The 115,343-nt window shown below is 67.5% G+C and carries 100 protein-coding genes and 1 pseudogene (2 of these 101 only partly in view); 46 read left to right on the forward strand and 55 right to left on the reverse strand.

All coding sequences use genetic code 11. The annotated features are described in order from the left end of the window. Both J0I47_RS13900 and J0I47_RS13905 read left to right on the forward strand, forming a co-directional pair. Positions 1-270 carry the end of a DUF885 family protein gene (locus J0I47_RS13900; RefSeq protein ID WP_294047564.1) on the forward strand. It extends 1,503 nt beyond the left edge of the window, so 270 of the gene's 1,773 nt are visible here — the last part of the coding sequence; its start codon lies off the left edge, out of view; its stop codon occupies positions 268-270. A 74-nt stretch (positions 271-344) separates the two neighbouring features. Further along, complete coding sequence (locus tag J0I47_RS13905; protein WP_294047565.1) at positions 345-1,322, forward strand: quinone oxidoreductase; 978 nt, start codon at positions 345-347, stop codon at positions 1,320-1,322. Positions 1,323-1,411: 89 nt separating this feature from the next. Here J0I47_RS13905 and J0I47_RS13910 read toward each other — a convergent pair whose 3' ends face one another. The 7 genes from J0I47_RS13910 to J0I47_RS13940 form a co-directional block, all read right to left on the reverse strand. Then, a complete protein-coding gene (locus J0I47_RS13910; protein WP_294047566.1) occupies positions 1,412-2,140 on the reverse strand; it encodes a hypothetical protein in 729 nt (242 codons plus the stop codon). 139 nt (positions 2,141-2,279) lie between these two features. After that, positions 2,280-2,873: a DedA family protein gene (locus tag J0I47_RS13915; protein ID WP_294047567.1), complete on the reverse strand. Its 594-nt coding sequence runs from the start codon at positions 2,871-2,873 to the stop codon at positions 2,280-2,282. Beyond that, the gene (locus J0I47_RS13920; protein WP_294047568.1) at positions 2,870-3,250 is read right to left on the reverse strand and encodes a hypothetical protein; all 381 of its coding nucleotides are present in this window, start codon (positions 3,248-3,250) and stop codon (positions 2,870-2,872) included. Before J0I47_RS13920 ends, J0I47_RS13915 begins: the two co-directional genes overlap by 4 nt. After that, entirely contained in the window at positions 3,247-4,509 is a 1,263-nt protein-coding gene (locus J0I47_RS13925) for an arsenic transporter (protein ID WP_294047569.1), read from the reverse strand. The genes J0I47_RS13920 and J0I47_RS13925 overlap by 4 nt, the downstream gene beginning before the upstream one ends. A 16-nt stretch (positions 4,510-4,525) precedes the next feature. Then, positions 4,526-5,794, reverse strand: a complete 1,269-nt coding sequence (locus J0I47_RS13930) for an MFS transporter (RefSeq protein WP_294047570.1) — start codon at positions 5,792-5,794, stop codon at positions 4,526-4,528. Between the two features lie 88 nt (positions 5,795-5,882). Continuing rightward, complete coding sequence (locus J0I47_RS13935; RefSeq protein WP_294047571.1) at positions 5,883-7,376, reverse strand: DUF4403 family protein; 1,494 nt, start codon at positions 7,374-7,376, stop codon at positions 5,883-5,885. 131 nt (positions 7,377-7,507) lie between these two features. After that, positions 7,508-7,756, reverse strand: a complete 249-nt coding sequence (locus J0I47_RS13940) for a hypothetical protein (RefSeq protein WP_294047572.1) — start codon at positions 7,754-7,756, stop codon at positions 7,508-7,510. Between the two features lie 134 nt (positions 7,757-7,890). Here J0I47_RS13940 and J0I47_RS13945 point away from each other — a divergent pair, with 134 nt between their 5' ends. From J0I47_RS13945 to J0I47_RS13960, 4 genes are all read left to right on the forward strand, one after another. After that, the gene (locus tag J0I47_RS13945; protein ID WP_294047573.1) at positions 7,891-8,601 is read left to right on the forward strand and encodes a response regulator transcription factor; all 711 of its coding nucleotides are present in this window, start codon (positions 7,891-7,893) and stop codon (positions 8,599-8,601) included. After that, positions 8,598-9,923: an ATP-binding protein gene (locus J0I47_RS13950; RefSeq protein ID WP_294047574.1), complete on the forward strand. Its 1,326-nt coding sequence runs from the start codon at positions 8,598-8,600 to the stop codon at positions 9,921-9,923. The genes J0I47_RS13945 and J0I47_RS13950 overlap by 4 nt, the downstream gene beginning before the upstream one ends. Positions 9,924-10,158: 235 nt before the next feature. After that, positions 10,159-10,854, forward strand: a complete 696-nt coding sequence (locus J0I47_RS13955) for a carbonic anhydrase (RefSeq protein ID WP_294047575.1) — start codon at positions 10,159-10,161, stop codon at positions 10,852-10,854. Beyond that, positions 10,851-12,362, forward strand: coding sequence for a SulP family inorganic anion transporter (locus J0I47_RS13960; RefSeq protein ID WP_294047576.1), 1,512 nt, complete (start codon positions 10,851-10,853; stop codon positions 12,360-12,362). Before J0I47_RS13955 ends, J0I47_RS13960 begins: the two co-directional genes overlap by 4 nt. A gap of 101 nt (positions 12,363-12,463) precedes the next feature. On the opposite strand, the gene J0I47_RS13965 is transcribed toward J0I47_RS13960, so the two are convergent. Beyond that, a complete protein-coding gene (locus tag J0I47_RS13965; RefSeq protein ID WP_294047577.1) occupies positions 12,464-13,645 on the reverse strand; it encodes an NAD(P)/FAD-dependent oxidoreductase in 1,182 nt (393 codons plus the stop codon). A 241-nt stretch (positions 13,646-13,886) separates the two neighbouring features. On the opposite strand from J0I47_RS13965, the gene J0I47_RS13970 reads away from it, so the two are divergent. From J0I47_RS13970 to J0I47_RS14010, 9 genes are all read left to right on the forward strand, one after another. Further along, on the forward strand, positions 13,887-14,669 hold the full coding sequence (locus tag J0I47_RS13970; RefSeq protein ID WP_294047578.1) for a sulfite exporter TauE/SafE family protein: 783 nt from the start codon (positions 13,887-13,889) through the stop codon (positions 14,667-14,669). A 45-nt stretch (positions 14,670-14,714) separates the two neighbouring features. Beyond that, positions 14,715-17,180 (forward strand): TonB-dependent receptor, encoded by a 2,466-nt coding sequence (locus J0I47_RS13975; RefSeq protein ID WP_294047579.1) that lies wholly within the window; start codon positions 14,715-14,717, stop codon positions 17,178-17,180. 130 nt (positions 17,181-17,310) lie between these two features. Then, positions 17,311-18,840, forward strand: coding sequence for a carboxylesterase family protein (locus J0I47_RS13980; protein ID WP_294047580.1), 1,530 nt, complete (start codon positions 17,311-17,313; stop codon positions 18,838-18,840). Then, positions 18,837-20,186: a family 1 glycosylhydrolase gene (locus tag J0I47_RS13985; protein ID WP_294047581.1), complete on the forward strand. Its 1,350-nt coding sequence runs from the start codon at positions 18,837-18,839 to the stop codon at positions 20,184-20,186. The genes J0I47_RS13980 and J0I47_RS13985 overlap by 4 nt, the downstream gene beginning before the upstream one ends. A gap of 198 nt (positions 20,187-20,384) precedes the next feature. Beyond that, on the forward strand, positions 20,385-21,962 hold the full coding sequence (locus J0I47_RS13990; protein ID WP_294047582.1) for an AMP-binding protein: 1,578 nt from the start codon (positions 20,385-20,387) through the stop codon (positions 21,960-21,962). A gap of 144 nt (positions 21,963-22,106) precedes the next feature. Beyond that, positions 22,107-24,380 carry a TonB-dependent receptor gene (locus tag J0I47_RS13995; protein WP_294047583.1) on the forward strand — a complete coding sequence of 758 codons (2,274 nt, stop codon included), beginning with the start codon at positions 22,107-22,109 and terminating at the stop codon, positions 24,378-24,380. Between the two features lie 93 nt (positions 24,381-24,473). Then, entirely contained in the window at positions 24,474-25,217 is a 744-nt protein-coding gene (locus tag J0I47_RS14000) for a TetR/AcrR family transcriptional regulator (RefSeq protein ID WP_294047584.1), read from the forward strand. A gap of 109 nt (positions 25,218-25,326) precedes the next feature. Then, entirely contained in the window at positions 25,327-25,560 is a 234-nt protein-coding gene (locus J0I47_RS14005) for a hypothetical protein (RefSeq protein WP_294047585.1), read from the forward strand. A gap of 74 nt (positions 25,561-25,634) precedes the next feature. Then, positions 25,635-25,991 (forward strand): hypothetical protein, encoded by a 357-nt coding sequence (locus J0I47_RS14010; RefSeq protein ID WP_294047586.1) that lies wholly within the window; start codon positions 25,635-25,637, stop codon positions 25,989-25,991. Positions 25,992-26,004: 13 nt separating this feature from the next. Here the strand turns inward: J0I47_RS14010 and J0I47_RS14015 are convergent, their stop codons facing one another. From J0I47_RS14015 to J0I47_RS14040, 6 genes are all read right to left on the reverse strand, one after another. Beyond that, complete coding sequence (locus J0I47_RS14015; protein WP_294047587.1) at positions 26,005-27,339, reverse strand: DUF3443 family protein; 1,335 nt, start codon at positions 27,337-27,339, stop codon at positions 26,005-26,007. Continuing rightward, on the reverse strand, positions 27,336-27,839 hold the full coding sequence (locus tag J0I47_RS14020; protein ID WP_294047588.1) for a DUF2844 domain-containing protein: 504 nt from the start codon (positions 27,837-27,839) through the stop codon (positions 27,336-27,338). The genes J0I47_RS14015 and J0I47_RS14020 overlap by 4 nt, the downstream gene beginning before the upstream one ends. Before the next feature lie 119 nt (positions 27,840-27,958). Beyond that, on the reverse strand, positions 27,959-28,342 hold the full coding sequence (locus J0I47_RS14025; protein ID WP_294047589.1) for a hypothetical protein: 384 nt from the start codon (positions 28,340-28,342) through the stop codon (positions 27,959-27,961). Positions 28,343-28,453: 111 nt separating this feature from the next. Beyond that, entirely contained in the window at positions 28,454-28,840 is a 387-nt protein-coding gene (locus tag J0I47_RS14030; RefSeq protein ID WP_294047590.1) for a response regulator, read from the reverse strand. Further along, complete coding sequence (locus J0I47_RS14035; RefSeq protein WP_294047591.1) at positions 28,837-31,338, reverse strand: CHASE3 domain-containing protein; 2,502 nt, start codon at positions 31,336-31,338, stop codon at positions 28,837-28,839. The genes J0I47_RS14030 and J0I47_RS14035 overlap by 4 nt, the downstream gene beginning before the upstream one ends. Next, positions 31,335-31,982, reverse strand: a complete 648-nt coding sequence (locus J0I47_RS14040; protein ID WP_294047592.1) for a response regulator transcription factor — start codon at positions 31,980-31,982, stop codon at positions 31,335-31,337. The genes J0I47_RS14035 and J0I47_RS14040 overlap by 4 nt, the downstream gene beginning before the upstream one ends. A gap of 118 nt (positions 31,983-32,100) precedes the next feature. Between J0I47_RS14040 and J0I47_RS14045 the strand changes: the two genes are divergently transcribed. The 7 genes from J0I47_RS14045 (at position 32,101) to J0I47_RS14075 (ending at position 41,712) form a co-directional block, all read left to right on the forward strand. Beyond that, positions 32,101-32,748: a response regulator gene (locus tag J0I47_RS14045; protein ID WP_294047593.1), complete on the forward strand. Its 648-nt coding sequence runs from the start codon at positions 32,101-32,103 to the stop codon at positions 32,746-32,748. Positions 32,749-32,986: 238 nt separating this feature from the next. Further along, on the forward strand, positions 32,987-33,889 hold the full coding sequence (locus J0I47_RS14050; protein WP_294047594.1) for a hypothetical protein: 903 nt from the start codon (positions 32,987-32,989) through the stop codon (positions 33,887-33,889). An 11-nt stretch (positions 33,890-33,900) separates the two neighbouring features. Then, complete coding sequence (locus J0I47_RS14055) at positions 33,901-34,371, forward strand: hypothetical protein (protein ID WP_294047595.1); 471 nt, start codon at positions 33,901-33,903, stop codon at positions 34,369-34,371. Positions 34,372-34,402: 31 nt separating this feature from the next. Beyond that, positions 34,403-35,500, forward strand: coding sequence for a hypothetical protein (locus J0I47_RS14060; protein WP_294047596.1), 1,098 nt, complete (start codon positions 34,403-34,405; stop codon positions 35,498-35,500). A gap of 79 nt (positions 35,501-35,579) precedes the next feature. Next, positions 35,580-40,568, forward strand: coding sequence for a DUF11 domain-containing protein (locus J0I47_RS14065; RefSeq protein ID WP_294047597.1), 4,989 nt, complete (start codon positions 35,580-35,582; stop codon positions 40,566-40,568). Next, a complete protein-coding gene (locus J0I47_RS14070) occupies positions 40,565-41,083 on the forward strand; it encodes a hypothetical protein (protein WP_294047598.1) in 519 nt (172 codons plus the stop codon). The genes J0I47_RS14065 and J0I47_RS14070 overlap by 4 nt, the downstream gene beginning before the upstream one ends. A gap of 17 nt (positions 41,084-41,100) precedes the next feature. Beyond that, positions 41,101-41,712: a PilZ domain-containing protein gene (locus J0I47_RS14075; RefSeq protein ID WP_294047599.1), complete on the forward strand. Its 612-nt coding sequence runs from the start codon at positions 41,101-41,103 to the stop codon at positions 41,710-41,712. 32 nt (positions 41,713-41,744) lie between these two features. Here the strand turns inward: J0I47_RS14075 and J0I47_RS14080 are convergent, their stop codons facing one another. The 8 genes from J0I47_RS14080 to J0I47_RS14115 all read right to left on the reverse strand — a co-directional run bounded on the left by J0I47_RS14080 (position 41,745) and on the right by J0I47_RS14115 (position 49,035). Further along, entirely contained in the window at positions 41,745-42,221 is a 477-nt protein-coding gene (locus J0I47_RS14080; RefSeq protein ID WP_294047600.1) for a hypothetical protein, read from the reverse strand. A 178-nt stretch (positions 42,222-42,399) separates the two neighbouring features. Then, positions 42,400-43,665 carry an MFS transporter gene (locus J0I47_RS14085; protein ID WP_294047601.1) on the reverse strand — a complete coding sequence of 422 codons (1,266 nt, stop codon included), beginning with the start codon at positions 43,663-43,665 and terminating at the stop codon, positions 42,400-42,402. A 109-nt stretch (positions 43,666-43,774) separates the two neighbouring features. Further along, positions 43,775-44,461 carry a response regulator gene (locus tag J0I47_RS14090; protein WP_294047602.1) on the reverse strand — a complete coding sequence of 229 codons (687 nt, stop codon included), beginning with the start codon at positions 44,459-44,461 and terminating at the stop codon, positions 43,775-43,777. An 11-nt stretch (positions 44,462-44,472) separates the two neighbouring features. Then, the gene (gene kdpC / locus J0I47_RS14095) at positions 44,473-45,060 is read right to left on the reverse strand and encodes a potassium-transporting ATPase subunit KdpC (RefSeq protein ID WP_294047756.1); all 588 of its coding nucleotides are present in this window, start codon (positions 45,058-45,060) and stop codon (positions 44,473-44,475) included. A 10-nt stretch (positions 45,061-45,070) separates the two neighbouring features. Further along, a complete protein-coding gene (kdpB, locus tag J0I47_RS14100) occupies positions 45,071-47,092 on the reverse strand; it encodes a potassium-transporting ATPase subunit KdpB (protein WP_294047603.1) in 2,022 nt (673 codons plus the stop codon). 13 nt (positions 47,093-47,105) lie between these two features. Further along, positions 47,106-48,809 carry a potassium-transporting ATPase subunit KdpA gene (gene kdpA / locus J0I47_RS14105; protein ID WP_294047604.1) on the reverse strand — a complete coding sequence of 568 codons (1,704 nt, stop codon included), beginning with the start codon at positions 48,807-48,809 and terminating at the stop codon, positions 47,106-47,108. Further along, a complete protein-coding gene (locus tag J0I47_RS14110) occupies positions 48,809-48,898 on the reverse strand; it encodes a potassium-transporting ATPase subunit F (protein ID WP_294047605.1) in 90 nt (29 codons plus the stop codon). The genes kdpA and J0I47_RS14110 overlap by 1 nt, the downstream gene beginning before the upstream one ends. A gap of 2 nt (positions 48,899-48,900) precedes the next feature. Next, a complete protein-coding gene (locus J0I47_RS14115) occupies positions 48,901-49,035 on the reverse strand; it encodes a hypothetical protein (RefSeq protein WP_294047606.1) in 135 nt (44 codons plus the stop codon). 167 nt (positions 49,036-49,202) lie between these two features. On the opposite strand from J0I47_RS14115, the gene J0I47_RS14120 reads away from it, so the two are divergent. The 3 genes from J0I47_RS14120 to J0I47_RS14130 all read left to right on the forward strand — a co-directional run bounded on the left by J0I47_RS14120 (position 49,203) and on the right by J0I47_RS14130 (position 54,768). Next, on the forward strand, positions 49,203-51,851 hold the full coding sequence (locus J0I47_RS14120; protein ID WP_294047607.1) for a sensor histidine kinase KdpD: 2,649 nt from the start codon (positions 49,203-49,205) through the stop codon (positions 51,849-51,851). Between the two features lie 187 nt (positions 51,852-52,038). Then, positions 52,039-53,544, forward strand: coding sequence for a DUF1800 domain-containing protein (locus tag J0I47_RS14125; protein WP_294047608.1), 1,506 nt, complete (start codon positions 52,039-52,041; stop codon positions 53,542-53,544). Positions 53,545-53,559: 15 nt separating this feature from the next. Beyond that, entirely contained in the window at positions 53,560-54,768 is a 1,209-nt protein-coding gene (locus J0I47_RS14130) for a DUF1501 domain-containing protein (protein ID WP_294047609.1), read from the forward strand. A gap of 13 nt (positions 54,769-54,781) precedes the next feature. Here the strand turns inward: J0I47_RS14130 and J0I47_RS14135 are convergent, their stop codons facing one another. After that, the gene (locus tag J0I47_RS14135) at positions 54,782-57,595 is read right to left on the reverse strand and encodes a hypothetical protein (RefSeq protein ID WP_294047610.1); all 2,814 of its coding nucleotides are present in this window, start codon (positions 57,593-57,595) and stop codon (positions 54,782-54,784) included. Between the two features lie 87 nt (positions 57,596-57,682). Continuing rightward, entirely contained in the window at positions 57,683-59,161 is a 1,479-nt protein-coding gene (locus tag J0I47_RS14140) for an ATP-binding protein (protein ID WP_294047611.1), read from the reverse strand. 240 nt (positions 59,162-59,401) lie between these two features. Between J0I47_RS14140 and J0I47_RS14145 the strand changes: the two genes are divergently transcribed. Then, positions 59,402-61,762, forward strand: a complete 2,361-nt coding sequence (locus tag J0I47_RS14145) for a TonB-dependent receptor (RefSeq protein ID WP_294047612.1) — start codon at positions 59,402-59,404, stop codon at positions 61,760-61,762. A gap of 2 nt (positions 61,763-61,764) precedes the next feature. Further along, positions 61,765-62,460, forward strand: coding sequence for a phosphatase PAP2 family protein (locus J0I47_RS14150; RefSeq protein WP_294047613.1), 696 nt, complete (start codon positions 61,765-61,767; stop codon positions 62,458-62,460). Positions 62,461-62,464: 4 nt separating this feature from the next. On the opposite strand, the gene J0I47_RS14155 is transcribed toward J0I47_RS14150, so the two are convergent. From J0I47_RS14155 to J0I47_RS14165, 3 genes are all read right to left on the reverse strand, one after another. Next, a complete protein-coding gene (locus J0I47_RS14155; RefSeq protein ID WP_294047614.1) occupies positions 62,465-63,928 on the reverse strand; it encodes a tetratricopeptide repeat protein in 1,464 nt (487 codons plus the stop codon). Between the two features lie 73 nt (positions 63,929-64,001). Further along, a complete protein-coding gene (locus J0I47_RS14160; RefSeq protein WP_294047615.1) occupies positions 64,002-65,705 on the reverse strand; it encodes a TonB-dependent receptor in 1,704 nt (567 codons plus the stop codon). A 60-nt stretch (positions 65,706-65,765) separates the two neighbouring features. After that, the gene (locus J0I47_RS14165; RefSeq protein ID WP_294047616.1) at positions 65,766-67,004 is read right to left on the reverse strand and encodes a TonB-dependent receptor plug domain-containing protein; all 1,239 of its coding nucleotides are present in this window, start codon (positions 67,002-67,004) and stop codon (positions 65,766-65,768) included. A gap of 163 nt (positions 67,005-67,167) precedes the next feature. Between J0I47_RS14165 and J0I47_RS14170 the strand changes: the two genes are divergently transcribed. Continuing rightward, the gene (locus J0I47_RS14170) at positions 67,168-67,806 is read left to right on the forward strand and encodes an XRE family transcriptional regulator (protein WP_294047617.1); all 639 of its coding nucleotides are present in this window, start codon (positions 67,168-67,170) and stop codon (positions 67,804-67,806) included. Positions 67,807-67,850: 44 nt separating this feature from the next. On the opposite strand, the gene J0I47_RS14175 is transcribed toward J0I47_RS14170, so the two are convergent. The 11 genes and pseudogenes from J0I47_RS14175 to J0I47_RS14225 all read right to left on the reverse strand — a co-directional run bounded on the left by J0I47_RS14175 (position 67,851) and on the right by J0I47_RS14225 (position 80,588). Further along, the gene (locus J0I47_RS14175; RefSeq protein WP_294047618.1) at positions 67,851-70,013 is read right to left on the reverse strand and encodes a TonB-dependent siderophore receptor; all 2,163 of its coding nucleotides are present in this window, start codon (positions 70,011-70,013) and stop codon (positions 67,851-67,853) included. Positions 70,014-70,119: 106 nt separating this feature from the next. Then, positions 70,120-71,484 (reverse strand): HAMP domain-containing sensor histidine kinase, encoded by a 1,365-nt coding sequence (locus J0I47_RS14180; protein ID WP_294047619.1) that lies wholly within the window; start codon positions 71,482-71,484, stop codon positions 70,120-70,122. Beyond that, complete coding sequence (locus J0I47_RS14185; protein ID WP_294047620.1) at positions 71,474-72,163, reverse strand: response regulator transcription factor; 690 nt, start codon at positions 72,161-72,163, stop codon at positions 71,474-71,476. Before J0I47_RS14185 ends, J0I47_RS14180 begins: the two co-directional genes overlap by 11 nt. Before the next feature lie 129 nt (positions 72,164-72,292). After that, positions 72,293-73,145: pseudogene (locus J0I47_RS14190) on the reverse strand (oxygenase MpaB family protein). Positions 73,146-73,169: 24 nt separating this feature from the next. After that, positions 73,170-73,346 (reverse strand): hypothetical protein, encoded by a 177-nt coding sequence (locus J0I47_RS14195; RefSeq protein ID WP_294047621.1) that lies wholly within the window; start codon positions 73,344-73,346, stop codon positions 73,170-73,172. Positions 73,347-73,433: 87 nt separating this feature from the next. After that, on the reverse strand, positions 73,434-74,165 hold the full coding sequence (locus tag J0I47_RS14200; protein ID WP_294047622.1) for a protein phosphatase 2C domain-containing protein: 732 nt from the start codon (positions 74,163-74,165) through the stop codon (positions 73,434-73,436). Next, the gene (locus J0I47_RS14205; protein WP_294047623.1) at positions 74,162-75,175 is read right to left on the reverse strand and encodes a type VI secretion system-associated FHA domain protein; all 1,014 of its coding nucleotides are present in this window, start codon (positions 75,173-75,175) and stop codon (positions 74,162-74,164) included. The genes J0I47_RS14200 and J0I47_RS14205 overlap by 4 nt, the downstream gene beginning before the upstream one ends. Positions 75,176-75,187: 12 nt before the next feature. Further along, positions 75,188-76,870: a serine/threonine-protein kinase gene (locus tag J0I47_RS14210; protein WP_294047624.1), complete on the reverse strand. Its 1,683-nt coding sequence runs from the start codon at positions 76,868-76,870 to the stop codon at positions 75,188-75,190. Positions 76,871-76,937: 67 nt separating this feature from the next. Beyond that, the gene (locus tag J0I47_RS14215; protein WP_294047625.1) at positions 76,938-77,648 is read right to left on the reverse strand and encodes a LysM peptidoglycan-binding domain-containing protein; all 711 of its coding nucleotides are present in this window, start codon (positions 77,646-77,648) and stop codon (positions 76,938-76,940) included. A gap of 14 nt (positions 77,649-77,662) precedes the next feature. Further along, complete coding sequence (locus tag J0I47_RS14220) at positions 77,663-79,180, reverse strand: EAL domain-containing protein (protein ID WP_294047626.1); 1,518 nt, start codon at positions 79,178-79,180, stop codon at positions 77,663-77,665. An 82-nt stretch (positions 79,181-79,262) separates the two neighbouring features. Beyond that, positions 79,263-80,588: an MFS transporter gene (locus tag J0I47_RS14225; RefSeq protein WP_294047627.1), complete on the reverse strand. Its 1,326-nt coding sequence runs from the start codon at positions 80,586-80,588 to the stop codon at positions 79,263-79,265. 124 nt (positions 80,589-80,712) lie between these two features. On the opposite strand from J0I47_RS14225, the gene cyoA reads away from it, so the two are divergent. Genes cyoA through J0I47_RS14260 form a run of 7 tightly spaced genes read left to right on the forward strand, consistent with a single transcriptional unit; the run spans position 80,713 to position 87,275 of the window. Next, positions 80,713-81,738, forward strand: a complete 1,026-nt coding sequence (cyoA, locus tag J0I47_RS14230; protein WP_294047628.1) for a ubiquinol oxidase subunit II — start codon at positions 80,713-80,715, stop codon at positions 81,736-81,738. Between the two features lie 29 nt (positions 81,739-81,767). After that, entirely contained in the window at positions 81,768-83,774 is a 2,007-nt protein-coding gene (gene cyoB / locus J0I47_RS14235) for a cytochrome o ubiquinol oxidase subunit I (protein ID WP_294047629.1), read from the forward strand. Further along, positions 83,771-84,391, forward strand: coding sequence for a cytochrome o ubiquinol oxidase subunit III (cyoC, locus tag J0I47_RS14240; RefSeq protein WP_294047630.1), 621 nt, complete (start codon positions 83,771-83,773; stop codon positions 84,389-84,391). Before cyoB ends, cyoC begins: the two co-directional genes overlap by 4 nt. Then, entirely contained in the window at positions 84,388-84,738 is a 351-nt protein-coding gene (gene cyoD / locus J0I47_RS14245; protein ID WP_294047631.1) for a cytochrome o ubiquinol oxidase subunit IV, read from the forward strand. Before cyoC ends, cyoD begins: the two co-directional genes overlap by 4 nt. Positions 84,739-84,776: 38 nt before the next feature. After that, positions 84,777-85,433 carry an SURF1 family protein gene (locus tag J0I47_RS14250; RefSeq protein ID WP_294047757.1) on the forward strand — a complete coding sequence of 219 codons (657 nt, stop codon included), beginning with the start codon at positions 84,777-84,779 and terminating at the stop codon, positions 85,431-85,433. Next, on the forward strand, positions 85,430-86,749 hold the full coding sequence (locus J0I47_RS14255; protein WP_294047632.1) for an ATP-binding protein: 1,320 nt from the start codon (positions 85,430-85,432) through the stop codon (positions 86,747-86,749). Before J0I47_RS14250 ends, J0I47_RS14255 begins: the two co-directional genes overlap by 4 nt. Then, positions 86,742-87,275, forward strand: a complete 534-nt coding sequence (locus J0I47_RS14260) for a response regulator transcription factor (RefSeq protein ID WP_294047633.1) — start codon at positions 86,742-86,744, stop codon at positions 87,273-87,275. Before J0I47_RS14255 ends, J0I47_RS14260 begins: the two co-directional genes overlap by 8 nt. A 14-nt stretch (positions 87,276-87,289) precedes the next feature. Here J0I47_RS14260 and J0I47_RS14265 read toward each other — a convergent pair whose 3' ends face one another. From J0I47_RS14265 to J0I47_RS14275, 3 genes are read right to left on the reverse strand one after another with little or no spacing between them, the layout of a single operon-like run. Next, the gene (locus J0I47_RS14265) at positions 87,290-88,570 is read right to left on the reverse strand and encodes a carbohydrate porin (RefSeq protein WP_294047758.1); all 1,281 of its coding nucleotides are present in this window, start codon (positions 88,568-88,570) and stop codon (positions 87,290-87,292) included. A 47-nt stretch (positions 88,571-88,617) separates the two neighbouring features. Next, entirely contained in the window at positions 88,618-89,931 is a 1,314-nt protein-coding gene (locus tag J0I47_RS14270; RefSeq protein WP_294047634.1) for a nitrate/sulfonate/bicarbonate ABC transporter ATP-binding protein, read from the reverse strand. A gap of 12 nt (positions 89,932-89,943) precedes the next feature. Continuing rightward, complete coding sequence (locus J0I47_RS14275) at positions 89,944-91,689, reverse strand: ABC transporter permease subunit (protein WP_294047635.1); 1,746 nt, start codon at positions 91,687-91,689, stop codon at positions 89,944-89,946. Positions 91,690-91,903: 214 nt separating this feature from the next. Here J0I47_RS14275 and J0I47_RS14280 point away from each other — a divergent pair, with 214 nt between their 5' ends. The 3 genes from J0I47_RS14280 (at position 91,904) to J0I47_RS14290 (ending at position 93,809) form a co-directional block, all read left to right on the forward strand. Further along, positions 91,904-92,182: a metal/formaldehyde-sensitive transcriptional repressor gene (locus tag J0I47_RS14280; protein ID WP_294047636.1), complete on the forward strand. Its 279-nt coding sequence runs from the start codon at positions 91,904-91,906 to the stop codon at positions 92,180-92,182. Between the two features lie 163 nt (positions 92,183-92,345). Next, entirely contained in the window at positions 92,346-93,053 is a 708-nt protein-coding gene (locus J0I47_RS14285) for a hypothetical protein (RefSeq protein ID WP_294047637.1), read from the forward strand. Between the two features lie 78 nt (positions 93,054-93,131). Beyond that, positions 93,132-93,809 carry a PEP-CTERM sorting domain-containing protein gene (locus J0I47_RS14290; RefSeq protein ID WP_294047638.1) on the forward strand — a complete coding sequence of 226 codons (678 nt, stop codon included), beginning with the start codon at positions 93,132-93,134 and terminating at the stop codon, positions 93,807-93,809. A gap of 76 nt (positions 93,810-93,885) precedes the next feature. Here J0I47_RS14290 and J0I47_RS14295 read toward each other — a convergent pair whose 3' ends face one another. Both J0I47_RS14295 and J0I47_RS14300 read right to left on the reverse strand, forming a co-directional pair. After that, positions 93,886-95,118 (reverse strand): histidine-type phosphatase, encoded by a 1,233-nt coding sequence (locus J0I47_RS14295; RefSeq protein WP_294047639.1) that lies wholly within the window; start codon positions 95,116-95,118, stop codon positions 93,886-93,888. A 16-nt stretch (positions 95,119-95,134) separates the two neighbouring features. Beyond that, entirely contained in the window at positions 95,135-97,735 is a 2,601-nt protein-coding gene (locus J0I47_RS14300) for a TonB-dependent receptor (RefSeq protein WP_294047640.1), read from the reverse strand. A gap of 172 nt (positions 97,736-97,907) precedes the next feature. Between J0I47_RS14300 and J0I47_RS14305 the strand changes: the two genes are divergently transcribed. From J0I47_RS14305 to J0I47_RS14325, 4 genes are all read left to right on the forward strand, one after another. Next, positions 97,908-99,947 (forward strand): amidohydrolase family protein, encoded by a 2,040-nt coding sequence (locus J0I47_RS14305; RefSeq protein WP_294047641.1) that lies wholly within the window; start codon positions 97,908-97,910, stop codon positions 99,945-99,947. A gap of 91 nt (positions 99,948-100,038) precedes the next feature. Beyond that, positions 100,039-100,182: a hypothetical protein gene (locus J0I47_RS14310; protein WP_294047642.1), complete on the forward strand. Its 144-nt coding sequence runs from the start codon at positions 100,039-100,041 to the stop codon at positions 100,180-100,182. Positions 100,183-100,188: 6 nt separating this feature from the next. Continuing rightward, positions 100,189-100,500, forward strand: coding sequence for a hypothetical protein (locus J0I47_RS14315; RefSeq protein ID WP_294047643.1), 312 nt, complete (start codon positions 100,189-100,191; stop codon positions 100,498-100,500). A gap of 258 nt (positions 100,501-100,758) precedes the next feature. Next, the gene (locus J0I47_RS14325; protein ID WP_294047760.1) at positions 100,759-101,829 is read left to right on the forward strand and encodes a PLP-dependent cysteine synthase family protein; all 1,071 of its coding nucleotides are present in this window, start codon (positions 100,759-100,761) and stop codon (positions 101,827-101,829) included. A 389-nt stretch (positions 101,830-102,218) separates the two neighbouring features. Here J0I47_RS14325 and J0I47_RS14330 read toward each other — a convergent pair whose 3' ends face one another. From J0I47_RS14330 to J0I47_RS14345, 4 genes are all read right to left on the reverse strand, one after another. Then, positions 102,219-102,614 carry an Imm39 family immunity protein gene (locus J0I47_RS14330; RefSeq protein WP_294047644.1) on the reverse strand — a complete coding sequence of 132 codons (396 nt, stop codon included), beginning with the start codon at positions 102,612-102,614 and terminating at the stop codon, positions 102,219-102,221. 9 nt (positions 102,615-102,623) lie between these two features. Beyond that, positions 102,624-104,582 (reverse strand): LysM peptidoglycan-binding domain-containing protein, encoded by a 1,959-nt coding sequence (locus J0I47_RS14335; protein ID WP_294047645.1) that lies wholly within the window; start codon positions 104,580-104,582, stop codon positions 102,624-102,626. A 47-nt stretch (positions 104,583-104,629) separates the two neighbouring features. Further along, on the reverse strand, positions 104,630-105,199 hold the full coding sequence (locus J0I47_RS14340) for a hypothetical protein (RefSeq protein WP_294047646.1): 570 nt from the start codon (positions 105,197-105,199) through the stop codon (positions 104,630-104,632). A gap of 227 nt (positions 105,200-105,426) precedes the next feature. Further along, positions 105,427-105,825 (reverse strand): hypothetical protein, encoded by a 399-nt coding sequence (locus J0I47_RS14345; RefSeq protein WP_294047647.1) that lies wholly within the window; start codon positions 105,823-105,825, stop codon positions 105,427-105,429. 470 nt (positions 105,826-106,295) lie between these two features. Here J0I47_RS14345 and J0I47_RS14350 point away from each other — a divergent pair, with 470 nt between their 5' ends. Beyond that, positions 106,296-106,826, forward strand: a complete 531-nt coding sequence (locus tag J0I47_RS14350) for a hypothetical protein (protein WP_294047648.1) — start codon at positions 106,296-106,298, stop codon at positions 106,824-106,826. Positions 106,827-106,969: 143 nt separating this feature from the next. Here the strand turns inward: J0I47_RS14350 and J0I47_RS14355 are convergent, their stop codons facing one another. The 8 genes from J0I47_RS14355 to J0I47_RS14390 form a co-directional block, all read right to left on the reverse strand. Next, positions 106,970-107,533: a hypothetical protein gene (locus tag J0I47_RS14355; protein ID WP_294047649.1), complete on the reverse strand. Its 564-nt coding sequence runs from the start codon at positions 107,531-107,533 to the stop codon at positions 106,970-106,972. A gap of 18 nt (positions 107,534-107,551) precedes the next feature. Next, complete coding sequence (locus J0I47_RS14360; RefSeq protein ID WP_294047650.1) at positions 107,552-107,884, reverse strand: hypothetical protein; 333 nt, start codon at positions 107,882-107,884, stop codon at positions 107,552-107,554. 42 nt (positions 107,885-107,926) lie between these two features. Continuing rightward, the gene (locus tag J0I47_RS14365) at positions 107,927-108,055 is read right to left on the reverse strand and encodes a hypothetical protein (protein WP_294047651.1); all 129 of its coding nucleotides are present in this window, start codon (positions 108,053-108,055) and stop codon (positions 107,927-107,929) included. A gap of 100 nt (positions 108,056-108,155) precedes the next feature. Continuing rightward, positions 108,156-108,566, reverse strand: coding sequence for a hypothetical protein (locus tag J0I47_RS14370; RefSeq protein WP_294047652.1), 411 nt, complete (start codon positions 108,564-108,566; stop codon positions 108,156-108,158). 361 nt (positions 108,567-108,927) lie between these two features. After that, complete coding sequence (locus J0I47_RS14375) at positions 108,928-110,958, reverse strand: alkaline phosphatase D family protein (RefSeq protein ID WP_294047653.1); 2,031 nt, start codon at positions 110,956-110,958, stop codon at positions 108,928-108,930. A gap of 68 nt (positions 110,959-111,026) precedes the next feature. Then, positions 111,027-111,482: a nuclear transport factor 2 family protein gene (locus J0I47_RS14380; RefSeq protein ID WP_294047654.1), complete on the reverse strand. Its 456-nt coding sequence runs from the start codon at positions 111,480-111,482 to the stop codon at positions 111,027-111,029. A 282-nt stretch (positions 111,483-111,764) separates the two neighbouring features. Then, the gene (gene dmeF / locus J0I47_RS14385) at positions 111,765-113,039 is read right to left on the reverse strand and encodes a CDF family Co(II)/Ni(II) efflux transporter DmeF (RefSeq protein ID WP_294047655.1); all 1,275 of its coding nucleotides are present in this window, start codon (positions 113,037-113,039) and stop codon (positions 111,765-111,767) included. An 8-nt stretch (positions 113,040-113,047) separates the two neighbouring features. Next, on the reverse strand, positions 113,048-113,323 hold the full coding sequence (locus J0I47_RS14390; RefSeq protein ID WP_294047656.1) for a metal/formaldehyde-sensitive transcriptional repressor: 276 nt from the start codon (positions 113,321-113,323) through the stop codon (positions 113,048-113,050). A 201-nt stretch (positions 113,324-113,524) separates the two neighbouring features. Between J0I47_RS14390 and J0I47_RS14395 the strand changes: the two genes are divergently transcribed. From J0I47_RS14395 to J0I47_RS14405, 3 genes are all read left to right on the forward strand, one after another. After that, the gene (locus J0I47_RS14395) at positions 113,525-113,701 is read left to right on the forward strand and encodes a hypothetical protein (RefSeq protein WP_294047657.1); all 177 of its coding nucleotides are present in this window, start codon (positions 113,525-113,527) and stop codon (positions 113,699-113,701) included. A gap of 268 nt (positions 113,702-113,969) precedes the next feature. Next, on the forward strand, positions 113,970-114,608 hold the full coding sequence (locus tag J0I47_RS14400; RefSeq protein WP_294047658.1) for a helix-turn-helix domain-containing protein: 639 nt from the start codon (positions 113,970-113,972) through the stop codon (positions 114,606-114,608). 428 nt (positions 114,609-115,036) lie between these two features. Beyond that, positions 115,037-115,343: the beginning of a DUF3857 domain-containing protein gene (locus J0I47_RS14405; RefSeq protein WP_294047659.1), read on the forward strand. It continues 2,507 nt past the right edge of the window; the window shows 307 of its 2,814 coding nt (coding positions 1-307); it begins with the start codon at positions 115,037-115,039; its stop codon lies off the right edge, out of view.

A 115,343-nucleotide genomic window follows, 5' to 3' on the forward strand; every position in this document is an offset into this window, starting at 1 on the left:
CAGGCGCTCACCGAATTCATCGCCGCCACCGGCCTGCCGCGCAGCAATGCCGAAAGCGAGATCGATCGCTATTGCGCCTGGCCGGGCCAGGCCTGCGGGTATGAGGTGGGCCGGGCCGAGATCGTCGCGCAACGCGCGCGAGCGCAGGCCGCGCTCGGACCGTGCTACGACCTGCGCGATTTCGATCAGGCGGTGGTGGACGGCGGCAACGTGCCGCTCACCGTGCTGGGCGATAACGTGTCGCGCTATATCGCCGCTACTCGTCGATAGGGCGCATCGCGGCGCGTCGAATGCGGGATTGCGCCGTTGAGGCGGCGTCTGCCGACTTTTTTGAAGGAGCAACCATGGCACGCGTCGCACGGATCACTCGGCATGGCGGGCCGGAGGTCATCGAATGGGTCGATACCGAGCTGCCCGAACCCGGCGCGGGCGAGGTGCGGGTGCGGACCGTCGCGGTCGGGCTGAACTTCATCGAGGTGTATCAGCGCACCGGCCTCTACCCGCTGAAATTGCCGAGCGGGCTGGGCGGCGAAGCGGTCGGGGTGGTCGAGGCGGTGGGGGCGGACGTCGCCGGCTTCGCGGCGGGCGACCGGGTCGGCACGGTCGGGCCGAGCGTCGGTGCTTACGCCACGCATCGCAACGTACCCGCCGCCGAGCTGATCCACCTGCCCGACGATATCGACGATCGCACCGCGGCGGCGATCCTGCTGAAAGGCGCGACCACCGAATTTCTGATCGAGCGCTGTGCCAGGGTGCAGCCGGGCTGGACCGTGCTGCTGCATGCCGCGGCGGGCGGGGTCGGCCACCTCGCGGTCGGCTGGTTGAAGGCGGTCGGCGCGACGGTGATCGGGACGGCGGGCTCGGCCGACAAGGCGGCAAAGGCGCGCGCGGCCGGCGCCGACCACGTGATCGAATATCGCACCGAGGATATCGTCGAGCGCGTCCGCGAGATCACCGGCGGCGCGGGCGTCGACGTGTCGCTCGACGGTGTCGGCGCGGCGACCTGGCAGGCGTCGCTATCGTCGGTCAAGCGCCGCGGGCTGATCGTCAGCTTCGGCAATGCGAGCGGCCCGGTCACCGGGGTGGGGCTGGGCACGTTGTCGAGCCACGGCTCGCTGTTCGTCACGCGCCCGACCCTGTTCCATTACTACGCGACCCCCGACGAGCGCGAGGCCGGGTTCGCGCGCGTGTTCGAGATGGTACGCAACGGCGCGATCACGCCCGAAATCGGCCAGACCTTTCCGCTCGAACAGGCCGCCGACGCGCATCGCGCGCTGGAAGCGGGCAGGACGGTCGGCGCGACGTTGCTGTTGCCGGCGTGAACGATCGCGCAACCCTCCCTCTCCCGGTGGGAAGGGTGAGGGTGGCTCGACTGGCGGGGTGACCGAGGCAGCGCGGCCGAAAGCCCGCCCTACTGCCCCGACCCGTCATCCTCCGGCGCCGGCGGCGCGTTCGATTTCGCCGGCTTGCTGCCGAAGCTGATGAGGATCTTGACCCAGGCGCGCGGGATCGGCTGGCCGCCGCGGCGGGGCGGGCGGACCAGGAATTGCCACGACGCCAGCCGCATCGCCCGCGCCAGGCCGGAGCCGAGCGGCTCCTCGCCCAGCTGGCGGCAATTGTCGACGTGGTAGCGCTCGGCGGTCTGGCACGCGATCAGCGCCCAGCTGCCGGGTGGCGCGCCGTGCGGCAGATAGCCGTTGAGTTCGGCATCGGTCGGCTCGCGATACCATTCGACGGGGTAGAGCGGCTGGCCGCCCGGTCCTTCGCTGGGGCCGTAGGGCGCCTTGCTGTCGCCGCTGTCGCTGCCGGCGTCGTGATGGCCGAGCTTGCCGATATCCGCCGCGCCGAGTTCGATCGGCAGCACGCCCTTCAACCCGCCGGTCGCGGGCGGCGTGGTCGGAGCGGGGCGCGGGATCGGGAGGGGAGGCGGCGTCGGTGGCGCGGCGGACGCGGCCGATGCCGCGCTGTGCTTGGGCGTCGCCTTCTGCGCGGGTTTCACCGCTTCGGTCTCGCCGCTGTCGGGCGCGAACGAGAAGGTCGTCAGGTGGCGGTCGTCAGGCTTGCGCCGCTCGTACGGCGCCCACAGCAGCAATGCGATCAGCAGCGCGAGCTCGATCGCCAGCGCGAGGGCGAACGACATGGCGCGGCGACGATCGGGAAACATCCGAGTGATCGCATCGCGCATCGCGGCTGGCCGGTAGGCGCATGGACGCGCGACTGCAATGGCGTTTGATTTTTAGGCGGTGCCGGCCCGCTCCAGCACGCGCCGCCGCCAATCCTCAGCCCCTGACGCCGCTCCGCTTGAACAGTTTCCACCCGATCAGCGCGACCGCGAGCAGGCCGACCACCACCCAGGCCAGATTGCCGAGGATGTCGGCGATCGCCTGCACCTGGTCGCTGAACGCGCGGCCGAGCGAGACGTAGATCAACAGCCACAGCAATTCGCCGACCACGTCGATCATCACGAAGCGCGGCCACGAATAGCTCGACAGCCCGCTCGTCACGTTGATCCACGGACCCAAGGGGCCGATCAGCCAGCGGCTGAAGAAGATGCCGGGCCCGGCCCATTTGCGTGAGAACGCCTCGGCCGCCTCGACCTTGTCCGCCCCGCCGAAGCGTCGTGTCGCGCGATCGACCAGCGGACGGCCGCCCCAATAGCCGATCGCATAGCCGACCTGATCGCCCGCGACCGCTCCCGCCGTGCCGACCAGGACGACCGGCCAGAAGTCGAGGTCGCCCTGCGCCACGAACGAGCCCAGCGCGATCAACGTCAGCGAGCTCGGGAACGGCACGCCGACCGACACCATCGCCATCAGCACGAACAGCACCGGCATGCCGTACGTGGTCAGCAGTTCGAGAAGTTGTCCGCTCATCGGGGCGTCGGCGTCGCGGTCGGTCGCGGCGGCGGGCCGGGCGGGGGATAGGGCGGGCGGACATGGACGATCGCGTCAGTCAGCTTCACGGCGATCGCCGCGACCGTCGTGCCGCGATCGTGCGCGATACGGCCGATCGGGCGATGGTCGGGATCGGGCGGCAGGCCGAGCGCCTGGTGCAGGATGTGCGGCGGCACATGATAGGAATGCGCGACATAGCCGAGCGTCATCCAGCGCTGGATCGGCTCGTCGCGATGCTGGCTCCAGTAGATCGTGTCGTAGGTGACGCGCGCGACGTGATAGCCGGTGAAGGCGAGCGCGGCGACGAAGGCGGCGATCAGCAGCGCGCGCCAGCGGCGGGACGGAGTCTCGGTCATCCGATCAGGATGCGCGCGCCGAGCGCGAGCAGCAAGGCCGGCGGCATCGTCACCGCGCCGACCTTCAGGAACCGCCAGAAACCGACATCCTGCCCCTCGCGCCGGATCGCGGTCAGCCACAGGATCGTCGCCAGACTGCCGGTGATCGACAGATTGGGGCCGAGGTCGACGCCGATCAGCAGCGCGTCGGTGACGAGCTGGGGCGGGTGCGCCTGCTGGATCGTGGTGCTGGCGATCAGGCCGGCGGGCAGGTTGTTCATCAGGTTCGACGCGACGGCGAGCGTCGCGCCGGCCACGCCCGCCGTCGCCTGCGGCGCGGTGGCGGCCGCGTGGTGCAGCGCCTGCGCCAGCCAGTCGATCACGCCGGTCCGCCCCAGCGCCTCGACCAATATGAACAGCCCGGCCACCAGCGGCAGCACCGCCCACGACACGCAGCGCAGGATCGGCAATGGCGACGATCGGCTGCCGATGCAGACGACCAAGGTGGTCGCGATCCCGGCGAGGCAGGTCGGCAGGCCAAGCGCGCGGTCGAACGCCGACACGGTGACGAGCAACGCCGCGGTCGCGACGATCCCGATCAGCGCGATCAGCCCGCCGCGCGACAGCCGCGATTGCGGCAAGTCGCGGGCGCACCCGCTGCCGAGCGAATCGCGCTCGACCCAGCGCAGCATCGCAAAGGTAGCGCCGATCGCCAGGACCGACGGCACCGCGAACGACGCCAGCCAGCTGCCGAGCGGGGGCATCTTGCCGCCATACAGGACGAGGTTGGCGGGGTTGGAGATCGGCAGCACGAAGCTCGCCGCGTTGGCGATCAGCGCACAGGCGAACAGCAACGGCAGCGGCTTCGCCTTCGCTTTCGTCGCGGCGGCATAGACGGCGGGGGTCAGCACGACCGCAGTCGCGTCGTTCGACAGGAAGATCGTGACGATCGTCCCGACCCCGAACACCAACGCGAATAGGCGGCTGGTCGAGCCCCCGGCGGCGTTGACCGCGTGCACCGCGACCCAGTCGAACAGCCCCTCGCGCCGCGCCGTCTCCGACAACAGCATCATGCCGATCAGGAACAGATAGACGTCGCCGCCCTTCAGCACCGCCGTCCACGCCGCGCCCACCGGCATCAGCCCGACGATCGCCAGCAGCACCGCGCCCGCCACCGCCCACACCGCCTCGGGCAGCTTGAACGGGCGCACGATCACGCCGGCGGTGGCGACGAGGCAGATCGTCCAGATCGCGATAGTGGCGACGGTCGGCGCGATCATGCCGCCAGATATCCGCTCACGCCGCCAGCGGCTTCAGCTTGGCGTCGGGCCGCCCGGCACAGGCCGGCTTCAGGATCGACGCCGCGCCGATCCACAGCGCGACCGACCCGAGCGCGAACCCGCCCAGGATCAGGAAGGTGACCGGATACCCCAGGAAGTGCACGATCCATCCCCCGATCGCCGGGCTCAGCGCCGCCCCGACGCCCTGCACCGTCATCACCGCGCCCTGACCGACATTGACGCGCCCGGTCCCCGCCAGGATGCGCGCGACCAGCCCGGGCACGGCGACGCTTTGCAGCCCCGCGGCGATGCCGTCGAGTACCTGCACCGGAAAAACGCCCCACGAGGTGATGAAGCACGACGCCAGCACGCCGCGCACCGGCAAGATCAGGAAGGTCAGCAGGATCACCAGCCAATAGCCGCGCCCCTCCGCCATCCGCATGCCGCAGATCGCGGTCACGATCATCACCGCCTGCGCGACGACGATCATCTCCGCCGCGAACAGCGCCGGGTTGACGTGCGTCTTGGCCACCGCGAGCGTGTAGAGCGGCAGCAGCGCGCCGTTGCCGAGGTGGAAGAAGGCGAGGCTGGCGGCCAGGATCAGCAGCGGCTTGTTGTGCAGGAGGATCTTGAACCCCTCCGCCTTGCCGTCCTCCGCGTCCTCGTCGTCCTCGTCCTTTTCCAGCCCGCGCGCGGCCTGATGGTCGATCTCCTTTTCCGGGATCAGCAGCACCGACACGATCGCCAGCAAGCCGAACAACGCGGCGAGCAGGAACACCGCGCCGAACCCGAACTTCCATCCGAGCAGGCCCGACAGCCCGGCACCCACCATGTTGCCGGCGTGGTTCCACGCCTGGTTGCGGCCGTTCTGGCGATTGAAGCCCTTCTGCCGGACGATGCCGAGCGTGATCCCGGCGACCGCCGGGCCGATGGCGGCGCCGGCGATCGCGGTCGCGACCTGCGACAAGGCGACCACCCAGGTCGCCTGCGAGAACCAGATCAGCGACGAGGCGAGCACGGTGAAGATGCCGGAGACGATGACGTACCACCGCTTCTGCTTGGTCGAGTCGATCAGCGCGCCGGCGGGCGCGGTCATCAGCATGCCGGCGATCCCGCCGATCGTCATCACCGATCCGATCGCCCCGGTCGCCCAGCCCTTCCCCTGGAGGAACACGCCGAGGAACGGGCCGATCCCCGCCTGCATGTCCGCCATCGAGAAGTTAAGCGCTTCGAGCGCCCCGCGGGCACGAGCGGACCCGCGCAGTTTCGTCGCCTGTTCGCCCACCGTTCGACCCCGTTAGTTACGCATCGGGCCAAACTACGCGCGTCGCGGCGATAGGCTCCCGAAATCCCGACCTTGATGAAAATTGGTTTTACGGTCGTCCGGGCAGGTCGAGCGTGATCGCCGCTGTACCTTTGCCGGTAACGGCCAGGTAGACGCCTTGTCCGGTCGCTTGCAGCGCGCCGGTCCGCACGTCGTCGATATGCGCGCGCAGCACGAACTGGCCGACGCGCTTCTGCGCCAGCGCGGTGCCGATCTTACCGAGCAGGCGATCGTAATCCTTGCCGAAATTCTGCGTCAGCGCGTCGGCGATGGTGTCGCTCAGGACGGGTGCATTGACCAATTTGATGAGCAGGCTCGACCGCGTCGAATCGGTGACGCCGGCGACCGACAGGTCGGCGAAGCCGACGCGGCGGCTGTTGGGCTGGTTGATCGGGCGTGCGGTCAGCCAGACGGTGCCGTGCGAGGCGCGCTCGCCGGGGCGATTGGCGCTGAACGTCACGCCGACCGCGATCCGGCCACCGGACGTCCCGTACATCGTCACCGACCCGAACTGCGCCAGGACCGGGCCGAGACCCGGCACCTCGAACGGCCGCGCCGACCGCCTGACCAACGCGCGCATCAGCACGGGTTCCAGCTCGTGATAATCGGCGATCACCGGGATCGCGAACAGGACGTAGCCGGGCTTCTCGTCGAGCGGCTTGACCGGCGGCAGCGGGATCGGCGCGGGGTCGGCGGGGCGCGGACCGACGAACGTCTCGGTCAGGGCGGTCATGCCGAGTTGCAGCACCAGCCGGTTGCCGCTGACGCGATAGCCGCCATAGCGCAGGTCGCGTGGGCTGATCCGCATCCAGACCGGCGGGTCGGCGTCGTTGAGCTCGAGCGAGGTGAAGGCCGACCGCCACGCCTCGGCCACGCGATCGCGCACCGACAGCTTGCGCAACTCGCGCGGCAGCGTCCGTTCGAGCCGGGCGATCACCCCCTTCAACTTGGCGTCGGCCTTGTCGGTGAACTCGATGCGGCGGCCCAGGAAATCGATGTGCGGCGCGTCGGTCCAGTCATAGCTGATCGAGACGGTGCCGCGCGGCGACCAGTCGGACGCGAGATCGAGCCGGATCAGCGCGCGGACGCGCGCGTCGGCGGTCGCGGTCTCACGCTTCAGCACGCCGCCGATATCCTGCGCGCTGACGACGGCGTGGAGCGGCATCGTCACCTGGATCGTCCGCCCGCTGCCCGACAGCGCCAGCGCGCCGCGCGTCACCCGGCCGACGATGCGGCACTTGATCGTCGGCGTCTTGATCCTGGCGAACAGGACCTTGACCTTGGTCGAGGGCACGCAGACCTGGCCCGGCTGGTCGATCGTCCACAGCGCGCGCGGCACCGCGCGTTCCAGCGCCTTGCTCAATTCGCCGAGCGGCGCGCTGATCGGGACCGCGATGACGGAGGTTTGCGGCGGCACGACGATGCGGTCGTTGGCGCGCGGCGGCGCCTCGCGCGGCACGCGCCACACCAGCCACGCGGCCAGCCCGCCGATCGCCGCGACCAGCACCAGCCCGACGACCGCAATGATCCGGTGTATCGACATCGCATCCCCCAACGCGTCATCGCGCGTCGGGAGCCATGCGTAAATCGCTTCTGGTCCGGCCCGATGTGGGACGGCTCCTATAGCATCGTGTCGCCCTCACCCTTCCGGCAAGCGAGGGTGATCGAATATATTTAGCGCGCAACTGCGGGCGCGGTCGTCGCCTTGGCCGCTACCGTGCAGCGAGCGGGCGGCGTCATCTGACCGCGGCCGGCGCGGTGATGCGTTGCCGCCTCGACGCAGGCCGGGCGCTCGCGTGGGCGATAGGTGGCGGCGGGGGTCTTGCCGGCCGGATGCCAGACGAGTTCGTGCGTATCGGGCAGGGACTGCGCGCCGGCGGTCGCGGGCAGTGCCAGCGCGGCGAGCAGAAGGATCGGTTTCATGAGTCGGCTCCGCTTGAGTGACGCGCGGTCAGGTAGCGACCGGCGGCGGACGTCGCTTTGCGGCGGCGTAACGAAACGTTGCTGGGGCGGGTGGCGGCTTGAGATGACGCCGCAGCGGGCCTAGCGCGATCGGCATGACCGCCCCCACGATCGTCCTGGTCGAAGACGACCCGCCGCTCCGCGCGCTGACGACGCGCGCCTTGCAGGAGAACGGCTACACCGTCCGCCCCGCCGCCACCGCGCCCGAGATGTGGCGCGCGTTCGAACAGGGGCCGGTCGACCTCGTCCTGCTCGACATCATGCTGCCCGGCACCAGCGGCATCGACCTCTGCCGTGAATTGCGCCGGACCAGCGACGTGCCGATCATCTTCGTTTCGGCGAAGGGGAGCGAAACCGATCGCGTGATCGGGCTCGAACTCGGCGCCGACGATTATCTGCCGAAGCCGTTCGGCACCCGCGAACTGGTCGCGCGCGTCCGCGCGGTGCTCCGCCGCCATGCGGTCGAGCGCGCGCCGTCGGATCGCGAGAAGGGCGAGCTGGAATTCGCGCGCTGGACGGTCAACCTGCCGCGCCGCGAACTGCTGTCGCCGACCGGGGCGGTGGTCGACCTGACCGGGGCCGAGTTCGACCTGCTGGTGGCGCTGTGCGACAATGCCCAGCGCGTGATCGCGCGCGAGCGGCTGATCGAATTGTCGCGCACGCGGCTCGGCGACAGTTCCGATCGCAGCGTCGACGTGCTGGTCAGCCGGCTGCGGCGCAAGCTATCGAGCGTCGGCACCGACGCGCCGATCGTGACGGTGCGCGGGGTCGGCTACATGCTCAACGTGCCGGTGGAGCGCCGTTGACGCGCACTCCGCACCTGGCGCTCGGGCTGGTCGGGCGGATCTTCGCGATCCTGCTGCTCGCGGTGCTGGTCGAATATGGCGCCAGCACGTTCCTGTACGAGCGCGCCAGCCAGTTCTCGGTGCGGCAGGACGAATCGCATCGGCTGGCCGAGCATCTGGTGATCGCCGGCAAGCTGATCGAGGAAGAGGCGGCGGAGCGGCGCGCGGCAGCGGCGGCGGAGCTGACCACGACGCGCTACGCGATCGCGTGGCACGCGACGCTGCCCAAGCTGCCCGCGGTCGCGCCGTCGCTCGACAATCTGACGCGGCAGATCGTCGATTGGGAGCCGGAGCTTGCACGCCGCGATGTCCGCGTCGGGCTGACCTCGCCGGGCCGCGACGGGTTCATCACCGGCGCGCTGCGGCTCGCCGACGGCAGCTGGATCACCTTCCGCACGCGCCAACCGGTCGCGGCCCTCGACATGGCGGTCGGTCGCATCCTGCTCGCGCTGACCCCGGCGGTGGCGCTGATCCTGCTCGGCGGACTGCTGCTGCGGCACACGTTGCGGCCGATGCGCGACCTGCAACGCGCCGCCGATCGCGTCGGGCACGGCGCGGTCGAGGTCGAGCCGGTGCCGGAGCGGGGGCCGGGCGAAGTGCGCGACGTGGTAATCGCCTTCAACGCGATGCAGGCGCGTATCCACCGCCTGATCGCCGACCGGACGCAGGCGCTGGCCGCGGTCGGGCACGATTTCCGCACGCCGCTCGCGCGTCTGAGTCTGCGCGCCGACGCGATTCCCGACGCCGACCTGCGCGACGCGATCCGGCACGACGTGGTCGAGATGGACCAGATGGTGACGTCGCTGCTCGCCTATTTGCGCGGCGAGGACGCGAGCGAGACGGAAGCGCTTGCCGCGACCGACGTCGCGGTGATGTGCGCGACGTTGGTGGACGATGTCTGCGACCAAGGCGGCGAGGCGCGCTACGACGGTCCCGACCATTGCGAGGTCGCGGTGCGGCGCGGGATGCTGAAGCGCGCGCTGACTAACCTGATCGACAATGCGCAGCATTACGGCACGAAGATCGAGGTCACGCTGGCCGAGACGCCCGACGCCATCGCCATCACCGTCGCCGACGACGGCCCCGGCATCCCGGCGGCGGACCGCGATCGCGCGTTGCAGCCGTTCGTCCGGCTCGACCCGGCGCGCGCGCGCGACACGCAGGGGTTCGGGCTCGGCCTCGCGATCGTCCAGCGCGCGGTGGCGGCGCATGAGGGGACGTTGACGCTCGACACCGCGCCGCTGGGTGGGCTGGAGGTTCGGATCACCTTGCCGCGTAGTTAGAATGTTTGAAACGTGCTGACGCACGTTTGCGGTGCCGGCCCGCTCCCCCACCCGGCCTCCCATCTATAATACTCTGTGGGTGGCCGGGTGAGAGAGTGGGCCGGCACCGCTCATGAAACGCGCCCTTTCGCGCGTTTCGCAAACCCGTACGCCAGCAACACTTCCTTACGCTTGCGCTGCACGGCGGAAAATTCCGGGCGCTAGCTATCCGGCTCCAACCAAGAGGAGCTTCCCCGTGAACGACGTGATCGGCCGCGTATTCGACTTCGAAAAGCGCGTCTTCCCCAGCAAGAACGATCTCTATGCCAAGCTCGCCATCCACGGCCAGAGCCCCAAGGCGCTGATGATCTCCTGCGCCGACAGCCGCATCGTCCCCGAACTCATCATGCAGGCCGATCCCGGCGACCTGTTCGTATGCCGCAACGCCGGCAACATCGTCCCGCCGTTCGCGACGCAGAACGGCGGCGTGTCGTCGACCGTCGAATATGCGGTGGCGGCACTCGGCGTGCGGGACATCATCGTGTGCGGCCATTCCGACTGCGGCGCGATGAAGGCGCTGGTCAATCCGGAGATGCTGGAGGGCATGCCCAACGTCACCGCCTGGCTGCGCCACAGCCATGCCGCGGAGTGCGTCGTGAAGGCCGCCTACGGCACGCTCGCGCCGGCGGAGAAGGTCCGCGCGGCCAGCCTGGAGAACGTCGTGGTCCAGCTCGCGCACCTGCGCACGCATCCCTCCGTCGCGGCCGGCATCGCGCGTGGCGAGATTTCTCTGCACGGCTGGTTCGTCGACATCCATGCGGGCCAGGTGCTCGCGCTCGACGGCGAGACCGGGCGGTTCAGCCCGATCCGCGACGGCCAGAAGCTGCCGGTCGCGCTGGCCGCGGCACAGCGTCTGGCGATGGACGAACCGCAGCTGGAGGCGGCGGAATGAGCAGCGCCGCCGTCCCCAAGACCGGCTTTCTGGCGCGGGACTTCACTGCGTCGATCGTCGTGTTCCTGGTCGCGATGCCACTCTGCATGGGCATCGCGATCGCGTCGGGCGTCCCGCCCGAAAAGGGCCTGATTACCGGCATCATCGGCGGCATCGTCGTCGGCGCGCTGGCGGGTTCGCCGCTCCAGGTCAGCGGCCCCGCCGCGGGCCTGGCGGTCATCGTCTTCGAGCTCATCCGCGACCAGGGCCTGTCCGCGCTCGGCCCGATCCTGATCCTGGCGGGCGCGATCCAGGTGCTGGCGGGCATCTTCAAGCTCGGCGGCTGGTTCCGCGCGATCTCGCCCGCGGTCGTCCACGGCATGCTCGCCGGGATCGGCGTGCTGATCGTGGTCGGCCAATTCCACGTGCTGTTCGACGCCAAGCCGATGTCGAGCGGGCTCGACAACCTGGCCGCGATGCCGGGGCGCCTGCTCGGGCTCGATCCAGCCAATGCGGCGGCGACCGAAATGGCGCTGGTCGTGGCGCTGCTGACGATCGGCGTGATGATCGGGTGGGAGAAATTCCGTCCGCAGGCGCTGCGGCTGGTGCCGGGCGCGTTGCTCGGCGTCGTTGCCGGGACGCTCGTCGCCGTCGCGTTCGGTCTCGACGTGACGCGCGTCAACGTACCCGAATCGATCGCGTCGGCGGTCAGCGTTCCCGACGCCTCGATCTTCGCCAAGTGGCTCGACCCGTCGATCCTGCTGGCGGCGCTCGCGATCGCCTTCATCGCCTCGGCCGAAACGTTGCTGTCGGCGGCGGCGGTCGACAAGATGCACGACGGGGTGCGCACCGATTACAACAAGGAACTGCGCGCGCAGGGCGTCGGCAACCTGTTGTGCGGTGCGGCCGGCGCGTTGCCGATGACCGGCGTGATCGTGCGCTCGTCCGCCAACGTCCAGGCGGGCGCGGCGACGCGGCTGTCGGCGATGCTCCACGGCGTCTGGATCCTGGGCTTCGTCGCGCTGCTGCCGTGGCTGCTGCGCGAGATTCCGATGGCGGCGCTCGGCGCGGTGCTGGTGGTGACCGGATACAAGCTCGTCAATCTCAAGCACGTCCGCGAACTGTTCAAGCATCACGGCGTGTTGCCCGCGGTGATCTGGGCGGCGACGCTGATCGTGGTGGTGGCGGAGGATCTGCTGACCGGCGTGCTGGTCGGGATCAGCCTGTCGCTGATCGAGGTGATCCCGCACATCCGCCGCCTGAAGCTCGGCGTCGCGCATGACGAGCACGACGATCGCGTCGCGGTCCGGCTGTCGGGCTCGGCCACCTTCGTCCAGTTGCCCAAGCTGAGCGACGCGCTCGACCGTGTGCCGGCGGACAAGCCGGTCACGATCGACGGGACGCAGCTGGCGGCGGTCGATCACACCTGTGCCGAGTTGCTGCGCGATTGGTTGGCGCGCCGCCGCTCGGGCCAGCACGACGTCAGCGTGGTGGGCGGCACCGGCCCGCTCGCCAAGCTGGCGGCGTGAACCGCGCGGCCCCGGAGACCCTTCCCCTCCGGGGCTGCGTTAGGTTGGGAAACTCGCGGAAGAGCGAGTTTCCGGGCGGCAGCGCGTCAGCTAAAGACTCCTTAAATCCCCTGCGCCGCGGCCCAGCCGCTCGCCCAGGCCCATTGGAAATTGTAGCCGCCGAGCCAGCCGGTCACGTCGACCGCCTCGCCGATCACGTGCAGGCCGGGCAAGTGCCGCGCCGACAGGTCGCGCTGGTTGAGGCCGTCGGTGGCGACGCCGCCGACCGTGACTTCGGCCTTGGCGAACCCCTCGGTGCCGTTGGGCCGGAAGCGCCAGTCGCGCAGCCGCGCCTCATGCTCGCCGAGCGCGGCATCGCGCAACGCGCCGATCATCTCGCCCCCGCCGATCCGCTCGGCCAATGTCTCGGCAAGGCGTTGCGGGAGCAATGTGGACAGTATGCGGCGCATCGGCGCGTTGGGCTGGGCGCGCTTGGCTTCGCGCAGCCAGCCGGCGGCCTGTCCGGGCAGGAAGTCGATCGCGACCTCCTGCCCGTGCCGCCAATAGGACGACACTTGCAGGATCGCCGGACCCGATAACCCGCGATGCGTGAACAGTGCCGCCTCGGCGAACGCGGCTGTCCCGCACCGCGCGACCACCGGCACCGCGACCCCCGACAGCGAGCGGAACAGCGCCTCGTCGCCCGGCAGCGTCAGCGGGACCAGCGCCGGACGCGGCTCGACCACCTTCAGCCCGAACTGGCGCGCGAGATCATAGGCGAAGCCGGTCGCGCCGAGCTTGGGGATCGACGGCCCGCCGGTCGCGATCACCAGTGCAGGGGCGGCATAGGTACCGCCATCGGTCGCCACGCGGAACGTACCGTCGGCGTGGCTCACGTCGCGGATCGGCTCGCCCAGTCGCAGCGTGACGCCGCCGCTGTCGCATTCATCGAGCAGCATCCGCACGATTTGCCGCGCCGATCCATCGCAGAACAATTGGCCCAGCGTCTTCTCATGCCAGGCGATGCGGTGGCGCTCGACCAGATCAAGGAAATCGTGCGGCGAATAGCGGCCGAGCGCCGACTTCGCGAAGTGCGGGTTGGCCGACAGATAGCGGTCGGGCGCGGCCTCCAGATTGGTGAAGTTGCACCGCCCACCGCCGGAGATCACGATCTTGGCGCCTGGTTCGGGACGGTGGTCGATGACGACGACGCGCCGCCCGCGCTGGCCGGCGACCGCCGCGCACATCAGCCCCGCGCCGCCGGCGCCGAGCACGATCGCATCGAAGGGAGTGGCAGCGGCCATGCTCGTCCCTGCCATGCCCTGCCCATCCGCAAAAGCATTGTATGGCTGCTGCTGCCCGCAATGACCGTTCGGCTCGGTGCCCGGAATGGCAATTTCTTCCAACGGATCGATCGAAAGCGAAAAGATCGTGCGCTTTAATTCCCATTAAAACGATGGATTATTTTGCCGCCTGCCGACTAGTTTTCGGCATGCCGTCGACGCCGAATCCCTATCGATCGCTGCCGGTGCCGAAGGCGGTCCAATGATCCTGTCGGTCGACCCGCTCTATGCCATTGCCGGGCTTGCGGTCGGGTTACTGGTCGGGCTGACCGGAGTCGGCGGCGGGTCGCTGATGACGCCGGTGCTGGTGCTGGCGTTCGGGTTCCATCCGGTGACGGCGGTCGGCACCGACCTGCTCTATGCCTCGGTCACCAAGGCGGCGGGGACCGCCGTGCACGGCGTCAGCGGCACGGTCGACTGGAAGATCGTCCGTCGGCTGGCGCTGGGCAGCGTGCCGGCGACCGCGCTGACCCTGCTCGGGCTCGCCTATCTCGGCCGCCATTTCGACGGGACGCAGCACGTCGTCTCGGTCACGCTGGGCGTAGCGCTGATCCTGACCGCGCTGGCGACGATCTATCGCCGCCGCATCCTGCTTCACTTCGCGCCGCGGTTCGAGCGCGTGGTGCCGGCGCAGATCCGCCGCTGGACGATCCTGCTGGGCGCGGTGCTCGGTGTGCTGGTCTCGCTGTCGTCGGTCGGCGCGGGCGCGCTCGGCATGACGGTGCTGCTCGTCCTCTATCCGCGCCTGCCGGTCGGCCGGCTGGTCGGGACCGATATCGCGCACGCCGTGCCGCTGACGCTGATCGCCGGGCTCGGCCATTGGGCGATGGGGTCGGTGGACGGCGCGTTGCTGGTCTCGCTGCTCGTCGGGTCGATCCCGGGGATCGTGATCGGCAGCCTGATCTCGAGCCGCGTCTCCGATCGGTTCCTGCAACCGGTGCTGGCCGGCACGCTCCTCGTCGTCGGGGGACGGCTCCTCCTGTGATCGCCGTGCGATCCACCTCATCATTGCCCAAGGGGATTACGGACAATGCTCGCTTCTCTGCCGCTCCTGCTCGCCGCCGCCGCACCCTCGGCCGTCGCCGCGGGCGACCGCCCCGCACCGCCGCCGCCACCCGCGCCCGTTGACGCGCAGGCCGACCCGCAAGCGGCGCCGAAGAGCGAGGGCGATATCGTCATCACCGCGCGTCGCCGCAGCGAACGGCTTCAGGACGTGCCGATCGCCGTGTCGGTGCTGTCGGGGGAGACGATCGCGAATACCGGCGCCTACAACATCAACCGGCTCCAGACGCTCCAGCCCTCGCTGCAATTCTATTCGAGCAACCCGCGCAACTCGGCGATTAACATCCGCGGGCTCGGCGCGCCGTTCGGGCTGACCAACGACGGCATCGAACAGGGCGTCGGCCTGTATATCGACCAGGTCTATATCGGCCGGATCGGCGCCTCGACCTTCGATTTCGTCGACGTCGACCGCGTCGAGGTGCTGCGTGGGCCGCAGGGGACGCTGTACGGCAAGAACACGACGGCGGGCGCGGTCAACATCACCACCAAGAAACCGAGCCTCGCCACACCCGACGCGACCTTCGAGGCGAGCACCGGCAATTACGGGCTGGTCCAGATCAAGGCATCGGCCTCGGCGCCGATCGCGACCGATACGCTCGGCGTGCGCGTCTCGACCTCGGTCACGCGGCGGGGCGGGACGATCTACGATACGGCGACCGGCAGCAACTTGCAGAAGCAGGACAATCTGAGCCTGCGCGGGCAATTGCTGTGGCAGGCGACGCCGCGGCTCGACCTCACGCTGTCGGCCGACTTCAGCCTGCAGAATCCGTTCTGCTGCGTCCAATATTATGCCCGGGTCGGCGCGACGCAGCGCGCGGTCAACCGTCAGTACGCCGCACTCGCCGCCGCGGCCGGCTATCGCCCGCCGAGCTTCGATCCGTTCGATCGCGTGACCGATCTGGATGCGACGATCAATTCGCGGCAGGAAGTCGGGGGGCTGTCGCTGGTCGGCGACTGGGACGTCGGCGGGGCGACGATCACCTCGGTCACCGCCTGGCGCTATTGGGACTGGCAACCGGCCAACGACCGCGACTTCACCGGCCTGCCGATCACCACGGTGTCGCAGAATCCGTCGCAGCAGAAGCAATTCTCCCAGGAACTGCGGATCGGCTCGACCGGCAAGCGACGGCTCAACTACACGTTCGGCGCGTTCTTCTTCGACCAGACGATCGATACGCAAGGGTCGCAGGTGCAGGGCCCGGCGGCGAGCGCGTGGCTGCTCAACCCGACCAGTGCGGGGGGCAAGGATCCGCTGACGCTGAACGGGCTGACCAGCACCAACACGATCCATTTCAGCAACCAGAGCGTCGCGCTGTTCGGCAAGCTCAACTGGGAAGCGGCGCCGAAGCTCCACATCCAGCCGGGCCTGCGGGTCAATTACGATCGCAAGTCGGGGTTCTATGAGGCGATCGTCAGCATCCGCAACGCGCGGTACAATTTCGTCGCGACGGCCGACAATGTCGCCGCGTTGCTCGCCAGCGGCGCGGCGACCGCCGACCAGCTCAACACGCTGGCGCCGCAACGCTACGCGCCGCGGTTCAGCGCGTGGAACCTGTCGGGCGACCTGACGCTGTCGTACGATCTCGCCCCCGACGCGCATGTCTATGCGACCTATGCCAAAAGCTTCAAATCGGGCGGGATCAACCTGTCGGGCCTGCCGCTCAACGCGAACAATACCGGCGTTGACCTGACGACCGAGACGGTGAAGCCGGAAAAGGTCGACCATTTCGAACTGGGCCTGAAGACGCAGTTCCTGAACCGCCGCGTGACCTTCAACCTTGCCGCGTTCTGGGATGCGATCCACGATTACCAGGCGACGGTGAACAACGGCCAGACGACGGTGATCCGCGGCTATCTCGCCAATGCGGGCCTGGTGCGGGTGCGCGGGGTCGAGTTCGACAGCGCGTTCCGGCCGAGCCCGCGGCTGAACCTCTACGTCAACGGCGCGCTGACCGACGCCAAATACGTCCGCTTCACCAACGCGCCGTGCCCGCCCGAACTGTCGGGCGGCAGCCCCGCGCTGAACGGCGCGACACCCGGCGCGGCGGGGGTGGCGGGTGCGCTCAGCCCGCTGACCTGCGATATCTCGGGGCAGATCCTGCCCGGCATCTCCAAATATGCGCTGTCCTGGGGCGGGGAGGTCAACCAGCCGGTCGCGGGCGGGCAAGTGTATCTCGGGTATGACGGCAGCTATCGCTCCAAATTCTCGTCCAACCCGTCGCGGTCGGCCTATACCGATATCGACGGCTATTCGCTGTCGAACATCCGGTTCGGGTTCCGCAAGGATCGCTGGAACCTGTTCGGCTGGGTCCGCAACCTGTTCGACAAGCAGTATTTCGAGCTGCTGAGCACGCAGTCGGGCAGCACCGGGCTGATCGTCGGCCAGCCGGGTGACCCGCGCACCTATGGCGGGACGTTCCGGATCAGCTTCTGACGCTGCGCCGTCCGGCGCATCACGAGAAAACAACGCGGCGCATATTGACTAACGGATGAATTAATATCCTATTGGACGCAGACGGATCGCGAGGCCGGCTCGACGATCCGCGTCCGAGGGAGAGAGTTCGATGCTTCAGCGCCTGTTGCTCGCGATGGCCGCGCCGGTTGTCCTGGCAGCCGCCACCCCCGCGCTGGCCCAGGCGTCGCCGACGCAGGCCGCGACCGATGCCGGGACGCTCGCGGGCACTGTCGAAGGTCCGCTGGTCGTGTTCAAGGGCATTCCCTACGCCGCGCCGCCGGTCGGCCCGTTGCGCTGGAAGGCGCCGCAGCCGGCAACGCACTGGAGCGGCGTCCGCCCGGCCACCAGATACGGCTATGCCTGCCCGCAGGACGGCGCGCACAAGGAACCCTGGGCGCAGGTCGGGCCGCAGAGCGAGGACTGCCTGTTCCTCAACGTCTGGCGGCCCAAGGCGCCGGGCACATATCCGGTGATGGTGTTCATCCACGGCGGCGGCTTTACCTATGGCGCGGCCGGCGTGCCGCTGTACGACGGCGCGGCGCTGGCGAAGCGCGGAGTGGTGCTGGTCACGATCAACTATCGGCTCGGCCGGCTCGGCTTTTTCGCGCATCCGGCACTGACTCGCGAAGACCCCAACGGCCAGCTCGGCAATTACGGCGTGATGGACCAGATCGCCGCGCTGCGCTGGGTCCGGCGCAACATCGCGAGTTTCGGCGGCGATGCGGGCAACGTCACCATCTTCGGCGAATCGGCCGGGGCGGGGACGGTCCAGATCATGATGGGGTCGCCGGCCTCGCGCGGGCTGTTCCACAAGGCGATCTCGGAAAGCGGATCGGGGATCAGTGCCTTGTTCCCGATCCGGGGCGGGGCGATCAACGCGGAGAAGGTCGGCCAGATGTGGACCGACAGTCTGGGGCTGAAGGATGCGACGCCCGACCAGCTTCGCGCGATCCCGCTGGCCGATGTCATCAGGAACGGCCGCTCGTTCCCGTTCATCGACGGCAAGGTCGTGACGCGCAGCCCGGGCGATCCGTTCTACCACAACCAGGAAATGCGCATCCCGCTCATCATCGGCGGCAATTCGAACGAATCGAGTCTCGGCGGGATGACCGAGGCGGCGGCGAAGGCGCTGCTCGGCGCCGAGTTTCCCGCCCTGCAGCAGGGCTATATCGCGATGACCGGCAAGCCGAGCGCGGCCGCGACGATCGACCTGGCCGAGGATGCCGGCTTCGTCCTGCCCTCGTTCGCGCTGGCCGACCGCCACGCCGCGAACGGCAATCGCGCGTACGTCTATTATTTCGATCAGGTGCCGGTCGATCTGCGTCCGACCGCCGCCGGTACCGACCATGGCGGCGAGATCGAATATGTGTTCGGGACGCGGCCGGTCGAGCATCGCTGGGACGCACGCGACGCGCAGGTGTCGACGCTGATGGGCGATTACTGGGTCCGCTTCGCCCGCACCGGCGATCCCAATGGCGGCGGCGCGCCGCGCTGGCCGGCGGTGACGACGCTGCCGACGACGTATCTGTCGGTGAGCGCGACAACCGAGGTCAAGCGGCTCCAGCCGGTGCAGGAGAAAGCGAAGGCAAACGCGATGGGCGGCGCACAGAAGCAATGGGCGGCGATGCCGATGCCTTGAGGCGCGAGGCCGATCAGGAGCAGCTGATGACCTACACACCATCTCGTCGCGATCTGGTCGCCAGTGCCGCCGGCCTGATCGCCGCGCCGTCCGCATTGGCGCATCCGGCGCGCGCGACCGGCCGTCGCGCGCCGCCGGGCTTCCTGTGGGGCACCGCCATCTCCGCGCACCAGAGCGAGGGCGGCAACACCAATTCGGACAGCTGGCTGCTCGAGAACATCACGCCGACCGCGTTCAAGGGCCCGTCGGGCGACGCCTGCGACAGTTATCATCGCTACGCCCAGGATCTCGACATCGCGGCCGGATTGGGGCTCAACTGCTACCGCTTCGGGATCGAATGGGCGCGGATCGAGCCGGCGCCGGGCATGTTTTCCGAAGCCGCGCTCGATCACTACGAACGCGTGCTGGCGGCGTGCCACGCGCGCAACCTGCTGCCGATCGTCACGTACAACCACTTCACGGTGCCGCTGTGGTTCGCGATGCGCGGCGGGTTCGAGGCGGCGGACGCGGCCGATTTGTTCGCGCGCTTCTGCGGCGAGACGACCAAGCGACTGGGGCCGCTGATCGGCATGGCCTCGACCTTCAACGAAGCGAACATCGTGCTGTTGCGCAAGGTCCTGCCGCGCTTCGCCAGCGATGCCGCCGCGCAGCGCGCCCGCGACATGATCGCGGCGGCGAAGCGCCAGACCAATTCGCCCGCCTTCTCGTCGATGCTGTTCGGCGATCCCGACCGGATCAGCGCGGTGATGCTCGACGCGCATGCCCGGGGCTATGCCGCGATCAAGGCGGGGCCGGGCGATTTCCCGGTCGGCGTCACGCTGTCGATGCAGGAGATCCAGGGCGTCGGCCCGAACAACCGCGCCGCGCAGGCCGAAGCGACCATGTATGGCGGCTGGATCGAGGCGGCCCGGGCGTCCGATTTCATCGGGGTGCAGACCTATTCGCGGCTGCGGATCGGCGACAGGGGGCTGTTGCCACCCGACGGCAGCGTGCCGTTGACCGACATGGGGTATGAAAACTACCCGTCCGCGATCGGGGCGTGCCTGCGTTACGCCGCCGAGCATATCGGCAAGCCGGTCTATCTGACCGAGACCGGGATCGGGACGACCGACGACGCCGCGCGCGCGACGTTCATCGAGGCGACGATCGCGGAAGTGGCCAAGTGCATCGCCGACGGCATCGACGTGAAGGGCTACCTCTATTGGTCGCTGCTCGACAATTTCGAGTGGACGTCGGGCTATGCCAAGCGATTCGGGCTGGTGTCGGTCGATCGCCGGACGTTTCAGCGGACTCCGAAACCCAGCGCCCATATCCTCGCGGCGCATGCCCGCGCGAACCGGCTCTGACCATTCTGCCTCACAATAAACTCACTGATGCATGAATGAATATTGACAGCGAGGCGTCTAACCTGTCATCTATCCCCGACCATGCGCCGCAGAGCGCGGTCGAGTGAGGAGTGGGGAAGATGAGGGGCCGGACCGACAGCAGAGCCGCCATGTGCCGGAGCGGCGATCCCGCGCTTTCGATCGCCGGAGCCGCCTGAGATGCAGCCGTTCCCGCTCCTGCTGCACAAGTTCATCGATCATGCCGCCACGTGGCACGGCGCGACCGAGATCGTCACCGGCGGCACCGACGTCGCGGGCCGGATCGGCTATGCCGCGTTGCGCGATCGCGCGCGGGCGATGTCCGGTGCGTTCGCCGCGCTCGGCCTGATCTTCGGCGATCGTATCGCGACGCTGGCCTGGAACAGCCAGGCGCACATGGAGGCGTGGTACGGCGCGCTCGGGCTCGGCATCGTCGTTCACACGCTCAATCCGCGGATCGGCGCCCCGCAACTGATCGACATGGTGCGCCAGGTGAGCGACCGCGTGCTGGTCGCGAGCGCCGATCAGGCCGACGCGGTCGCGGCGATCGTCACCGCCTGCCCGACCATCGAACATGTCGTGATCCTCGACGAACCCGGCACCGCCCATCTGCCGCGTCCCGACGTGACGCGCGTGCGGGTGTGGGAGCAGCAGGCGTTGCTCGACGCGCACGGCGGCGACGCGGTCGCGTGGGGCGGGTTCGACGAGAATGCCGATGCCGGGCTGTGCTTCACCTCGGGCACGACCGGCGCGCCGAAGGGCGTGGTCTACACCCATCGCTCCAACTATCTGCAAACGCTGACGCTTTTGCAGACCGACGTCATGGCGCTCAGCATGCACGAAACGGTGCTGGCGGCGGTGCCGATGTTCCACGCCAATGGCTGGGGGCTGGCGTTCGCCGCGCCGGCGGCGGGGGCGAAGTTCGTCCTGCCGGCACGGCATACCGACGGCGCCAGCCTGGCGCGGCTGATCGCCGACGAAGGCGTCACCACTGCGGTCGGCGTCGCGACGGTCTGGCTCGGGCTGATCGAGCATCTCGACGCGACGGGCGGCGAACTGCCGAGCCTGCGCCGTGTCGTGCTCGGCGGGTCGGCGGTGCCGCAGGCGTTGATGGACCATATCGAGCGCCGGCTGGGCGTGACCGTCCAGACCAGTTGGGGGATGACCGAATTGTCGCCCCTCGGCACGATCTCGCCGATCGGATCGCACAATCGCGACTCGTCGCGGTCGGGCCGGCCGCCGGTCGGGATCGACCTGCGCGTGACCGATGCGGAGGGGACGCCGCTTGGCCAGCAGCGCGGGCAGGAAGGGCGATTGCAGGTCAAGGGCGCGAGCGTCGTCGACCGCTATTTCGGGCAGGCCGAGCTCGCCACCGACGCCGACGGCTGGTTCGACACGGGCGACCTCGCGGTGATCGATCCCTCGGGCGATCTGTCGATCACCGGCCGGTCGAAGGACCTCATCAAGTCGGGTGGCGAATGGATCAACCCCGGCGAGATCGAGGCGATCGTCGGCGCGCTGCCCAGCGTGGCGCTGGTCGCCGTGATCGGTCGCGCGCATCCCAAATGGGGCGAGCGCCCGGTGCTGGTGCTGGAGGAGCGCGCCGATCACGCCGTCAGCGACGCGCAGCTCGCCGCCGCGCTCGACGGTCGCATCCCGCGCTGGTGGATGCCCGATGCGGTGGTCCGGCTGGCGCGCATGCCGCTCGCCTTCACCGGCAAGATCGACAAGCAGCAGCTTCGCCGCGAACTCGGCTGAGCGGGGGTGTGGCGCCGCGGGCACAGTTGGGCCGCGATCCGCCGATAATACTGATTGATGTGTGAATGAACATTGACGCTACGGCATGGTGCTGTATCGAGAAGACCAAGCACCCGAGAGTGCGATATGGATGGGGAGGTTTTTATGAAGGCAGGTTTCTGGCTGTCGGTTTCGGTCGCGGCCCTGATGAGCACGGGGGTCGCCAGCGCGCAGACCGCACCGGCTCCCGACCAGACGACCACCGATCCGGCCGCCGCGTCACAGCCCAGCGCCACGACCGATCAGGACATCGTCATCACCGCCGAGCGCCGCTCGACCAGCTTGCAGCGCACCGGCGTCGCCGCCTCGGTGCTGACCGGCGAGGACCTGACGCGCAAGAGCATCAACACCGTCGAACAGCTCCAGTTCGCGACACCCTCGCTGACGGTCAACACGTCGGGCCAGTCGAACAGCTTCAACATCCGCGGGATCGGCAAGACCGAGATCACCAGCTCGATCGGCGTCGGTGTCGTCACCTATCGTGACGGCGTCGCGACCTTCCCGGGCTATTTCCAGACCGAGCCCTATTACGACATCGCTTCGGTCGAGGTGCTGCGCGGGCCGCAGGGCACCTTCGCCGGCGGCAACGCGACCGGCGGCGCGGTGTTCATCAGCGAGACGAACCCGTCGATGGATCGCGTCAAGGGCTATGCGCTGGCGCAATACGGCAATTACAACGACGTGAAGCTGCAAGGCGCGATCAACCTGCCGGTCAGCGACACGTTGGCGGTGCGCGTCGCCGCCAATTACGAAGGGCGCGACACGTTCTTCAAGGTGACCGGGCCGTGGACCGGCAATCCCGGCAACCTCAATTCGATCAGCGGTCGCGTGAGCCTGTTGTGGCAGCCCGACTCGCACCTGCGCGTGGCGATCAAGGGCGATTACAACAACGTCGATTATGGCGGCTTCCCCAACACGCCGGCCTATTTCAGCAGGAACGGCCTGTCGCTGGCCGCCGGCGGCATCCCGGTCGCGAACACCGCCGATCCGTTCATCGTCACCAGCAACGCCGATTTGTCGGGCAAGGACGAGTTCGGCCGCATCTCCGCCAACATCAGCTACACGTTCGACAGCGGGCTCGTGATCCGCTCGATCTCGGCGTACCAGCACGGCACCACGCAGGAGACGCTCGACGCCGACGGCACCGCGACCGGCAATCCCGGCATCGCCTCGGGGAACTCGACGTTCCAGGATTTCGCCCGCGAGCACATCTGGTCGCAGGAACTCAACATCGTCTCGCCCGACAGCAACCGCTTCACCTGGCTGCTCGGCGGCTATTTGCAGCGCGACAGCTATAATTTTCCGCCCAACGGCGGTTATCGCTCGCTGACCGACGCGGGCACGCTGCGCTCGCTCGAAATCATCGGCACCAATCCGCACACGGCGACCGCCGCGTTCGGCCAGATCGGCTACAAGCTGACCGACGGCCTGCAACTGACGCTGGGCGGGCGCTGGTCGCGGACGACGTCGCGCAATGACGTCATCTACCCTGCGACGCTCTTCATCGGGTTCCTCTACACCTACAACCCGCCGATCTCGCAGCACGATTTCTTCTCGAGCAGCAACGTCGACGGCAAGGTCGCGCTGAACTGGACGATCGACCAGAACAACTTCCTCTACGCCTTCGCGGCGACGGGGACGAAGGCGGGCGGGCTGAACGGCGCGAACTTCTTCGGCGTGACCCCGCGCGCTTTTTCGCCGGAGCGAGTGACCGACTATGAGGTCGGCTACAAGGGGACGCTGCTGAACGGTCACCTGCGCACGCAGATCGGCGGCTATTACAACATCTATCGCAACTTCCAGGTCGCGATCGTCGATCCGCTGACGCCCAACTACAGCTCGATCTTCAACGTGCCGCAGCCGACCAAGCTCTACGGTCTCGAAGCGTCGGCGCAGGGCTCGTTCGGCGCGTTCCAGTTCGACTTCTCGACCTCGGTGTCGCATTCGGAAGTCGGCCAGTTCTTCGCCCGCGACCCGCGCATCGCGACCAGCGGTGCGTGCGATCCGACCACCGGACCGGGCACCGCGACCTGCATCAACGTCGGCGGGCGGCGGCAAACCTATTCGCCGCAATTCACGCTGAGCGTCGGCGCGCAATACGCCATCCCGCTGGGCGACGGCGTCACGCTGACCCCGCGCGCCGACTATGCCCATATTTCGGGCGTGTGGGCGACGTTGTTCCAGCGTGCCGACCTGGGCGACTACCTGCCGGAGCGGAACATCGTGAACGCGCAGTTGACGCTGGCGATGCGCGACTGGTCGATCGCGGGGTACAGCACCAACCTGACCGACCAGCATTACATCGGCTCGCTCAACGGCACGCGCCGCCTGGCCGCGGCGCCGCGCCAGTACGGCATCCGGGTCAGCCACAACTTCTAACGGGGAGGCTCCCCGCGCGGTCCGGTTCGCCGGGCCGCGCGGGATTCTTCGCCGGGTGCTGGCGTTGATGGCGGAGCGCCGTATATCGGCAGCGTGTTTTTTTCCGATGAGGCCGGGATCGTTCCCGGCCGCGAGGGAGCGATGACGACGGCGCCGAAACCCAAGCGACGGACCAAGGCGGAACAACGCGCCGAGAGCCTCGAGCAGATTCTCGACGCGGCCGAATATCTGTTCGCCGAACACGGCCTGTATGGCGTCACGCTGAAGGACGTGGCGCAGCGGGTCGGCGTCCACACCTCGCTGCTGCATTATTATTTCGACGACAAGAAAGCGCTGTTCGACGCCGTGGTCGCGCGCCGCGCGCCGGTCACGATCGAGCGGCGGATGGATGCGCTGGCCGCGTACGAGCGCGATTGCGGCGGCAAGCCGACCGTCGAAGGGGCGTTGCGCGCCTATCTCGACACCGACCTCGACCTCTACAGCCAGCCCGACGAGGGCTGGCGGCGCTACGGCGCGCTGGGCGCGCTGATGAGCAACACCCCGCAATGGGGCGCCGAACTGATGGACATGCATTTCGACGGCGTCGTGCTGCGGCTGATCGACCTGCTGCGTCAGGCCTTGCCGGAATGCCCGGACGAGGATCTGTTCTGGGGATATCATTTCGTCACCGGCGCGCTGATGCTGACGCTGGCGCGGACCGGGCGGATCGACAAATTGTCGGGCGGCCTGTGTCGGTCGGACGATTTCGAGGCGGTAAAGGAACGGATGGCGCACTTCATGGCGGCCGGGTTCATGGCGGTATGCCGGGACCGGGCGACGGCGCGCGGCGCGACCTAACGCACGATAGTATTCGGCGGCGGCTGTGCTATCGGTCGCGCCGGGCAGGGGGATATGGCAGCGGCGGCGCGCACGCGACCGGCGCTGAGCGACCAAGGAAGGACTGCCAATGAAAGTCTATGCCAAGTCCCTTATCGTCCTCGCCGTCGCGGCGGGTGCCGTCGGCGTCAATGCTCCGGCCAACGCCAAGGGTTGCATCCGTGGCGCGGTCGCGGGCGGCGTCGCCGGGCATTATGCGCATCACCATGCGATCGCCGGCGCCATGGCCGGCTGCGCGGCGGGCCACTATTACTACAAGCACAAGGCCGCAGCGGCGGCGCGCGCGCAAGCGACGCATCGCTGATTCGATCGTCACGGGCCGGCGCGCGGGATGCCGTGCGCCGGCTTATTCCTGTTGCCGCCGCTCCGGATAGAACCATGAGAATCCAGCTCTACCGCGTCCTGTTCGGCGCCGCGCTCGTCTTCGCCGTGACGATGGCGCTGCTCCCGCATCCGCCGCAGTTGCCGATCGACCGCTGGGGCGACAAGTCGGAGCATATGCTGGCGTTCGGCGTGCTCGCGGTGCTCGGGTCGCTGGCGTTCCCGCGGCTGCCGCTGCCGCGGCTCGGCGAAAGGCTGTCGTTCCTCGGCGCGCTGATCGAGGTGTGCCAGTCGATCCCGGCGCTGCATCGCGATTGCGACATCCGCGACTGGCTGGCCGATACGCTGGCGATCGTCGTCGCGCTGATCGTGATGCACGTCGTCCTGCGGCGGGGGCAGGCCGCGTTAGGCTAGGCGTGCCGACCGCTCAGAACGCCACGTACGGCCCGGCGACGCCGCCCGCGTTGCGTCCCTCGATCGAGGTATAGACGGTACGCCCGAAGAAGAACGGGATGCCGAAATCGAAGCTGTTGGCGAACGGCAGCGGCGGCGTCACCAACGTCGGGTTGACGCCGAGCCCCGGCGCGACGGTCGACGTGTTGGGCACGTCGAGCGGGCTGTAGAGCGTGAACGACCCGCTGACCGTCGTGCCGTTCTGCCCGGTCAGCGTCGGCGACAGCAAGGTCGGCGTCGTCGGGCAGTAGAAGGCGATCAGGTCGGTCTCGGTGCACGGATTGAGGCTGGTGTCGATGAAATAGTAATCGTTGCTGCCGGTATCGAGGAAGCTCTGGGTCAGTTGCTTGCCCTTGTACGTCGCGGTCAGCACCCCCGCGCCGAGGCCGCTGCCCGACGAGGTCAGCCGCAGGACGTTGGCGGCGGTGAGCGTGTTGTCGGACTGCGTGCCGATCCCGAAGATCACCGTGCCGGTCAACGACGCGACGCCGCGCTGCGCGACCGCCGGCAGGGTGATGATCGTGCCGTTATTGTCGGCGGGGAAGGCCGCGACCGGATTGGGCAGTTGCTGGAACGGCGCGCTGGCATTGGCGGCGCGGGCGATGACGCTGCTGCACCCGCTCGTCGGGCAGGAATAATAGATCGCGCCCGACGATCCCCCGGCGACGGTGCAATAGCTGCCGCAATCGGTGGTCGTCGTGCCGATCCCGATGATCCCGTTGGCGCCGAAATCCTTGACCGTCGTGATCGCCGTGCCGCCGCCAGACGAGCAACTGCTGGGCGCGCTGGCGAAGACGCCGGTGTCGGCGATCACCTGGAGCGGCATGCCGGCGACCTTTTCGCCGACGATCGAGAAATCCGCGGTCCGCACCGATCCGAACGCGTAGGAGTTCACGTATTGGTAGCATTCGCCGACCGGGTTGCTCGCCGTGTCGCTCTCGGTCGGCAGCGCGGCGAGCAGGCTCGCGTTCAGCGCCGGCTGCATGATGCGCAGCCCGACCGAGCCGGTGTCGAGGATGACATGGTCGATCGTCTGGCAATTCGTCGTCGAACCCGGCGCGCAGATCGTGACGGTGACATAGGGTTCGTTGAACGCGGTATAGGCGTCGGTCCCGGTGTTGAGCGCGGCCGGCCCGGCGTCGAGCGTGACGGTCGCGGTGTTGACGGTGCTGGCGGTCGGGGTGGGTGTCGGCGTCGGCGTGACCGTCGGCGCCGCCGCCACTGTCTGGGTCGACGATCCGCCATCGCCGCCGCACGCCGACAGGGACAGTGCCAGCAACAGGCCGGCGACACTCGCGCGCAGCCTCACGGCTGGATCGCCAGATCGGCGACGGCAAACCCGGCCGGGGCGAGCGAAGGAATGTAGGCGACGCCGTGGAACCAGCCCATGTGACCGCCGACCTGGATCTGGAGGTTCGGTTGCGCGGTGCGCGGCGGCTGGCGCAGCGAATGCATGCGCCGCGCGGTCGCGACGCTGTTCGCCTGGAACGTCGGGAAATAGGGTCCGAGCAAGGTCGCGAGGTCGGGCTTGCCCGGCCCCGACCAGGCGACCGCGAAGACGACGCCGTCGGCATTGGTGAATTCGTGCACCTGCCCGCCGTTCGGGCGCGTGAGTTCGTGACGCGTAAAGCGGCCGGTCGCCACCGTGCTGAGCCGTGCGGCCATCCGGCTGCGGTCGGCGGTGACGCTCGACGCCGATCCGCCGAGATGGGCGGCGGCGCTATCGGAAACCAGAGCGGCGATGGCGGCAAGACCCATCGCGACGGCAGGACGGATCGGCGGCACGGTCGGGCGACCTCCCAAACGCAAACTAGGGATCGCGGCCGCGGGGAGGCGTCGCGATTGCCGGCAAGCCTATGCGGGCACCGATCCTTGTCAATATCCCGACGTGGTAACGCCGGCGTTATGCGACCAACCGAGCGAGGGTGTCAGGCGACCGCGGCGACCGCCGGCGCGGGACGGTCGGTGCGCAGGCGCGGATGGTAGAATTCGCGCTCCTCGCGCAGCATCTTGCGTTCGAGCGCGTCGAGGATGCTGCGCGTCTCCCCGCAATAGGCCGACCATTCGGTGTCGATCCGGTCGGGCGTCCACTTGGCGACATGGTCGCGATAGCGGCGCTCGAACCCGTCGACCAGCGCCTTGCCGACGATCGTGTTCTCGATCGCGATGTGGCGCAGCAATTGCCGCGTCAGCTGCCAGCGGGTGGAGGCCAGCCAGTGTCCGATCGGCATGCCGTTTTCCGCGAGCAAGTCGCGCAAGGCGGCCGACAGGCTGCGTATCTCCCGGTGGTCGTCCAGCATCGCGTTCAACATGGCGCATCCTTTCGCGACCGGGTTCGGCGCGCGCGCTTAACGAAAGCTTGCCGCGGGAAAGCGCCGGCTCGCGATTACCACCAAGGTCTAAAGCGGATCGCGAAAAGACCGTCAGGGCCGCCCGACGAGGGCGCGAATCTCCGCCGACAGCTGGAGCGGGTCGAACGGCTTCAGGATCACGCCGGCGGCACCGTGCGCGAGATATTGCGCGACATCCGCCTCGCGTCCCTTCGCCGTCATGAACAGCACCGGCGTGTCCGCCATCCCCGGCAGCGCGCGCAGCGCCGCCAGCGTCGCGAGGCCGTCCATTTCCGGCATCATCACATCGAGCAGCAGGACGTCGGGCCGCCACTCGCCGTCGCCGAGCAAGGCGACCGCGTCGCTGCCCGACGCCACCGCGCGAACGGTGAAGCTCGGGTCGAGCCCGAGCGCCATCTCCACGATCGTGCGGATGTCGGGATCGTCGTCGACGTACAGGAGCGAAAGCGGCGCCGTCACGACGGCGGGTTCCGTTGCTCGAGGACACGCCGCACCGTCGCGCGCAGGTCGGGGAGCGAGCCGCGCGACTTGACCAGCACGGCATCGACCTGCCCCGCCGCCGGGCCGCTGACGTCGTGCGCGGAAAAGATGATCGTCGGTATCGCGAGGCCGTGTCTGTCGATCAGCATCGGCAGCAGGTCGAGCCCCGACGATCCCTCCGCCAGGTGGAGGTCCATGATCGCCAGGTCGGGCGATTCGTGTTCGAGGATCGCGCGCGCACTCGCCAGATCGCGCACCTTGACGATCCGCGCGTCCGGACTGAGCGCCGCCTCGACCACGTCGAGCATGTCCTGATCGTCGTCGAGGTGCAGGATGGTCGGCTGCGCGCCCAGCCGCTCGATGGTCTTGGCGAGCGCGGCGGCGAGGCGCGTGGGATCGACCGGCTTCTCGATCCAGTCGACGATGTCGAACGGCACCGGCTCGCCGGCACCATCGCGAGTCATTCCCGACACGATGATGATCGGTAGCGACGGGACGCCGTCGCTGGCGTAGAGCGAATGCGCGAACGCGAGCCCGTTCTCGTCGGGCAGACGCAGATCGAGCAGCAAGGCGGCGTAGCGCTGCTCGGCGAGCGCGGTGCGTGCGCGTGCGGCGGTTCCGACGCAATCCGCGGCATGGCCGATCGCCGCCACCATCTGGCGCAGCGTCTCGGCCGTGTCGGCGTCGTCCTCGACGATCAGGATGCGGGGGGCTTGGTCGCGATCCGGCGACGACGCGTGATCGCGGATCAGGTCGAGCTGGAACGCGAAGCGCGTGCCGACCGGGCGATCCTCGAACCAGATGCGTCCATAATGGCGCCCGATGATCTCGCGCGAGATGGCGAGGCCCAGGCCGGTGCCGACCCCCTGCTCCCCCGCGGCGCGTTCGAACCGGCCGAAGATGCGGTCGCGGAACTCCGCGGGCAGGCCGGGGCCGTGATCGTCGATCGTGACGACCGCGCGGCCGTCGGCATTGTCGACCGTCAGCCCGATCTCGACCGCGCTGCCGGCCGGCGACACGCGGACGGCGTTCGACGCCAGGTTGGCGATCACCTGCAACAGCCGCTCGGCATCGCCCATCACGCGCACCGGATCGTCGGGCACGCGGCACAGGATCGGGACGTCGGCGGCGTCCGCCGATCCGCGGATGCCCTCGCCCGCGCGCGTCACGACGTCGCGCAGGTCGATCGGCTGGCGTTCGATCTGCAATTTGCCCGATTGCATCCGGTCGATGTCGAGCATGTCGTTGATGAGGCGGATCAGCCGGCGCGAATTGTTCTCGGCGATCTCGATCAGCCGCTGGGCCGGTGCCGGAATCTTGCCCGCCGACCCGGCCCGCAGTAGCCCCAGCGCGCCGACCACCGACGTCAGCGGCGTGCGCAGTTCGTGGCTGACGGTCGACATCAGCTCGTCCTTCACCCGCTCGATCCGCTTGCGCTCCGAAATGTCGCGGGCGGAGGCGACGATGTGACAGCCATCGGGCTGCGGCATCACGCCGAGCGCGATGTCGACCGGAATCGTGTGGCCGTCCTTGTGCTTGATCGTGCGGTCGGGCAGCCAGGCATTGGCCAGCTTGCCGTCGACCAGCCCGATCCGTTCGTGAAACGTGACGGTCCGGTCGAGCAGGTCCATCAGCACCGACACGTCGCGGCGCTCGACCTCCTCCGGCCGATAGCCGAGCAGCGCCGCCGCCGCCGGATTGATCGATTCGATCGTGCCGCTGGGGTTGAGGATCGTGATGGCGTCGGTCGTGCTGTCGAGGATCGAGCGATTGCGCTCGGCGATGCTGTGGGCGGCCAGCCGCGCGCGGTAGCGGCCATAGCTCTCCAGCCAGATCAGCACTGCGCTGCCCAGCGCCAGCAGCCCCGCCACCGCGATCCCGACCCAGATCCAGAAGCGGTCGCCGGCGACGTGGCGGGCGTACGCCGCCACCCGCGCGTCGCGGTCGCGCTGGGCGATCGCCAGCATGTCCGTCGATACGCCGCGCATCGCGTCCATCAGATGCTTGCCGCGGCCTTCCTGGACACCCTCGATCGCGGCATCGAGCCCGCGGTCGCGACGGTCGGCGATAACTTGGTCCATCTCCGCAAACTTCAGCTCCGCCAGGCCGCGCAGCCGCGCGAGCAACGCCGCCTGGGCGGGTTCGCCGCGTAATTCCCGGGCGAGCTGGTCGAAGGTCCGCATCACCGCGAGCCGCGCCGGCACGTACGGATCGAGGAATTGCGGATCGCCGGTCAGGACGTAGCCGCGCTGGCTCGATTCGGCATCGGCGATCCGCGCGATCAGCGTACTCGCTTCCGTGCTGCGGTCGAAGGCGGCCCGCGCGTCGGCGCGCATCGCCTCGGTCCGCGCATTCTCCGTCCCCAGCCAGGCCGACGCCGCGATCAGGATCGCCGGGACGATCAGCGCGAGCAGGATGAAGCGCGTCAGGCTGGGCGGCGTCGGGGTGCCGTCGTGACGATTGGCGACAGCGCTCATGGCTGGGCGACGTCGCCGAGCAGCGGCTGCATCGCGAGCAGGGCCTGCGCGCGGTTGGTCACGCCGAGCTTGCGGAAGATCGCGGTCATGTGCGCCTTGACCGTCGCTTCGGTGATGTCGAGGTCGCCCGCGATCTGCTTGTTGAGCCGCCCGTCCGCCAGTGCCAGCAGCACCTTCAGCTGCGCGCCCGACAGCGTCGCGACGCGGTCGCGCGCCGATTTCGCGGCGCCGCCGGCCGCCGTTTCGGACGGAAAGATCACGCGTCCCTCGGCAATCTCGCGGATCGATGTCGCCAACGTATCGAGCGGCCGCGTCTTGGACAGGAAGCCGGCCGCCCCCAGCGCGCGCGCCGCGTCATGGATCACCGGGTCGCGATGCGCCGACACGACGACGATCGGTGTTCGGCCGAGCAGGTGCTGGAGGCGCAGGAATCCTGAAAACCCGCGCGCGTCGGGCAGCACGAAATCGAGAATGACGAGGCGGTAGCCGGTGCGGCGCTGCGCGATCGCGGCCTCTGCCTCGCCGATCGAACCGGCATTGTCGATCCCGATCCCGGGCAATCCGGCACGCACCGCCAGCGCAAGTCCCTCGCGCGTCAGCGGATGGTCATCGGCGATCAGGACATGCCGTCCGGTCGCGGTCACGCTGGGTTCCAGCACGTATCCAGAAGACGTCCCCTGAGTTTATGCTATCATTGCCCCCGAATTACCCAAAATTGTCCAGATTTTTCTGCCTCATTTTGGTGCTAAACGGAAGCTAAGTTTGCGTAATCCCATCGTTCTTGTCGCTGACGACGAGCCGGCGACTCGGTTGTTCGCATCCCGCGTCCTGCAAAAGGCGGGCTGGCATGTTGTCGAGGCGGCGGACGGAGAGGCTGCGGTCGCGCTGGCGATGTGCGAGCCGGTCGATCTGGTCGTCATGGACATCGACATGCCGCGCCTGGATGGCTGCGCGGCGACGGCGCAGATTCGCGCGGCGGGCGGTGCCATCGCGAGCGTGCCGATCCTGGCTTACTCGCTCGTCTGTCTCGACGATGGCGCCCTCGCCGAGCGTGGGTTCGACGGTCGTTTGCCCAAGCCCTGCGCGCCCGAAGCTTTGCTGGCTGCGGTCTCGGCCTGGCATCCGTCTGTGGGGCTGGCCGACACGCAGCGGCTCAAGGCCGTCTTCGGCGAGGACGAGTTGACGCCGCTAATCGCGCGGTTCCGCGATCAACTGGTCGAGGCACTGGCGGCGCTCGATACCGGAGACACAGGGATGGCGCATCGTATCGCCGGGGTCGCCGGGACACTCGGGTTCGCGCAGGTCAGTGAGAGCTGGTTGCGGCTATCCGAGGGCGACGGCGCCGCGCGCGACGATGCGCGCCGGCTTGCCCGGCTGGCCATCGCGGCGATCGACCGCGACGCGATCTGAAGGGCCGGGAATCGCCGCCAATCGCCCTCGGCCGGGGCCGTCGTGCGGCTGGTCAAGCGACTAACCTAAATTGGTTTCGGCATTATACTATGGTCGTAAAGCGTGGCTCCCGGTGGTCGTCGGTAGCAACCGCTTAACCTAGAAGCCCATCCCCCATCCGCACGCGATTTTTTCGGCGGGGATGAGGGTGACGACAGTCGTTCGCAGCGTTGGGAACAGGGCACGGGGCGGCGTTGCGATGGCAGCGCTCGCGCTGGCCATGGTCGCGCCTGCGCACGCCGCGACACGCGCCGGAACCGCGATCGCCAACACCGCGACGCTGACCGTCGGCAACGGGGCCGACCGGCAATCGCTGCCGTCGAACACGGTCACGCTGACCACTGCCGAACTGCTCGACGTGACGGTCGCCGCCGACCGGCCGACCATCGCCGCGACCGGTGCCGAGATCGCGGTCGGCTATGTCGTCGTCAACACCGGCAATGGCGCCGAGGATTTCGTGCTGACGATCGCGAGCGACCGGTCGGCGGTGACGGTGGCACGTGTCGCGATCGATAGCGACGGCAACGGCAGCTACGACGCCGCGAGCGACCGGTCGCTGGCGCCGGGCGCCCCGCTATCGCTCACGCCGGGCCAGTCGGTCCGCATATTCGTGCTGGTCGATGGCGGCCAGGTCACCGCCGCCACGCATATTTCCGTCACGGCCACCGCCCATACGGGCAGCGGCGTGGCGGGCACCACGTTCGCGGGCGCAGGCGATCAGGGTGGCGACGCCGTCGTCGGTCGGACCGGTGGCACCGCGACCGCCACGACGCTGCTGACGATTTCCGCCGACCAGCCCAGCCTGACCAAGTCGCAGACGGTGTTCGCCCCCGACGGCAGTACGCGCGCGGTTCGCGGCGCGATCGTCACCTACACGCTGGTCGCCAGCTTCCCAACCGCGACCGGCGGGGCGGCGATCGACGATCCGGTCCCTGCCGGCACCACCTACGTCCCCGGCAGCATCACGCTCGACGGCCGCGCGCTCAGCGATGCGGCCGATGGCGACGCTGCCAGCGTCGATGGCGTCACCATCCACGTCGCGCTCGGTGACGTCGCCGCCGCGAGCACCCGCACCGTTCAGTTCAGCGTCAAGATCCAATGAGGAGTCGTTCCATGTTCAAACCGTTCCCCCTTGCGATCGTCGCCGCGGCGGCGGTCTCCACCGCCGCGATCGCCGCCGGGCCGCTCCAGGTCACGTCGAAGATCTTGGCTGAGCATCGCGCGCGTGCTGCCGACGGCACCACCAGCGAGACGTTGGTCGCGGCCGCCAAGGTCGTGCCCGGTACGCGCGTCGTCTTCGTGCTCGAATATCGCAACACCGGCCGCCAGCCGCTCGCGAACATCGTGTTCGACAATCCGGTGCCACGCGGGATCGCCTATCGCGGACCAGCGCCCAATTCGCCCGCGCCGGAGGTTTCGGTCGACGGCAAGACCTATGGCGCGCTCGCTGCGCTCAGCGTGCGCACGCCCGCCGGCGCACGTCCCGCCGGCCCCGACGACGTGACGCACGTCCGCTGGCGCCTCGCGCGCCCGCTCGCGCCCGGCGCGCAGGGCCAGTTCGCGTTCCAAGCCGTCCTGAAGTGAATCCGATCATCCTATCCGAGGAGTAATTCGCATGACCGTCAACAGGGTTAGACTGCTGCTGCTGTCGGGAACGGCTGCCGTAGCGAGCATCGGTACCGCGCACGCCCAGACCGCGCCGTCGGGCACGGTCGCCGGTACCACGATCAGCAACACCGCGTCGGTGACCTACACCGTCAACGGCACCGCGCAGACGACCAACTCGACGACCGCGAGCTTCGTGGTCGACCGCAAGGTCAACCTGACCGTCGTCAACGACCAGGCCAATGCCTCGACCAAGGTCAATCTGGGCCAGACCGCCGCAGTCACCCGGTTCAAGGTGACCAACAACACCAACGGGACGCAGGATTTCCTGCTGAACGCGATCCAGGCTGGAATCGTCGGCGGGCTGATCGGCACGATCACCGGCACCGACGACTTCACGATGAGCAACCTGAAGGTCTATGTCGATAAGAACGGCAACGGCGTCTACGATCCCGGCGTCGACACCGCGACCTATATCGACGAGCTCGCGCCCGACCAGTCGGTCGAGGTGTTCATCGTCGGTGACGTGCCGGCGAGCGGGAACATCAACCTGCACAATGTCGCGTTGCAGGTCATCACCGCCGCCGGCGGCGCACCGGGCCAGCAGGGCGCGGCGCTGGCGGAGACGGTCAACCTCAACAATGCCGACATGAGCGTCGACGTCGTGTTCGCCGACAACGACAACGATGGGCTCGGCTTCGACACCGCGCGCAACGGCCAGGGTTGGGCCTATGCCACGTACGAGATCGGCGCGCGCAACGTCGCGCTGACGGTGACCAAGTCCGCGCTCGTGCTGTCGGACGGGGTCAACCTCACCAATCCGAAGTCATTGCCGGGTGCCGTCGTGCAATATTGCCTGGTCGCGAACAACGCGACGCTGCTGACGGCGGCGAACAACGTCGTGCTGACCGACGTGATCCCGAGCAACACGACCTATGTCGCGGGATCAACCCAGGTCGGACTGCCCGGTGGCACCTGTACGCTCGCCGGCGCGGTGCAGGACGATGCGACGGTGTTCAACGCGACCACCAAGACGATCACCACCGCTATCGGGACGCTAGCGGGCGGGGCGTCGACCGCGGTCTCGTTCCGGGTGACGATCAACTAGCGCGCCGCCGCTCCTGCTTTCTCGAAAGGACCGATCCGCACTCCGGCGCGCCACGCGCGCGCCGGAGCACGCCCCAGCCATGACTCGCGTTCGTCGCCTCGTCCTCCTGGCCGCCCTGATCGGGCTGGCGACCGCCGTTCCCGCGGCGGCGCAGACGAATACGCACGTCACCAACACGGCCACGCTCAGCTTCGATGCGTCGAGCGGCCGCCAGACGATTTCCTCGAACACCGTCGCGCTCGACGTCGATCGCACGAAGCTCCCCACGCGGTTGAGCTTCCGCCTGCCGCCGGTCGGCTACACCATGACCGGCATGGCGTGTCAGACCTCGCCGACGACCCAATTCACGCCCGCCCCGATCGACGCCGATACGCTGGCCAAGGCGCCGCCGATCCGGACGCTCGACGACAACCAGCCGATCATCCTCGTGCTGGAGAATCCGGGCGGCAACCATAATCCGACCAAGCGCGAGACCGCGTGGATCAACGTTTCGACCGAAAGCTTCCATGGCACGCTGCCGCTCTTGGAGACCGGGCCGGACACCGGTGTGTTCGCCGGCGGCGTGCCGGAAGGCGGCCGGACTGGCGACATTGCGCCATGCGATCCCACGCTGGTGCGCGGCGAGCATCTGCAGCTATCCTTCGTCGAGGACGATTACAGCCTGGGATCGAGCGCGGCGATCCTGATCGACCCGGCCGGCTACGTGTTCGATTCGCAGACGGGAGCGCTGATCGACGGCGCACGGGTCAGCCTGGTCGATGCGAACGACCAGCCCGCGACCGTGTTCGGCGACGACGGCGTCAGCCGCTATCCGGCGAGCGTCGTCACCGGCGGCAGCGTCACCGACGCGAGCGGTCGCGTGTACCAGTTCAGCCAAGGCAATTACCGCTTCCCGTTCGTCGCGGCGGGGCAATACCACTTGAAGTTCGATCCGCCGGCGAATTATTCCGCGCCCTCGACTCGCTCGCGCGACGATCTCGCGCAACTGCGCGACCCCGGCGGTCGTGTCTATCTCATCAACGACGCCTCGTTCGGCGGTGTCTTCACGCTATCGGACCCGCGGCCGTTCTACGCCGATGTGCCGTTCGATCGGGCGGGCGACACCAGCCTGCTGCTGACCAAGACCGCCTCGGTGCGCGACGCGTCGCCGGGTGATTTCGTGCAATATCGCGTGACCGTCACCAATCGCGGGGCGGCGAGCGCGAACAATGTGCATCTGACCGACATCCTCCCGGTCGGTTTGCGTTACGAACGCGGGTCGACGCGCGGGGCAAGCGAGCCGACCGTGTCGGACGACGGCCGCAACCTGGCTTTCGCGGCACCCATGGTGCCGAAAGGCAGCTCGACCGATATAACCTATGTGGTTTCCGTGACGCCAGGCGCGCCAACCGGAGAGGCCGTCAATCGCGTGCTCGCCTCCGGCCCCGGCGGCGCCACCAGCAACGAAGCGGCGGCGGCGGTGCGGATCGCGGCGTTGCTGTTCACCGACGGTTTCACCGTGATCGGACGCATTACCGAGGGCGATTGCCACAACCCCGACAGCGGGCGCCGGGGCATCGCCGGCATCCGCGTCGTGCTGGAGGACGGCACCTTCGTCGTCACCGACAAGAACGGCTATTACCACGTCGAGGGCGTCCGCCCCGGCCGTCACGTCGTCCAGATCGACACCGGCAGCATCCCCGCCTCCTACGCGCCCGTGACCTGCGATCGCGACACGCGCAGCGCCGGCAGCGCGATCTCGCGCTTCGTCGAGGGTGAGGGCGGGGTGCTCAAGCGCGTCGATTTCCAGCTGCGCCCGACCGGCAAGGTTGCCACGAAGGCGACCGCCCTGCCCATCACGCCGCTCGGCGACGCGCAGGCCGCGGGCGATCGCGACTGGTTCGCGGGTCAGGCGTCGGGCACCGAGATCCTATTCCCGACCCCCGATTACAACCCCCGCGCGCCCGTCACGCGGATCGTGGTCAAGCACGCCCCGGGCCAGCGCATCGCGCTGCGCGTGAACGGCGCGGCGGTCGATCCGCTGACCTTCGACACGACCGACACCAACGATGCCAGGACGATCGCGCTGTCACGCTGGACCGGTATCGCGCTGAGGGACGGCGACAATGCGATCGAGGCGCGCGTGCTCGATGCGAAGGGCGCGACCGTCGCGACGCTCACTCGCACCGTCCACGCCGCGACTGCCGGCACCCGCGCGACGCTGGTGCCGCAACTCAGCCGGCTGGTCGCCGACGGCCTGACCCAGCCGCTGGTCGCGGTGCGCGTGACCGACGCCGCCGGCCGCCCGGTCCGCGCGGGTAGCCTCGTCCCGTTCCATGTCGACCAGCCCTATGGCGCGGCGATCGACGCCGAACTCGAACAGGGCAACCAGCTCACCGGGCGCGATCGTGCCCAGACCATTGCGCGGGTCGTCGGCGACGACGGCCTGGCGTTCATCGCGCTCCAGCCGACGATGCAGGCAGGCAACGTCCACATCGTCGTCACCCTCGCCGACGCGAAGGCCGAGCGCACCAGCGACATCCGCGCCTGGCTGGCGAGCGCGGCGCGCGACTGGATCGTGGTCGGGTTCGGTGCCGGCACGATCGGCTACGACACACTGCACAGCCGTACGACGGCGCTGCCCCCGGGGATGAAGCAGGGCGTCGTCACCGATGGCCAGCTCGCTTTTTACGCCAAGGGCCGGATCAAGGGATCGTGGCTGCTGACGCTCGCCTATGACAGCGATCGCCCATATGACCGCACGCGCGGGCTGCTCGGCACGATCGATCCCGACCGCTACTACACCGTCTATGGCGACGGCTCGCGCCAGGGCTACGATGCGGCATCGGCGCGCAAGCTCTACATCCGGCTGGAACGGCGTGATTTCTACGCGCTGTTCGGCGATTTCGAGAGCGGGCTGACCGATACGCAGCTGACGCGGTTCAGTCGCACGCTGAACGGCATGAAGGCCGAATATCACGGCCGCACCGTCAGCTTCACCGCTTTCGCCGCGAAGACCGACCAACTCTATGCGCGCGACGAGATCCAGGGCAACGGCCTCAGCGGTCCGTATCGCCTGACCGGCCGCGACATCGTGCCGAACAGCGACAAGGTGCGGATCGAGGTGCGCGACCGGCTGCGCCCCGACCTGGTGCTGACCTCGACGCAACTGACGCGGCATATCGACTACGATATCGATCCGGTTGCGGGCACATTGCGCTTCCGCGAGCCCGTGCTCGGCCGCGACGCTGACCTCAATCCGGTGTTCATCGTCGTGGATTACGAGACCGACGGCACCGCTCGCCGCCTGGTCGCCGGCGCGCGCGCCGTGGCGAAGCTGGCGGACGGCAAGGTGCAGGTCGGCGCCGGGGTGCTGCACGACGAGACCGTGGGCAATGCAACCGTCATCGGCGCGGACATCCGGGTGAAGCCGACCGCCAATACCGAAGTGCGCGGCGAAGTCGCGACCGGGGGACGCTACGGCGTCGGCACCGGCCGGGCGTGGCTGGCCGAGGTCGAGCATCACGACCGCTCGGTCGACGTGCTGGCCTATGCGCGCAGCCAAGACGCGACCTTCGGGCTCGGCCAGCAGAATCTGGTCGAGGCGGGCACGCGCAAGCTGGGCGTCGACGGCCGCGTCGCGCTGACCGACACGTTGTCGCTGACCGCGACCGCCTGGCATTCGACACAGCTCGACGGACCCGGCGCGCGGACCGCCGCCGACCTCCGCCTCGAATATCGCCGCGAGGGCAGCACGCTGTTCGTCGGCGGCCAGATCGCCGACGACACCGGGATCGACGGCGGCGCGCGCCACTCCCGCCTGTTGACGATCGGCGGTAGCCAGGCGCTGCTCGACGGCAAACTGGTGCTGTCGGGCCAGGCGCAGGTCGCGCCGGGCGGCAGCGGCGATCGCGCCAGCGTCGATCTCCCCGCGCGCCAGCAACTCAACGCCGCGCTGACCGTCGCCAAGGGCATTCGCCTGCTCGGCGGGTACGAGATCGCGCAAGGGACCGACTTCACGACCCGGACCGCGCGGATCGGCTTCGACGTCGCGCCCTGGGCCGGCGCCAAGCTGATGTCGACGATGAACCGTCAGGCGATCGGCGAGAATGGCGAGCGGGCCTACGCGCAATATGGGATGAGCCAGTCGCTACCGCTCGGCCGGCACTGGACGATCGACGCGACCCTCGACGCCAGCACGACGCTCACCGGGCACATCCCGGCGGGCGCGTTCGTCAATGCCTTCACCACCACCGCCGCCGGCTCCGTCGCGGGCGCGTACCAGAACGACGGCGATTACGTCGCGGTTACCGGCGGGGCGGCGTATCGGGCGGAGCGCTGGTCGTGGAACGGCCGCCTCGAATACCGGCATTCGGACCAGAGCAATCGCTGGGGCGTGACGACCGACGTCCTGCGCTCGCTGGGGCAGGGGCGGACGTTCGCCGCGAGCCTGCGTTATTACGACATGACCGACCGGAATGGCGCGACGGCCGTGTCGCTCGCCGCCGACGCCGCGCTGGCGCTGCGGCCGCAGGACAGCCGCTGGTCGGTGCTCGAACGGCTGCAACTGCGCCGCGACCGCGCCGATGCCGGGTTCACCGGCACCAACCCGCTCGGCGTGGCGACGGGGAACGGCGCGTTCCAGGCGACGCTGCGGCTCATCAACAACGTTGCCGTCAATTACCGCAGCGGGGCGGAAGGCGACGCGCACGGGTTCGAGGCGACGGTCTATTACGGATCGAAATGGGTGCAGGGCAGCTTCGGCGGCGACGATTATACCGGCTATGTCGATGCGATCGGGTTCGAACTGCGCCAGGATGTCGGCCGCCGGTTCGATATCGGCGTGCAGGGGTCGGTGCAGCACGCCTGGACCAGTGGTGTCGTCGATTACAGCGTCGGGCCGTCGATCGGCGCGTCGCCCGCGACGAACCTCTGGGTCACGGCGGGTTACAATGCGGCGGGCTATCGCGATCGCGACTTCGAGGGCGATCGCTACACAAGGTCCGGGCCCTACGTCACGATGCGGCTGAAGTTCGACCAGTTCTCGCTGCGTGGTGCAGCGCAGGCAGTGCTGGGGAGGGGGCGATGAGGCGCACGATGCTCGTCCTTGCCGCTGTCCTCCAGCCGACGCTGGCGGGGGCGACCGACCTGACCGTCACCAAGACCGCGACCGTGGTCAACGATCCCGTCGGTTCGGTCGCGCCCAAGTCGCTGCCGGGGGCAGAGGTCGACTATACGGTGCTGTTCACCAACCCGCTCGGCAATCTGGGCCAGCCGGTGCGCAACATCACGATCACCGACACCCTGCCGGTAAACGTCATCCTGCGCGTCAGCGATATCGCGAGCGCCGGCAAGGGGCCGATCGAGTTCCTCGACGGCAGCGTGCTCGGGATCGGGGGCAGCGGCCTGACCTGCACCTTCGTGTCGCTCGCCAGCACCAGCGACTGTGTCGATTTCTCGACCGACGGTGCGACCTGGACCTACGTGCCGGTCCCCGATGCCGCGGGCTACGACGCCAACGTCCGCGCGATCCGGGTGCGGCCGGCGACCACCTTCAACACGTCGGGCTCGTTCCAGCTCCGGTACCGCGTGAGGATCAAGTGACGGACAGGGAGCGCACCATGGCGAGTAGAGCCGAAGACACGCTGAACGATCGTCGCGACGGCCCCCGGACGCGTAGCGTGCTGGCGCTGGGCAAGATCGTCCATGCCGGGCGCGAGCATATCGCGATCGTCCGCGACATCGCGTCGGGCGGGCTCAAGATCGAGATGATCGATCCGCCCGAGCCGGGCAGCTACGTCATCGTCGAAATGCTGGGGCTCAATCCGACGCCAGCGCGAGTCGCCTGGCGGCGCGATCGCCAAGCGGGTCTCGCCTTTTCGATGCCGCAGGAGGTCGAACGGATGTGCCGGCGCGGGCGCGACGAATCCGGGACGGCCGCGCGTGGACCGCGCTTCACGATCGCGGCGCGCGCGACGCTCCGCGTCGATGGCCGGGCGGTGCCGATCGACGTCGTCAACATCAGCGCCGGTGGCGCCCGGCTGCGCGGGCTTGTCGGCGTCGCTGCCAACCTGCCGGCGTCGCTCGAACTGCGGCGCGGGAAAGGAGCCTGGTCGGGCTATATTCGCTGGCTCGACGGCGCGGATGCCGGGTTCAGCTTCACCCCGCCGCTCGACTTCCGTACGTTGCTCGACACGGTGCAGAGTTCGAGCGTGCCGATCGGCAGGTCGTGAGCGGCGTCAGGTGGAACGCTGTCGCTATATCATCACGAGCCGGGGTTGAGTTGACGACTACTCTGCCAGATCGTGTCGAGCGCCTCGCGCGCCAGATCGAGTCCGTGTTGCGTCAACGCCAATTGCAGGCGCCGGCCGTCGAGCGGATCGGGCAACCGGTCGACCAGCCCGCGAGCTTCCAGCTTGTCGATCCAGCGAATGACGGTCGCAGCCGGCGCGTTGGTGCCGAGGCAGACCGTCTTCACGATCGTCCGTACCTTGCGGAACCGACCGACGAACAGGCCGAGCAATATTTCCAGCCCCGGCCCGTGCGCCATCTCGCGTCCCACGATCCGCGCGAGATCGTGCCTCGCCGTCGCCCAGACGAAGGCGACGTTCGACCGCCGCTCGTCCGCCAAATCGTCGTGCTTCACTAAGATTGGATCGGGATTATGCAGGCGGGAAGCGGCGGAGCCTGCGCGCAGAGTCGTGTCGAACAATTCGTCGACCCACAGGTTACCCTGGTCCATCACATGCCCCTGTGACTTCGCTGTTTCAATAGACCAAGGGCAATGCGCTTGTCCTGAACTAAGTCAAGGCCGCAATGCGGCGACGAAAACATTTGCTACGCCCAAGCAGTCGACCAAGCATAATCTGTGCTGGCCGGCATCCTGAAGATGTCGGCTTCCAAAAAGATCGACAAGGAAGTTATCGTGCACGAACTCGCGGGCCAGCGAGCAACATGATCCCGCCCAGGCTGAGAATACCGGCGGCGATCAGATAGGTGCCGACCAACGATAGGCCGCCGCGTAGCGCGAGTGCCTGGGCCGCGATCGGGGCGAGTGCGCCGCCGACGATCCCGCCCAGGTTGAAGGTGATCGACACACCGGTATAGCGGACCGCCGGATCGAATAGCGACGGCAGCCAGCCGCCCAGCGGGCCGTAGGTGAAGCCCATCGCGAACAGCGACAGCGCCAGCCAGGCGAACACGACGCCGAGCGACGCCGCGCCGAGCATCGGTCCCATCGTCACGCCCGATACGACGCACCCGAAGAAGCCCCAGCGCAGCACCGTCGTCGCACCCCGTGTGTCCGCCAGCATCGACGACACGATCACGCCTGCGGCCAGGAACAGCACCGCCGCGATCTCCAGCCCCAGCATCACCTGCCGTCCGTGGCCGAGCGTGGTGGTGCCGTAACTGAGCGCGAACGCGGTCGTCAGGTAGAACAACGCGAAACAGGCGACGACCCCCGCGGTCCCCGCGATCGTCGCGCGGGCGTGGCGACGGAACAGGTCGGCGATCGGTACCCTGGCCAGCGCATCGTGCGCGGCGGCATCGCTGAATGTCGGCGTCTCGGTCAGCTTCAGCCGCACCCAGAGGCCGAGCACGACCAGCGCCGCACTCGCCAGGAACGGCAGGCGCCAGCCCCACGCCTGGAACTGCGCATCGCTCAGCATCGTGCCGAGCAGCAGGAACAGGCCGTTCGCCGCGACGAACCCGACCGGCGCGCCGAGCGGCGGGTACATGCCCCAGCGATATTCGCGGCCGCGCGGCGCATTCTCGACCGCGAGCAAGGATGCGCCGCCCCATTCGCCGCCCAGTCCAAGCCCCTGGCCGAAGCGTAGCGCGCAAAGCAGCGCCGACGCGACCCAGCCGATGCTGTCATAGGTCGGCAGGAAGGCGATCGCGACGGTCGACCCGCCCATCAGCATCAGCGAGGCGACCAGCGTCGACTTGCGCCCCAGCCGGTCGCCGAAATGCCCGAACAGGGCGGCGCCGAGCGGCCGCGCGAAGAACGCGAGCCCGAAGCTGGCGTAGGACGCGAGCAGCTGGACCGCCGGATCCCTGGCCGGAAAGAATTGCGGTCCGAACACCAGTGCCGCGGCGGTCGCATAGATGTAGAAATCGTAGAACTCGACCGAGGTCCCGATCAGGCTGGCGAGCAGGATGCGGCGGTTCGAAGCGATGGCCATCGATGCCCTATTCCAACCCGCCGCGCCGAAGTCACGCGCTTCGCATCATCGCCGCACTCATTTCCCGATCGTGCGTCTATGCGAGAAGCGCACGCGTCCGGGTGCGATCTCAGTCCCCCGCCACCAATCGGTAGCCGACGCCCATTTCGTTCATCAGCAGCGCCGGGCGTGTCGGGTCGACCTCCAGTTTCTGGCGCAGGTTGCGGATGACGATGCGCAGATAGTCGATATGGTCCTCGTGCGCCGGGCCCCAGACGGTCTGGAGCAACTGGCGGTGGCCGATCACGCGGTCGGGGCGCCGGGCCAGTTCGGCGAGGACGCCATATTCCTTCGGCGACAGGTGCACGTCGTCGCCCGCGCGGCGGACGCGGCGGCGGTCGAGGTCGATCTCGACCTCGCCGGCGGTGACGAGCGTCCGGCCGGCGGCGCCCGCAGTGCGATGGCGCAGCGCCGTGCGGACGCGGGCGAGCAGCTCCTCGGTATCGAAAGGCTTGGTCAGGTAGTCGTCGGCGCCGAGGTCGAGCGCGGCGACCTTTTCGGCGGTATCCTCGCGGGCGGACACCACGATCACCGCCGCGCCCTTCGTCCGCAGCAGCTGGATCAATTCCAGCCCGTCGCGATCGGGCAGGCCGAGATCGAGCAGGACGACTTCCGGTTTCTCGATGTCGGCGAGCGACAAGGCTTCGCGCGCGGTGGCGGCGTCGCTGGCGGCGTGCCCGGCACGTTCGATCGCGACGCGCAGCAGTCGGCGGATATGCGCGTCGTCCTCGACGATCAGAATCTTCGCGGCCGCCATGCCGGAATCGTCTAGCGGCGCGGCGCGATCCGGTCGAGCGCGAGGTTGAGCGCCAGCACGTTGACGCGGGGCTCGCCGAAGAAGCCGAGCACCGGGTGTGCGGTGTTGGCATCGACTAACGCCGCCAGCTTCGCCGCCTCCACGCTGCGCGCCTTCGCGACGCGCGCGACCTGGAACAAAGCCGCCTCGGGGCTGATGTCAGGGTCGAGCCCCGAGGCGGAGGCCGTCACCAGGTCGGCGGGAACGTTGGAACCTGGGGCGGAAGTGTGCGCGGCGGCGAGGTCGGTGGTGATTCGGTCGACCAGCGCCTTGCTGGTCGGGCCGAAGTTCGATCCCGACGAGGCGGTGGCGTCGTACCCCTTGCCGGCGGCGGACGGGCGACCGTGGAAATAGGCGTCGCTGGCGAAGGACTGGCCGATCAGCGACGAGCCGATCACCTTGCCGCTGGCGTCGGTGACGAGGCTGCCGTTGGCGGCGCCGGGGGCGACCAGTTGCGCCACTCCGGTGATCGCGGCGGGATAGGCCAGCCCGAGCAAGGCGGCGAACAGCAAAGTCAGCATTATCGCCGGGCGCAATGCAGTGGTGAAATCCTTGAGCATGGTCATTTCCTCAGGCGAGGTGGAGGCCGGCGACCGCGAGGTCGATCAGCTTGATCCCGATGAACGGCGCGATCAGTCCGCCGAGCCCGTAGACCGCGAGGTTGCGCGCGAGCAGCGGACCGGCGCCGATCGGGCGGTACTTCACGCCCTTCAGCGCGAGCGGGACGAGCAGCGGGATGATGAGCGCGTTGAAGATGATCGCCGACAGGATCGCGGAGCGCGGGGAAGCCAGTCCCATCACGTTGAGCACCGCGAGGCCGGGGTACAGCACGACGAACATCGCCGGGATGATCGCGAAATATTTCGCCACGTCGTTCGCGACCGAGAAGGTGGTGAGCGCGCCGCGCGTCATCAGCAATTGCTTGCCCAGCCCGACGACCTCGATCAGCTTGGTCGGGTCGCTGTCGAGGTCGACCATGTTGCCCGCCTCGCGCGCGGCCTGGGTGCCCGTGTTCATCGCGACGCCGACATCGGCCTGGGCGAGCGCGGGGGCGTCGTTGGTGCCGTCGCCGCACATCGCGACCAGCTTGCCGCCCTGCTGTTCCTTGCGGATCAGCTCGAGCTTGTCCTCCGGCGTCGCCTCGGCGAGGAAGTCGTCGACCCCGGCCTCGGCGGCGATCGATGCGGCGGTCAGCGGGTTGTCGCCGGTAATCATGACCGTGCGGATGCCCATCCGGCGCAATTCCGCGAACCGTTCGCGCACCCCGGCCTTGACCACGTCCTTCAGCGCCACCGCACCGAGCAGGCGGCCGTCGCGGATGACGGCGAGCGGGGTCATGCCGGCGCGCGCGATCTCGTCGGTCGCCCGCTTGATCTCGGCCGCGCCGGGTGCGTCGGCGGGCAGCGTCTTCAGGATCGAGTCGACCGCGCCTTTGAGCACCGTGACCCCGTTCGCCTTCACGCCCGAACTGCGGGTCTGTGCGGTGAACGGGATGATCTCAGAATCGGCCGCCAGTTGCACGTCGAGCGCGAATTTCTCGCGCGCCAGCACCACGATCGAGCGCCCCTCCGGCGTTTCGTCGGCGAGGCTCGCGAGCATCGCCGCTTCCGCCAGCACCTTCGCGTCGATCCCGCCGACGGGACGGAACTCGCTCGCCTGGCGGTCGCCGATCGTGATCGTGCCGGTCTTGTCGAGCAGCAGCGTGTCGACATCGCCCGCCGCCTCGACCGCGCGGCCCGACTTGGCGAGCACGTTGAACCGGATCAGCCGGTCCATTCCCGCAATGCCGATCGCCGACAGCAACGCGGCGATGGTGGTCGGGATCAGCGTGATGAGCAACGCCGCCAGGATCGCGACCGGCACCTGGCCGCCGGCATAGCTCGCGAACCCCGGCACGGTGCCCACCGCGATCAGGAAGATGATCGTGAGGCCGACGAGCAGGATGGTCAGCGCGATCTCGTTCGGCGTCTTCTGTCGTTCCGCCCCTTCGACCAGCGCGATCATGCGGTCGAGGAAGCCCTGGCCCGGTTCCTGCGTGATCCGCACCTTGATTCGGTCCGAAATGACCCGCGTGCCGGCGGTGACGGCGGAGCGGTCGCCGCCCGCCTCGCGGATGACGGGTGCGCTCTCGCCGGTGATCGCGGCTTCGTTGACCGACGCGACGCCCTCGACCACCTCGCCATCGGCCGGGATCAGGTCGCCGGTCTCGACCAGCACGATCTCGCCGCGTTCGAGCCGGTGGGCGGGGATCAGCGACCAGGTGTCGCCGACGCCGATCAGGCGCTTGGCGTTGAGCTCCGACTTGGTCGCGCGCAAGCTCGCTGCCTGCGCCCGCCCGCGCCCCTCGGCGAGCGCTTCGGCGAAGGTGCCGAACAGCACGGTCAGCCACAGCCACACGATCAGCTGGATCTGGAACCCCGCCGGCAGCGGCTCGCCGCCGAGCGCCAGCAGCGCGGTCAGCAGCAGCGCCACCGCCGCGGTCACGAACAGCACCGGGTTCTTCACCAACTGGCGCGGGTCGAGTTTCTTGAACGAATCGCCGATCGCCGGGACGACCAGGCTGGCGGAGAACATCGAGGTTGCTTCGGTCATTGTCGGTGCCTCTTCAGAACAGCTGGCCGTGGACCATCGCGACGTGATCGGCGATCGGCCCAAGCGCGAGGCTGGGGAGGAAGGTGAGGCCGCCCAGGATCAGGATGATCCCGACCAGCAGGCTGATCCATAGTCCGCCGGTGGTCGGGAACGATCCCGCCCCGGCCGGCGTGTGGCGCTTGGCGGCCAGGCTGCCGGCGATCGCCAGCACCGGCACGATCACGAAGAACCGCCCGACCCACATCGCGACCGCGAGCAGTCCGTTGTAGAACGGCGTCCCCGCGCTGAGCCCGGCAAAGGCGGAGCCGTTGTTCGCGGTCGCCGAACTGAACGCGTAGAGGATTTCGCTGAACCCGTGCGGACCCTTGTTGAGCGTCCCCGCGAGCCCGTCGGGCAGCACCGACGCCAGCGCCGTGAAGCCGAGGATGGACAGCGGCAGCACGGCGATCGCCAGCACCGCGAACTTCACTTCGCGCGCCTCGATCTTCTTGCCGACATATTCGGGTGTGCGGCCGACCATCAGCCCGGCGACAAACACCGCGAGAATTGCGAACAGCAGGAAGCCATAGATGCCCGCGCCGACGCCGCCGACCACGACTTCGCCCAGCTGCATGTTGAACAGCGGGATCAGCCCGCCGAGCGCGGTCATGCTGTCGTGCATCGCGTTGACCGCGCCGCACGAGGCGGCGGTGGTGACCGCGGCGAACAGCGCGCTGCCCGCGGTGCCGAAGCGGACTTCCTTGCCCTCCATATTGGCGCCGGCCAGGCCGAGATGGTGGAGCGCCGGGTTGCCTGCCACTTCCTGCCAATAGGCGACGGCGGTGCCGGCGACGAAGAGGATCATCATCGCGGTCAGGATCGCCCAGCCCTGGCGCGTGTCCTTCACCGCCTTGCCGAACGTGTAGGTCAGGCCGACGCCGAGCGCGAAGATCGACACCATCTGGACGAAATTGGTCAGCGCGCCCGGATTCTCGAACGGATGCGCCGAATTGGCGTTGAAGAAGCCGCCACCGTTGGTGCCGAGCATCTTGATCGCTTCCTGGCTGGCGACCGGGCCGAGTGCGATCGTCTGCTTCGCGCCCTCCAGCGTGGTCGCGTCGATGCTGGCGGCAAATGTCTGCGGCACGCCGCTGAACACGAGGTACAGCGCATAGACGATACAGGCGGGCACCAGCACGTAGAGCGTCACGCGAGTCATGTCGGCCCAGAAATTGCCGACGCCTTTCGCCTCGCGCCGGGCGAAGCCGCGGAACAGCGCGAAGGCGATCGCGATGCCGGTCGCCGCGCTCAGGAAGTTGTGGATCGTCAGCGCCAGCATCTGCGCCAGGTTCGACAGCGTCGACTCGCCCGTATACCATTGCCAGTTGGTGTTGGTGACGAACGAGATCGCTGTGTTCATCGCGCCGTCCGCGCCGACGCCGGGCAGGCCGCGCTGGTTGAGCGGCAACCACCCCTGCGCGCGCAGGATGACGTACGTAAGGAGCGCGGTGACGAGCTGGAACACCAGCATGTGGACCGCGTAACGGCGCCAGCTCTGCTCGGCGTCGGGGTCGATCCCCGACAGTTTGTAGAACCCGCGCTCGACCGGGCCAAGTACCGCGTGAAGCGGCGTGCGGCGTCCTTCGTAGAGCGCGAACAGCCACAGCCCGACCGGCTTCGCCAGCCCGACCATGACGGCGACGAACAGCGCGATCAGCGCCCAGCCGGCCAAGGTCATCAGAATTTCTCCGGCCGCACGAGCACGGCGACGAGGTAGAGGAGCAGGCCGATCGCGGTCAGGCCGGCAAGCGCGAGGTGAAGGTTCATTGCTATGCCTCGTCGCACAGCCGCACGAACGCGAGCGTCGCGAGGAACAGACCGCCGAATATGGCGAGCCAGATGATGTCGGGCATGGCACGAACCTTCCGATTGGGAACGGCCGGCGAGATAGGCGCGAGCCGCATTAAGGTTCGCGGGCGAAAGCATGCCGCGCGCATTAAGAAGCCATAAGGATCGATCGATCGCGGCTTGCCTTTCGTTCGATTACCGCCACCGTGCTCCGGCGAAAGCGGGAGCCTGGAGCAACGAGCGTCGTGCCGGGCCTGCCTCCGCAGGAGCACTGGAGTCTCGCGTGTCCGACGCCCGTCCATCCCCCGACGCCCTGCTGCGCGCCGCGAAGGCGGCGTCGCGCGGGCGGCTGAAAATCTTCCTCGGCGCCGCGCCCGGCGTCGGCAAGACGTTCGAGATGTTGCAGGAAGGGGCGGAGCGGCAACGCGACGGCGCCGACGTCGTGGTCGCGGTGGTAGAAACGCATGGCCGCGCCGAGACCGAGGCGCTGGTCGCGCCGCTGGAGGTAATGCCCCGCCGCACGGTCGAGTATCGCGGCCATGCCCTGACCGAGATGGACCTCGACGCCGTCCTCGCACGGCGCCCACGGATCGCGCTGGTCGACGAATTCGCGCACACCAACGCGCCGGGTAGCCGCCACCCGAAGCGGTGGCAGGACGTGATGGAATTGCTCGACGCCGGGATCGACGTCTTCACCACGCTCAACGTCCAGCACGTCGAAAGCCTGAACGACGTCGTCGCCAGCTTCACCCGCGTGCGCGTGCGCGAGACGGTGCCCGACAGCGTGTTCGACGAGGCCGAGGTCGAAGTGGTCGACCTGCCCCCCGACGAGCTGATCGAGCGGTTGCAGGCGGGCAAGGTCTATATCCCGGCCGAGGCGACGCGCGCGCTCGACCGCTTCTTCTCCAAGGCCAATCTGTCGGCATTGCGCGAGATGGCGCTGCGGCGCGCGGCGCTCAGCGTCGACCAGGCGCTGACCGAGCATCTCGATGCGCAGGCGATGACCGGGACCTTCGCGGGCGGCGAGCGCGTGCTGGTCGCGGTCAGCGAACTGCCGGGGGCGGACAATCTCGTCCGCTCGGCCAAGCGGCTGGCCGACGCGCTGAAGGCGCCGTGGCAGGCGGTGTTCATCGAGACGCCGCGTGCCGCCGGCTTCGACGATGCCCAGCGGCGCCAGGTCGCCGACGCGCTCGGCCTGGCCGCCGCACTCGGCGCGACGATCGCGACGGTGCCGGCGGAAAGCGTGCTGGTCGGCCTGCGCGCGCAGATCGCCGAGGCGCGCATCACCCAGCTCGTCATCGGCAAGTCGAGCCGCAGCTGGTGGTTCGCGCTCCGCCACCGCTCGGTGGTCGAGGCGATCCTGGCGGCGGGCGAGGATCTGGCGGTCCATGTCCTGCCCGCCGCTACCGCGCGGCCGCGCGCGCGTCCCAAGGTGGCCGACAGCGACTGGAGCCTCGCGCTCTACGGCGCGGTGGTGATCGGGCTGGTCGCGGCGACGACGGCGCTGGCGCGGCTGGCCGAACCGTGGGTGGGGGTCGGCGGGCTTGACCTCATCTACCTGCTCCCCGTCATCGTCGCGTCGAGCCGGCTGGGCCTGTGGTCGGGGCTGGCCACCGGCGTCCTGTCGGGTTTGGCGTACAATTTCTTCTTCCTGCCGCCGATCTACACCTTCACGATCGCCGATCCGCAGAGCGTGCTGACGATGTTCGTGTTCATCGGCATCGCGACCTTCACCGCCAATCTGACCGGACGATTGCAGGTGCGCGCGACGATCGGGGTACGCAGCGCGCAGGAGAATGCGGCGGTCGCCGGGTTCGCGCAGGCGCTGGCGCGCGCGTCCGACCGCGCGACGACGGCGACGACGATCTGCGACGAGGCGTCGCGGCTGCTCGGTGTGACGGTGGTCCTGCTCGACGACCGGCAGGGTGAGCTGGAGGCGATCGGCGCGGCGCCCGGCGAGGCGCCCGCGCTGGGCACGGTCGACCGCGCCGCCGCCGAATGGGCGTGGAGCCGGGGCGAGGCGACCGGGGTCGGCACCGCGACCCTCGTCTCGGCCGACTGGCAATTCCAGCCCCTCAAGACGTCGGTCGGCATCCTCGGCGTGCTGGGGTTGTTGTCGGAGCATGGCGGCGATCCGGTCGGGGCCGATCGCGCGACGTTGCTCGCGACGTTACTCGGCCAGGCGGCGCTCGCGCTCGAGCGCTTGCGGCTGGAGGACCAGTTGCGTGAGGTGACCGTGCTGCGCGAGCGCGACCGGCTGCGCGCGGCCTTGCTGTCGTCGATCGGGCACGACTTGCGCACGCCGCTGACCTCGGTCGCCGCGTCGATCGACGCGCTGGCGGTCGAGCACCCGGATGCCGAGGCGATGCCGGTCGCGCGCGCCGACGTCGCGCGGCTGCGGCGGTTCCTCGACAACCTGCTCGACATGGTGCGGATCGATACCGGCGCGATCGTTCTGTCGCCCGAGCCGATCGACCTGACCGACGCCGTGGCGAGCGCGGTGCATGACCTGAAGGACCTGCTGCGCGGCAACCATATCGACCTGCGCGTGCCCGCCAACCTGCCGCTGGTGCGCGCCGACCCGGCCTTGCTGCACCATATCCTCATCAACCTGCTCGCCAATGCCGCGATCCATGGCGGGGCGGGGCCGATCGCGATCATCGGCGAACGCGCGCGCGATGGCGTCACGCTGACGATCCGCGACCATGGGCCGGGGCTCGAGCCCGGCAGCGAGGAGCGCGTGTTCGACACCTTCACGCGCGGCCACGGCAGCGACCGCACCGGCGGCAGCGGCCTGGGTCTCGCCATAGTCAAGGGGTTCGCTGACGCGATGGGCCTGACCATCCGCGCCGCCAACGCCCCCGATCACGGCGCTCAGTTCAGCCTGCGGTTCGAAGCGGCGGGCATGGCATCCGCCAACCATCTCTCGTGATGTGGCAACGCCGGATCGAAAGCCGGGGGTAGCGTAATACGCCTGTAAGCTGACCACTGTCTTTGCGCGGACAGTGTAGGTTCATCGGGATAGGCGTATCGCCCGGTTGCTGGATCGGCCTGGCCGGTCCGCCCGTATCACCGGGCGTTGCGATCGTCCGGATCGGCCGTGAAGAAGGATCGGCGCGATGACAGGATATAGGTTGGCTGGACGTGTCGCCGTGGCGCTGGCGCTGGCCATGATCGGCACGACGCCGGTGCGGGCAGATACGCCGGCCGATCTCGGCTGGGCCAATCGCCTGACCTGGGGCGTCGGGCCGGGCGCGGCCGATACCGCGACCAACGACCGCCACTGGCTCGACGCTCAGCTTCGCGAGGCGTCGGCGACGCTGCCCGCCGATGCGCAGCGCCAGGTCGACGCCATGCGGATCAGCCAGACGCGGATGGCGCAACTGGTCGTGGACGAGGATGCGATGGCCCGCGCCGCCAATGCGCTGACCGATCCGCCGCAGCGTCAGGCGGCGCGCGACGCGTATCAGAAGAGCATGAACGGCCTCGCCGACGAAGCGCGCACGCGGTCGCTGCTCCGCGACCTCTATGCTCCCGACCAACTGCGCGAGCAGATGACGTGGTTCTGGTTTAACCATTTCAACGTGCAGGCGGGCAAGCGCGACATCCGCGCGATGGTCGGCGATTACGAGGATACGCTCCATGCCCGCGCGCTCGGCAAGTTCCGCGACCTGCTGGAAGCGACGCTGCGCCATCCAGCGATGCTGCGTTATCTCGACAACGACCAGAATGCGGCCGGGCACATCAACGAGAATTATGCCCGCGAGATCATGGAGCTGCACACGATGGGGGTCGGCTCCGGCTATTCCCAGCAGGACGTGCAGGAACTGGCGCGAATCCTGACCGGCGTCGGCGTCGACCTGAAACCTGACGACCCCAGGCTGAAGCCGCAATGGCAGCCGCTCTACCTCCGCTCCGGCCTGTTCGAGTTTAATCCGGCGCGGCATGATTTCGGCGACAAGCATTTCCTCGGCCATGTCATCAAGGGCAGTGGGTTCGGCGAGGTCGAGCAGGCGCTCGACCTGATCGCGGACGCGCCGGCGACCGCGCATCACGTCTCACTCCAGCTCGCGACCTATTTCCTAGGCGACGCGCCGCCCGCCCCGGTCGTCGCGTGGATGGAAGCGGCGTTCCGGCGCACGCATGGCGACATCGCCCAGGTGCTGCGCGCGATGACTGCGGCGCCGGAGTTCAAGGCGTCGCTCGGCACGGTGTTCAAGGACCCGATCCATTATGCAGTGTCGGCGGTGCGCTACACCTATGGCGACCGCGTGATCCTGAATGCGCAGCCGATGCTCGGCTGGCTCAACCGGATGGGCGAGGGGCTCTACAATCACGAGACGCCGGACGGTTACGACATGCAGTCGGCCGCCTGGTCAGGCCCGGGGCAGATGGCGGCGCGGTTCGACATCGCGCGCCAGATCGGCGGCGGCTCGGCCGGCCTGTTCCGCGCGCCCGGCACGACCGCCGACCAGCCCGCTTTCCCGCAATTGCAGAACGCGCTCTATTTCGGCGCGGTCGCGAACCTGCTGGCGCCGCCGACTCGCGTCGCGCTCGCCAAGGCGACGTCGCCGCAGGAATGGAACGCGCTGTTCCTGTCCTCGCCCGAATTCATGCATCGCTAACCGAAAGGAACGCCGATGATCCCGCATTTCCATCGCCGAGACCTGCTGAAGGGCGCCGCCGCGCTGGCGCCGATGGTCGTCGCCGGGCGCGCGTTCGCCGCGCCGCAGGCCGGAAGCCGGCTGCTCGTCGTATTCCTGCGCGGCGCCTATGACGCGACCAGCATCGTCGTGCCGACCGGCAGCGACTTCTATTACCAGTCGCGCCCGACGATCGCGCTGGCGAAGCCCGACCTCGCCAATCCGAAGGCGGCGCTGGCGCTCGACGGCGACTGGGGACTGCACCCCGCGCTCAAGGACAGCATCCTGCCGTTGTGGCAGCAGAAGCAGATCGCGTTCGTGCCGTTCGCCGGCACCGACGACATGAGCCGCAGCCATTTCGAGACGCAGGACACCATCGAGCTGGGCCAGCCGATCGGCGGGTCGCGCGATTACGGATCGGGGTTCATGGCGCGGCTGGCGCAGATGCTGGGCCGGACCGACCGGCCGATCTCGTTCACCGACCAGCTGCCGCTATGCTTTCGCGGCGATCCGGCGCCGGTGCCCAACCTGGCGCTCGCCAATGTCGGCAAGCCGATCGATGCGCGTCAGGCGGCGCTGATCGAATCGATGTACGGCAGCAAGGGCCAGCTCGCCCAGTCGGTGGCGGAGGGTTTCCAGGTCCGCGACACGGTGTTCAAGACGCTGGACGAGGAAATGAAGGCGGCCGGACGCGGCGCCGTCAGCAGCAAGGGGTTCGAACTGTCGGCGCGGCGTGTCGGCACGCTGATGCGCGACCAGTTCAACCTGGCGTTCGTCGATGTCGGCGGCTGGGACACGCACGTCAACCAGGGCAACGCGACCGGCTATCTGGCCGATCGCATCGGCGAGCTCGGGCGTGGGCTCGCCGGATTCGTCGACGCGATCGGGCCGGAGGCGTGGCGCTCGACCACCGTCGTCGTCGTCTCCGAGTTCGGCCGCACCTTCCGCGAGAATGGCGACAAGGGCACCGACCACGGCCATGGCAGCATCTATTGGGTGATGGGCGGCGGCGTGTCGGGCGGGCGGCTGGCCGGGCCGCAGACCAAGCTGGCGGCGGCGACGCTCAACCAGGGGCGCGACCTGCCGGTGATGACCGACTATCGCGGGTTGATCGGCGGGATCGTCGCGCGGCAATACGGCCTGTCGGGCGATCGCCTTGCCCGCATCTTCCCCGACGCGCGGCCGAGCGACCTGTCGCTGATCTGACCGCGCGGGCGCGTCAGCCGCAGGTCGGGGCGGCCGCCTGCAACAACTTGTCGCGGTTGGGCCGCAGGTCGATGCCGGTGCGCACGGTCGGTTCCGGCCCCTGGCCAAGACCACGCCACAGCGCGGCGTTGAACGCGGCGGTGTCGAGCCGGTCCTCCTTGCTGAAATCCTGCCCGCGCATCGCCGCCGCCCACCATGCCGCCTCGCGCCCCTCGCACCGACCGGCGGTCGTGACGCGTGCCGCGAACCGCTCGGCCGGGATCGGCAGTTGCGTCGTGCGCAGGACGTCGGCGGCGCGCGCCGAATAGTCCCACGTCGCCTGCGCCGGGTCGAACAGGTCGGCCATCGGCAGCGCCAGCGCATCGTTCAGCCCGAGCGGCTTCAGCCCCAGCACCGCCTCGATCGTCCGCAGCACGTTGACCGTGGTGTAGCGCGTCGAGACCAACGCGTTCTGCTGCACGTACGGCCCGACGACCAGCGCCACGCTGCGGCGTGCGTCGACATGGTCGGCGCCGTTCTGGGCGTCGTCCTCGATCACGAAGACAAGGGTCGATCCGGCGACGCGGCTATGCGCGATCCGTTCGATCACCATCCCCAGCGCGTAATCGTTGTCGGCCATCTCCGTCTCGACCGTGTTCACCCCGTCGAGCGCCTGGCCGAAATCGCCGAAATGGTCGTGGCTGAGGCGAAGCAACGTCAGCGCGGGGACGGTGCCGCCGGCATCGGCCGCATCGAACTCGCGCCGCCATTCGAGCACACGCCAGTAATCGGCCAACTTCTGGTCGAACCCGCGGAAATAGGGATCGCTGCGGCTGGCGAGCAGGCGGTCGCCGGGCGTGTAGATGCGGCGGCCTTCCTTGAACGGTTCGCGGATCGGCGGGATCGCGCCCGGCGCGCCGGCGTCATAGACCGACGCGTCGGAAAAGCCGTAATTTCGCACCGACAGCCCGGCGCGGATCGCGGCGTCCCACAGGAAGCCCTGGCCCGGCGCATCGTCGTCGTCGGCATCGGGCGCGGTCAGCATCGCCGGGCCGGGCATCAGGTCGGGATCGGTCGACAGTTTGGGATTGGTCGCGTGCCGCTCGGCCGGCGTCTGTTGCGGATAGATGAAGCGGTCGGCCTCCTCGGCTTCGTAGGCCAGGCCCCGCTGCGCGTAATTCACCGGCGCGGTCTTCTCGAGCAAATCAGTGGTGCGCGCGGCGGTCGACCAGGTCCAGCCGGTGCTCGACTGCTCACCCGAATCGTAGAAATTGTCGAGCGTCACGAAATTGCGCGCCAGCGCGTGGTGGTTGGGCGACAGCGCCTTGCCCAGGATCGCGAGGTGCGGGTCACCGTTGCCGACCTCCAGGTCGCCGAGCACCTGGTCGTAAGTGCGATTCTCCTTGATGATGAAGACGACGTGACGGACCCGCGCACGTATCGCCGCCATGCGCGCATCGGCCGCGGCCCGCGCGGCGCCGGCAGGCAAGCCGATGTTGCGCGCGACCTGCACCGTGGCGGCGGCCTGCGCGCGCGGATCGGGCATCGGGAAGTCGAGCAGCCCGGCCTTTTCGAGCTGGAAGATATATTGGTTGGCCGCGCCGCACGCATTGGGTTGGCCGCGATAGATGGCGAGTTTGGGCGCGCAGCCTTGCGGATTGGGGCCGGGCGGGCTCTTGCGGTTGGTGACGAAGATGCGCGCGCCGCCACGGCTGGTCGCGACCGCGCTGGGATACCAGCCGGTCGGGAGCAGGCTCTGCACCGCCGCGCCGCCCTCGGCCGGCGCCACCACCGCGACCGCGTTGATTCCGCCGAGCGTGACCAGCAGCCGTCCGTCGGGCAGTTGCGCGAGCGCGTTCGGGTTCATCCCTTTGGCCGCCGGCGCGGCGCCGAGCGCGTCGGGAAAGGTGAGTCGCGGTTCGGCCGCCAGCTTGCCCGCCGTCAGGTCGACGATCGCCAGCCGGTCGGCATTGTCCTCGGTCGCGAACAGCCGGCGGCTGTGCGGATCGGCGAGCAACGCGGTCGGCTCGCCGATCGTCGCGATCCGGCCCGCGACGCGCACCCCGCCCGGCGTCACCGCGAGTGCGACGATCTGGCGGTCGCGGGGGGCCGTGACATAGGCGCGGCCGGCATCGGTCCAAGCGATCGCATAGGGATTCTCGCCGCCGGGCACGCCGCTCTGGCCCGGGTCGATCTTGCCGGGGCGCAAATCCTGTTCGGCGATCACGCGGCGCTGGTCGAGATCGAGCAGGCTGACCGAGTCGTTGTAGTAATTGGCGACCAGCGCGCGATGCCCGTCCGGACCGACGGCGATCCCCGCCGTCTGCGGGCGGACGTCGTTGCCATTGCCGGTCTTGTGGCCGAGGGCGATCGTCCCTGCGCTCGCATAGGTGCCGTCCTTGGCGCGGCGGAAGATCGCGACCATGTCGTCGGCTCCGCCGCCGACGACGAAGCCGCGTCCGTCGGGCAACCATGCGATTCCGCCGAAGCTGTTCGGCACCGACAGCGTCTGCAACCGTGTCGCGCCGCGCGCGTCGATGCGGTTGCGCAGGATGTATTGCATCGATTGCGCCGGGACGAGCTTGCCGTCCGGCCCGTTATAGCGGTTGAACCCGCTGGTCAGCACCAGCATCTCGCGGCCGTCCGGACTGGTCGCGATCGCCGCGGCGCCGTCGGCGATGTAGGCGGGGTTGGGCCCGATGTTCGTCACCAACGGCACGAACCGAGCGCCCGGCACCGCGGTCGGCGTGATCGACTGGCCGGTTGGCAATTGCTGCGCCGTCGCGATCGACCCGCTGCCGATCGCGAGCGCGAGGAACGATGTCCGGAAAATATGCCAGCGCGTCATGGCCGCACTCCTACTGAGCATCCGTGACACCTTAGCTACCTGCCGCCGCCGCGCCAGTGGCGATCGACGGCGCCGTCGCGCGGGGCGTTAGCCCGCCATCGCACGGCTTCGAGCCGAGCGCGGCAGGTCGCGGGTCGGCTGTGCGGCGGCGGGCGCGGTCGTCCAGCCGAAATGCGGCAGCGCGATCGAACGCTTGCCCAGCATGTCGACGCGGACGACGATCAACCCGCGCTCCTCGATAAAGCCCAGCATCCGCCGCGCCCGGCTCGGCGAGCTGGTACCGTAGAGCGCCGCCAGCCGCTCGTCGTCGGGGCAGGGCTCGGTGTGGCGGGCGGCGCGGGCGATGCCCAGGAACGGCGCCCACATCTCGTCGGGCAACGCCGCCGCCAGCGCCATCGTGTCGTCCCAATCCTCGTCGGGCGACAGGCCGCCCTGCGCCATCGCCAGCCTGCGACGGAAATCGGCGAGCGATTCGAGTGCCGTCACACCATGACTGCGGCAGCGGACCTGATAGTCCTGATAGAGTTGCGCGAGCGGCAACCGCGTATCTTCGGCGACGATCGCGGCCACGACCGCGCGGCGGATGTCCTCCTGCGCATCCTCCTCGATCACCGGCATCGCCGGGACGGCGGTCGGCCGGCTTGCTTCGATGCTCGCCAGAATATCGACCACCGGCGGTGGTGGCGGGGGAGGGGGAGGGGGCGTTTCCTCGGGCCGTGCCGCGAACAGCGCGCTGCGCAGGTCGGCGGCGTCCCCGCTCGGCAACGGCGTCAGCTTGGGTCCGGCATTCTTGGCGGACGTGGCGACCGCGCCGATCCGCACGCTGACCGGCCGCCGCGAAATGGCGGGGCCGAGCGCCAGGAACTCGCCGCGCTCCAGGTCGCGGATCGCGTCGGCCTGGCGTCGCTCCATGCCCAGCAGGTCGGCGGCGCGCGCCATGTCGATGTCCAGAAAGGTGCGCCCCATCAAGAAGTTCGACGCCTCCGCCGCGACGTTCTTCGCCAGCTTCGCCAGGCGCTGCGTCGCGATCACGCCGGCGAGGCCGCGCTTTCGCCCGCGGCACATCAGGTTGGTCATCGCCGACAACGACGCCTTGCGCGCTTCCTCGGTGACTTCGCCGGCGGCGGCGGGCGCGAACAGTTGCGCTTCGTCGACCACGACCAGCACCGGATACCATTGCTCGCGCGGGGCATCGAACAGCGCCGCCAGGAAGGTCGCGGCGCAGCGCATCTGGCTGTCGATCTCCAGCCCTTCCAGGTTGAGCACCACCGACGCGCGATGCTCGCGCGCTCGTACGCCCAGCCGCGCGACCTCGGGCAGGGTATAGTCGGCGGCGTCGATCGCGATGTGATCGAACGCGTCGGCGAGCGAGACGAAGTCGCCCTCGGGATCGATCACGACCTGCTGGACCAGCCCCGCGCTACCCTCCAGCAACCGGCGCAACAGGTGCGACTTGCCCGACCCGGAATTGCCCTGGACGAGCAGCCGCGTCGCCAGCAATTCCTCGAGGTCGAGGTCGATCGTCCTCCCCGACGCGTCGCAGCCCATGTCGATCTTGGCGGTCATCGGGTCCGCGGATGACCCGCCACGGTCGCGGCGACAAGGCCAAAAGCCCGCGCGCGCGCAGGAAGTCGTGGACAAGAGGGATTTTAGCGCGGTCTCCCGCCCAGCCAGGTGCGACTGATCCGCAATTGCCATGCTGAAAATTATTTTCACCGCCACGGATCTGCAACCTGATTGAAATCAATCTGTCATCGCTTCTTCATAGCGGGGCCGCGGCATCGTGGGGATGCGGGGAAGGCGACGATGAATTCTGCGACGAAGCGGGCCAAGTGGCTGCGGACGACGGCGTTGGCGGCGGTGCTGCTGGGCGCGAGCAACGTGGCGCATGCGAGCGACAATCCGGCGCCGGCGACCAACCGCGTCGATCCGACCGCTGCGGCGAAGCAGCCTGACGCCGACCAGACGACGTCCGGCCAGACCAGGAGCGACATCGCCGAAAGCTCCGACATCATCGTGACGGCAACCAAGGCGAACGAGATCGCGCCGGTCACCGCGTCGCTCGACGCGCGCCAGCCGCAGGCGATCGTCAGCCGCTCGCTGATCGAGGACTCGCTGCCCGCGACCGCCGACTTCAACCAGATCGCGCTCATCACGCCGAGCGTGTCGAACTATGGCGGCAACAACGGTATCGGCCTGTCCGAATCGAAGGCGCAGATCCGCGGATTCCAGGACGGCGAATACAACATCACCTATGACGGCGTGCCATTCGGCGACACCAACGACCCGACGCACCATTCGACCACGTTCTTCCCGTCGAACACGATCGAGACCTTGGTGGTAGATCGCGGGCCGGGCAATGCGAGCCAGCTCGGCCAGGCGACGTTCGGGGGCAACATCAACCTGTTCAGCCGCGCCGCGCGCGACGAGTTCGGCGGCCAGCTGAAGGCGAGCTATGGCAGCTTCGACACCTATCTGCTGCGCGGGCTGCTCAACACCGGCGAGATCAAGGGGCTGGGCGGCACCAAGCTGGTCCTGACGGGCCAGTACGTCCATACCGACGGCGCGCTGAGCTACGAGACGTATCGCAACTACAATCTTTATGCGAAGGCGGTCGTGCCGATCTCGTCGGCAGTGACGCTGACGCTGCTCGGCACCTACAACAACAACCGCTTCAATCAGCCCGACAAGGACGGCTCGACGCTGTACCAGCAGTCGCTGTTCGGCAAGTATTTCAGCCTCAACAACGATCCGAAGACGCCGCAATATTACGGCTACAACCATACCGACAAGGTAACGGACTTCGAGATCGTCAAGCTGGAGGCGCAGCTCGCGCCGCACAGCGTGTTCGAGAACCGCGCTTACACCTATTATTACGACAACGAGACGCTGTCGGCGAGCGACGTGACGCTGGTCCCGGGGACCGTCACCACGACCACCAACGCCGCGGGCGCCAAGGTCAGCGGCGACCAGCCCGGTTATACCAAGACCAACAAGTATCGCGTGTACGGCGACATCGCCAAGGTCCGCCTGGAACTCGCCCCCTTCGCAGCGCTGACCGCCGGCGGCATGATCGAGTGGAGCCGCACGTTCCGCCAGCAGACCGACGTCGACCTGACGACGGGCGGGTTCAACTATGTCGAGAAGAAGGTTACGGCGCCGTCGACCGGTCTGAACCCCGGTGCGGTCACGCCGCTCTACGTCAAGTTCAATCAGAACAGCCAGGGCAATAACGACGCCCTTTTCGTCGAGCTCGAATTGCGGCCGATCCCGGGCCTGTCGATCACGCCGGGCTACAAGCATGTCGATTACAACCGCAAGATCCTGGCGCAGTACAACCAGACGACGCGCTACGCGCAGAACCTCAGCAACAGCTGGAGCGCGGATCTGCCGTTCCTGCAGGCGAACTGGGCGCTGACGCCGCAGCTGTCGATCTACGGTGAATATGCCCGCGGCTTCCTGATTCCGCCGCTCAGCGCGCTGTACGTCGACAGCCCGACCTATTCGAACGTCGTACCGGAACGTTCGACCAACTATCAGGCGGGCCTGGTCTATCACGGCCAGCGGCTGTCGCTCGACGCCGACGTCTATTCGATCGACTTCCAGAACAAGTTCGCCAGTTTCGTTTCGACGACGCCGGGCGTCGGCACGGTCTTCACCAACATCGGCGGCGCCTTGTACCAAGGCATCGAAGGGCAGGTGACCTATGCCTTTACCGACGGCGTCGCGGTGTTCGCCAACGCCTCGCGCAACCGCGCGATCGCCAAGGACACGCGGTTGCAGGTCGGCCAGGCGCCGATGATGACGGCGGCAGGTGGCGTGATCGTCAAGCGCGGGCCGGTGCGGTTCTCGGTAATCGACAAGCTGGTCGGCGTGCAATACGCCAACACCGCCGATCCGACCCAGACCAACTATGTCGCCGCGTACAAGGCCTACCGCATCGCGCCGTACAATACCGCGATCCTGGCGGCGAGCTACGAGCTCGGCCCGGTTCGCGTCGGCGTCGAAGTGACCGACCTGTTCGACTCGACCCGCGTGACGACGATCGGTTCGGCCAAGGGGACGTTCACGGCGGGGTTGGTCGGACAGGCGGTCGCCGGGAACTTCGACCAATATTATTACCAGCCGGGTCGTGCTATCACCGGCGACGTGACGTTCAAGTTCTGACCATGCGACCACGCGCGATCATCCTGCTGGGTCTGCTCATCGGTACGGCGGCGGTCGCCAAGGACAAGGCGCCGTCGCTGCTGTCGGCTGGCGATCTCGATCCGCGCGCGGTCCTGCCGCTGCCGCCCGCCGCCGGCAGCGCTCAGGCGACGGCCGAGCTTGCCGAACTCCACGCGATGCAGTTGCGGCGGACCCCGGCGGAGATGGCAGCAGCGAAGATCGACGGCGATACGAAGACGGTGGCGATGTTCGCTGACGTACTCGGCCCGCGCTTCGATCTCGACAGATTGCCGGCGACGGCCAGGCTGTTCGAGGCGGTGCACGCGACCGAAAAGGACGTGGTCGATCGCGGCAAGGACGAATTCCGCCGCCAGCGCCCTTGGATCGTCGATCCGACCATCGTCAGCTGTTCACGCAGCGAAGACCCGTTGTCGAGCTATCCCAGCGGCCACGCCACCTTCGCCTTCTCGATGGCGGGCGTGCTCGCGCGGCTGGTCCCGTCGCATGCCGCGGCGGTGCTCGAACGCGCGCACCAGTTCGCCGAGACGCGGATCACCTGCGAGCAGCATTTCCGCAGCGACGTTACCGCCGGCGAAATCCTCGGCACGATCGTCGCCGAACGACTGATGACCAAGCCCGCCTTCGCACCGATGGTCGCCGACGCGCGACGCGAACTGACGGCGGCGGGCCTGCGCTGAGCGCCTAGCGCGCTGTCGTTTCCGGATATCGTTCGAGCAGCTTGGTCGCGGACTTGCGCGCGTCGTCGTCGTGCGGGTCGTTGAGCAGGGGTTGCAGGAGCAGCATCGCTTCCGCCCGCCGCTTCACCTTCAGCAACGCGTCGGCGGTGCTTAGGCGGATTTCCTGCGACTGCGGCTCGAGCTGCAACGCCTTGCCGAGATAGGCGATGTCGGTGCGCGTCGGATAGTCCGGCTGATGCTCGCGCACGGTCGCGGCATAATAATAGGTCAGCGGGTCGGTCGAGCCAGCCGCGAGTGCCGCGTCGAGGTCGCCGGCGGCTGCGCGGCGGTAGGCGTCGGCGGCGGCCGGATCCTTGCTCTCGTCGGCCTGGCGCAGTCGCGCCCGGGCGCGCAGCAGCAAGGCGTCGGCATCGTCGGGATGCGCGGCGAGGAGGGGGGCGAGCGTTGCTTCGGCCCGCTTGGCATCGCCGTACTTCGCGTCAGCGCGGGCCGCTGCCAGCAGCGCGAAGCGATCGCTGCCGAACGGTGCCGCGGCGGCACGCAGTTTCGCGACGAAATCGGCCTTGTCGTTGTCGCGCACGAAATAACGCGAGCGCGCATCGGGCAGGATCAGCGCCGCCTCGGCCGGCGACAGCGGTGTGACCGTCACCGTGGGCGGTGTCGGCATGCGCCAGCCGATCCGCTGGACGCGCAGCACGTCGCGATAATATTGCTGCAACTGCCGCGACAGCGTCGGCAGGTCGACGCCGAGCGCGGCGGTGAGCGAGGTTACGGGATCGCCACCCTGCGATACCGCGACGAGATAGCGGTTGAACGCCGCGGCGCGCGTCGGATCGGACATCATGTAATGCGTCAGCACCCAAGCCTGGCCGTAGAACGGGAACCACTCGTCGCGCGCGATCGTGCCGGTCGACCCGCGCAAGACTTTGTCCCACGGCAGCCACGCCTGTTGCGCGAACCAGACCAGCCCGGGCGAACTGTGACCGAGTACCACCGACCCGTTCTCGACCCGAATCGTCTGGAGGAACTGCGCGTAGCCCTCGATCACCCAGCCGGGATAGCCCGAGGGAAAATGCGCCTGCTGAAAGAAGTGGGTATATTCGTGATAGGCGGTGCCGTCGGCCTTGACCTCGTCCTTGTTGGCGTCGGTCTTGATGCGCGGGCGCTGGTAGGTGACGACGAGGAACGGCTCGTCGGCCGAATGGTCGTAGAAGCCGGCGACCGTCCCGCTCGACGGCCACAGCACCTTCACGTCGCTGCCGTGTGCCAGCAGGTAGACGCGGAGCTTCTGCTGCCGGGGACCGCCTGGCGGCACGCCGAGATAGGCGCGCAGGAACGCGTCATAGGTCTCGATCTGGTCGGCGAAGGTAGTGATCGCGGTACGGCCGGCATTGCTGAACACGACCAGATGATCGCTGTCCGCGCGCAGCCACTCCTCCGCCCGGGCGCGTCCGGGCAGGAGGAGCATCAGGGCGCACAGGCCGGCGAGCCGAAGCGCGAAGGCTCGTCCCTTGCGCTCCATGCCCGCCGACCGCGCCACGTCAGAACGACTTCGTCAGGCTGAGGTAGAAGCTGCGCCCAACGAGGTCGTAGAACGACAGCGTCGACACGGTGCCCTCGCGGTACATCTGCCAGCCGGTGCCCCCGACCGAGATGCGCGGCGGCGGCGAGTCCAGCAGGTTGCGGATGCCGAGCGTCAGGTCGAGATCACCGAACATCCGCCGCGTCGCCGACAGCGTGAAGTTCGCGTAGAACTCGTTGGTGCGGTCGAAATACACCGTCTGGCCGGTATCGCGATACGGTCCGACCTGCGGCGAGGCGCCGGTGAAATAGTCGTCATTCGACATCTTGCCGACCAGCTTCGCGCTCAGGCGGATCAGCGTGCTCGGCACCGGCTTGTACCACAAACCGACGTTGCCGAGGAACCGGGGCGTGCCGGCATAGCCGAGATAGCTGTCCAACTCGCCGCCCTGGAACGTCGCCGCCTTGCTCATCAGCTGGATGTTGAACTGACCATCGCTGCCGAAGCGGCCGATCCCGGTGCGGAAATCGAACGCATAGGCGATGTCGAGACCCGAATATTTCTCCTCGCCGGCGTTGATGTAGTTGTTGGTGATCGACAGCAACTGATGCGTGCTCGGGTCACGATTGACCAACTGGCAGAAGCCGTTGTTGGGGTAGGGCTCGCGCAGCAGACATTCACGCGCGATGCTGACGGCGCCGAGTTGAGTCACCGACCCGTTGATGTGGATGTAATAATAGTCGACCGACAGATGCGCGTTGAGCACCGGCGGCGACAGCACCACGCCGAGGGTCCGGGCGAACGACGTCTCCGGCTTCAGCGCGGTCGAACCGCCGCTGATGATGTTGGCGTTGCCGGTGGCGATATAGTTGGCGCCGCCGAACATCGCGCTGCACCGCGATTTCTGCGTGGCCGTCAGGAACGCCGAGACCTGATAGTTGCTGCACGGGTCGAGCTGGGCATTGCCGCTCAGCGCCGACTGGTTCTGGAGAAACAGCTCGTATAGTTTGGGCTGGCGGAACGACGTCCCCTGCGTCGCGCGGAACATCAGCCAGTTGGCCGGGCGCCACGCCAGACCCGCTTTGTAGGTGCCGGCCGTGCCGCCATATTCGGCGCTGGTCAGGCGGCCCGACAGCGTCAGGTTGAGCGACTGGGCCAGCGGCACGCCGCGTAGGATCGGCACGCCGAGTTCGCCGTAAAGCTCGCGCGTGTCGGCACGGCCCTTGGTCGGCTTGCCCGACAGGTAATATTGCATCGCGACGGTGTCGAAGTCCGACGAGTCGCCCGGTCGATCGTCGATGCTTTCGCGGCGAACATGCGCGCCGAACGCCGCTTCGACGTCACCCGCCGGCAAAGCGAACAGCTTGCCGCTGACGCTGCCGTCCAGATAATATTGGTCGTAGGTCGTGGTGCCGTTGCTGCGTCCGATCAGCCAGTAATATTCCTGCTGGGTGAAGCCGTTCTGGTATGCGCGCCAGAAATTCACGCCGCCGGCCGGGCAATAGGTGACCGAGGTCAGCTTGGTCATGTCGCAGCCCGACGGGCTGACCGCGGCGGCCATGCGATCAGCATAGACGAAGTTCTGACTGTACGACCCGCTGGACCGCGAGAAATTGCCGTACAGGTCGAAATTCCATCCCGCGCCCAGCTTGCCGCGCAGGCCCAGCGTCCCGGTGCCGTAATCGACCTGCTGCCTCGGCCGCTGCTGGAACTGGAACAGCATGATCGAATAGGCCGAGCGCAGCGGCGTGCCCGACTGGTCGACGAAGCTCGGATTGTTGGCTTAGTTGAACGGGCTGTTCGGATTCTGCGGCGAAATGTACGGCGTCTGGAAATAGGTCAGGTAGATCTGTTCCGAGTTGCGCCGCGTGCCCAGCGCCTCGCCATACAGTTCGACGCTCGGCGTCAATTGATAGCTGCCCGATGCGAACAGGGAGTAGCGCTCGCTCGGGCTGACCATCGCCTGGCTGCCGTTGTTCAGACCGCCGCTGTAATAGGGATAGAAGCCGTTATACTTGTCGGCTGGCGCTTGGGTCGACTGATAGATCCGGGTGTAGCCGTTGAGATCGGCGAGATAGCCCGTACCGACCGTCGCGTTCGACGGACGCAGGTACCCGTTCAGATATCCGACCGTGCTGCCCGAGCCTCCGCCCGCATATTTGTACAGGTAGCCATAGCCCCAGCATTTCGGCGTGCCGTCCGGATTGCGGATGTCGGCGCGGCTGCCGTCGGCATTGAAGACGTAATCCTCGTCGCACGTCGTGTCCTTGCGCTGGCTCGCATACAGCACGTTGGCCTTAGTGTAGCCGAACCCGAACGACAGCGAGCCGCGGGCGAACTTCAGGCCGTAGCGCGCGGAGATATTGTAGTAATTGCCGCCGCCATGCTGCGGCATCATGCCGTACAGCGACAGCTTGCCGCCCTCGTCGTCGTCCTTGGTGATGATGTTGACGACGCCCGCAACGGCGTCAGAGCCGTAGATGGTCGATGCGCCGTTGGTCAGCGTCTCGACGCGCGACACCATCGCATAGGGAATCAGCGTCAGGTCGATCTGGCTGATCTGCGCGCCGGTGCCGGCCGGGCCGACGCGATGGCCGTTGATGAGCACCAGCGTCCGCGCCGATCCCATCCCGCGCAGGTCGATCGTGGTCGACCCGCCGCCGCCGTTGCTCGGGAAGCCGTTCGACGACGTTTCCTTCTGCTGCTGTCCCCCGGCGGCCGGGGTTTCCTGGACCAGTTCGGTGACGCTGATGAGGCCGCGTTCCTTGCCTTGCTCGGACGTGATGACCTGGAGCGGCGACGGCGCGGAAAAGCTCGGATCCTGAAGGCGAGTGCCGGTGATGACGATATCGGGCGAGTTGGCGTCGTCCTGCTTCTTCGAACCGTCCGTCAGGGTCGCGGCATCGGCGCGCTTGGTGCCGTCCGCCTTTTCGCGATCAGGCGTCTTCGTCTGCGCGTCCTGCGCGACCGATGGATTCGCACACGTAAGGGCGGCGATCGCCGACCCGGCAAGCAACGTCATTCTGAGCATACGCCCTCCCCGTTTTTGACGGCATGCTTTACTCGTCAAATTTCTCCTCCATCAAAAAATTTGATAATGCAATCTAATTTGTAATATATGCGATGCATGATGCGCGTAACCGTTTGCAATTGACCACTGCCCGATGAGCGCGCAGGCTGACGTCATGGAACAACCCACGATTACCGAGGCCCCGTGGCCGCTGTCGGGAAAGCCGGCACTGCCCGTTGGCGACCGCATTCGGGCGCGTCGCAAGGCGCTCGACATGACGTTGCAGGATCTGGCCGACCGGTCGGGCCTGTCCGCGCCGTTCATCTCTCAGGCCGAACGGCACCGCACGGTGCCGTCGATCGTCTCGCTGCTGGCGCTGGCGAAGGCGCTGGGCGTCGACATCAGCTACTTCATGTCGGTGCCGCACAGCGACAAGATCGTCAGCCGCGCCGACGAACCGCGTGAGATCGAGGTCGATTCGCCGGTCACCTATTACGACCTGACCGCCGAGTTCGAGAGCCGACGGCTGGATGCGATGATCCTGCACATCCCGCCGGGCTACGCCTTCCGCATCGACCGGCACCATGGCGAGCACTTCCGCTACGTGCTGAAGGGCGAGGTCTATGCCAAGGCCGGCGACGTCGAGACCGTGCTGCGCGAAGGCGACAGCATGCATTTCGACTCGCTGCTGCCACATGGCGTCGCCAACCGGTCCAGCGAGACGGCGATCATGCTCCACGTCGGCACGCCCAGCATGTTCAAGACCAACCCGATCTGGGCAACCACGGGCGAGGAAAACGAGGGGCTGGTCTAGCCGAGGGATCGGGCCGCGAGCATTCGCCCGCGGCCCGGATCGTTTCAAAAAGCCGTCGCCAAACTCAGGCGGACGGTGCGCGGGGTACCGACATAGAGGTGGGTTTCGCCGCCCGTCGCCCAATAGACCTTGTCGAGCAGATTGTCGGCGGTGACGCGGATCGTCATCGCGTGGCCGTCGAACGCCTTCAGGTGGTACGCGGCGCCCATGCTGACGGTCGCATAGCCCGGCAGGAACACGCGGTCCTGCAAATCGTCCGAGCGACTACCGGTGTAATAGACGCCGCCATTCACTTCGGCGCCCGACAGCCAGTGCGGGCGGTAGGCGAGGAACAGCGATCCGGCATAGCGCGGTGCATTGATGAAATGGCGTCCATTCTGCGCGGGTACGCTCGTTTTGACCTGTTTCGCGTCGAGGAACTGCCACGACAGCGCGCCGGTCAGGTCGGGCACGATGGTGCCCTGGAACGACGCCTCGACGCCGCGGAACCGCGCCCGTCCGTCGCTGACGAACACGTTGGTCGCATCGACGTAGCTGGAGGGGCGGTCGATGTCGAAATAGGCGATGCTGGCGACGGCGCCCGTATCCTCGATCTTGAAGCCGAGTTCCTTCTGCCGGCTGACCAGCGGCGGCAGGACGGCGCCGGCATTGGCGGCGGTCAGCGGCGCGGTTCCGGCGCTTTCCAGCCCTTCGACGTACGAGGCGTAGAGGCTGGTATGCGCGACCGGATGGAGCAGCACCGCCGCCATCGGCGACAGCTTGTCGAGCCGGAACGGCGTGGTGCCGACCTTCTCGACGCGGAAGCTCGACTGGCGCGCGCCGCCGATCAGCGTCAGCAGCTTGCCGACGTTCGCCGTGTCCATCAGGTAGAAGCCGTTATCGTCGGTATATTGGACGAATGCGGCGCTTTTCGGCGTGAAGGTGAGCGCGGAGGTCGGCACGGCGGGCGGGTGGTAGAAGTTGCTAGCGCCGGTGAAGCTGCTGGTCGCGATGGCCGATTCGCGCAAATGGTTCGCCGCATAGCCGGCCAGGATTTCCTGCCGCACGATGCCGGTCGTGATCGTCCCGGTAACCTCGGCGCGGACGCTGTCGTTGCCGAAATCCTCGCTCGGGCTGACATAGCCGACCAGCGTGGCCGCGCCGCTCACCAGGTCGGTCGGATTGACGTCGACGATCCAGCGGCTGCGGTGGAGGCGCGCGACGCCGCCTTCGACATCGACCGACCAGCCATCGGCGATCTTGTAGTCGAGCCGGGCGAGCCCATTGGTCACGCGGCCGAAATAGGCGGCGTCGGTCGGGGCGTAGCGGTTGTGCGGGTTGGGGTAGGGGGGCAGCGTGATCGTTCCGCCGATCCCCTTCACCGCGCCGACCGGATTGGGCAGCAGGACCGATCCGGGCTCGGCCATCTTGCGCTCGTAATGCTCGACGTCGAACTGCAACGACAGGCGATCGGTCGGCCGCACGTCGAACGCGGCGCTGGTCAGCCAGCGATAGCCGTGGACGCCGTCGATCGGCGTTTCCAGATGCGCGGCATAGCCGTTGACGCGCAGCCCGAATTGCGCCGCGCTGCCGAACGATCGACCGATGTCGACACCCGCGCCGTACGTCCCCTCGATATCGGTATCGAGCCGCACGTCGGTGACCGGGTCGCGACCGGCCCGCTTCGTCACCAGGTTGACGATGACCGACGGGCTGGTGAAGCCGTAGTAGAGCGCCGACACGCCGTTCAGCGCCTCGACCCGTTCCTTGTTCTCGATCGGGATCGGCAGGTAATTGATGATCGGCAGCGCGCCGTTGAGGCGGAAGTTGGTGCGCGGATTGGCGACCACGCCGCGCGCGGCATAGCTGTTGGCGGTCAGCGGGCTGTTGCCCTGCTGCGTGATCCCGGCGACGTTGCGCAACGCATCGTCGAGGCCGCGCGCATCCTGTTCCTGCAACAGGAGGTGGTCGATGACGGTGACGGTCAGCGGCGTGTCGACCAGCGCCTGGTTGCGGAACGCGCCGGTCTGCGTGTCGGTCGGCGTCGGCTGCTTGTCGCGCTTGCCGGTGACCAGGATGTCGCTGCCCGGTCCGGCATTGGCCGGCGGATCGTCGGTGGCGGCGGTCGCGGCGAAGGCCGTGGCCGGCGTCGCGACCATCAGGATCGACGTCAAAAGAACATGGTTGCGGAACCGGCGAATCCGCCGGCCGCGGCGACCGATTGTCATGGTGAAAGCCCCTTCGTGGTGTGTCGCCGGGGCCGCTAGGGGCGGGTCATGTCACTTCTGTTGCAAATCGTCACATTGGGAAAATGTATGGGAACCGAGGCCCGGCTCAGCCATCGGCGGCGGTTCGCGGCAGGTCGAGTACGACCGCCAGTCCGGGTCCGGCATCACCGAGTTCGAGGCGCATGCCGTGCAGCGCCGCGATCGCCGCGACCAAGCTGAGGCCGAGGCCGTGGCCCGGCGTCGCGCGGCTGGCGTCGAGCCGCGTGAAGCGTTGCAGCGCGCGGACGCGATCGGCTGGCGCGATGCCCGGCCCGTCGTCGCGCACGCCGAGCGCGATGCCTCCGGCCGTTTCCCGCAGCGACAGCGCCACGCGCGTGCCGGGCGGCGTGTGAGTCGCCGCATTCTCGATCAGATTGACGATCGCCTGCGCCAGCAACTGCCGGTCCCCGACCATCTCGACGCCATCGTCGACCTGCCAGTCGAGCGAGCGGCCGCCGTCGCGCACCGCGGGCTCGTAGCTTTCGCTCAGTTCGACGACGAGTGCGGACAGGTCGACGCTGGCGAAGTCGCGGCGCCCACCGCCTGCCTCGATCTCGGAGATGCGCAGCAGGGCGGCGAAGATCTCCAGCGCCTCGTCCGCCTGCGCCACGACCAGGTCGAGCCGTGCCCGGGCAACCTCCGGCGTATCCCATTCGGTTGCGGCGCGTTCGGCTTCAGCGCGAAGGCGCGTGAGCGGCGTGCGCAGGTCGTGGGCGATGTCGCTCGACACTTGGCGCAGATTGGCGATCAGCGCGCCGATCCGGTCGAGCATGGCGTTGAGGATCGCGGCGAGATCGTCGAACTCGTCGCCGGCACCGACCGGCATGCGCCGCTCCATCCGGCCCTGCATGATAGCGCGCGCGGTGTCGGCCATCGCATCGATCCGCCGGCGCAGATGACGCGCCAACAATAATGCGCTGATGATCCCGAGCGTCGCGATCGCCACCGCCTGAAACACGAACAGCAGCGTGATCGGCCAGATCGCCGCGCCGACCGCGTCGCTGGGGGCGGCGATCACGATGTGCGATCCGTCGTCGAGCGTGATGGCCAGGGCGCGTGCCCGCGAAGATGACGCCGGTCGCGCGTTCAGGACGATGTCGTGCCAGCCCGGTGGCAATGGGGCGAGCGATGCAGCACCGGCAATCCGCCGGCCATCCGCGCTGAAATCGCCTCGTAACAAATCGGGCATCATGTCGGCACGCTGGGCCATCGCCATTAGCAGACCCGGCTCGCCGCCCTTGTGGAAATGGTGCACCAGGCTGCGTGCATCGTCGGTGATCCGCTGATCGACCTGTCGCTGGACCAGCCCGTGAAAGCCCTGCACCACCACCAGCCCAAGCAAAGCGGTCGCAGCCAGGATCGCCGCGGAGTGGACCAGCGCGATGCGCAGCGCGGCCGATCGCCGCCAGCGCAGCCCCCGTTCAGCCGGCATCCCGCATCCGGTACCCGGCGCCGCGCACCGTCTCGATCGCATCGACGACGCCGGCATCGGCCAGCCGCGTACGCAGCCGGCTGAGATGGGTCTCGACGATGTTGGTGCGCGGGTCGAAATGCAGCTTCCACACGCTTTCTAGCAGCATCGTGCGGGTCAGGATGCGACCGTCGGCGCGCATCAGTTCCTCGAGCAGGCGCAACTCGCGGGGCTGCATCGCGACCGGCGCGCCGTGCCAGCGCGCCTCGCGCTGGAGCAGATCGAGCTCCAGCGCCTGCCACCGCAACACGATATCGGGCGCCGTCTCCGCCGCGCTCGCCGCCGCCCGCCGTCCCAGCGCCGTGATCCGCGCCGACAGTTCGGCGAAGGCGAACGGCTTGACGAGATAATCGTCGGCCCCCGCCTCCAGCCCGGCGACACGATCCTCGATCGCGCCGAGCGCCGTCAGTAGCAGTACCGGGAGATGATCGTCGCGCCGGCGGATCGCGGCGAGCACGCTCATGCCGTCGCCCTGCGGCATCAGCCGGTCGAGGACGGCGAGGTCGAAGCCCTGTTGGTCGAGCAGGTCGAGCGCGGCGCGCCCGGTCGACGCGACCTGCACCTGATGCCCGGACCCCCGCAGCCCCGCGGCGATCCCGTCCGCCGTGATCGCGTCGTCCTCGGCCAACAGGATGTTCACCGCGCACCCGTCCCTTCGCATTGCCTGGCGAGAGATGGCCGCCACCCAGCGCGAGCGGCCGCTAGGGAAGGATCATGACGTTGCTGTTACGGACGCCCCGGGCCTCGGCGTGGCGCGTCGGTGCCGCCGTCAGTCGAATGCCCATCGCAACGTCGACGCCAGGCTCGCCGCCCCGGCATCGATCAGCGGCCGAGCCGGGAAGGGCGTCGCGGACAGGCCGTGCAGGCGGCGGGCCCAGGTCGGGAGCAGATCGACCGCGGCCTGCATCGTCAGGCGCTGCAACGGAATGGCGAGAGGATTGTCGGGCGGGTGCCCGAGGACGAGCCGGGCGACCTCGCGCGTTCGCTCGTCCGCGTGCAGCATGGGCCGGGCCGTCTCGATCGCTCGTGCGATCCCGGCCGCGTCGGTGGGCACCGGGTCGGCGCCGAGCGCGCGGGCGATCACGGCGAACTCGGCGAAATACCGGTCGATCTCAGTCGGTGACAGCGCAGTGCCGCCGTACCGCTGCCAGGCGGCGAGGAAGCTCCACGCTTCGCTGACATGGACCCAGGCGAGCAGCGCGGGATCGTCGGCGCGGTACAGGGTGCCGTCGGCCAAGCGCCCGGCGACGTGGCGGTGCACCTCGCGCACGCGGTCGATCGCTGCCTCGGCGCTGGCGCGCTCACCATAGGTCGTGACCGCGATGAACCGCGCCGTCCGCCGCAGCCGCCCGACCATGGTCGGTGCGGAAGTTCGAATGATCCCACACGCCGGCCAGGACCGCCGGATGCAGCATCTGCAACAGCAAGGCGGTCACGCCGCCGACCATCATCGACGTGACGTCGCCATGCACGCGCCAGATCGCCGAATCGGCCGGGAACAGCGCATCGCCGCTGCGCACAACCGGACGCTCTCCATGTCGCTCGTCGTTGAACAACCCGCGAACCTGACGAACGATCGCTCGCTTGACGTGCGCGCCGAAGGGAAAAGCGTCGAGGATCATCGGTCGCCGGTCATCGCGACCCGGCTAGCCGTGGGTCAGCAACAGCGGCTCGACGGGGCCCTGCGGCAGTTGCCGCGACAGTCGACGCGACAGGTCGCAGGCGGCGACCCGCCGGCGCGGATCGGCAGCGCTCGCCGCAATATCCCGCTCGCGCGCGATCGCGCATCGCAGCCGCCGTTCCTGGTCGAACAAGATACCCATCGCCGCGACCTCCACGGCGACAACGCACCAAGATCGAAAGCGATGCCGGACGATTGGCGATAGGACGGCCGTCGTCCGGCCCGGCGGCTAACCGACCAGCACCAGCGAGACATTGTCGCTGCCGTCGCGATCCAGCGCGGCGGCCATCAGCGCGTCGGCGATGTCGGTGTCGGTGCCATGATGGCGGTCGTCGGCGGCCATCGAGCGGCTCAGTCCGTCCGAGCACAGGAGCAGGCGGTCGCCGGGCCGCCAGTCCGCCGTCATCGTCTCGCAATCGAGCCGGTCGCCGATCCCCAGCGCGCGAGTGATGACGTTGGCGCTAGGGTGGCGTTCGGCTTGGGCGGGGGTGATGAGCCCGGCATCGACCAGTTCCTGCACAACGCTATGGTCGCGGGTCAGCAGGTCGAGGCGGCCGTCGCGCAGGCGATAGGCGCGGCTGTCCCCGGCCCAGGCGATCTGGATCTGGCCGTCGAGGATCGTTGCAGCGACGACGGTCGTCCCGGCGTCGCTCGCCGCGGCGCGATTGCGGCGGCAGATGTCGGCGTTCGCCTGCGACAGCGCGACCAGGATGTCGGTCAGCGCCAGCGTCCGTCCCGACAAGGCCAGACCGCGAAGCCGGTCGACCACCGCCTGTGCCGCAAGGTCGCCGCCGCTATGGCCGCCCATGCCGTCAGCGACGGCCCACAGGCTCGCGGTCGGGCAATCGAGCACGCGATCCTCGTTGATGAGCCGTACGCGCCCGACATGGCTGCGCGCAACGGAGACATACGCCTGGGTAGGGCCGTCAGCGCGCAGCGGGACGATCGGCTGCGCGGTCATGGCGCGTCGCTCGCATTGGCCTGCGCTTCGGCGGCATCGTAGGCGACGGCAAACGCGCGTTCGAGCGAGCCGCCCTCGCCGCCGTCGAGCTGGCGCGACAAATCGGCGTGGCGAGTCGCGGCTTCCTCGATCTGGCAGGCGGCGCGGCTTTTCAGTAGGGTCGCGCGATTGCCGGCGGCGGCGTCGAGCGCGGCGGGATCGAACGCGTCGATCGCGGTGCGCAGGCTGTCGTGCAATCCGGCGAAGGTCGCAACCAGATGGCGCTTGATGTCGCGGAACGACGCCTTCAGCGCGGCCGGGCCCGACAGGAAATTGCCGCTGCCCGCGAGCAGCAGGTCGATCGCGAGGCGCTGCGTCGGCGCCCATTTGAACGGGTTGTTGCCGGTGCCGCCGATCGTGGTGCGCGACATCTTGTACTGGCCGCGCGCGCGGTCGCGTTCGGCCATCAGGTCGCCGATGCCGAGCACCATCTGGCGATAGACCGCGCCGGCGCGGCGCATGATCTCGGCCGGATCCTCGCTCGACAGCATCGACGCGTCGAGCCCGGCGCCGTCGCAGAATGCCTCGAGCAGCGAGCCGTTGACGCTGGGTAGCGGCGCGGACGCGTCGCTCCAGTCGTCGGGCACGGCGATCGATGCACCGAGCGGCGGGGTCAGCACCATCGTGCGCGCGGCGTCGATCGGCGCATCGTCGTGCGGCGCGTGGCTCGCTTTCAACCGGAAGCGGCCGAAGCGGAGCGTCGCCGGCGCGTCGAGGGTGACATGGGTGCTGTCGGGGTAGCGCTGGCCGGTCGCATCGTCGAACACGCCGTTCGCCCCCAGCGCACGCAACGTCAGCGTCCCGTCGGCGACGGCCAGCTCGCAATGCGCGCGGGACAGTTCGCAATCGGGATCGGGGATCGACCAGTCGGCATTGCTGTCGCGACCGATCCGCATCAGTCCATCGCGGATCAGCCGCGCGTCGATCGGCTGCGCGTCGTTGGCCGTGTCGAACAGCTGGAGCATGTACATCGGCCGGCTCCGCTACGCGGCCAGGCGCGACGGCGGGGCGATCCGCGTCGCCAGCACGGCGGCCTCGTCGACCGGCTCGCCCCCGGACAGGCGCGGCTCGATCGCGGCGGCGGCGCGGTTGAAGGCGTCGAACACCGCGCCGAACTCGTCGCGTCGGCGATGCGAGAGGCGCAGCGCGAAATTGGCCTTGGCAGCTTCGTCGAGCGCGCGGCGCAGGCGGCCGAGCGGGCGCGCGACCATCGCGCCGCTCATATAACCGATCAGCAGCACAACGAGCATGACGACCGCCGACAGGATGATGAGCGAGGTCTGCGCGCCGGCCAGCGCGCCATCGAGCGCGACGCGGCGGACCACCAGGTCGACCGTACCGAAATCCTTGCCGGCATAGCGGATCGGGCGGACGAAGCGGATGCCGGTGCCATGGCCGCCATCGCCGGCCGCGGTGACGGCGATGCCGTCGCTGCCCGCCATCGCCGTCTCGTCGGTCGGTTCGGCATAGCGCTTGCCGATCAGCGCCGGGTCGCTTGCCGCGCGGATCACGCCGGTCGCGTCGGCGACCGTCATGTCGCGGACCGTCGCGTCGCGGCTGGCGGTGGTGGCGAAGGCCTGTAGCGCCGACCAGTCCTGCTGCTCGGGCGACAGGCCGGCATTCTCGGCGGCGAGCACGGCGGCGTTGTTGGTGACGAAGGTGGCGGTCGAACTTCCCGACACGATCGCCATATGCTCCAGCGTCCGTTGTTCGCGGCCGAGGGTGGTGACCACGCAGCCGGCGAGCGCGACCGCGGTCACGCTGGCGAGCGCGAGCGGCAGCTTGAGGCGGAGCGACAGGCCGCGGCGGCTGGCGGCGGGCATGTCCTGCTGCGCCGCGATCTCGCGCGCCAGCGCGGCCGCCAGCGCCTCGCCATCGGTGAACCGCTGTTCCGGCTTCTTGGCGAGCAGTTTGTCGATGATGAAGCGCAGGCCCGGCGGGCAGTCCGTGGTGCTGCGGTCGATCGGCTCGACCTTTTCCTGCGCGATCTGGATGGCGAGCGTCGCCAGCGCGGTGCCCGGAAACGCGACCTTGCCGGTGACCATCTCGTAGAGCACGACGCCAAGCGAGAACAGGTCGGAGCGCTGGTCGACCGGCAGGCCGAGCGCCTGTTCGGGGCTCATGTAGCGCGGCGTGCCGATCAGCTGGCCGACCTGGGTCTTCGCCAATTGGCGGTCGGCGGTTGCCGCGTCCATCTCGCCGATCCGGGCGACGCCGAAATCGAGCAGCTTGGCGGTCCTGCCGTCGGCCGACAGCAGGATGTTCGACGGCTTGATATCGCGGTGGACGACGCCGTGGCGGTGCGCGAAAGCCAAGGCCGACGCCAACTGGTGCCCGATCGCCAGCACGCGCTCGTACGGCATGCGTCCCTGGGTCAGCAGCGCGGCATCGAGCGGCTGGCCGTCGATCAGTTCCATCGCGATATAGGCGACGCCCTGCGCCTCGCCGACATCGTAGATGGTGGCGATGTTGGCGTGGCTGAGCGCCCCCGCCGCGCGTGCCTCGCGCAGGAACCGCGCGACGATCTCCGGGTCGCGGGCAAGCTCGGGCTTCAGCACCTTGATCGCGACGGTGCGGCCGATATCGGGGTCGTGCGCGCGATAGACGTCGGCCATCGCGCCTTCGCCCAGGCGGTCGTCGACTTGGTAGCGGCCCAGCATCGTCATCGTACACACCTCGATCGGCAAATCGTCGGTGGCAGTACGACTAAGGTCTTAAGTATTTGTGCGCCCGTCACTTCTTCGCCCGGACGGTGGCGGCGATGCGCTCCGCGCGAGCGAGGTCGCGCGCGATCAGCGGGTTCGCCGGATCGAGTTGCGACGCGCGACGGAGCAGGCCGACTGCGCGCACCACCTGGCCCTGGTTGAGCGCGGCGAGACCGGCGGTGCGGAGCTGTCGCGCCGCCGCCGGATTGGCTTTTGGCGCGGCCGGGGCCGGCTTGGGCTTCGGCGCGGCGGGGCTGGGCGAGGGCGCCGGCCGGACCGGGGCGGCCGGCGCGTCCGGGCGACGGACCGGTTCGGGCCGCGGCGGCTCGCCGGGGATGCGCAGCACCTGACCCGCCGCCAGTGTCAGCGGCGCCTTGAATCCATTGTAGCGCAGCAACTGGTATGCCTTCAGCCGATTGCCGAGGAAACGCTGTGCCAGCGTGACGATCGTATCGCCGCTGCGCACGACGTAGGGGTAGCTCTGCGGGCCGAGCAAATCCTTCGGATCGCGCGCGATCGATTCGTTGAGCAGTTGCGCGTTGGCGTTCATCGGGTCGTGCTTCAGCGCCGTCTTCAGCCGCTTGCGCGCGCCGCCCTCGTCACCCTGCATCAGCAGATCGAACGCCGCATCGACGTCCCCGGCCGCGTTGGCGGCGGGCGGCGCGGGCAACGTCTTCACCCGCGACGGTCCCGACGAACAGGCCGCGAGGCTCGATGCCAGGATGGCCGTCACGATCATTTTGCCACGCATTGTCATGCCATCAGCCTCGTTTCGATGTCGGCCATGCCACCGACGGTCAGTAGTTTCGTGAGAGTCGCACGATCGCGCACGAAGGCCGCGAACGCCTCGCCGCTCAGCGGTCGCGCGAAATAGAATCCCTGGAAATGGTGACAGCCGTGGCGGCGCAGCCAGGCATATTCCCCGGCGCGCTCCACCCCTTCGGCCAGCACGCGGATGCCGAGCCCGCGACCGAGCGCGATGATGCTCTGACAGATCGCCTGGCTGTCCGGCCGGCGGTCGACATCGGTGATGAACTCGCGGTCGATCTTGATCTTGTCGAAGGCGAGCGTTCGCAGCGAACTGAACCCCGAATAGCCGGTGCCGAAATCGTCGACCGCCAGCTTCACGCCCATCGCGCGCAATCCCTGGAAGATGTGGCGGCAATGGTCGGCATCGCTGGTCGCGACGCTTTCGGTCAGCTCGATCTCGAGCGCGGTCGGCCCGAGCTCGTGCCGCTCGAGCGTACGCTGCACCAGAATCGGCAGGTCGTCGCGTTCGAGCTGCAACCCGGAGACGTTGACCGCGACGCGCAGATTGTCGAGCCCCGCGGCGCGCCACTCGTTCGCCTGGCGCGCGGCGGTGTTGAGCGCCCACATGCCGATCTCGCTCGCCAGCCCCATCGCTTCGACGATCGGGATGAAGCGTGTGGGGGAAATCGCGCCGCGCCCGGGATGGTCCCAGCGGATCAGCGCTTCCGCACCGCTGACGCGCCCAGCGCCGGCATCGACCAGCGGCTGGTATTCGAGCCGCAGCTCGCGCCGGAAGATCGCCTGGCGCAGATCCTGTTCCAGAGCGTAGCGGTCCTGCGCCAGGTCGGCGAAGTCGGACGTCGCCTCGGGCTGCGCGGCGGCCCCGGCCGCCAGCGTGAACGACGCGAGCGTCCGCGCGACGAAGGCGTTGGCCTCGATCGCGCCGTCGGCGTCGAACCGTGCGAGGCGGACCTTGATCTGCGGCGTCAGGTTGCGCCCGCCGACGGCGATCTCCTCGCCGAGCGCGTAGGAAACGGCGTCGAGCTCGGCTCGCGCCTCCGCCTCGCCGGTCGTCTGGCCGAACCACAAGCCGACCTGCCCGCGATCGACCTGCGCGACGAACCGCTCGCGCGGCAGCATCGCGCGCAACCGTGCGGTCGCGGTTGCGAACATGTGCTCGGCCAGCGTCGGGTCGAAAGCGGTCAGCCGGTCGAAATCGGCGAAGGCGATAGCGCCGAGTAGCCCGCGCCCGTCCGCGGCCATATGCGCCAGCAACGCCTCGCGCACCGGCAGTCCGCTCAGCGGATGCGTCGCCGCCAGCCGATGACTCACCGCCGCGACGCGTTCGAGCAGGTCGGCGCCATCCACCGCCGGATCGCCCGGTTCCACACCGACGGCGACCTGCCGCCGCAGTCGCCCGTTCTCCCGGACCAGCACGACGACCGCGACCAGCAGCGCGACGCCGAGTGCCAGGCCAACGGCCAGCACGAACGGCGACAACAAGGCGAAACGATCGATCACACCCGGTGTCTAGCCGTCAAAAGGATACGACGACGTTAAGACAACCTCATGCAGATCAACGACTTTTTGGGCCGAATGCGCCCTAACGCCGTGCCCAGTCGCGGTTGATCGCCAGTGCGGCTAAGGTGCAGATCGCGCCCGAGAGAAGGTAGGCACCGACCGACCACAATCCGAACCGGCTGGCGAGCGACAGGGCGACCAGCGGGGCGAAGCCGGCGCCGATCAGCCAGGCGAGGTTCGCGGTGGTCGCCGCGCCGGTGTAGCGGCGCTCACTCGAAAACCGGCTGTTCACCGCGCCCGATGACTGGCCGAACGCCAGTCCGAGCAGCGCGAAGCCGACCAGCATGTACATCGTCTCACCGAGCGCGCCGGCGCGCAGCAGTTGCGGCGCGAACCCGCTATAAGCGGCGATGCAGGCGGCGGACACGCCGAGCACGGCACGCCGCCCGACGCGGTCGGCGATCAGGCCGGACATCAACATCGCAATCACGCAGACGACCGCGCCGACGATCTCGATGATGAGGAACCGCTCGGCCGCCTCGCCGGTGTAGAGCATTACCCAGGACAGCGGGAAGACGGTGACGAGGTGGAACAGCGCGAAGCTGGCGAGCGGGGCGAACGCGCCGAGCGCGATCGTCCGCCCCTCCAGCCGAACGGTTTCCCAGAACGGCGCCGGTTGCAGTTCGCGGCTTTCGAACAGGCGTTCGAACTCGGGTGTCGCGACCAGCCGCAGCCGCGCGAACAGCGCGACCACGTTGATCGCGAACGCGACGAAGAACGGATAGCGCCAGCCCCAGTTGAGGAAATCGGCCGGTGACAGGGTCGCGAGGAAGAAGGCGAACAACGCGGCGGCGACGATCAGGCCGAGCGGCGCGCCGAGCTGCGGGATCATCGCATACCAGCCGCGGCGATCCTCGGGCGCGTTCAGCGACAACAGCGACGGCAGGCCGTCCCACGCGCCGCCCAGCGCCATGCCCTGGCCGATCCGCAACAGTGCGAGGATGCCGGCGGCGGCCAGTCCGACCTGATCGTAGCCCGGCACGAACGCGATCGCCATGGTCGATCCGCCGAGCAGGAACAGCGCGATCGTCAGCTTGACGCCGCGGCCATGGTCGCGGTCGATCCACATGAACAAGGCCGAACCGAGCGGCCGCGCCATAAATGCCAGCGAGAACAGCGCGAACGAATAGAGCGTCCCCGTCACCGCATCGACGAACGGGAACAGCAGCGAGGGGAATACCAGCACCGAGGCGATCGCATAGACGAAGAAGTCGAAGAATTCCGACGTCCGCCCGATGATGACGCCGATCGCGATCTCGCCCGGGGCGATGCGGTGCTCGCGCGCGGTGACCACGCGCGCATCGCGTTCGAGCGGCGTCGAGTTCGCCGCGGCGGTGGGGGCAGTCATCGTGGCGTCGCTCCGCTCAGTCCGGGTCCGGTGTCATCCTCGCTTGTGCCGTGATCGCGGCCGGATGGGGATAGGACAAAATGTCCAATGTCGGCACCGGGTCGCGCCGGGCTAGGCGGCGATCATGCCCGATCGACTTGCCGCGACGAAACGACGCTTCCTCGGCCTCGCCGCTGTGCCGGTGCTGGGGCTGTTGTCGGCGTGCGACCGCGCGGTGCTGAATCCGGCAGGCGACGTCGCGATGCAGCAGCGCGACATCATTTATTTCTCGACCGCGATCATGCTGCTCATCATCGTGCCGGTGATCGTGCTGATCGTGCTGTTCGCGTGGCGGTATCGCGCGGGCAACCAGGCGACCTACGACCCCGATTTCGACCATTCGACCAGCCTGGAGCTCGTGATCTGGTCGGCGCCGCTGCTCATCATCATCTGCCTCGGCGCGCTGACGTGGTGGAGCACGCACCTGCTCGATCCGTTCCGCCCGCTCGATCGCATCGCCGCGGGGCGCCCGGCCGACCCAAAGGCGAAGCCGCTGGTGGTGCAGGTGGTCTCGCTCGACTGGAAATGGCTGTTCATCTATCCGGAACAGGGCATCGCGACGGTCAACGAACTCGCGCTGCCGGTCGATCGCCAGGTTCGGTTCGACATGACGTCGACCAACATGATGAACACGTTCTACGCGCCGGCGATGGCGGGGATGATCTATACGATGCCCGGCATGCGATCGACGCTGCACGCGGTGGTCAACCGGCCCGGCGTCTATGACGGCTTGTCGGGCAGCTATAGCGGTGCCGGCTTCTCCGACATGCATTTCAAGCTCTACGGCGTCGGCCAGCGTGATTTCGACGCGTGGGTCGCGCGGGTGAAGGGCAGCGGCAAGACGCTCGACACGACCGCCTTCCTCGCGCTGGCCAAGCCGAGCGAGAAGGTGCCACCGATGTATTTCGCGGGCGTCGACGGTACGCTGTTCGATCGCATATACCGCCGCTGTGTCGCGCCCGGATCGTCGTGCGCGAACGGCATGCACGGTATGGCCGCCAAGCCCGAGGGCGCGCTGTTCAAGTCCGGCGCAGAGAAGGGCGTCGGCCCCAACGTCACCACGCCGCCCCCACACGACCCGCAATTGCCGCATGAGCGGCCTCTCTCCTGATCGCCCCGATCCCGACTGCCGGAGCCAGTATGTTTGACCAATCCACCCTGAAGGCGATCTTCGGCCGCCTGACGCTGCAATCCTTCCCGATCCATGAGCCGATCCTGCTCGTCACGTTCATCGTCGTCGCGTTGGGCGGGCTCGGCGTGATGGGAGCGGTGACGAAGTACCGGCTGTGGGGCTGGCTGTGGCGCGACTGGTTCACCTCGGTCGATCACAAGAAGATCGGGATCATGTACATGATCCTGGGCATCGTGATGCTGCTGCGCGGGTTCGCCGACGCGCTCATGATGCGCGCGCAACAGGCGATCGCGTTCGGCGCGAACCCGGGATACCTGCCGCCACACCATTACGATCAGGTCTTTTCAGCGCACGGGACGATCATGATCTTCTTCGTCGCGATCCCGCTGATCGTCGGACTGGTCAATTACGTCATGCCGCTTCAGATCGGCGCGCGCGACGTGGCGTTCCCGTTCCTCAACAATCTCAGTTTCTGGCTGACCGTCGCCGGCGCGTTGCTGGTGATGGTGTCGCTGTTCGTCGGCGAGTTCTCGCGCGGGGGATGGCTCAATTACGTGCCGGTCACCAACCTGCAGAACAGTCCGGACACCGGGCCGGATTACTATCTCTGGGCGCTCCAGATAGCGGGTGTCGGGACGACGTTGTCGGCGATCAACATGGTGACGACGATCATCAAGATGCGCGCCCCGGGCATGTCGATGATGAAGATGCCGGTGTTCTGCTGGACGGCGCTGTGCAGCAACGTGCTGGCGATCGCGATCTTCCCGGTGCTGACTGGTGCGTTCGCGCTGCTGATGCTCGATCGCTACGTCGGCACCAATTTCTTCACCAACGATCTCGGCGGCAACCCGATGATGTACTGGAACCTGGTGTGGATCTGGGGGCATCCGGAAGTCTACGTCCTGGTCCTGCCCGTGTTCGGCATCTATTCGGAAATCACCTCGACCTTCACCGGCAAGCGACTGTTCGGCTATTCGTCGATGGTCTACGCGACCGTGGTCATCACGATCCTGAGCTACCTGGTGTGGCTGCACCACTTCTTCACGATGGGGTCGGGGGCCAGCGTCAACAGCTTCTTCGGGATCGCGACGATGGTCATCTCGATCCCGACCGGGGCCAAGATCTTCAACTGGCTGTTTACGATGTATCGCGGGCGAATCCGGTTCGAACTGCCGATGATGTGGGTGGTCGCGTTCATGCTGACGTTCGTGGTCGGCGGGATGACCGGCGTACTGCTGGCGGTGCCGCCGGCCGATTTCGTGCTGCACAACTCGCTGTTCCTGGTCGCGCATTTCCACAACGTCATCATCGGCGGAGTCGTGTTCGGGCTGTTCGCCGGCATGGATTACTGGTTCCCCAAGGCGTTCGGGTTCCGGCTCGACCGGTTCTGGGGGAAAGTTACCTTCTGGGGCTGGGTGATCGGATACTGGGTCGCGTGGACCCCGATCTACATCGTCGGGCTGATGGGCACGACGCGCCGGGTCAACCATTTCGACGACCCGAGCCTGCAACCCTGGTTCGTCGTCGCGGCGATCGGCGCGGTCATCATCCTGATCGGGATCCTAGCGTTCATCATCCAGATCGCGGTGAGCATCAAGAACCGCGACAAGTTGCGCGACATGACTGGCGATCCGTGGGACGGCCGCACCCTCGAATGGTCGACCGCGTCGCCGCCGCCGGCCTATAACTTCGCGTTCACGCCGGTCGCGCACGATCTCGACGCCTGGTACGACATGAAACGGCGCGGGGCGGAGCGGCCGAGCGGCGGCTATCGCCCGATCCACATGCCGCGCAACACTGGAGCGGGAGTGGTCCTGTCGGGCATCGCGCTGGTGCTGGGCTTCGCGATGGTCTGGTATATCTGGTGGCTGGCGGCGGTGGCGTTCGTCGCGCTGGTGGTGGTCGCGATCGGCCATACCTTCAACTATCGCCGCGACTATCACATTCCGGCCGAGGAGGTCGCCGCGACCGAACGCGCGCATGGCGAACTGCTCGTGGCGGGAGCCGGCGCATGAGCACTACCACCCTGGACCCGCAGACCTTCTACTTGGTCGAGCAGGCGGACGAGCATCACCCCGAAAGCGGCACGCTGCTGGGGTTCTGGATCTATCTGATGAGCGACGCGCTCATCTTCGCGACGCTGTTCGCGACCTATGGCGTGCTGAGCGGCAGCTATGCCGGCGGCCCGACCCAGCGCGAACTGTTCGAGCTGCCGCTGGTGGCGGTCAACACGGCGATCCTGCTGGTGTCGTCGATCACTTATGGCTTCGCGATGATCGCGATGCAGCGCGGCAAGCTCGGCGCGACGCGCGGCTGGCTGGTCGCGACGGCACTGCTCGGCGCAAGCTTCGTCTGTGTCGAGCTCTATGAATTCCACGGCCTGATCGTCGAGGGCGCGACGCCGATGCGCAGCGCGTTCCTGTCGGCGTTCTTCACACTGGTCGCGACGCACGGCCTGCACGTGACGGTCGGGATCGTCTGGATCGGGGTGATGCTGGTCCAGCTCGGCCAGCGCGGGCTGCATCCGGAAAACCAGAAGCGCCTGCTGTGCCTCAGCATGTTCTGGCATTTCCTCGACGTCGTGTGGATCGGCGTCTTCACCTTCGTCTACCTGCTCGGGGTCGTGCAATGAGCGCCGATATCGCTGAAGCCCATGGTTCGCGCCGTACCTATCTGGTCGGTTTCATTGCCTCGGTCGTGCTCACCGCCATCCCGTTCTGGCTGGTGATGAGCCACACCATCGCCGACCCGCGGCTGACCGCCGCGATCGTCGTCGCATCGGCGTTCGTGCAAATCCTGGTGCACACCCTATGCTTCCTGCACGTCAACAGCCGGGCAGAGGGCGGATGGACGCTGATGGCCTATGTCTTCACCGCGGTGCTGCTGCTGATCTGCATCAGCGGATCGTTGTGGATCATGCACCACCTGAACGCGAACATGATGCCGACACCGACCACGGACATGAGCAACCAGCCCTGAGCCGCGGGCTGTTCCTGGCGCTCGCCCTGATCGGGGCGATGGGGTTCGCCGCGCTCGGCCTGTGGCAGGTAGAGCGGCGCGCGTGGAAGCTCGACCTGATCGCCCGCGTCGAGGCGCGCGTGCACGCCGCGCCGGTCGCGCTGCCGCCGCCGGCGGCATGGAGGCGGATCGACGAACGCGACGATGCCTATCGCCGGATCACCGCCACCGGTACGTTCGATCATGCGGCGGAGACGCTGGTGAAGGCCGTGACCGATCGCGGCGGCGGCTTCTGGGTGCTGACGCCGCTTCGCACCGCCACCGGCATCGTGCTGGTCAATCGCGGTTTCGTGCCCGACGCGCTGCGCGATCCGGCGCGGCGAGCGAACGGGCAAGTGACCGGCCAGGTCACCGTCACGGGGCTGCTGCGGATCAGCGAGCCGGGTGGGGCGTTCCTTCGCGCGAACGACCCGGCCGCCGGCCGATGGTATTCGCGCGACGTCGCGGCGATGGCGCGGGCGCGGCACTTGAGCGACGTCGCGCCGTTCTTCCTTGATGCGGACGCGACACCCAATCCCGGCGGCTACCCCGTCGGCGGCCTGACCGTCGTGCAGTTCCGCAACAGCCACCTGATCTACGCGATAACCTGGTTCGCGCTGTCGGGCCTGTGCGTCGCCGCCATCGTGCAACTGCTGCGCAAGCGGCAGGCGGCATGATGGAAGCGCCGATCCTCGCGCTGACCCGCCGCCGCGCCACCGCCAGCGGCGAACAGGCGGAAAGCGTCGCCGCCGACAATATGCGCCAGCTCGCGCAATTGCGCTGGCTCGCGGTGGTTGGCCAGACGATCACGATCCTGATCGTGCATGTCGGATTCGGCGTGGCGTTGCCGATTGGCTGGATGCTGGGCGCCGTGCTGTTGCTGGCGAGCGCGAACCTGGCGGTGTCGCTCGCCTTGCCCCGGCACCGCGTGCACGATGTCGAGATCATGCTGACGCTGTTGCTCGACATGAGCGTGCTGACCTTTCAGCTCTATCTGAGCGGTGGCGCGACCAACCCGTTCATCCACCTCTATCTGCTACAGGTCGTGCTCGGCGCGATCCTGCTCCAGCCGGCGGCGGCGGCGGTGCTCGTGCTGGCGACGGGGTTCAGCTACGGCCTGCTGACGGTGCGCTACTGGCCGATCGTATTGCCGGTCAACCTCGCGACGCAAAGTACCGATCTGTTCGCGGTCGCCCGGTGGATCAGCTTCGTGCTAGTGGCGGGACTGCTCGTCCTGTTCATCACCCGGATCACGCGCAACCTGCGCGCCCGCGACGCGCACCTCGCCGATCTGCGCCAGCACGCGGCGGAAGAGGAGGGGATCGTGCGGATGGGGCTGTTCGCGTCGGGGGCTGCGCACGAGCTGGGTACGCCGCTCGGCTCGCTCGCGGTGATCCTGGCCGACTGGCGCCGCATGCCGGCGATCGCGCGCGACCCCGCGCTAGCCGCCGAAGTCGCGGAGATGCAGCAGGAGGTGCAGCGCTGCAAGACGATCGTGTCCGACATCCTCCATTCGGCCGGCCAGCCCCGCAGCGAACCGCTCGAGGTAATGAAGGCGACGGCGTTCGCCGATGCGGTCGCCGACGAATGGGCGACGTTCAATCCGGGTGCGCCCTTCGTCTGGTCGGCGGAGGCGGCGGGCGCGGCCGACATCCTGGTCGCCCCGGCGTTGCGGCAGGCGGTGTGGAACCTGCTCGACAATGCGGCCGAGGCGTCGCGTGACGCGGTGCGGCTGACGGTGACGCGGGAAGAGGATGGGGTCGCGATCGCGGTGGCGGACGACGGGCCGGGCTTCGCGCCCGATGCGCTGGCGATGGTCGGGCGGCTCTACCATTCGACCAAGGGCGCTGGGCATGGCCTCGGCCTGTTCCTCGCGACCAACGTCGCGCGCCAGCTCGGCGGGCGGCTGGAGGCGCGCAATCGCGATCCGCGCGGGGCCGAGGTGCGGCTGGTCCTGCCGGTCGCGCCGGTGCGGGAGGGCGCGAATGGCTGACGCCCGCAACCTCGTCATCGTCGAGGACGACGAGACCTTCGCGCGGACGCTGCGCCGCTCGTTCGAACGGCGCGGATATCGCGTGCAGGTGGCGGACGGACCGGCGGCGCTCGACGCGCTGCTCGCAACCGGACGGCCGCATTATGCGGTGGTCGACCTGAAGCTCGGCACGGCGTCCGGCCTGCCCTGCGTGGCCAGGCTCCACGCGCACGATCCGGCGATGCTGATCGTGGTCCTGACCGGTTTCGCCAGCATCGCGACCGCGGTCGAGGCGATCAAGCTCGGTGCGTGCCATTACCTCGTCAAACCGTCCAACACCGACGACATCGAAGCCGCCTTCGGCCGCGCCGCCGGCGACGCCGACGCCCCGCTCGCCACGCGCTCGACCTCGATCAAGACGCTCGAATGGGAACGCATCAACGAGATGTTGGCCGAAACCGGCTTCAACATCTCCGAAACCGCGCGGCGGCTGGGCATGCATCGGCGGACCTTGGCGCGCAAACTGGAGAAGCGGCCGGTGAAGTAAGGCGGCGTTCCCGGCTAGAACTGGCCGTGCATCCGTATGCCCAGCACGTGGACCGGGCCGCGGTCGCGGTTGTAGCCGGGGTTGGCAACAAACTGGTAGTCGAGGCTGACGGCGACGGGTTTCGCGACCTGCCACTGGTAATAGGCTTCCGCGATCGCCTCGGCGCCCGGGTGTGGCAATTGGCCGTCGCCGACCAGCACGCCGATCCCGCCCGCCGCGAGATAATACTGGTGCTCGCGGCCGATGCCGTTGACGACGGCGGCGAGGCCGATCGTGTCCTGCTTGCGGCCCCAGCCTCCGCCGGCGATCGCGACCCCGGCGGAGACGGTGCGGTCGATGTCGGTGAAATCGTACGGCTCGATCGCGCCATCCGCCAGGCCGGCGCGGGCGAACACGCCGACATCGTCGCTCACCGCTTGCTCGACATTGATGCTGACCCCTAGCCGGGAGTGCCGCACGCGAACTGGCGCGGTGTCGGGCGTGGCGCCCGTCGCGGCCGCCAGCGTCAGCGCGTCGTCGAAGCGGCCGAACCGCCCGCGATTGCGGAACAATGTCACGCGCACCGCGCCGTCGCGTCCGCCCAGCGTGTGGCGATGCTCGACCTCGGCATTCAACTGATACTGGCCGAAGCCCTGTTCCAGTTTCTCGCCATTGGGCACGGTCGACAAGTTGAACGCGCCGACCCGTAGCGCCCACGGCCCGCGATACCATTCGATCGCCGCGCCGCTCGAATAGCCCCAGGCGTCGGCGGCGTAGTCGAACGTCCCGGCATCGACGATCGCCCAGTTGAGGAAATCGCCGCGCGGATCATGGGCGTATCTGTTGGTGTCGAACACATCGCCGACGCCGAACTTGCCGATCGTGACCACCAAGCGGTCGGCGGTACGCGAGCCCGCGAACTGGTTCGCCTGGCCCTCGACCTTGGCATCGCCGCCGCCCAGATCGATCGTCTGGCGGAAGAACAGGCGTTGCAACCGGGTATAGGGCACCCGCCGGCCGACCTTGTACGCTTCCGCGCTGACGAACCCCGCGACGCCGAGCGTGTTAGAGAGGCCGAAGCCCTGGTCGACCTCCGGATTGATCCAGAACTCGCCGCCTTTCCACGGCTGCACGCCCACGAACAGCGTCACGTCGACGGTTTCCTTGACCTGATCCGGCGTCAGGCTGTTGGGTCCGGCATAGGGGGACGGAAAGCCGGGCGTGCCCTGCACCGTGACCGTCGCCTGGCCATGCACCGCCAACCAGTCGGGCAGCGCCGCCTTGTCGTCGTCGGCCAGCGCAGGCGTGGCGAGGATGGCGCTCGCCAGGACCAGCGCCGATGCCGCGACGCGCAAACGCTCGATCACGCCGGATCGTCCAGGCTGAAGCGATCGTCGTCCTCGTCATAGGCGAAGATTTCGGCATAGCGGCCCCAGTGCGTGACCGTGCGTAGCGTCTCGTCGGCGTAGTCGGGCGACATGAAATCCTCCAGCTCGTCGCGGAACCGCCGTCCGGGCGCGTCGTGCGATGCGCGTTCGTCGAGGATGCGGCGGATGTGCTGGGCGAGGGGCACGTGCGCGATCAGCGCGCGTTCGAACAGCGCCTTGCGCGCGTCGACATCGGCCTGCGCATAACGCCGCGCCGAGGGGGTCAGCGCGATCCCGGCCCCCTTCAGTTCGGCGAAACGCAGCAGTTGCAGCGTCTCCGCCATCGGCAGCAATTCGTCGACCTCCAGCTGCAGGCTGTCGGCGAGTTCGGCCAGGCTGGCGCGGCCGTCGAACGGCTGCGCATCGACTTCCTCGATCAACCCGGCGAGCGCGTTGGTCGACACACGCGGCAGCACCATCGCGATGCCCGTGCCCGGGAACACGCCGTCCTTCGGCGCCGGCGCGGCGGCCGGGCGTGCCGTCATCCGCGCATAGATGTCGTCGACCAGCGCGCGGAAGGCGGGGTCGAGCCGGTCGCGCGGCTGCGGCAGGTCGACCCGGATCTCGGCGGCGATGCGGCCGGGATTGGACGAAAAGACCAGGATGCGATCGCACATCAGCACCGCTTCCTCGATATTGTGTGTCACGATCAGCATCGAGCGAATCGGCATCCGGCCTTCGGACCACAGGTCGAGCAGGTCGGTGCGGAGCGTCTCCGCCGTCAGCACGTCGAGCGCGGAGAACGGCTCGTCCATCAGCAGCAGCGACGGGTTGACGACGATCGCCCGCGCCAGTCCGACGCGCTGGCGCATGCCGCCCGACAATTCCTTGGGATACGCATTCTCGAACCCGTCGAGCCCGATCAGGTCGATCGCGGCGAGCGCGCGGGTGCGCCGCTCCTCCGCCGGCACGCGCTGCGCCTCCAGCCCCAGTTCGACGTTCTGCAACACGGTCAGCCACGGGAACAGCGCGAAGGTCTGGAACACCATCGCGACGCTCGGCTCGGTGCCGTCCTCGTCGGCGATGAACCGGACTTCGCCGGCGCTCGGCCGGATCAGGCCGGCGATCGAGCGCAGCAGCGTCGACTTGCCCGACCCCGAGCGGCCGAGCAGCCCGACCACTTCGTTGGTGTCGAGCGTCAGGTCGACATGGTCGATCACCTGATGCGAGCCGCCGGTGCGGCCGTAATGGTGGCTGAGCGCGCGGACTTCGACCAGCGGCCGGGCGGGGACGAGCGAACGGGTTGCCATCGATCGGGCTCCTCAGGCGAAACGGAGACGGCGCTCGGCAAAGGCGTACATCGGACGCCAGACGAGCCGGTTGAAGGTCAGGACGAAGATCGACATCACCGCGACGCCGCATGCGACGCGCGGATAATCGCCCGCGGCGGTCGCATCGGCGATGTACGAGCCGAGCCCGAACGCGCTCAGGTGGCGGTCCCCCCACGACACCGCTTCCGCGACGATGCTGGCGTTCCACGATCCGCCGCTCGCGGTCAGCGCGCCGGTGACGTAATAGGGGAAGATTGCCGGGATCACGACGCGCCGCCACCATTGCAGGCCGCGCACCCCGAACATCGACGCCGCCTCGCGCATGTCGGTCGGGATCACGCTCGCGCCGGCGATGACGTTGAACAGGATGTACCATTGCGTGCCCAGGATGATGAGCGGCGACAGCCAGATGTCGGGCGCCAGGTGCCAGCGCACGATCGCGACGACGACGAACGGGAACAGCACGTTGGCCGGAAACGCCGCCAGGAACTGCGCGATCGGCTGCAACCGCTCGGCCCAGCGCGGGCGCATCCCGATCCACACGCCGATCGGGACCCAGATCAGGCTGGCGATGGCGATCAGCACGACGACGCGCAGCAGCGTTACCAGCGCGGCGGCGACCGCGTGCAGGATGTCGTGCGCCGACAGCTCGCGTCCGACATAATCGAGGATCAGCCACGCCGAACCGATCACCAGCGCGGCGAGGAAGGCGCGCCACAGCCACTCGGCGACCGGGTTGGGCGCACGAGTCTCGACCGTGGCACGGATCCGGCGCGTGCCGCCGATCGACATCAGCAACTGGCCGACGGCATAGAGCGGCGACAGCAACATCGGCAGCAGCCGCGTCCGGCGGAGCAGGTCGTATGCCCAGGATCGCGGCCGCTCGACGCTGGCGGTCTGCTCGAACCGGTAGCGATCGGCCCAAGCGACGATCGGGCGGAAGAACAGCTGGTCGTAGAGTAGGATCAGCACGCCCATCGTGCCCACCGCCCAGGCGACCGCCGCCGCATCCTGCCGCGCGATCGCCAGCGCCAGCCACGATCCGATCCCGGGCAGCGCGACCGTCGTATTGCCGACCGTGATCGCCTCCGACGCGACGACGAAGAACCACCCCCCCGACATCGACATCATCGCGTTCCACACGAGGCCTGGAATCGCGAACGGCAGCTCGAGCCGCAGGAACCGCCGGGTCGAGGACAGGCCGAAACCCTGACAGACCTCCTGCAAGTCCGACGGCACCGAGCGCAGCGACTGGTAGAAGCTGAACGCCATGTTCCACGCCTGACTGGTGAAGATCGCGAACACCGCGGCGCACTCGGCACCGAGTTGCTGGCCCGGGAACAGCCGCAGGAAGAAGGTGACGGTAAAGGTCAGGAACCCGAGAATCGGCACCGATTGCAGGATGTCGAGCGCCGGCACAATGATCTGCTCGGCGCGGCGGCTGCGCGCGGCGAGCGTCGCGATGACCAGGGTGAAGATCAGGCTCGCGCCCAGCGCCGCGAACATCCGCAGCGTCGTGCGCAGCGCGTAACCGGGCAGCCGCGCCGGGTCGAGCGCGATCGGCTGGACCGACAATTGCGACAGCGGCTGCGCGACCCCGCTCAGCCCGCGCACGACCAGCACACCGATCGCGCCGATCAGCAGCAGTGTCACGACGTCCGCCAAATTGGGCGGCGCCGCGCGGAACAATCGGGAGAAGGAGCGCGCCGGCAACGGACGCGCGATCGGTTCGGTCATCTCGTTACCTCGTTGACGCCGCTGGCATCGACGAGGCGAAACCGGTCAGTCTCGCGTCGCTGGCACCAGCGGCATGGGCTGTCGACTATTGTCGCGCGGCATTGTTACAGTTTGTCCTCGTCGCGAGGGTTGGCATGGCGATCGGTCGTTCTGGCGGCGACTCGACGTGGCGGCGCCTATACCCTATGGGGGTATGGCATCAAGGATGAATTGCATGGCTCACGTCGCCGCAGAGAAACAGAAGCTGCTCAACCGGATCAAGCGGCTGAAGGGACAGGTCGCCGCGATCGAGCGCGCGATCGAGGCCGACACCGAATGCGCCCGCGTCCTGCAACAGGCCACCGCCTGCCGCGGCGCGCTCGACGGCTTCATCGCCGAAGTGATCGAGGACCACATCCGCGAACACATGCTCGACCCCGCCGCCACCTCCGACGATCCACGCACCCAGGCGGCAGAGGAACTGGTGGCGATCGTGCATGCGTATCTGACGTGAGGGTTGTGCGATAGCGCTGCCATTCCATTGCTGGCGCGCAGACACACAAGCATCACGAAAACGTCATCGGCCTGTCATCGCGCGTCAGCATCTGGATTCGATGAGACCGCGACGAATCGCGGTTTGTCAGGGGTCATCGATGAAATCGCCGTTCCGTTGCGCCATGCTGGCTGCACTGTCGCTGTCGACCACGCCGGCATGGGCAGCGAGCTTCATGCCGGGCAACCTCGTCGTGTCGGTGTCCGGCAACGGCGTCTGGGGCGCGACGGGGGGCAGCTACACCGTCAACCAGGCATCGCCGTTGACGCTCATGCAGTTCTCGCATGTCGGCACGATCAGCGCGACCTATGCCGGCGCCATGGTGCTGCCGCAGGTCGGGAGCGGCGCGAACAACGCGGTGTCGGCGGAATATGGCTCGTCGTCGGAGGGGTTCCTGCACCTGTCGAGCGATGGCCGTTACCTGAGCCTGATGGGCTATGGCGTGAATGTCGACGCGTTCAATGCCAATCCGACCGCTTACGGCACGTTGACCACCGACCCGACCAAGTCGACCGCGCTCGCACAGTCGGGCAGCCTGACGGGACAGGGATATATCCCGGTGGCGCGCGTCGCCGCACTGGTTGATGCGAACGGCATCGTCGACAGCACGACCGCGGTCTTCAACGTGTTCAACGGGCAGAACCCGCGGTCGGCCTATACGGTCGACGGCAGCAGCATTTATCTGTCGGGCCAGGGGCAGAGCGGCGACAAGACGGGCGGGGTCTTTTATGCGCAGCGCGGGTCGTCGTCGGCCACCGCGGTCACCGGCCTCGACACCAGCGGCAAGACGGCGGCGCAGGATACGCGCGACGTCCAGGTTTATAACGGGTAGCTCTACACATCGGTCGACAGCAAGCAGGGGTCGGGATCGAACCGCGATTTCGTCGGCACGCTCGGGGCGGCGGGCAGCTTGCCGACCGACCTTGCCAATAACGGCAACGGGCCGGCGCGCCTGCCCGGTTTCGGCAACAGCGGCGGGACGGGCAAGTTCGTCATCACCGCCGGGACCGGCAACGGCATCAGTAGCATTGGGCAGGAGATCAACCTGAGCCCCGAGCAGTTCTTCTTCGCCAACGCGAACACGCTCTACGTCGCCGACAGTGGCCTGCCCAAGAACGATTCAGCGCTGAACGACTCGTTCGGCGTCGGGCTCGGTAACGGCGGATTGCAGAAATGGGTGTTCGCCAACGGCAGCTGGAGCCTCGCATACACCCTGTCGGCCGGGCTCAATCTGGTGGCGAACACGTCGGCGTCGGGCGTCACCGGCCTGTTCGGGCTGACCGGGCAAGTCAACGGCGATACGGTGGAGCTCTACGCCACCAGCTTCACGAAGGGCGAGACCGACCAGAGCTATCTCTACGGCATCACCGACAGCCTGTCGTCGCGCACCTTTTCCAGCACCGCGCGCTTTACGACGCTGGCGGCGGCGCCGGCCGATTCCAACTTTCGCGGTGTGGCCTTCGCGCCGACCGCCGTCGCGGCCGTGCCCGAACCGGTGACCTGGGCGATGCTGGTCATGGGGTTCGGTGGCATGGCCTTCGCTGTCCGCCGGCGCGAGAAGATGACGGCGCGGGTGCGGTTCTTCTGATGCGAAAGGGCCGGCCTTACCCCTGATGAGGGTAGGCCGGCCCGACCTTGATTGCGAGGCGCCCGCGCCCGCCTTCTCAGTTCGTCGCCAGCTTGGCGTTGAACGCGCGCAGCGTGCAGACGCCGGTGCCGGCCGCGGATCGGCAGCCGTCGATCGGCACGGCGACATCGTAGGGCGCTGCACCACTGCTCGGCGACAGCCGCCGGATCTGATCGATCGTCTGCGACCGGAAGCGAGCGCGGACATAGAGGTTGCCGGCACCGTCGCGCAGCCGCTCGAGGATGATCGCGCCGCCGGGCGAGGGATCGTCGGCGGCGAGACCGGGCACGCGCCAGTGCAGCCCGAGCAGGCCGCCCAGGCTGGCGACGTTGGTGTCGTGACCGGCGATCATCGTGACGCGCGGCGCCGCGGTTGCCGTCAGCGCCTGACTCATCAGCGGTGCCAGCAAGGCGAGGTTGCGCTGCGCCAGGTAGCGTGGACGCGCCAGGATCGCGAACTCGACGCTGTGGAATTCGGACAGGCGCGCGACGTCGGCCGGCGTCGCGCGGCCCCAGCCGACCTCCGCCATCGGCTTGCCCTCGGCATATTCGAGCAACAGGATCTGTGCGGCGGTCGATGCGCGGTCGAGCGCACCCGTCAGCTTGGGCCGCTTGGCGGCGGTTGCCGGGACGATGCTCGTCGGCACCCGGCCGACACCGCAGCTAGGCGCTGCTTGGGCGCACAAGATCGCGTCGAGCCGCGTCAAGAGTGGCCGCAGCCGCATTTCCTCGGCAGCGATGCCCCGCGGCAGGGCCGCGGCGACGGCCTCGGCCGCGCGTGTCGGGTCGATCGGGGCGGCGCCTTCATCGACCGGTGAGAAGATCGGGTCCGGCTCGTCCTGCGGGCGATGCTCGATCGCCGCGGCGCATCCGGGGAGCAGCGCATCGGCATAGGTACGGCCGGTCGCGATCGTGCGCTGATCGCTGTCGGCGACGATCCGCACGGCGCTCGCCGCCGGACACCCGCGCGCATCGAGCAGTCCGGCCGCGATCCAACGCGCGCGGTCGTACCCACCCGCCAGTGCCACCGCGGCGGCACCGTGCGGCGTCAGGTAGCCGGGCTTGACCGGCCAGTCGGGCCAGCTTCCGTCGGCGACGCCGGCGGGCATTGCCAGCGCCTTGGTCGGCGGGCGTACGCCGTGGCGCATCAGGACGACGACGCGATCGACCTTGAGCGCCGGCCCGCGTGATCGAGCAGGTGCGGCGTCACCGTTCGCGGCAACCACCAGCATCGCGGCGGCGCCGACCGTGGCACAGGCCTTGCCGATCATCCCGTCTCTCCCCGCTCTAGAAATGCAGCTGCGCGCCCCAGCGGAAGCTGTAGCCGTAACGCTCGCGCTCGACGAGATACTGCTTACTGCCGATATAACGCCGCCACGGCGCGTCGGTCAGGTTGAGCGCCTGGCCGAAGAAGGTCAGCTGCGGCGTCACCTGATAGCTGACGTTGACGTCGAGTTGGCCGTTGCTGTCGGTATATTGATCGCTCGCCGCGTTCGCGCCGATCGTATCGAGATAGGGCGAGCGGTACGAATAGGCGACGCGGACGGCGAGACCGTATTTCTCGTAATAGACCTGCGCCGTACCGACATCGCGCGATTGCAGGAACAGCGGGAAGGGGCCGCTCCGTGGCGTCGTGCCGAGCAGGGTGCCGTCGCCATGCCCGGTGATGTGCGCAGAGTTGACCGCGACGCCGAGCCCGTCGAGCGGCGCGGGCAGGAAGGTGAAGCGGACCTGCGCGTTCGCCTCGATCCCCTTCACATAAGCGACGCGTGCGTTGAGCGGCTGGACGACGTCGACCGCGGTGAAGCTTTGCCCGGCGAAGGTGCCGGCGGTGTTGACCTGGGTCTGGGTGTAGATCGGATTGTCGATCCGCTTGTAGAACAGCCCGGCCGACAACAGCCCCTGGCCGGGCAGGTAATATTCCGCCGCCGCATCGAGGTTCAGCGCCTTGTACGGTTTCAGCGCCGGATTGCCGAGCGTCACGGTCGGACGCGGTGTGGTCGTGGTATCGACCGACACGTAGGGCGACAGATCGGGATAATTGGGCCGCCCGAGCGACGTCGTGGCGGCTGCGCGCAGCAGGAAGCTGGGCGTGACCTCGAACTTAGCGTTCAGCCCCGGGAACCAATCGGTATAGTCCTTCGCGCCGAACGCATTGTAGTCCTCGTCCAATGCCGCGGTCGCGGTGATGAGCTTCGCCTTGGTGCGATCGCGCGTATGCTCGACGCGGACGCCCGGCACGAGCGTCAGCCCGCCGAACTTGAGCGTTGCCATCGCGTAACCGGCCGCGATCGACTCGCGGACGTCGTAATCGTTGGCCAGGCTGTTGTTGCGCGAGCTCGCCGTATTGACGGTGATCGTGCCCGGATTGGCGGCGAGATAGGCCTGCGCCGCGTCGTATCCGATCCGCACCGGGAAATAATAGGCGCCGTCATAGAAGCTGGTGTCGCCGAGGTACGACGCGTTCGCCAGCGTGAACGTGCGACCGCTGGTCAGGCCATAGGTCAGATAATCGCGATTGTTGACCTTGTGCCGGTCGAGATATTTGGCGCCGAGCTTGACGGTCGAACCGTTGCCAAACTCGATCGGGAGCGTCAGGTCGGCGCGCCCCTGCCACAGCGTCTCGACGGCCAGGCGCGTGTCGTAATTGACGCTGTTGAGCGCATAGGCGCTCTGGTTGTCGGTCGGCTGCACCGTGGGGATGAAGAAATAGGGCGTGCCCGACACGTCGTAATTGACGGTCAGCGCGCTGCCGCCGGTGCGGAAATTATATTCGGAGCGGAGCGGATCGCGCTTCTGCGCACGCGTCCAGCCGCCCGACAGATCGAGCGTCGCGCCGCCATCGCCCAGCCCGAAGCTGCCGCCCCCCTGCACCGACTTGGTGTTGTCGTCCTCGTTGCGCCGCCGCACGCGGACGCTGCCGCGCCCCTTGAAGGTGCCGGTCGTCGCGGTCTGGTTGGTGAAGGCCGACTGGTTGTCGATGATGAACTGGTCGCGCGTTTCGTTGTCGTCGAACCGCGAGAACGAACCGCGCAGGAACAGCTTGGTCGTGTCGGTCGGCCGCCAGTCGAGGTTGAGCACCGCGCCCTCGCGCGTGCGCGTCAGGTTGTAGTCGCGCAAGCCCGCACTGTCGGGCAGGACATAGCTCTGATTGGCACCGGTGCTCGATGCCGGCACGCGCCAGTTGGTCGATCCCTGGAAATTCTCCGATTCGATGGGTCGGCGCGAGTAATTGAGCGACAGCACCGCGCCGAACTGCTGGCGGTCGCCGAACCGTCCGCCGATCTGGAAATCGCCCTCGTAGGGATGCCCCCCGTTCAGGTGGTACGCGCCATATTGCGCCCGCGCGTCGAGGAAGAACGGCTTGGTGCGGTCGAACGCGGTCAACGTGCGGATGTTGACCTCGCCGCCGATCGCGTTGGCGTCCTGGTCGGCGGTCAGCGACTTGGTGACGATGACCGAGCTAATCATCGCCGACGGGATGTCGTCGAGCTTGACCTGGCGACCATCGGGCTCCGGCGCGGGCAGGGTGAGACCGTTGAGGACGACGTTGACTAGGTTGGGATTGACGCCGCGGATGATGACGTAGCGCCCCTCACCCTGGTCGTTGGCGACCGACAGGCCGGGCAGGCGGCGCACGGCCTCCGCGACGTTCTGGTCGGGCAATTTGCCGACGTCGTTGGCGAACAGCGCTTCGGTGAAATTGTCGGCCTGGCGCTTGGCATCGATCGCCTTCTTCTCGCCCTGGCGCGTGCCGGTGACGACGATGTCGGCGGCCTGCGACGGCGTGTCGGCATCGACCGCCACCGACTGGTCCTGCGCGACCGCCGCCGGCGACCACGACACGACGAACGCTGCGCCTGCGCACAGCATGGATTTGGCAAACATTGATTTTCCCCCAATCTTGTTTTGGGGTCGCGCTAGGTCGGTTCGGCGACTCTGCGGTTACGAACCGATGACGAAGTCATGACGTCAGCGCCCGAATAGCTGGCGAGCTTTTGACGTTGATTCTGCCGCTATAACTGTCAGTCTCGCTGGCATTCCACGGGGGGAGGATATCATGCGTCGACTGGTGCTGGCCGCGTTGCTCGTTTCGTCCGTCGCTGCGATCGGCGCGGCATCGACGCCGAAGGAACAGCTGATGGCGCCGCCCGCCGGAGCGCGGCACTATATGATCAGTTCGATCGCCGGGAAGCATGGCGATATCTGGCAGTGGAAATTGCCCGACGGGCGCGTCGCCTATCGCATGTCGATGTCGTTGCGGGGCTGGGTCACCGAAACGGACGAGGTGCTGACGCTGGGCGACGACCAGCGACCGACCGCGATCGCGATCCGCGGCTTCACCGATTCCGGTGACGCGACCGAGAATTTTGCCGCCGACGGCAAGGGCGGCGCCACGTGGAAGACGTCGGTCGATGCCGGGTCGGCGCCGTTCGCCGGCAAACGCTACAACACCTATGGCGGGCCGTGGCTGGCGAGCGAGCTCGATATCGACGCCTTGGTCAAGGCGGGCGACAAGGGCATCGATCTGCTGCCGACGGGACATGCCAGCATCGATATCGGCCAGCCGGTCGAGATCGATGGTCCGCGCGGCAAGACCATAGTGAAGCTGGCCTTCGTCCGCGGACTGGGTTTTTCCCCGAACCCGGTCTGGCTCGACGGCGACAACCGGTTCTTCGGCAATGCCGGGACGATCTCGCTCTTGCCGGAAGGGTATGAGGCGGCCGGTCCGAAGCTGAAGGACATTCAGGACAAGGCGACGGCCGCGATGGTCCGCGATATCGCGCATCGCTTCCTGTCCAAGGCCAACCGCGCGCCGACGCTGGTCGATCACGTGCTGGTGTTCGATTCGGTCGCGGGCCGCTATCTGCCGGACCGCGCGGTCTTGATCGCCGATGGCAAGGTCGTTGCCGTCGGCGCCGCCGGATCGGTCAAAGCGCCGGCCGGGGCCACCGTCATCGACGGTCGCGGAAAGACACTGTTGCCCGGACTGTGGGACTCGCACCAGCATGTCGGCGACGACTGGAACCTGCTCCAGAACGTTGCGACCGGCATGACCAACTATCGCAGCCCCGGCTCGCTGATCGAGGATGCGCTGAGCATCTACAAGCGGCGGGCGGCGGGCGACCTGCTGGCACCCGACGGCAAGATCTCGGTCATCATCGATCGCAAGGATCCGCTGGCGGCGCAGGGAGCGCTCACCGTCTCCTCGGCGGACGAGGCGGTCGCCGCCGTCCGCAAGATCAAGGCGGCGGGCCTGTGGGGCGCCAAATTCTACACGTCGATGAATCCCGCCTGGATCGCGCCCGCCGCCGCCGAGGCACACCGGCTGGGACTGCATGTCCACGGCCATGTCCCCGCCGGGATGCGCCCGCTCGACGCCGTACGTGCCGGCTATGACGAAGTGACGCATATCAACTTCATCATGATGCAGGCGATGCCGCAATCGGTGGTCGACAAAGCCAACACCGCCGCGCGGCTCGAGGGGCCGGCCCAATACGGGAAGGACGTCGACCTCGACTCCCCGGCGATGAAAGCGTTCTACGCGGAACTGGCGAAGCGCGGCACGATCATCGATCCGACCCTGACAGTGTGGGAGCCGCTGATGACGTCGGATGGCTCGTCGCTGTCGCCAGAATATGCGCCGTTCGCCGATGTCGCGCCGCCGGCCGTCGTGCGCGGCTGGAAGATCAGCGGCTATCCGTTGTTCGGCAACCTGACCCGCGACGATTTCCGCAAGAGCTTCGCCAAGATGGTCGGGCTGGTCGGCAAGCTTCACGACGCGGGCGTGCGGATCGTCGCGGGGACCGACGGCTACGGTCTGGAACTGGTCCGCGAACTGGAATTGTATCAGGAAGCTGGCCTCACCAATGCGGAGGCGTTGCAGACCGCGACCATCGTGCCCGCGCGCATGACCGGCATGGCGGACCGCGTCGGATCGATCGCCGCCGGCAAGACGGCCGACATCATCCTGGTCGACGGCGACGTGTCGCAGCGGATCGGCGATTTGCGGCATGTCGAGACGGTGTTCCTCGACGGCTATCGTCTCGATGGCAAGGCACTGCGCGAGGCGAGCGGATTGAGCGGCATGCCGCGGTAGGAGGTAACTCCTTCTACCTCCATCGCTGGCAACGGTCTCGTTTGCCTGACATGATGCCCACCGGTTGGTGGTCTCGAAAGGGCGTGGGGCGTTGCACACTCCGGATGGATGGCGGTCGGACGGGCAGGCGCATACGCGGCTGCGCCGGCTCAACATCAATCTGATGTATGCGCTGGACGCGTTGCTACATTCGCCGTCGCTGACCGCGGCGGCGCATTCGATCGCGATCAGCTAGCCGGCGATGAGCGTCAAGCTGCGACAATTGCGCGATCATTTCCGGGACGAACTGGTCGTCTATGGCGAGCGGCGACAGCTGACCGCGCTCGGCGAGGCGTTGCAACATCGTATCGGGCGGCTGCTCCGCGAAGTCGACGATACGTTCAACCTCACCCTGCATTTCGATCCGTCGACCGCCTCGCAGACCATCACGCTGACTGCGCCCGAGGCGATGGAAATGATGTTCGTCAGCCGGTTGATCCCGCAGATTCGGGCAACGGCCCCGGGCCTGCGGATCAGGATGGTGCCGTTCGCGCCTGGTATCACGCCGTGCTGACCAGCATGTCGGGCCATTATCGGACCGGAACACCGCTGCCGCCAGACGTGTTCGAGAAGCTCATCGCCGCTCGCCGGTTTCACTCCGCACTAATGGTCGTGCGTCAGGTTACGTCTCGGGTTATTACAGCTACCTCTGGGCGGAAGTGCTGGCCGCCGACAGCTTCCGCGCGTTTCGTGGTCGCGATGCCGGGATCGAGGCGCTATTGATCCGGCGGGGTCTGGCGTGACGATATGTGAGCATGGGGTCGACGAGATGATGACGGGGCAGGGAGACGTGGCGCGCCGCGCATGGTGCGACGAGGCGGTTCGGCGGATCGAGGCGGATTTCAACCGGTCGGCGGACACGCATCTGATCCACCTGCCGCTGTCGCGGTATCCGGGGATCGATCTGTATCTGAAGGATGAGAGTAGCCATCCGACCGGTAGCCTGAAGCACCGTCTCGCGCGGTCGCTGTTCCTCTATGCGCTATGCAACGCCTGGATCGGTCCTGACACGACGGTGATCGAGGCGTCGTCGGGATCGACCGCGGTCAGCGAAGCCTATTTCGCACGGATGTTGGGCCTGCGCTTCATCGCGGTCGTGCCGGCGGCGACCGCCGCCCCCAAGCTCGACGCCATCCGTTTCCATGGCGGCGAGATCCACACCGTCGACGATCCGCGTACCGTTTACGACGTCGCGCATCGGCTGGCGGCGGAGACGGGCGGGCATTATCTCGACCAGTTCACCTATGCCGAACGCGCGACCGACTGGCGCGGCAACAACAACATCGCCGAGAGCATCTTCGCCCAGATGGCGGAGGAGCGCTATTCGATCCCGAACTGGATCGTGTGCGGGGCGGGGACCGGTGGCACGTCGGCGACGATCGGGCGCTTCCTGCGCTATCGCCGGTATGCGACGAAGCTGTGCGTCGCCGATCCCGAACAGTCGGTGTTCCACCGCCACTTCGCCGACCGCAGCGCGACGATGCTGCCGGAGGGCTGTGGCAGTTGCATCGAAGGCATCGGCCGGCCGCGCGTCGAACCGAGCTTCGTGCCGAGCGTGATCGACCGTATGATCGCCGTCGCCGACGCCGACAGCATCGGCGCGATGCGGGCGCTGTCGGACCGGCTGGGACGCACCGTCGGCGGCTCGACCGGCACCAACCTGTGGGCCTGCCTGCGGATCGTCGAGGAAATGGCCGCGGCCGGCCAGTCGGGCAGCATCGTCACCCTGCTCTGCGACGGCGGCGACCGCTATGCCTGCACCTATTATCGCGACGACTGGCTGGCCGAAAAAGGGATCGAATGGGGCGAGGCGAGGAACCGGGTGTCGGTCGGTATTGCATAAAGTAACTGCGCACGTTGAGCCATTCCGATCTGAGCTGTGTCGTCGACAAGCATTAATCCGGGCGCCGGGGCCGTATCGAAAGGTGAGCGGATCGCCAATACGCGGACGACACAAGTCGATGTACAAGCCTGCACTCCGATAGCGCATTTGATTTCATATCGATCGCATGAAGTCGTTGCGGAACGCGTTGGTGGTGCTCGGGGTTTGCTGGCGGTGGGCGATCGAGTCGGTGTAGGTGGTGTCCTCGGTGCCGTTGTTGCCGACATAGCCGAGCTGCTTGCCGTTGAACCGGTACCAGATCTCGTGCGGGTTGCCGGCGCTCGACCCCCAAGCTGTCGTCGCGGCGGATCGTTTGGCCGAGCGTCACCGTGATATCGCGCAGGCAGAAATCAGACTTCGCCAAGGAGCTCCTTTATTCGGCCTACATTCAAATTATACTTTTCGCCGGCATGCAATAGCGCAATAAGTGTTGCCCTGCGATAGACTGTAGTCATCTCTTCTTCAGTTGCATCTAGAAAATGACGTGTATCAACTTCTATAGCGATTGGAAGGTCACCATGCTTAACATTAATTTTCTCATAATGAGGCGTATTCTCATCAACTAATCCGTAGCGAATTAGCAAGCCAACCCACTTAAAAGGCGCACCATTTAAATATCCTGATTCAATCATTTCTCTCTCAATTTCATCTCGAGCTCGATTGGCAGCTGACCCATTTTTCTTTGCTGGAATTCTCGCCGTCGTCATTGCGACACCGCCAATTACTAATTTGCGATTGTGCGCCACACCTCACTCCTAACGATCTAACAGATTACCTGGCGGTCGTTTACCGAACAGGCGCTCATATGTTCGGATAACGCGGGTTTCGTACGCGCGCGCATCCGCTTTCCCGCCAAAGTTCTTTATGATCTCAGATGTATAGAACTCACCGGTTTCTCGTGTCAGTCGGCGCGCCTGTTGCTCAGCCCGGATCGACGCCCCGTCGGCTACCCTCACACCTTGAGCGCTCTCACCTACCTTGTAAAGCGAGCCATCGGCACGGCGGATCACATAAACATGGGTATCGCCGACATATTGAAGTGAGTTTTTATGAACCGCCTTAGCTGCACCCACCTCTTCCACGATCGTGGAACCAATATGCGCGTCGCGGACGAGTGTGCCGAGAACCGGTGCGGCAGCCAAAACATCTGCAAAGCCCGGCCGCTCGCCGTTAACCAAGACACGATATCCGACATCAGCGGCAGCGACCGGTGTAAGCGCCCCTTTTGCGATCTCCAGTTCAAGCTTTCCAAGCCCTGCAAAGGCGTCGCGAACGCCCTTGTCGCCGGGGATTTGCGCTTGCGTCACATAATCGGCGACGCGATCCCGCAACAACGCCAGATTCGCGTTTTCCGGAAATAGCCGGGCGGCGTCATTGAGCGGACCCAACACATATCTCTGTAGGTGCCAGTAGTCCGAGCTGACGATCATGCGATCGGCGTAATCGCTCGTAATGTCGGAATTGCCGATATAGCGGTTCTGGATGAGCCAGTCGGCAAGTTCCTTGGGATTCTTTCCATATTGCTGATAGGTTTTCCAATAAGGATCACCACCCGATTGCATGTCAGGAATGCTGCCCGTACCGAGCAACATGACCGGCTGAGAAGTCCCGCCCGCAATGCCTTGCCCAGCCGCCGCAAGCCGGGCTTCACTCGCTGCGATCCGTTCCACCATCGGTCGTTGTAAACTTGCCTCAAGACCGCTGCGAGCTAAGCTATTGGCCAAGTCCTCGCCGAATGGAGAACTTGGCGGCAGCACGGAAAAGCCGGTTGCCGTATTGCCGACGATCAAGTGGCCATTGGCGTCGACGGTAAATAGCGGGTCTATAGCATCGCCGGTGGCTGTTGTCGCCTGTGCTTGGCTGTTGCTAGCGGCGCCCCGGCCGTTCGGCCTGTCCGTCTGGAGGTTGGCGATGGCGTCGCCGATGGTCTGGGCGATCACGTCGGGGAGGGCGGCGACGATGTTGTCGCCGAAGTCGTTACCGTTGACGAGGCTGCGAGTGGCGGCATTGGCGATGAGCCGGGCGCCGCCCGTCGCCACCGCCCCGCCGACCGGGCCGAGCGCACCCAGCTTGCTGCCCAGTGACCGTCCAAGGCCCGCGCTGACCCCGGCGGCGGCGACTCCGGCCCAGTCAAACTTGTCCTGGAGCCCGGTCGCGACGCTAACCCCCTGGGTCAACACGTTGGCGGCGACTCCGCGCACTACGTCGCCGAGCAACTGGCTACCCAGAACGGCGCCCTGGCCGAACACCGCGCCAGCGCCTGCGGTCGCCAGCGTGGCGATGCCGGCAACCGCCACCGCCTTGAAGCTAAACTTGTCCTGAATGCCGGTCAGGATGCCAAATCCTTGGCTGACTGCACTGCCGAGCATCGCCGCTGGCGCTAGCCCGATGAAGGGTGCCGTCACCGCGATCACGACAAGCGATATGACCGCCTGCAATATCTGCCCGAGTATCCCGCAGCCTTTTTTCCTGGCGGCGGCTTGTGGTGCGGGGGTGGTGGGGGAGGTATCGCCATAGGCGTCGGCGGGGTTGTAGGGGTTGAACGTGGCGGCGTTGTTGCCGGCCCTGGTGATGCCGGCGGGGACCGTGAGGGTCTGGCCGGCGGCGAGGGCGGTGTCGGCGCCGAGCCCGTTGGCCTGGGCGAGCTTGTACCACAGGCTGGCATCGCCCCACAGCTGGGCGGCGATCGACGCGAGGCTGTCGCCGGCGCGCACCGTGTAGCTGCCCCCGCTCGATCCCTGGCGCCAGGTGTTGATCGGGGTCAGCCGCTCGCCGAAGTCGGCGGTCGCGCCCCCAGCGACCGCCCGTAGCGGAACGCGCCGTTCCCGTTCGACACGGTGGTCGTGCGATCGTCCAGGCTTGCGGCATAGCTCGTGTCCCAGGTGCCGTCGTTGCCGGTATATCCGACCTGGCGGCCGTTGAACCGGTACCAGACCTCATGCGGGTCGCCGCCGGTGAAGGTCGCCTCGTTCCAGGCATTGCCGTCCTGCTCGTCGCGCCGCACCGCCTGCCCGAGCGCGTCGCTGGTGACCGTGATCGTGCGCGGCCGCCCGTCCTGGACGCTGGCTTGCTGGAACACGCCTGAAGCGGAGTTGGTGTAATAGGTGTACCTGGTCGACTGCCCCGACACCGCATAGGCGACCTGCCGGAGCACCGCGCCGTCATACCAGTCATAGGTGCTGGTGGTGGTCGAGGTCGGCTGGCCGGTGCCGCTCCTCGTGCTCGCGACGCTGGTCGTGACCACCGCCCCCAGCGCATAGTTCCACTCGCCGTCGGCATAGCCGTTCTCGGTGCTGCTCGTGATCGTGTCGCTGCCCTGGCGCTGGGTCACCGTGTCGTAATAGACCCGGCCGAGCCGAAAGTGGCGAAGGTGCCGCAGAAGCGAGTTTCAGGGACGCCGGTGGTGGCAACGCAACCCGCGATTCGGGCCGAAAAACGAGCGAATCGCGGCGCTCGGCGCGCGATAGTTGGATTATGGGGCTCGCAAAGTTGACTGGATGTTGGCGGCAGAGTGCGAGCAGATCGTGTGGGTGCAGCCCACCTCTCTGCGGCGTCAGCTCAGACTGCGATAGCCCTTCCAGGCGGTTCGGGGTTGCCCTCTGTCCAGTTCCAACCTGTGACATCGGCAATAGCGTCCTCAAAATCACACGACGCTGTTACGAACCAGCCGCGCTCGCGAAGGCTTTTGACGAGCACAGCGACACCGGACTGAAAGTCGGAGAGTTGGTCTGGAACTTGCTCCACTGTTCCCAGCTCAACGTAGTATCGTGAGCATTCGATAAAATCGTACGGAACCTTATTTATAGAAGTTTCCTGGAAGTTATCATTTTTATATATGGGTAACTCCACAAATATTCCTGAAAATGCATCCGCCGCTGCGCTATTTAATGCCGCCTCAACCTTTCTGATATCTTCGTTGGTATCGACGTATAGCTCACAGAAATATGGATTAGACATAATGTATCCTAAAATCCAAATGCGAGCGGCGTTTGGGGTCCATTATCGAACGCCCCCCTTGCCCGGATGATTGATATCTGCACCTTATCTTCTGACGCGCCCAATGTGCGTGCTATCGTCCCCCGCACATTCCCCAATCCCGCTCTACCGGTCAATATTCTACCATCCCGGATCGCGACATCCATAGTCCGCGACAACGCACTGCCTGGCCTCGCTTCCAGGTGGGCGATAACGCGCTCGGCCGTTGCGCCTTGGGCGCCGCAAAGAGACGAGCCGTTTTTACCCGGCCGACCGCCGTTTTACCCGCCGCCAACATCCAGCCAACTTTGCCAGCTCCATAATCCAACTATCGCCCGCCCAGCGCCGCGATTCGCTCGTTTTTCGGCTCGACTCGCGGCTTGCATCGCCATCGCCAGCACCCCTGAACGTCGTTTCCGCGGCACCTTCGCCACTTTCGGCTCGGCCGGGTGGTGCGGCAGCAGGACTGGCTGGCGGACGGAGCCGGGGTCGCGTTCGACCGGCAGGTGGTCTATGACGCGGCCGGGCGCGTGAGCACCGAGACCGACGTCACCCGCCAGGGCAGCGACACGTTCACGAGCACCGTCACCAACAATTACGGCAGCGGTACGTCCTATGCGCTGGGCGCGGTGGTGTCCTCGTCGAGCACCAACCTGAAGAACGGCTCCTACCAGCCCGGCACCAGCACCACCACCGCCTACGACTGGTACGACGGCGCCGTGCAGCGGACGGTGAGCTATTACAACGGCTCGACCACCTACACGACCGGCTATGCCTATACGGCGACCGGCGCGCTGGTCTCGGCGCATGTCCAGGACGGGCGCGACATCGGCGTCTGGCGTCGAGCCGTACGGCAGGGCACTCGCTGGTCACCTCCGCACCGCCATCGGCCACAACGCATCGACGGGCCGCTCGAGGATTCTGGCCGCGATCGGGTGCAGAATTGCGGGCATGAAACGCCCATCTTTCAATCCCATTGCTAACCACGCCTCGAACGAACCGCCCGTATCGATCCAACGGTCGGCCCGCAGCATGCCGTAAAGGGCGCCTGCCAGCACGTGAATACCGTCGTCCGATTGGCGCCAGCGGTCGGCCGGATTGTGAGCGACGCCCAACTTCTCGTCGATCAGCTGGTCGAGCGCTTGGCAGCAATCCTCGTTGAACAGTCCCTCGACCATCGTGTAGCCCATTGCGGATCATGATCCTTCGCGATGCGCAGAAACAGCGGGTCGGCGGTCAGGGCAGCGACGACACCCTTGGCGACGGTGCCATCCATCGGAACCGGGGGATGCAGCATCTCATGCGCTGCGATCCGCACCGTCGTCTCGACGCTGTAGGCGGGCGATTGCAGGAAACGCTGCCCCTGGACGCGCACACCGTGCGGCTCGACGAAGTGAAGCAGGACGATATCGATCTGCGGATCGAACGTGCGACCCGTGACCTTCTCCTGCCATCCGATCACGTTGAACGACGCCAACTCGCGTTGCAATTCAGCGGCACGAGCATTCAAGGTGACTGCAAACCGCTCGGTATGAAATGCTGCGAAACCGGCATTGCGCATGGCTTCGAACACGGTAAGCAACCTTGGCGCCGCGGCCGTGAACCAACGCCAGCTCGCCGCATCCCAATAGGCGCTTTTCTGCAACGGCGGGCGGAGTGCGATTTCCGACGACTTGAGTGCTGCGATCATCGCGTCGAGGTCGCCTTGTCATGCTACCGACAGAATCAACACCAGATTTGGCCCGAGCAAACCGAACTTCGCATCGGCCGCTTCCTGCCAGAGGAGGGGGATGTCGTTTCGGACATTCGCAGGCAGGCGCGGCGCGAAGGCGGCAACGTCGTCCTTGTATCGCTCCTTGTACAGCGGCGTGCCCGACAACGCATCGAAGAAGACGGCTGCATCGAGGCCTTCTGATGTACCGACGCGCCAGGACGTCTGTTTCATTGCTGTCACTGCGCTGGCGGGCAGCGCGGCTTTGGCCAAGCGGATCGGACAGGCGAGCAGTGCCGTCGCCGTCGTCATGAATGTTCTGCGGTCCATGCACGAACTATCGGCGAAGCCATCCCTCGCGTCTTGAACGGACTACACCCAACGACTCGGCGGCATGCCCGTTAACGCGACGATCGCGCGCGTCATCTGCGCCTGGTCGGCGAAGTCCAGTTCGGTCGCGAGTGCAGCCAGATTCGCGCGCCATGTCGGCAGAAGCCGCAACGCGAGCGCGTTGTTCGGTGCGATAGCGTTTCGGCGACACGCCATAGGCTTGCGCAAACCCGCGGCTCAGCGATGCCGGTCGCAGGCAGAAACGATCTGCTCATTCGGCCATCGATCTGCCGGGGTTGGCGATCAATCCTTCCGCTAACTCATCGACCCAGTCGTCTTCTGCCAGAACGGCGGGACGCAAGACATCGGTCAGGAATGTCATCGCGGCGGCGATGTCGGTCTCAGCCGTTTTGGCGATGGCATCGACATCCTCTACCGAACCGACGCGATGCTCGATCCCGCACGGCAGTGGAAGGTTGAGAACGACGGCCCCGCCAGCGCCGAACCGGTCCTGGTGATGATCGTACCGGTCATGGAGAATGACGTGCCCGGCACGGACGGTCGTCCGCGGCCCGCACCCCGCCTCCATGTACGTACCCGCGAGCACGACGGCCGCGTATCCTTCGCGGTGGCCGTGTCGCGCGAGCCGGTCGTTGGCATAGTGGTGGCTGACGTTCAGCATTCAGCACACGTAGCCTCAGCTTCCGCCCGTCGATAGCAGTTCGTCTAAGTATAATGCATCTTCTGCGCGCGATCATGAGGCAAGTAGCTCTTTGCGAGCGTCGGGCGACTGCTTGATTTCAGCGTCGGCAGCTTTGGTGACGGATCCCGCGACGTAGCGCGTTTAAAGTGCCGCCCGTCGGTCGTGGTATGCGTAGACCGGGATCTTGTAGACCCAGGACCAGCAGTGATCGGCCCCATGTATTTGAGGGTCGGTTGCGTTGAAATCGACATGATGCTCGCGGAAGGCGCGCGAAGAAGAATTAGTTTATTTTCACCAGCATCATCGCTTCCGCGGTCGTTGGCGACAATCACCGGAATGCCTAGATCGAAAGCGCCGCGTCGCCTTCGACGATCGTGGTGGTCAGCTGGGGTCGGGCGCCCGGCTTCCACCTCTCGGCGCTGTGGACGACGCGGTAGCGGATCGGGCCGCCGTCCGGTGTCGTCGCCCGAGTGATCGGACGGGGCACGCAGACGAACTCGGTGTCGATCCGACGCGCGCCTGCGGTGACGACGGAATAGCCGTGACCGGCCATGTCGACGAATTCCACATGCGGCGCATTGTCCGGATTGGACAATGCGCGGGCCCGCGCGATGTCGCCGCTGCGTGCGTATTCGAGTGCACTCCGGACGCCGTGCTTGAGCGTCAGGTTGAGCGTCGCTTCCTTGCGCCCATCGGGTCGCTCGATGGTGTAGACGGGGCGCAGCGGATGGTTCTTGAGACCGTGCTCTAGCGCCTCCGCCAGCCCGGGAGCGGACAGCGAACCGGTAATGAACGCGATCCCGACCGGCTCGAACCTGGCCGGCGGCAGTGCTTTCGCCGCATAACCGGCCCAGAAGCTGTGGCGATCGCCGGACACGATGACGAAGCCGTCGACCGCGGCGTCGCGCACGGTGTCGTAGATGTCGGCGCGCTCGTGCAGCGCGGCGCTGAAATCGCCGCCGCCGAAAGTCGCGAAACCGGAACTTAGCCAGGGACGGGTCAAGCCGGCAGGCAGATTCTGCGGATCGGCGCGCATGTCGAGCGTGCCGTTGGTCGCGCCCCAGATCTTCCACGTGGCGGTCGATCGCGTCAAACGGGACTTCAGCCACGCTTTTTGCTGCGTGCCGAGCGCGGTGAACGGTGGTTCGTCGCGCCGGAAATTGGCGATCTGCTTGCCGTCGAACGCGATCGTCTCGGCCGGCCGGCCATCGTTCGCGGCCTTTCCGGCGTCGAGCGTTCGCAGGGCATCCTCGGAGAAGAGGAACGGGAAGTCCTTGATCGTGAAGTCTTCGGCGCCCGGCCGGCCGGTCGGGTCTTCCATCGCATAGCTGTGATGATCGGTCAGCAGGATCTCGACATGCCGGCCATAGCGGACGGCACGGTGCGCGATCATGCTATCGATGGCCTTCGCATTGTTCGGTTCGTCGCCGAACCCGGCTGCGTCGAACGACGTGATCGGCGTCGTGACGACTGCCGGCGGATCGAACCGATCGAGGCCCGCGCCGGATGCCTTGCGGACGCGCGCCGGGATATATTCCCACCAGGCTTGGTTGGCCGCGACGCGAAGCGCCTGCGCCGGTTCGTTCTTCCCCGTGAAGTTCACGAAGCTCTGCCAGCCCTGCCAGGAGAATTCGTGGTTGTCGCCGATGCAGACGAACGGAAAATGCGCGCGCGCGTCCTGGATATCGGGGTCGTCTATGTGCGCGCGGTAGACCATGCGATACCCGTCCAGCGTCGTGGGGACGTGGAAGTTGCCGACCTTGCGCGCGTCGGGAACACGGCCGATATCGAAGACGGTGCGATCGTAGCGATGCGCTATCTCGTCGGGATATTCGACGACCTCGTAGATGAAGTCGCCGAGATGCAGCACGAAGCCGAGTTGCTGGTCCCGGGGCGAATGCTGATCCTCCCAGATCATCCGGCGATAGGCGTTCTGCGCACCCTCGTTGACGCTCTGGCAGGACACGAAGGCGAACCGGACCGGTGCGTCGTCGTCGGTCCGCGGCGCCGTGATCGTGCGGCCGATCCTGCTGCCATTGCCCTCGTCGTCGGTGAAGCGATACCAATAGACCGTTCTGGGTCGCAGTCCGGCGACGAGCACGCGCGTCGTCCAGTCGGACTCGGCGAGCACGGGAGTCCGCGTTGCGGCGACGATCGAGCGGAAATCGGAATCGCGTGCCACTTCGACGGTCAGGTCGTGCCGCGTGCCGGCGGCAAACGGGCGGCGCGTCCACAACAGCACGCTTGTGTCGTCCGGATCACCGGAGGCGACACCCTGCGGATAGCTTTCGCGACGTTCACGCCACGATCGTGCAATTGCCGCGAACGTCTCGCCATGCCAGGCGAGCGTCGCGCCGAGGCTGGCCGCCATTGCGAGGAAATGTCTGCGATCCATCACCATTGCGCAGTGCTCCTTCGCTGTGAAACTGTCGCCGATGCCTACTTGACCGGCGTGACCTCGGTGAACACGACTTGCCACCGCCCGCCGCGCAATCGCCAGACATCGGCGAAGCGGATCCGGCCTGTGAACGGCGCCCCGTCGCTCGTTCCGGACAAGGCGACCTCACCGCCGACCACGGCGCCCCCCGACCATAGCCGAACGATCGGTTGCTCGACGACGTACGGCGCGAGGTGGAATCCGGGCGCGGTATAGTCGGCGATCATCTGCGCTTTGTTCTCGACCTGCGCGCGGCTGTTGACCAGGGCATAGTCGTCGGCGAGCAGCCGATCGAACGCGCGGGTATCACCGTTGATCTGGGCGTCGTCATAATCGCGCACGGCGGCGGCCAAGGCAGGGGGCAGGGTAGCCAACACTGCGGCGGGTGTCGGGCTCGCCGCCATGGTGGCAGCGAATAGGATGGCGAGCGGCATGACGATACTGTGATCCCACGTCATTCATCTGGGTTGCTCGAGCCTGTCGCGGCTCGACCCCGCTTTACACCGATGATGCGTGGACGACCATGATGCTATCGCGAACGACATACCCCATGCGATCAGAAAGCGCACCGTTGTCAGCAAGACACAGACGATGATCGCACGATAGTTTTTGCGCCAAGGCGCTCGAAAGTTCGCGCCAGAGATCATTCTTACAGCATAAACGCGGTTGGCTTCCGGAAACGTTGTCGGACGATGCGCGTCCAAGATGGCATGCCCGTCCTGTATAGATACAAAGGCTCCTCAGGCCGTCTCGCGGTTCACCTCGACGGTGAGATGCGACAGCGCCGGGATGCGATCGAGTCGTTCGCGGTAGAAGGCGGGCTCGCGATCGCTGTCGGTCGTGACGGCCACGATCGCACCGAGATGCCCCGGGCCCAGCCGCCACAGGTGCAGGTCCACGACCCTGTCGCCAACGCCTTCGATCGCATGGCGCATCCGGTCGGCCGTGCTGGTGCTGGGCGTCATGTCGAGCAGGATCGCGCCTGTGTCGCGGATGAGGCCGTACGACCAACTCGCGATCACGAACGCGCCGACGATGCCGGCGACCGGGTCCATCCACAGCCAGCCCAACGCACGCGCGAGCAGCAGGCCGACGATCACCAGTACCGACACGGCGGCGTCGGCGACGACGTGGACGACCGCGGCGCGCATGTTGTTGTCGCGATGATGCGTGCCGTGGTGATGTCCATGCTCTTCGAACGTCGCTTCGGCGCCGTGACCGGCCATGCGGACATTGACGGCGAAGGCGTGCGGTTCGGGGATCTCGTCGCGGCTTTCCAGGCCGTCGGCAAGCGCAACCATCGCGAATTGCTGGCGCACGCCACCGGGCCGGACCGTCTCGATCGTCACCGCGTCGGTGATCGGCGCGCCGTCCTCGGCCCGGAGCCGGAAACGGGGCGGCACGCCATCCTCGTGGATCGACAGCAGCATGTGGCGGCCGGCTATGCTGAGATGCCGGGCACCGTCGTGGTCGTGGTCGTGGGTGTGGGCGTGGTCATGCCGATGTCCGTGGCTGTGCCCATGTCCGTGGCTGTGCCCATGTCCATGGTCGTGCCCACCGCTGCTCAACAGCCAGGCGCTCGCAACGTTGACGCACAGCCCCAGCACCGCGATCGGGATCGCCTCGCCGAAATGGATCGGCACGGGCGCGAACAGCCGGGTGACGGACTCGTAGCCGATCAGGAGTGCGATCATCGCGAGTACGATCGCGCTGGTGAAGCCGGCGAGGTCGCCGAGCTTGCCGGTGCCGAAGCTGAACCGCGGATCGTGTGCGTAGCGGCGCGAGAAGGTGTAGGCGAGCGCCGCAAGCAGCAGCGCGCCCGCATGGGTGGACATGTGAAGCCCGTCCGCGACCAGCGCGATCGAGCCGAACAGGATGCCGCCGACGATCTCGACCAGCATCATCGCCGCGCACAGCGCGATCACGAACCAGGCCCGCCGCTCGTTGCGATCGTGCCCCTTGCCAAGGAACACGTGATCGTAGGGGTAGGGATGGGCGCTGGCCGCTGTCGCCATGATCGGTCCTATTTCGAATAGCGGCGAATCACCGCCAGCAGTTCTTCCGCGCCATCGTGCCGCTGTTGGTCGGTGAGGCCAGCGCGCGCGACATGAGCTTCCAGATGGTCGGCGATGATCTCGTCCAGCAGGCCGTTCACGGCACCGCGCACACCCGCCACGAGATGCAGCACCTGGGCACAACTCGCATCGGCCTCAAGCGCACGCTCCACCGCGCCCACCTGGCCAGCGATGCGACGGACTCGCGCGATCAGATCGGTGTTGGTGCTAGAAAGATGTGACATAGGGATACCCCCTATAGCTATATATCAGGTTACGTCAACCTATTTGCGTGCAGCTAAGCCCGCGGACGGCTGTGGTTCCTCCAAGTAAAGAAAGGTGCAATTATCGTTTATTGCGATGGCTCAGGCCGAAACTTGCTGCCAATCGCGGATGGCAGCGGCAATCGCCTCCGGCGCGTTTTCCTAGATGAAATGCTTCGCTCCGTGCAGATCGACGATGCGGTGCCTCGGGAACAGGCCGGCGAAGCGATCGCGATCGGGAAGACGGAAGGCGCCGTCGGCATCGCCCCAGACGAGGTGAAATGGCTGCTCGCGAGCGCGCTCGTGCGGCTCGGCCGCGATCTCGGCGCCGGTGGACGACCGCTCGGAAATGGTGCTTGATCGGCGCTCCGGCCGTTATATCGCCGTCCCGGCACTATAGGACTCCCCCGGTCGACTTCCTGGCGTGTCTTGTCCTATCATCGTCCGGACCCGGTATTTCGCGAAAGATCGTCGCTGCTAGATTGGCTGCGAAGCAATTTTCGTAGGAAACCAAAAATGTCCGACATCACTTTGATCGTGATCGACGCGCAGGAATAGTTTCGCCATCGACCCTACTTCCGCGAGGACAATCTGGCGCGCTATGTCGAACGCCAGCAGGCGCTGATCGATGGCGCGGCCGCTGCGGGCCAGCCGGGCAGACATTCTAGACGGACAGCAATGCACCACGCATCATGGCACCGTCGCCGAACTGGCCCGAACCGCACCGAGGGCGCGAGCGGTCGAGAACCGCATCTTCGTCGACAGCGGCAAGCGGTTGACCAGCGCGGGGATTACCGCGGGCATCGATCTCATGCTGCACATCGTCGCTCCGGAAACGAGCCATACAACCGCGCTCGCCATCGCTCGCCACCTCGTCGTCTATCTCAGGCGGAGCGGCGCCGACCCGCAGCTTTCCCCCTGGCTGGAAGGACGCAACCACATCCATCCCGCCATCCACTGCTGCCAGGACGCCATCGTGGCCGATCCTGCGCGCGAATGGTCCGTCGCCGCACTCGCCAAGTTCGCGGGGGCAAGCCACCGAAACCTCTCCCGTCTGTTCAACGACCAGACGGATATGAGCGTTACTCACTATGTGAATCAGATCCGGATTGCGCTCGTGCATGAACTGGTGACTTCGTCGCGGCTCGATATGGCGAGGGTGGCGGAACAAGCCGGCTTCGCGTGCGCTCGTCAGTTCAGGCGCGCCTGGAATCGTGTTCATGGGATGGCACCCAGTCGGCTGCGGCGGGAGCGGCCTTCCCGCTGACGTCAATGATATAGCTGTTCACTTTGGCGGTTTCCCGATCTCACGCCGATCGTTTGTTGAGGTCTAGCTCGAGGGCTGAAATCGGGCCGTTTACAGAGACCGCTTTGGGAGCCACAAGTCGTAGAGCGGACTTTTTTTCAGTCAGCTGCCTCAGCCGCAAAGACCCATATGCAGTCGTTCGGTGGCTGGTTGCGACTGCTTAATTTCGGCAACTCGTTCATGTTGGCAGAGCAAGTAACCTCCGGCGAAGCGGTATCTGCAAGTATGCGGCGTCGTTTGGATGGCTGTCATTCGTCGGAACGACGAACGTGTTGGGCAAGCGTCCGATACTCCGTTTCGATCGGCATCGCGGCTTCACGTCTTTTTTTCGCGTGCGTCTCAACCCTTTCATGGATATCGAATTGAAATAATGGGCCGGCGGAGGGGCAATGCGGCGTTTTGCACTGATTATCGCGACTTTGGCCGCTAGCGTGGCCTACACGCCGGCTTTTGCAAGCGACACGCCGATCTACCGACCCGCCCCGGCTTGGGTTATTCCCGCTACAATGCCGGACGCGGCAAAGATCAAAGACGACACGCCCCCGCTCGTGATCTACGATAGGCAGCAGCGCATCGAGAACGGCCAGCTATGGTCCTACATGGATGTCGCAACGCGGATCGGATCGCCCGAGATGTTGGCGCAAGCGACGTCGCTGGCGTTGCCTTGGGCGCCCGACAAGGGCGATCTCATCATTC

This window comes from Sphingomonas sp., from assembly GCF_017304635.1.
Classification (GTDB): domain Bacteria; phylum Pseudomonadota; class Alphaproteobacteria; order Sphingomonadales; family Sphingomonadaceae; genus Sphingomonas.

Coding starts and splice junctions, on each gene's coding strand:
- J0I47_RS14080 (WP_294047600.1), bottom strand. CDS start 42,221: ATGGACCAGGGTAACCTGTGGGTCGACGAATTGTTCGACACGACTCTG.
- J0I47_RS14280 (WP_294047636.1), top strand. CDS start 91,904: ATGGCTCACGTCGCCGCAGAGAAACAGAAGCTGCTCAACCGGATCAAG.
- J0I47_RS14165 (WP_294047616.1), bottom strand. CDS start 67,004: ATGACGTTGCTTGCCGGGTCGGCGATCGCCGCCCTTACGTGTGCGAAT.
- J0I47_RS14115 (WP_294047606.1), bottom strand. CDS start 49,035: ATGCGGCTCGCGCCTATCTCGCCGGCCGTTCCCAATCGGAAGGTTCGT.
- J0I47_RS14130 (WP_294047609.1), top strand. CDS start 53,560: ATGATCCCGCATTTCCATCGCCGAGACCTGCTGAAGGGCGCCGCCGCG.
- J0I47_RS14175 (WP_294047618.1), bottom strand. CDS start 70,013: ATGACAATCGGTCGCCGCGGCCGGCGGATTCGCCGGTTCCGCAACCAT.
- cyoC (WP_294047630.1), top strand. CDS start 83,771: ATGAGCACTACCACCCTGGACCCGCAGACCTTCTACTTGGTCGAGCAG.
- J0I47_RS14400 (WP_294047658.1), top strand. CDS start 113,970: ATGGCGCGGCCGCTGCGGGCCAGCCGGGCAGACATTCTAGACGGACAG.
- J0I47_RS14370 (WP_294047652.1), bottom strand. CDS start 108,566: ATGCTGAACGTCAGCCACCACTATGCCAACGACCGGCTCGCGCGACAC.
- J0I47_RS13970 (WP_294047578.1), top strand. CDS start 13,887: ATGATCCTGTCGGTCGACCCGCTCTATGCCATTGCCGGGCTTGCGGTC.
- J0I47_RS14225 (WP_294047627.1), bottom strand. CDS start 80,588: ATGACTGCCCCCACCGCCGCGGCGAACTCGACGCCGCTCGAACGCGAT.
- J0I47_RS14205 (WP_294047623.1), bottom strand. CDS start 75,175: ATGTACATGCTCCAGCTGTTCGACACGGCCAACGACGCGCAGCCGATC.
- J0I47_RS13995 (WP_294047583.1), top strand. CDS start 22,107: ATGAAGGCAGGTTTCTGGCTGTCGGTTTCGGTCGCGGCCCTGATGAGC.
- J0I47_RS14170 (WP_294047617.1), top strand. CDS start 67,168: ATGGAACAACCCACGATTACCGAGGCCCCGTGGCCGCTGTCGGGAAAG.
- J0I47_RS14215 (WP_294047625.1), bottom strand. CDS start 77,648: ATGATCGTGACGGCCATCCTGGCATCGAGCCTCGCGGCCTGTTCGTCG.
- J0I47_RS13940 (WP_294047572.1), bottom strand. CDS start 7,756: ATGAAACCGATCCTTCTGCTCGCCGCGCTGGCACTGCCCGCGACCGCC.
- J0I47_RS13990 (WP_294047582.1), top strand. CDS start 20,385: ATGCAGCCGTTCCCGCTCCTGCTGCACAAGTTCATCGATCATGCCGCC.
- J0I47_RS14305 (WP_294047641.1), top strand. CDS start 97,908: ATGCGTCGACTGGTGCTGGCCGCGTTGCTCGTTTCGTCCGTCGCTGCG.
- J0I47_RS14375 (WP_294047653.1), bottom strand. CDS start 110,958: ATGGCGGCCAGCCTCGGCGCGACGCTCGCCTGGCATGGCGAGACGTTC.
- J0I47_RS13915 (WP_294047567.1), bottom strand. CDS start 2,873: ATGAGCGGACAACTTCTCGAACTGCTGACCACGTACGGCATGCCGGTG.
- J0I47_RS14380 (WP_294047654.1), bottom strand. CDS start 111,482: ATGACGTGGGATCACAGTATCGTCATGCCGCTCGCCATCCTATTCGCT.
- J0I47_RS14360 (WP_294047650.1), bottom strand. CDS start 107,884: ATGGACCGCAGAACATTCATGACGACGGCGACGGCACTGCTCGCCTGT.
- J0I47_RS14285 (WP_294047637.1), top strand. CDS start 92,346: ATGCTGGCTGCACTGTCGCTGTCGACCACGCCGGCATGGGCAGCGAGC.
- J0I47_RS14070 (WP_294047598.1), top strand. CDS start 40,565: ATGAGGCGCACGATGCTCGTCCTTGCCGCTGTCCTCCAGCCGACGCTG.
- dmeF (WP_294047655.1), bottom strand. CDS start 113,039: ATGGCGACAGCGGCCAGCGCCCATCCCTACCCCTACGATCACGTGTTC.
- J0I47_RS14345 (WP_294047647.1), bottom strand. CDS start 105,825: ATGTCTAATCCATATTTCTGTGAGCTATACGTCGATACCAACGAAGAT.
- cyoB (WP_294047629.1), top strand. CDS start 81,768: ATGTTTGACCAATCCACCCTGAAGGCGATCTTCGGCCGCCTGACGCTG.
- J0I47_RS14135 (WP_294047610.1), bottom strand. CDS start 57,595: ATGACGCGCTGGCATATTTTCCGGACATCGTTCCTCGCGCTCGCGATC.
- J0I47_RS14025 (WP_294047589.1), bottom strand. CDS start 28,342: ATGTTGAACGCGATGCTGGACGACCACCGGGAGATACGCAGCCTGTCG.
- J0I47_RS14060 (WP_294047596.1), top strand. CDS start 34,403: ATGACCGTCAACAGGGTTAGACTGCTGCTGCTGTCGGGAACGGCTGCC.
- J0I47_RS13965 (WP_294047577.1), bottom strand. CDS start 13,645: ATGGCCGCTGCCACTCCCTTCGATGCGATCGTGCTCGGCGCCGGCGGC.
- J0I47_RS14005 (WP_294047585.1), top strand. CDS start 25,327: ATGAAAGTCTATGCCAAGTCCCTTATCGTCCTCGCCGTCGCGGCGGGT.
- J0I47_RS14300 (WP_294047640.1), bottom strand. CDS start 97,735: ATGTTTGCCAAATCCATGCTGTGCGCAGGCGCAGCGTTCGTCGTGTCG.
- J0I47_RS14065 (WP_294047597.1), top strand. CDS start 35,580: ATGACTCGCGTTCGTCGCCTCGTCCTCCTGGCCGCCCTGATCGGGCTG.
- J0I47_RS13975 (WP_294047579.1), top strand. CDS start 14,715: ATGCTCGCTTCTCTGCCGCTCCTGCTCGCCGCCGCCGCACCCTCGGCC.
- J0I47_RS14150 (WP_294047613.1), top strand. CDS start 61,765: ATGCGACCACGCGCGATCATCCTGCTGGGTCTGCTCATCGGTACGGCG.
- J0I47_RS14160 (WP_294047615.1), bottom strand. CDS start 65,705: ATGCTGTTCCAGTTCCAGCAGCGGCCGAGGCAGCAGGTCGATTACGGC.
- J0I47_RS14075 (WP_294047599.1), top strand. CDS start 41,101: ATGGCGAGTAGAGCCGAAGACACGCTGAACGATCGTCGCGACGGCCCC.
- J0I47_RS14255 (WP_294047632.1), top strand. CDS start 85,430: ATGATGGAAGCGCCGATCCTCGCGCTGACCCGCCGCCGCGCCACCGCC.
- J0I47_RS14260 (WP_294047633.1), top strand. CDS start 86,742: ATGGCTGACGCCCGCAACCTCGTCATCGTCGAGGACGACGAGACCTTC.
- J0I47_RS14315 (WP_294047643.1), top strand. CDS start 100,189: ATGAGCGTCAAGCTGCGACAATTGCGCGATCATTTCCGGGACGAACTG.
- J0I47_RS14270 (WP_294047634.1), bottom strand. CDS start 89,931: ATGGCAACCCGTTCGCTCGTCCCCGCCCGGCCGCTGGTCGAAGTCCGC.
- J0I47_RS14050 (WP_294047594.1), top strand. CDS start 32,987: ATGGCAGCGCTCGCGCTGGCCATGGTCGCGCCTGCGCACGCCGCGACA.
- J0I47_RS13920 (WP_294047568.1), bottom strand. CDS start 3,250: ATGACCGAGACTCCGTCCCGCCGCTGGCGCGCGCTGCTGATCGCCGCC.
- J0I47_RS14390 (WP_294047656.1), bottom strand. CDS start 113,323: ATGTCACATCTTTCTAGCACCAACACCGATCTGATCGCGCGAGTCCGT.
- J0I47_RS14085 (WP_294047601.1), bottom strand. CDS start 43,665: ATGGCCATCGCTTCGAACCGCCGCATCCTGCTCGCCAGCCTGATCGGG.
- J0I47_RS13980 (WP_294047580.1), top strand. CDS start 17,311: ATGCTTCAGCGCCTGTTGCTCGCGATGGCCGCGCCGGTTGTCCTGGCA.
- kdpB (WP_294047603.1), bottom strand. CDS start 47,092: ATGACCGAAGCAACCTCGATGTTCTCCGCCAGCCTGGTCGTCCCGGCG.
- J0I47_RS13905 (WP_294047565.1), top strand. CDS start 345: ATGGCACGCGTCGCACGGATCACTCGGCATGGCGGGCCGGAGGTCATC.
- J0I47_RS14155 (WP_294047614.1), bottom strand. CDS start 63,928: ATGCTCCTCCTGCCCGGACGCGCCCGGGCGGAGGAGTGGCTGCGCGCG.
- J0I47_RS14325 (WP_294047760.1), top strand. CDS start 100,759: ATGACGGGGCAGGGAGACGTGGCGCGCCGCGCATGGTGCGACGAGGCG.
- J0I47_RS14295 (WP_294047639.1), bottom strand. CDS start 95,118: ATGATCGGCAAGGCCTGTGCCACGGTCGGCGCCGCCGCGATGCTGGTG.
- J0I47_RS14140 (WP_294047611.1), bottom strand. CDS start 59,161: ATGACCGCCAAGATCGACATGGGCTGCGACGCGTCGGGGAGGACGATC.
- J0I47_RS14010 (WP_294047586.1), top strand. CDS start 25,635: ATGAGAATCCAGCTCTACCGCGTCCTGTTCGGCGCCGCGCTCGTCTTC.
- J0I47_RS13935 (WP_294047571.1), bottom strand. CDS start 7,376: ATGTCGATACACCGGATCATTGCGGTCGTCGGGCTGGTGCTGGTCGCG.
- cyoD (WP_294047631.1), top strand. CDS start 84,388: ATGAGCGCCGATATCGCTGAAGCCCATGGTTCGCGCCGTACCTATCTG.
- J0I47_RS14145 (WP_294047612.1), top strand. CDS start 59,402: ATGAATTCTGCGACGAAGCGGGCCAAGTGGCTGCGGACGACGGCGTTG.
- J0I47_RS14355 (WP_294047649.1), bottom strand. CDS start 107,533: ATGATCGCAGCACTCAAGTCGTCGGAAATCGCACTCCGCCCGCCGTTG.
- kdpA (WP_294047604.1), bottom strand. CDS start 48,809: ATGACCTTGGCCGGCTGGGCGCTGATCGCGCTGTTCGTCGCCGTCATG.
- J0I47_RS14180 (WP_294047619.1), bottom strand. CDS start 71,484: ATGCCGGCTGAACGGGGGCTGCGCTGGCGGCGATCGGCCGCGCTGCGC.
- J0I47_RS14035 (WP_294047591.1), bottom strand. CDS start 31,338: ATGAGCGCTGTCGCCAATCGTCACGACGGCACCCCGACGCCGCCCAGC.
- J0I47_RS14055 (WP_294047595.1), top strand. CDS start 33,901: ATGTTCAAACCGTTCCCCCTTGCGATCGTCGCCGCGGCGGCGGTCTCC.
- kdpC (WP_294047756.1), bottom strand. CDS start 45,060: ATGCTCAAGGATTTCACCACTGCATTGCGCCCGGCGATAATGCTGACT.
- J0I47_RS13925 (WP_294047569.1), bottom strand. CDS start 4,509: ATGATCGCGCCGACCGTCGCCACTATCGCGATCTGGACGATCTGCCTC.
- J0I47_RS14200 (WP_294047622.1), bottom strand. CDS start 74,165: ATGACCGCGCAGCCGATCGTCCCGCTGCGCGCTGACGGCCCTACCCAG.
- J0I47_RS14250 (WP_294047757.1), top strand. CDS start 84,777: ATGGGGTTCGCCGCGCTCGGCCTGTGGCAGGTAGAGCGGCGCGCGTGG.
- J0I47_RS14195 (WP_294047621.1), bottom strand. CDS start 73,346: ATGGGTATCTTGTTCGACCAGGAACGGCGGCTGCGATGCGCGATCGCG.
- J0I47_RS13960 (WP_294047576.1), top strand. CDS start 10,851: ATGAGCAGCGCCGCCGTCCCCAAGACCGGCTTTCTGGCGCGGGACTTC.
- J0I47_RS14090 (WP_294047602.1), bottom strand. CDS start 44,461: ATGGCGGCCGCGAAGATTCTGATCGTCGAGGACGACGCGCATATCCGC.
- cyoA (WP_294047628.1), top strand. CDS start 80,713: ATGCCCGATCGACTTGCCGCGACGAAACGACGCTTCCTCGGCCTCGCC.
- J0I47_RS14275 (WP_294047635.1), bottom strand. CDS start 91,689: ATGACCGAACCGATCGCGCGTCCGTTGCCGGCGCGCTCCTTCTCCCGA.
- J0I47_RS13945 (WP_294047573.1), top strand. CDS start 7,891: ATGACCGCCCCCACGATCGTCCTGGTCGAAGACGACCCGCCGCTCCGC.
- J0I47_RS13910 (WP_294047566.1), bottom strand. CDS start 2,140: ATGTCGTTCGCCCTCGCGCTGGCGATCGAGCTCGCGCTGCTGATCGCA.
- J0I47_RS14110 (WP_294047605.1), bottom strand. CDS start 48,898: ATGAACCTTCACCTCGCGCTTGCCGGCCTGACCGCGATCGGCCTGCTC.
- J0I47_RS14125 (WP_294047608.1), top strand. CDS start 52,039: ATGACAGGATATAGGTTGGCTGGACGTGTCGCCGTGGCGCTGGCGCTG.
- J0I47_RS14210 (WP_294047624.1), bottom strand. CDS start 76,870: ATGACGATGCTGGGCCGCTACCAAGTCGACGACCGCCTGGGCGAAGGC.